The following is a 113,994-nucleotide window of genomic DNA, read 5'->3' on the forward strand; positions in this document are numbered from 1 at the left end:
GCGTCCCCTGGACCCGGCTGGACGACGGCGACTGGTATCTCCACCTCTTCGCCACCGGACAGCCCGACCTCAACTGGGCACACCCGGCGGTGCGCCGGGAGCACGAGGACGTGCTGCGCTTCTGGTTCGACCGGGGTGTGACCGGTGTACGGATCGACTCGGCCGTCCTGCCCGCCAAGGACCCAGGACTGCCCGACTTCACGCCGGGCGTCGACGCCCACCCGTTCGTGGACCGCGACGAACTCCACGACATCTACCGCTCCTGGCGCGCCATCGCCGACGAGTACGGCGGCATCTTCGTCGGCGAGGTCTGGCTCCCCGACGCCGAGCGCTTCGCCCGCTATCTGCGCCCCGACGAGCTGCACACCGCCTTCAACCTCAGCTTCATGTCCTGCCCCTGGGACGCGGATCTGCTGCGGACCGCCATCGACGACACCCTCGCCGAGCACGCCCCGGTCGGCGCCCCCGCCACCTGGGTGCTCTGCAACCACGACGTCACCCGCACCGTGACCCGTTACGGGCGCGAGCACACCGGGTTCGACTTCGCGGCGAAGGCTTTCGGCACCCCGACCGACCTGGAGCTGGGCACCAGACGGGCCCGAGCGGCGGCGCTGCTCTCGCTGGCGCTCCCCGGCGCCGTCTACGTCTACCAGGGCGAGGAACTGGGCCTGCCCGAGGCCGACATCCCGCGTGACCGCATCGAGGACCCGATGCACTTCCGCTCCGGCGGTACGGATCCGGGCCGCGACGGCTGCCGCGTACCGCTGCCCTGGACGGCCGACGCGCCGTACGCCGGCTTCGGGGGAGACACCGAGCCGTGGCTGCCGCAGCCGGAGTCCTGGGCGAAGTACGCCGCGGACCTTCAGGCGGGTGACCCGCTGTCGATGCTCAGCCTCTACCGGCAGGCCCTGCGGCTGCGCCGTACGGAGCCCGGATTCGCGGTGGTCCCGGCGTCCGGGGACGGCGGCTCGGGGGACGCCGCCGGCGCGCAGTTGACGTGGCTGCCGTCCGGTCCCGGGGTGCTGTCCTTCACCCGGACCGACGGCCTGATCTGCGTCGTCAATCTCGCCGGGCCCCCCGCGGAGCTTCCCGGCCACACAAGCGTTCTGCTGACCAGCGGCCCCCTGGACGACGAGGGGAGGCTGCCGCAGGACACCGCGGCCTGGCTGCGGAGCTGACTCCGCGGCCGAACCGTTCGCCCCGTACGTCCGTCCGCGCGGTACCGCGGCCGGACGGGGGCGGGCGGGAGGCGTAGGCCCCCTGACATCCCTCCGCCCCACAGGAAGGTGCAGGACCCGCACATGAATGCATATATCAGGAACATGACTACAAGGAACGCGGTACTCTCCGTCGCCACCGCCGTGGCCGTCGCCGCCACCGGGCTCACCCTCGTCGCCCCCACGGCGACCGCCGGGCCCCCGGCCGGCCCCGCCCCGGCGGCCGTCGTCGCGGCGGGCGCGACGCTCCCGTTCACCTCCGTCGAGGCGGAGAGCGCCACCACGGACGGAACGGCCGTCGGCCCCGACTACACCCAGGGCACGCTTGCCTCGGAGTCGTCCGGCCGGCGCGCCGTCCAACTGGCCGCGGGCCAGAGCGTGGAGTTCACGCTCCCCGCCGCCGCGAACGCGGTCAACCTCGCGTACAGCGTCCCCGACGGCCAGTCCGGCACCCTCGCCGTCTACATCGACGGTGAGAAGACCGACACGACGCTCGCCGTCACGTCCAAGTACTCCTACATCGACACCCCCTGGATCGCCGGCTCCAAGACGCACCATCTGCTCGACAACACCCGCGCGCTGCTCGGCCGGGACGTGTCCGCGGGCGCGAAGGTGAAGTTCGAGGCAAGCGTGCCGACCACGATCGACGTCGCCGACTTCGAGCAGGTCGCCGGGCCCGCCGGGGCCCCGTCCGGCGCGGTCTCGGTCGTCGACAAGGGCGCGGACCCGAGCGGCCAGGGGGACTCCACCCAGGCGTTCCGCGAGGCCATCGCCGCCGCTAAGGGCGGCGTGGTGTGGATCCCGCCGGGCGAGTTCAAGCTGACCCAGTCGCTCAGCGGTGTGGACGACGTCGAGCTGCGGGGCGCGGGCAACTGGCACTCGGTGGTGCGCAGTTCGCGCTTCATCGACCAGTCGAGCGCCCCGGCCGGCAACGTGGGGCTGCACGACTTCGCCGTCATCGGCGAGGTCACCGAGCGCGTCGACAACAACCCGGACAACTTCGTCAACGGCTCGCTCGGCCCGAACTCCCGGGTGTCCGGGATGTGGCTCCAGCACCTCAAGGTCGGCCTCTGGCTCACCGGGAACAACGACAACCTCGTCGTGGAGAGGAACCGCATCCTCGACATGACGGCCGACGGACTCAACCTGAACGGCACGGCCAACGGTGTGCAGGTACGTGAGAACTTCCTGCGCAACACCGGCGACGACTCGCTCGCCATGTGGTCGCTCAACACCACCAACAGCTCCAGCACCTTCGCCAACAACACCATCTCGCAGCCCAACCTGGCGAACGGCATCGCGATCTACGGTGGCCGCGACATCACCGTCAAGGACAATCTCGTCCTCGACACCAACGCCCTGGGCAGCGGTATCGCGATCTCCAACCAGAAGTTCATGGACCCGTTCTTCCCGCTGGCCGGCACCATCACGGTCGCCGGGAACACCCTCGTACGCACCGGAGCGATGAACCCCAACTGGCAGCACCCCATGGGCGCGCTCCGGGTCGACGCGTACGACAGCGCCATCGAGGCGAACGTCAGCATCACCGGCACCACCGTCACCGACAGCCCGTACAGCGCCTTCGAGTTCGTCTCCGGCAGTGGAACGGGCAAGGCCGTCCGCAACGTCACCATCGACGGCGCGACCGTCGACGGCGCCGGGACGGTCGTGGTCCAGGCCGAGACACCCGGCGCGGTCACCTTCCGCGGTGTCACGGCGACGGACGTGGGCGTCGCCGGTAGGTACAACTGCCCGTACCCGGCGGGCAGCGGCACCTTCGAGATCACCGACGGCGGTGGCAACTCCGGCTGGGACACGGCCTGGGACGACTGCGCCACCTGGCCCGAGCCGGCCGAGTAGGGGACACCCAGAGGGCCCGTGACGGGGGTGCGCCTGCCCGCTCCTATCCTGGAGCGGGCAGGCGCACGGCTCTGCCGCGACCTCCTACGGAAGACGGAGCACGGCCTTGAACCCGAGCACGGCCGGCGATCAGATTCCGGTGGTCGTCCTCGCGGGCTTCCTCGGCTCGGGCAAGACGACCCTGCTCAACCATCTCCTGCGGCGCCGGGCCGGCAACCGCGTCGCGGTCGTCGTCAACGACTTCGGAGCCGTCGAGATCGACGCCATGACCGTCGCCGGCCAGGTCGGATCCACGGTCTCCCTGGGCAACGGGTGTCTGTGCTGCGCCGTGGACGCCAGCGAGCTGGACGGTTATCTGGAACGGCTGAGCCGCCCCGCCGCCCGGATCGACATCATCGTCATCGAGGCGAGCGGCCTCGCCGAGCCGCGGGAACTCGTCCGGATGATCCTCGCCGGTGACAATCCGCGCACGGTGTACGGCGGGCTCGTCGAGGTCGTGGACGCGGCCGAGTTCGACGCCACCCGCGAGCGCCACCCTGAGACCGACCGGCATCTCGCCATCGCCGACCTGGTCGTCCTGAACAAGACCGACCGCGTCACACCGGCCGAACACGAGCGCGTCCTGGGTGTGATCGGGGAGCTGGGGCCGGGGGCCGCGGTCGTCTCCGCGTCGTACGGGAGGATCGACCCGGGACTGCTCTTCGACCCGGCCACGCGCTCCGCCGAGGAGGAGAAGGTCCGCCAGTTGTCCTTCGAGGACCTGTCGGCCGACGACGAGCCGGAGCACGCGGACCACGAGCACCACGCCGACCACGCGCACCATCCGCACGCCGCCTACGAGAGCGTGTCGTTCGACGAACCGGCCGCCCTGGATCCGCGCCGGCTCATGGCCTTCCTCGACTCACGGCCGGAGGGGCTCTACCGCGTCAAGGGCTTCGTGGACTTCGGCGCGGCCGACCCGGACAACCGGTACGCCGTCCACGCCGTCGGCCGCTTCCTGCGCTTCTACCCGGAGCGCTGGCCACGGGGCGCCGAGCGCCGCACCCAGCTCGTGCTCATCGGGACGGGCATCGACCGCGACGCCCTGGGCAAGGAGCTGACGCTCTGCGCCGTCACCGACACGGACGCCGAGACGGGACCGGGCGAGACCGCCATGTGGGGCGTCCTGCGCTACGTACGGTCCGGGCCGGCGGCCGATGAGGCCGCCGACCCGCTCTGACCGCCGCGCACTTGTGTCAGCTCGCCGGACCGGCCAGGGACGCGACGACCGACGGCGGCGGCGTACCCGAACCGTCCCGCCGCGGATCCAGCTCCGGCAGCTCCGCCGGTGAACCGTTCTTCTGCGCCGCCCGCGCCGGGGCCGCGCCCGCCCAGGCGAAGACCAGCACGTCCTCGCCCTTGAGGAACCGCTGGCAGCGCACCCCGCCGGTGGCCCGCCCCTTGCGCGGGTACTGGTCGAACGGCGTGAGCTTCGCCGTCGTCTCCGAGTCGTCCAGCGTGCCCTGTGAACCCGCGACCGTGTAGACGACCCCGTCGCCCGCCGGGTCGACCGCCGTGAAGGAGATCACCGAGGCGCCGTCGGCCAGCTTGACGCCCGCCATGCCTCCCGCGGCCCGGCCCTGCGGCCTGACCTGCGAGGCCTGGTAGCGCAGCAGTTGGGCGTCGGAGGTGATGAAGACCAGATCCTCCTCGCCCGTACGCAGCTCGGCCGCGCCCACCACCCGGTCACCCTCCTTGAGGCTGATGACCTCCAACTCGTCCTTGTTGGACGGGTAGTCGGGGACGACGCGCTTGACGACTCCCTGGAGCGTGCCCAGCGCGAGGCCGGGCGAGGACTCGTCCAGCGTCGTCAGGGTGACCAGATCCTCGTCCGGCTCCAGCGTCAGGAACTCCGCGAGCGGCGCCCCGCCCGCCAGGTTCGGCGCCGAGGCGGTGTCCGGCAGTTGCGGCAGATCGATGACGGAGATTCGCAGCAGCCGCCCGGTCGACGTGACCGCTCCGACCTCGCCGCGCGCCGTCGCCGGCACGGCCGAGATGATCACGTCGTGCTTGACCCGCTTGCCGTCGCCACTGCCCAGCGGCCCGCCGTTGGCCGTACGCGCCAGCAGCCCCGTGGACGACATCAGCACGCGGCACGGGTCGTCGGCCACCTCCAGCGGCACCGCGGCGACCGGCGAGCTGCCCGACTCCAGCAGCACCGTGCGCCGGTCGGTGCCGAACTTCTTCGCGACCGTGGCCAGTTCGGAGGAGACGAGCTTGCGCAGCTCGCTGTCCGAATCCAGGATCCCGGTCAGCTCGTCGATCTCGCCGTTCAGCCGGTCGCGCTCGCTCTCCAGGTCGATCCGGTCGAAGCGGGTGAGCCGGCGCAGCGGCGTGTCCAGGATGTACTGCGTCTGCACGTCGCTCAGCGAGAAGCGCTCGATCAGCCGCTCCTTGGCCTGCGCCGAGTTGTCGCTGGAGCGGATGAGTCGGATGACCTCGTCGATGTCGATGAGCGCGACGAGCAGACCCTCGACCAGATGCAGCCGGTCGCGCCGCTTGGTCCTGCGGAACTCGCTGCGCCTGCGTACGACGGTGAACCGGTGGTCGAGATAGACCTCCAGCAGCTCCTTGAGCCCCAGCGTCAGCGGCTGGCCGTCCACCAGCGCCACGTTGTTGATGCCGAAGGTCTCCTCCATCGGCGTCAGCTTGTAGAGCTGCTCCAGCACGGCCTCGGGGATGAACCCGTTCTTGATCTCGATGACCAGCCGCAGCCCGTGCGAGCGGTCCGTGAGGTCCTTGACGTCGGCGATGCCCATCAGCTTCTTGGCCGAGACCAGGTCCTTGATCTTGCCGATCACCTTCTCCGGGCCGACCGTGAAGGGCAGTTCGGTGACGACGAGGCCCTTGCGGCGCGGGGTGACGTCCTCCACGGTGACCGTCGCGCGGATCTTGAACGTCCCGCGCCCGTTCTCGTACGCGTCCTTGATGCCCTGGAGACCCACGATCCGGCCACCGGTGGGCAGGTCGGGCCCCGGCACATACCGCATCAGCGTTTCCAGGTCGGCGCCCGGGTGCTTGATCAGGTGCCGGGCGGCGGCGATGACCTCGCCCAGATTGTGCGGCGCCATGTTCGTCGCCATGCCGACGGCGATCCCGGAGGCGCCGTTGACCAGAAGATTCGGATAGGCGGCCGGCAGCGTGACCGGTTCCCGCTCCTGGCCGTCGTAATTCGACTGGAAATCGACGGTGTCCTCGTCGATCGACTCCGTCATCAGTGACGTGGCGTCGGCCATCCGGCACTCCGTGTACCGCATGGCGGCCGGCGGGTCGTCGTTGCCGAGGGAGCCGAAGTTCCCGTGGCCGTCGACCAGCGGCAGCCGCATCGAGAACGGCTGCGCCATCCGGACGAGGGCGTCGTAGATCGACGCGTCCCCGTGCGGGTGCAATTTACCCATCACCTCGCCGACGACCCGGGCGCACTTCACATAGCCGCGGTCGGGACGCAGGCCCATCTCGTTCATCTGGTACACGATGCGGCGGTGCACCGGCTTCATGCCGTCCCGGGCGTCCGGCAGGGCCCGGGAGTAGATCACCGAATACGCGTACTCAAGGAAGGAGCCCTGCATTTCATCGACCACGTCGATGTCGAGGATCTTCTCCTCGAAGTCCTCCGGCGGCGGGGTCTTCGTGCTGCGGCGGGCCATCGCTGCTGCGGCTCCTTCACAGGTCTGTGCGGGTCTGGGCGGGCAACTTCAGGAACTGACGCCGACCATTGTGGCCCGCCGGACCGACAACGCGGACCTCGACCCGTCGTTGAACCGTCCGGGGCGCCGTTTCCGGCGGCGGCGGGAGAGCCGGCGAGGAGGTGGCCATGAGCGGGGGACGGGCAGGCGGTGAGCCCTTTTGCAAGCGGTTGGCGAGTCAACGCCGCATCCCCGGGCACGGGAACTTCGCCATGCGTCGGCACGCTTGCATACAGTGGCAGGACTTCTCCATATCGCGATCGAAGGGACGTACATGCCCATGGGTCACACGGCCACAGCGCAGGCCGGTTCCGGCGGCCTGACAGCGACCGAGCACCGGCTCGCCAACGGACTGCGCGTGGTGCTCTCCGAGGACCACCTGACCCCGGTCGCCGCGGTCTGCCTCTGGTACGACGTCGGCTCACGCCACGAGGTCAAGGGCCGTACGGGCCTCGCCCACCTCTTCGAGCACCTGATGTTCCAGGGCTCGAAGCAGGTCAAGGGCAACGGTCACTTCGAGCTGGTGCAGGGCGCCGGCGGCTCGCTCAACGGCACCACCAGCTTCGAGCGCACCAACTACTTCGAGACCATGCCCACCCACCAGCTGGAGCTCGCCCTCTGGCTGGAGGCCGACCGCATGGGCTCGCTGCTCTCCGCCCTGGACGACGAGGGGATGGAGAACCAGCGCGACGTGGTGAAGAACGAACGCCGCCAGCGTTACGACAACGTGCCCTACGGCACCGCCTTCGAGCGCCTGACCGCGCTCTCCTACCCCGAGGGCCACCCGTACCACCACACCCCGATCGGCTCGATGGCCGATCTGGACGCGGCGACCCTCGACGACGCGCGGCAGTTCTTCCGTACGTACTACGCGCCGAACAACGCGGTGCTCTCCGTCGTCGGCGACATCGACCCCGAGCAGACGCTCGCCTGGGTGCAGAGGTACTTCGGCTCGATCCCCGGGCACGACGGCAAGCAGGCGCCGCGCGACGGCTCGCTGCCCGACATCATCGGCGAGCAGCTGCGCGAGGAGATCCACGAGGAGGTCCCGGCGCGCGCGCTGATGGCCGCCTACCGGCTGCCGCAGGACGGCACCCGCGAGGCCGACGCCGCCGACCTGGCGCTCACCGTCCTCGGCGGCGGCGAGTCCTCCCGTCTCCACAACCGCCTGGTGCGCCGTGACCGTACGGCCGTCGCCGCCGGATTCGGACTGCTGCGCCTGGCCGGCGCGCCCTCGCTCGGCTGGCTGGACGTGAAGACGTCCGGTGGCGTCGAGGTGCCCCAGATCGAGGCCGCGGTCGACGAGGAGCTCGCCCGGTTCGCGGCCGAAGGCCCCACGGACGAGGAAATGGAGCGCGCCCAGGCCCAGTTGGAGCGCGAATGGCTCGACCGGCTCGGTACGGTCGCGGGCCGCGCGGACGAACTGTGCCGGTACGCGGTGCTGTTCGGCGACCCGCAGCTGGCACTGACCGCCGTCCAGCGGGTGCTGGACGTCACGGCCGACGAGGTACGCGCGGTGGCCGAGGCCCGGCTGCGCCCGGACAACAGGGCGGTGCTGGTCTACGAGCCGGTCACCTCCGACGACGAGGACACCGCCTCCGACGAGACCACCGACGAGCACGAGGGGGCGGACCAGTGACCGACGCTGCCGTGACCATGGAGTTCCACCCGCGGCCGACGGCCGGAGAGGCCAGGCCCTGGGCGTTCCCCGCGCCCGAGCGCGGCGCGCTGCCCAACGGCCTGACGGTGCTGCGCTGTCACCGTCCCGGCCAGCAGGTGGTGGCGGTCGAGATCTCCCTCGCCGCCCCGCTGGAGGCCGAGCCCGAGGGCCTGGACGGCGTGGCCACGATCATGGCCCGCGCTCTGTCCGAGGGCACCGACAAGCACACCGCCGAGGAGTTCGCCGCCGAGCTGGAGCGCTGCGGCGCCACGCTCGACGCGCATGCCGACCACCCCGGTGTCCGGGTCTCCCTGGAGGTCCCGGTCTCCCGGCTGCCCAAGGCGCTCGGCCTGCTCGCGGACGCCCTGCGCGCGCCGCTGTTCTCGGAGAGCGAGGTCGGCCGGCTCGTCACGAACAGGCTGGACGAGATCCCGCACGAGCAGGCCAACCCGGCCCGCCGCGCGGCGAAGCAGCTCTCCAAGGAGCTGTTCCCGGAGGCCTCGCGCATGTCGCGTCCGCGCCAGGGCACCGAGGAGACCGTCGGACGCATCGACGCCAAGGGCGTCCGCGCCTTCTACGAAGCGCATGTCCGTCCCGCCACCGCCACCGCGGTGATCGTCGGCGACCTCACCGGTGTCGACGTCGACGCCCTGCTCGCCGAGACCCTCGGCGACTGGACGGGCGACACCTCCGAGCCGCGCCCCGTGCCGCCGGTGACCGCCGACGACACCGGCCGTGTGGTGATCGTGGACCGGCCCGGAGCCGTACAGACCCAGCTCCTGATCGGCCGCGTCGGCCCCGACCGGCACGACCGCGTCTGGCCGGCGCAGGTGCTCGGCACGTACTGCCTGGGCGGCACGCTCACCTCTCGGCTCGACCGGGTGCTGCGCGAGGAGAAGGGCTACACGTACGGCGTGCGGGCCTTCGCGCAGGTGCTGCGCTCCGACCCGGACGGCACGGGCGCCTCCATGCTCGCCATCAGCGGCTCCGTCGACACCGAGTCGACCGGGCCCGCGCTGGACGACCTGTGGAAGGTTCTGCGTACGCTCGCGGCCGAGGGCCTGACGGACGCCGAGCGTGAGACGGCCGTGCAGAATCTGGTCGGGGTCGCCCCGCTGAAGTACGAGACGGCCGCGTCCGTCGCGGACACGCTCGCCGACCAGGTCGAGCAGCACCTCCCCGACGACTTCCAGGCGCGGCTGTACGCGCGCCTGGCGGAGACCGGCACGGTCGAGGCGACGGCCGCCGTCGTCAGCGCCTTCCCGGGCGACCGGCTGGTCACCGTGCTCGTCGGGGACGCCTCGGTGATCCGGGAGCCTGTGGAGGCCCTGGGCATCGGCGAGGTGAAGGTCGTCGCCGGCTGAGGCCGACGACGTCCACTCCTCGGATCATCACGGACAAAGGGAACCCCGGTGACGAACCAGTCGCCGGGGTTTCCCCGTATGTCCGTATTCATGGGTGGGTTGCCTGAATGCCCTGTGGCGTGCGCTACAAAAGGGGCTGTCCGTTTGGTGATTGAAAGATGAACGCTTAGCGTCGGTCCGGATGTTCGTCAGAGCCCGCCGCGTCCGCGGCACCGGACAGCCATCGCCGAGTCCCCGTCAGGCGCGAGCCTGGGGAGCCGGGGACCCAATCGATGTCCCTGGGGTGAATCGGGGGCCTTCGCGCGATCCGCGGAGGAGCCCGTAGGAGACCTTCCTGCTCCGAACCCGTCAGCTAACCCGGTAGGCGAGAAGGAAGGAAAGGACCAGCCACTTCATGGCGTTCACCCGTGCCCCCGGGAAGCACCGTGCCCCGAACCGAATGACGCGCCGACGCGCGAACTTCGCCGGGGTCGCGTCCCTCACCGCGGCCGGTGTCATCGGCACCCTCGCATCCCCGGCGCTCGCCGCCGACGCGGAGGCGACCCTCGCCCAGGAGGCCGCCCCGGCGGCCCCGGCCCGCGCCCTCGTCATCGACGACTCGCTCGCCGCGACGATCGACGCCCAGGCCGACGCCCAGGAGGCGGCGGCCGAGAAGGCCGCGGAAGCGAAGGCGGAGGCGAAGGCCGCCGCCCGCGCCAAGGCCGAGGCGAAGCGCAGGGCGGAGGCTCGCGCCAAGGAACTCCGCGCGGCCAAGGAGCGCGCGGCACGGGCCGCGGAGCGCGAGCGCCTGGGCTCCTACCGGCTCCCGGTGGCCGGATCCTCGGTCACCACCGGCTACCGGACCGGCGGCGCGCTCTGGTCCTCCGGCAGCCACTCCGGCGTCGACTTCCGCGCCGCGTCCGGCACTTCGGTCGTGGCCGTCGGCGCGGGCACCGTGGTCGAGGCCGGCTGGGGCGGCGCGTACGGGAACAACATCGTCATCCGCATGAACGACGGCACGTACACCCAGTACGGACACCTCTCGTCGATCGGCGTCTCGATCGGCCGGAGCGTGGCCTCCGGAGAGCCGATCGGCCTCTCGGGCTCGACCGGCAACTCCACCGGCCCGCACCTGCACTTCGAGGCGCGGACGACGGCGGAGTACGGCTCCGACATCGACCCGGTGGCGTACCTGCGCCTCCACGGCGTGGACGTCTAGGGCCTGTCCCGTAACCCATGGCGAAGGCCCCGGCGTCCTGCCGGGGCCTTCGCCGTACGTGCCGGATGCGCGCGCTCGCGGCTCAGACGGTCTCGGGCAGCTCGTCCAGGCCCTCGGCCACCAGCTTCGCCAGCCGGTCCAGCGCGGCCTCCGCGCCGTCCACGTCGGAGAACAGGACGATCTCGTCGCCGCCCTGCGCGCCCAGCCCCAGCACGGCGAGCATCGACGCCGCGTTGACCGGGCTTCCGTCGGCCTTGGCGATCGTCACCGGAACGCCGGAAGCCGTGGCGGCCCGGACGAAGATGGAGGCGGGACGGGCGTGCAGGCCCTCGGCCCAGCCGACATTGACGCGGCGCTCAGCCATGGTGTTGCCCTTCAAGTTCACAGTTGTTGTCTAGACCAGTGTCTCATGTGCCCCGGAACGGGCCGGTGCGGCACCCCCAGCCTGCCCCGGCCGGGTAACCGCCGCTACCGATGTGCGCGCCGTAGGCTCTCCCCATGACGCCGCCGTCGCAGCACGCGTACCCCGCTCACTGGGAAGCAGACGTGGTGCTGCGCGACGGGGGCACCGCCCGCGTCCGGCCCATCACCACCGACGACGCCGAGCGGCTGGTCAACTTCTACGAGCAGGTCTCCGACGAGTCGAAGTACTACCGCTTCTTCGCGCCCTACCCCCGGCTCTCCGACAAGGACGTCTACCGGTTCACCCACCACGACTACGTGGACCGGGTGGGCCTCGCGGTGACCGTCGGCGGCGAGTTCGTCGCCACCGTCCGCTACGACCGCGTCGACAGCCGGGGCATGCCCGCGTCGGCCCCCGACGATGAGGCGGAGGTCGCCTTCCTCGTCCAGGACGCGCACCAGGGGCGCGGGATCGCCTCCGCGCTCCTCGAACACATCGCCGCGGTGGCGCGCGAGCGCGGGATCCGGCGCTTCGCGGCGGAGGTGCTGCCCGCCAACAGCAAGATGATCAAGGTGTTCCGGGACGCCGGGTTCACCCAGAAACGCAGCTTCGAGGACGGCGCGGTACGGCTCGTCCTCGACCTCGAACCCACCGCCGAGTCCCTCGCCGTCCAGCGCGGCCGCGAGCAGCGCGCCGAGGCGCGCTCCGTGCAGCGGCTCCTCGGCCCGTCGTCGGTGGCCGTCGTCGGCGCCGGACGCGCGCCGGGCGGCGTCGGGCGAGCCGTGCTGCGCAACCTCCTCGACGGCGGTTTCACGGGTCGTACGTACGCGGTGAACCTGGCTCTGCCCCCGGAACTCACCGAGCTCGACGGCGTCCCGGCCGTACGCTCCCTCGCGGAGATCGAGGAGCCCGTCGACCTCGTGGTCGTCGCCGTCCCCGCCGAGCGGGTGCCCGAGGTCGTCGCCGACTGCGGTGAACACGGCGTGCAGGGCCTGGTCGTCCTGTCCGCCGGTTACGCCGAGAGCGGGCCCGCGGGGCTGGAGCGGCAGCGCGAACTGGTGCGGCAGGCGCGTTCGTACGGGATGCGGGTCATCGGGCCCAACGCGTTCGGGGTCATCAACACCTCGCCGCCCGTCCGGCTGAACGCCTCGCTCGCGCCGGAGCCGCCCGGCCGGGGGCGGATCGGGCTCTTCACACAGTCCGGCGCGATCGGCATCGCGCTGCTCGCCGGGCTGGTCCGGCGCGGCGCGGGCCTGTCCACCTTCATCTCGGCGGGCAACCGCGCGGACGTCTCGGGCAACGACTTCCTCCAGTACTGGCACGACGACCCGGACACCGACGTCGTACTGCTGTATCTCGAAACGATCGGCAACCCACGGAAGTTCACACGGCTGGCCAGGCGTACGGGGGCGGTGAAGCCGGTCGTCGTCGCGAAGGGCGCGCGGCACAGCGGCAGCGCGCCGCCGGGGCACGCCGTGCCGGTCGGCACCATCCCGGACGCGACGGTCTCGGCGCTGCTCAGCCAGGCGGGGGTGATCCGCGTGGACACCGTCACGGAGCTGGTGGACGCGGGTGTCCTGCTCGCGTCCCAGCCCCTGCCGGCGGGACCGCACGTGGCGATCCTCGGCAACTCCGAGTCGCTCGGGCTCCTCACGTACGACGCCTGCCTGACGGAGGGTCTTCGCCCACTGCCCCCGCTCGACCTCACCACGTCCGCCCGCCCGGAGGACTTCCGTACGGCCCTGGCCTCGGCACTGGCGGACCCGGGCTGCGACGCGGTCGTCGTCACGGCGATCCCCTGGGTCGGGGAGAGCGGCGCGAGGGAGTCGGGCGACGGCGAGGTCCTGGCGACGGCGCTGCGCGAGGCGGCCTCGACGTCGCCGGCGAAGCCGGTGGCCGTGGTCCATGTGGAGATCGGCGGCCTGGCGGAGGCGCTCTCGGCGGCCAGCACGACGGCCCCGCGCCCCGGACCGATGCCGGGGCCGGGGCCGGGGCCGGGCGCAACGCCGCCGCCCGTGGCGGAACGGGCCCGACCCACCCGTGCGCCGGAGGATGCCCCGGCAGCCCGGCCGGTGTCGCTGCCCGGCACCGTTGCCGAGCCGCCCCGTCCGTCGGCCACCGGCGACGATTCCACGCCCGGACGCCGTGATGACGTGGCCGGAGACCGGGGGGAGGGGCGTGGCGAGGGCCCCGGGGGCGCGACCCCGGCGGCGGACGCCACTCCAGGCCCGGCGGGCCCGGCAGCCCGGCCGGTCTCCGTACCCGGCGCCGTGGCCGAGCCGCCCCCCACACCGGTCACCGCCCCCGGCCGGATCCCCGCCTATCCGGCCGCCGAGCGTGCCGTGCGCGCGCTCAGCCAGGCCTTCACCTACGGGCAGTGGCGACGGGGGACCGCCGAACCCGGCAAGGTGCCCGAGTACGACGACATCGACGAGAGCGGCGCCGCCGGCCTCATCGTCCGGGCCCTCGGCGACGCCCCCGCCGACCCGCACGGGACATGCCTCGGCGACGACGACACCCGGGAACTGCTCGGGCGGTACGGGATCGCCGTACGGCCCACCCTCCCCGCGCCCGGACCCGACGACGCCGTCGAGGCCGCCGCGCGCCTCGGCTATCCCGTCGCGCTCAAGACCACCGCGCCGCGTCTGCGCCACCGGGCCGACCTCGGCGGCGTACGGCTCGACCTCGCCGACGAAGCACGGCTGCGGGCCGCGTACCGCGAACTCACCGAACTGCTCGGCGAGCCCGCCGAACTGCGGCCCGTCGTCCAGTCGATGGCACCGCGCGGGGTGGACACCGTCGTGCGCGCGGTCATCGACCCGGCGGCGGGGGCGGTGCTCTCGTTCGGGCTGGCGGGCGTGGCCTCCGAGCTGCTGGGCGATCTGGCGCACCGGCTCGTGCCCGTCACCGACCGCGAGGCCGCCGAACTGCTCCGGTCCATCCGGACGGCGCCGCTCCTCTTCGGCTGGCGGGGCTCCGCGCCCGTCGACACCGCCGCCCTCGAAGAGCTGCTGCTCCGGGTGTCCCGGCTCGTCGACGACCACCCGGAGATCGTCTCCGTCGCGCTCGAACCGGTGGTGGTCGCGTCGCACGGTCTCTCCGTGCTCGGCGCGAGCGTCCGCCTCGCCCCGCCCCCGTCCCGCGACGACCTCGGCCCCCGCCGCCTGCCCAGCTACTGAGCAGGTCCGCACGGTCCTGGCCACGCATCCCGCCACCGTAGGATGGGGCCATGGCGAAGACCGGTACGACGACCCAGGGGCTGCGCACGGCGATCGAGCGCAGTGGCTACTACCCGGCTCTCGTGGCCGAAGCGGTGGAGGCCGCTGTCGGAGGCGAGCCCATCGCCTCGTATCTGGTGCACCAGGAGACGACGTTCGACTCCAACGAGGTCCGCCGGCATGTCACCGTCCTCGTCCTCACCGCGCACCGATTCATCGTCAGTCACACCGACGAGCAGGCCGCCGACACCAGTTCGCCGACGCCGTACGCCACCACCTCGACCGAGTCGGTCAAGCTGGACCGGATCTCGTCGGTCGTGGTCAGCCGCGTCGTCGCGAACCCCGAGTCGTACACCCCCGGCACCCTGCCCCGCGAGGTCGTCCTCACCATCGGCTGGGGCGCCGTCGCCCGGATCGACCTGGAGCCGGCCGCCTGCGGCGACCCCAACTGCGAGGCCGACCACGGCTACACCGGCAACTCCACGGCCGACGACCTGAGCCTGCGCGTCAGCGAGGCGGGCGACGGACCCGACACCGTACGGCAGACCCTCGTCTTCGCCCAGTCGCTCTCCGAAGCCACCGCGGCCACCCCGTCGACCGGCCGTTGATGGCTGCCCCGCCGCCCGCCTGGCAGGACCCGGAGCCGCTCGCCCTGCACACCGCGCCCGTCCCGGAGTACGGCGGCGGCTCGCTCGCCGACCTGCTGCCCACCCTCGTCGCGGGCCAGGGCGTCAGCGTACCGGCCGCCGTCATCCCCGAACTCACCCCGGCCGACCGCAACTGCGTCTTCCTGATCGACGGTCTCGGCTGGCAGCAGATCAAGGACCACCCGGACGAGGCGCCGTATCTGACGTCGCTGCTGGGCAGCTCACGCGGCGGCACCGGCCGGCCGATCACCGTCGGCTTCCCCGCCACCACCGCGACGTCCCTCGCCTCCTTCGGTACGGGCCTGCCGCCGGGTGCCCACGGTCTGCCCGGCTACACCGTGCGCGACCCCTCCACCGGCGCCCTGATGAACCAGCTGCGCTGGCGCCCGTGGACCGACCCTCATGTCTGGCAGCCGCATCCCACGCTCTTCCAGGTCGCCCACGCGGCCGGGGTGCACACCGCGCAGGTGTCGTCCCCGACCTTCGAACGCACCCCGCTCACCGAGGTCGCCCTGAGCGGCGGCACCTTCCACGGCCGTCTCTCCGGCGAGGAGCGGATGGACCTCGCCGCCGCCCAACTGGCCGCGGGGGACCGGTCGCTGGTCTACACGTACTACAGCGAGGTCGACGGCAAGGGCCACAAGTTCGGCATGGACTCCGACGCCTGGCGCGGCCAGGTGATGTACGTGGACCGGCTCGCCCAGCGCCTCGCCGAGCAACTGCCGCCGCGGGCAGCCCTGTACATCACCGCCGACCACGGCATGATCGACATCCCTTTCGACGAGCAGTCCCGTATCGACTTCGACGAGGACTGGGAGCTGCGCGCCGGCGTCGCCCTCCTCGGCGGCGAGGGCCGCGCCCGCCACGTCTACGCGGTCCCGGGCGCCCAGGCCGACGTCCTCACCGTCTGGCGCGAGGTGCTGGGGGAGCGGTTCTGGGTCGCGAGCCGCGACGAGGCCATAGCCGCGGGCTGGTTCGGCCCGCCCGAGAGGGCCGAGGAGCGGGTGCGGGGGAGGATCGGCGACGTCGTGGCCGCCGCCCACGACGACGTGGTGATCACCGCGTCCGTCCAGGAACCGCGCGAGTCCGCGATGGTCGGGATGCACGGCTCGATGACCCCCGTCGAGCAGTTGGTACCGCTGCTCGAAGTACGCTCGTAGCCGCCTGCCCCGGGTGTCGCCGGGACCGGCCCGCCACCGCCCGTATCTGAAAGGCCGTCACATCGTCGGCTCCGCACGGCCTGCTCGCCCCGAAAGGTCACCCTCCTCTGATGTCCGAATTGGTATTTTTCTCCGGCACCATGGATTGCGGGAAGAGTACTTTGGCGCTCCAGATCGGACACAACCGTTCGGCCCGCGGGCTTCAAGGCGTGATCTTCACCCGCGACGACCGGGCGGGAGAAGGTAAGCTCTCCTCCCGTCTGGGGCTGGTCACAGAGGCAGTTGAGGCGACCGCCGGTATGGATTTGTACGCATACCTTGTGGATCAGCTCTCCAAGGGTGGCAAGGCCGACTACGTGATCGTGGACGAGGCGCAGTTCCTCGCCGCGGAGCAGATCGACCAGCTCGCCCGGGTCGTGGACGACCTCGGGCTGGACGTTTTCGCCTTCGGGATCACTACCGACTTTCGCACCAAGTTGTTCCCGGGCTCGCAGCGGCTGGTCGAGTTGGCCGACCGGGTTGAGCAACTGCAGGTCGAGGCCCTGTGCTGGTGCGGGGCCCGCGCCACCCATAACGCCCGCACTGTTAATGGCGAGATGGTTGTCGAAGGGGCTCAGGTCGTCGTCGGCGACGTCGACCGTACAGCGGAAGAGATCGGCTACGAGGTTCTCTGCCGTCGCCATCACAGTCGCCGCATGACATCGGCCTCGGCCCATGCGAGTGCCCTTTCCCCGGACGTTCTCCCGGTCAACCACGCTTGACCGTCCTCTGGAAATGTGCGCCTCAGGCACGGCTCACGCATCTGCCGCGAGGCGCAGGGCTCATGCGGACGAGTGGGGGCGGGCGTCGTTGAGTTACTCGCGGACCTGAGCGTTCACTGTGGGATGCGCGTCATCGCTGTCCGGGCCCAGGCTCGCGAGCAGGCGCAGCCCGTCCTCGGTGGGGCTGCCTGGGGCCGCGGACAGCACCAGCAGCTCCATGCTCGTTTCGTCCGGTAGCGCGAAGTTCTCCTGGTGCAGTTCCAGCAGTCCGACCAGCGGATGCCGGTACGCCTTGCGTCCATGAGCGCGGGCACGCACGTCCGCGCGGGCCCAGAGGCGGCGGAAGCGCTCGCTGCCCATCGCCAGCTCGCCGATGAGCGAGGCCAGGCGGGGGTCCTCGGGGTATTTGCCGGCGGCCAGGCGCAGGTGCCCGACCACATCGAGGGTGCATGTCTCCCAGTCCGCGTAGAGGCCGCGCTCGGCCTCATCGAGGAAGATGTGCCGGGCGGTGTTCAGGCCCGGCAGCAGCCGGCCGAAGAGGAGCCCGGCGAGGCGGTTCCCGGCGAGTACGTCCAGGCGGTGGTCCATGATCAGCGCGGGTGCGTCGGGGACCAGGCCGAGGACGCGCAGCAGCTCCGGCCGGACCCGCCCGCCCGGCGCCTTCGCGCGGCGGCGGCGCTGCCGCGCGAGCCGGTCAAGGTGCCCGCGTTCGGTCTCGTCGAGGCCGAGGACGCGGGCGAGCGCGTCGAGGACCTGCTCGGAGGGCTGGGTCGCGCGGCCCTGCTCCAGGCGTACGTAGTAGTCGACGCTGACTCCGGAGAGGTGCGCGACCTCTTCGCGGCGCAGCCCTTCGACCCGGCGGCGGCTGCCGGTGGGGATGCCGACGGCCGCCGGGTCGACCCGGGAACGCCGGGTCCGCAGGAAGCCCGCGAGATCGTCCATGCCCCCAGTATCGCTCCGGTGAGGCACTTGAAGGTGGTCCTGCCATTACCAGGAAGTCCCGTCCGATGGAAGAGGCGCCCCTGTACGGCGCGGCCTCGGCGGCCGAGCATCTGTGGCGACACACCTTGTTGAAGGGAACAGCCATGAAGGCGCTCATTGTCTACGCCCACCCCGAGCCGCGTTCGCTGAACGGCTCACTGAAGGACCTCGCCGTGTCCACTCTCGAAGCCGCCGGGCACGAGGTGCGGGTGAGCGACCTGTACGCGATGGACTGGAAGGCCGTGGTGGACGCGGCGGACTTCGGTGAGCACGTCACGAGCCCGCTGCGGGTGGTGCCGAGTTCGGCCGGGGCGTACGACGCCGGCGCGCTCACGCCCGACGTGGCGGCCGAGCAGGAGAAGCTGCTGTGGGCCGACACGGTGGTCTTCCAGTTCCCGATGTGGTGGTACACGATGCCGGCGATCCTCAAGGGCTGGGTGGACCGGGTGTTCTCCTTCCACTTCGCGTACGGAGTCGGAGTGCACGACGAGACGCGGTACGGCGAGCGTTTCGGTGAGGGGACGCTACAGGGGCGGCGGGCGATCCTGTCGGTGACCGTCGGGGGTCCGGAGTCCCACTACACCGATCGCGGGATCAACGGCCCGATCGAGGACCTGCTGTTCCCGATCCACCACGGGATTCTGTACTACCCGGGCGTGGAGGTGCTGCCGCCGTTCGTGCTGTACGGCACCGACAAGATCACCGGCGGCGACTTCGAGGACGCCGCGAAGGCGTGGAAGGAGCGGCTGCTGTCGCTGGAGACGACCGAGCCGATCGCGTTCCGGCGCCAGAACTTCGGTGACTACGAGATCCCGTCACTGCGGTTGAAGGAGGGCCTGGAAGTGCCGGGCCGCAAGGGTTTCGGCCTGCACGTGCGCGGTTAGCCGCCGGTGAGGTACAGGCCGAGCCGGAGCGCGGGGGATACGCGCGAGGGCCTTCTCGCCCGAAGCGGCGCCGAGCCGAAGCCGAGCCGAAGCTGTGCACCACTGACAAAGTTCCCTGCACGTACGACACAGTCCGAGGGCCACGACGACCCTAAGGTCCATGAGCGAGGCCAGAGAAGGGAGAGTCGTGTGGCGCTGCTCGTGGCGGCCGTGGCCGAGCGTCATCACGGTGGATCACGAGGGCCTCGTTCCAGGGCGGCTTGTGCAGTCGGCGGGCCTGAGCGCGCCGGTTGTTCCTGAGTTTGTTCTCGCACCGATCTCGTAGGCGGCCAAGGTGATGCCGTGATCGTGGCGGACCGCGGAGAGCACGAAGACCCGACTGTCGTTGGGACGTCGAGTGCCGCGCAGGTACTGGCCGTCCACCGAGGTGCCGTCGCCCGGTAGGCCGCCGCTTCCTCCTGACCGTCCCCACCCCCACCAAAGGCGTAGACGCGGCAGCTGTAGTTCTTGATCGTTGAGTCTTGATCCACAGACGGCCCGTCATCCCTGGGTGTTCGCGTGGGTCCGACAGGGAGTCGCTCGGCGAAGCAGAAAGCGTCGATCACGCAAAAGTCCAACTCAAACCGCTTATGCGCGAACCGATTCGGTCGATCGCGCATCCTGATCTTGTCTCATCACCTACAAACAGGGGGAACATGATGTGGTACACGTGGCGTAATAAGAGGATCGCGGCCGCGGCGGCGCTGGGCGCACTGACGGTGCTTCTCGCGACCGGATGCTCCTTCAGCCTTGGCGACGCGGAGAAGAAGAGTGAGGCGACGGCCAGCGAGGACGCAGCCGCTGTCGAGGAGGACCCGGCCGAGAAGCAGCCGACGGCCGAGGAGAAGCCGGTCGGTGACGACCCCGCAGAGCCCGAGAACACGGGCGTCAACGAGGGCGGGGCCGTCCACAAGGCCCGAGTCGCGCAGACGGTCGCCGACAAGCTCGCCGCGGACACCGGCAAGCGTCCCGACAGGGTCACCTGTCCTGAGCACCTCCCGGCCCGGGTCGGCGCCACGATCCGCTGCGAACTCACCGCCGGCAGTGACATCCTCGGTGTCACCGTCACCGCCATCTCGGTCAACGGCAACCAGGTCAATTACAACTTCAAGGTCGACGACAGCGTCGAGTGAACACAGAGCCCGCGCGACCCGTTCGGGAAACGAAAGGCCCAGCTCGCCGTGGACGACGGAGTGCTCGGCGCGTGGCCGCACCGCCGCGGTCAACTGACGCAGCCGCTGCTCCAACTGGTCGCGGGCGTCGGCGAACCTGTGGTCGCGCGGTCGCCTCGGCGAGGCAGCGCATGCACGCGGCCACGCACCACCGCCGCCGCATGACGGCGGCCACGGCGAGGGCCGCCGCGCTGTCCCCGGACGTCCCGCCCGTGGCCTCCGGCTGAGGGCGGTCGGCCCCAACAGGCCGTGATTCACCCTGCCGTAGGCACGCGCTCGCCGGCGCCCGCGACGCGCTGTGCCCTCTCATCCCAGGATCCGCAGGGCTCACCGCGCCGTCGACCGCACCACACTGAAGACCGCGCCCTCCGGGTCCGCCACCGTCGCGACCCGGCCCGCCGGTGTGTCCCACGGCGGGTCGATCACATGGCCGCCCAACTCGGCGACGAGCAGCGCCGCCGCGTCCGTGTCGTCCACCTCGAAGTACGTCATCCAGTGCGCGCCGCGGACCGGGCGGGGGCCCTCGCCCACGCCGTGCAGCGTCGCCACCGCGTGGCCGTCCAGGCGCAGTGTCAGTGTGTCGCCGCCGTTCCCGCCGGTCGTCTCCACGTCGTAGCCGAAGACCGACCGGTAGAACGCGCGCACCCACGAGGTCTCGCGGATCAGCAACTCGTTGCGCACCGGCGTTCCGTGCGCCCCCGCCACCGCGGTGCCCGTGTGTGCCTGGGCCTGCCAGATGCCGAAGACCGCGCCGGCCGGATCCGACACCAGGGCGAGGCGACCGTCCCCGCCCGCGTCCAGCGGCCCCACCCCGACGGTGCCGCCGCAGCACCTGATCGCCTCGGCCGTCGCGTCGGCGTCGTCCGTCGCCAGATACGTCGTCCACGAGAGCGGCATCCGTCTCTCCGGCGCCAGTTGACCGATGCCGGCGACCTCCTTGCCGTCGAGGACGCCACGTACGTACGGGCCCAACTGCTCAGGCCCCGGCACCCGGACGAACTTCCAGCCGAACAACGCCCCGTAGAAGTCCTGCGTCGCGCCGAGGCCGTGCACCATCAGACTCACCCAGCAAGGCGTGCCGGGCGTGCGCCGGATCGTTTCCTCGGTCATCGTCGCTCTCTTCTCGAATCGTTCGCGGACTGCCGTGATCGGCGTGATCGGACGGTCAGGCGGGGAGGGGGGCGCACGCCTCGAACTGCGCGGTGGGGGGCCCGAACAGATGCTTCCATTTCTCGCCGGAAGCCGCTCCCCGGCCGCGCCGCTTTTGGCGCGATCCAGTAACAGGATGACCGTTTTGGTATTGACGCGACGTTGTCGGGCCATCACCCAACGGGTCGAGGCCGAACGCCCCTGCCGGTAGGCGAGGATGGCACGCATGACAGTCATCATCTCCGCGTCCGGACTCGCCGACGAGATCGCCGGACCCCGGCCGCCCGTCCTGCTCGACGTCCGCTACGCGCCCGGCGCCCCTCCCGGCCGCCCGGAGTACGAAGCGGGCCATCTGCCGGGCGCCGTTTTCGTCGACCTGGAAGCGGAGTTGTCCGGCCCGCCCGGCGCCGGAGGCCGCCATCCGCTGCCCGACGTGGCGGCGTTCGGCGCGGTGATGCGCCGGGCGGGCGTCTCGGCCGGCACGTCCGTCGTCGTCTACGACGGAGGCCAGGGGTGGGCAGCGGCCCGCGCCTGGTGGATGCTGCGCTGGACCGGTCACCAGGACGTACGCGTCCTGGACGGCGGACTCGCGGGCTGGGACGGCCCGTTGACCACCGAGATCCCGACGCCCGACGAGGGCGACTTCAGCCCCGTACCCGATTCGCTCCCGCTCCTCGACGCGGACAGCGCCGCCGCGCTGGCCCGCGACGGGCTGCTGCTGGACGCGCGGGCGGCGGAGCGCTACCGGGGCGACGTCGAACCGCTGGACCGCGTCGGCGGGCACATCCCGGGCGCCGTCTCGGCACCGACCGCCGAGAACACCGGCCCGGACGGCCGCTTCCTCGCGGCCGAGAGGCTCGCCGCCCGGTTCAGGGCGCTGGGTGTGAAGGGCGACGGCAGCGGTCCCGAGGTGGGGGTCTACTGCGGCTCCGGGGTATCGGCGGCGCACGAGTTGGTGGCGCTGGAGATCGCGGGCATTCCCGCGGCGCTGTACGCCGGATCCTGGTCGGAGTGGACGGCGGACACCGAGCGCCCGGTGGCGACGGGCCCCGACCCTCAGTGACGGCGCCCGGCGCCTGACGTCACAGGCCGGGGCCGTACGCCCGCTTCGCGCACGGCCCCGGCCCACTGCCGCCCGGTCCTGCTCAGTCCTGCTTCTTGCGACGGGTGCCGAACACGATCTCGTCCCAGCTCGGCACGGCGGCACGGCGGTTGGGCCGTACGCCGTCGGCCTCCGCCTGACGGTCGGTCGTACCGGTCAGCCGGTCGCGGTGGCCCGCCACCGAACGCGGCATCAGCACATCCGCGTACGCCGACCCCGCGCCCGCCGAGGCGGCGGGAGCCACCGGCTCCTCCTCCTCGGGCGCCTGGCCGGGCTCGATCGCCGGCGGCTCGGGCTGGGACGGGCGCTCCGGGACCACCATGTCGCCACGGAAGCTCGGCACCGCCTCCAGCAGGCTCGTCAGGGTGTCGCGCTCGCTGGTGTCCTCGTCCGGGTCCGCCGTCGCCGGCCGGTCCGTCTGCCGTTCCATGGCGCGGTCGAGGGGCCGTTCGCGATCCCTCGGCAGCCGCGCGATGCGCGGTACGAACGGAAAGCTCGGCTCCTTCGTGGCGACGGCGAGCGAGTCGTCCGTCTCCCCGATCAGCGAGCGCGCCTCGTCGTCGACGGCCTGGACGAGCCGCCGGGGCGGGTCATAGGTCCAGCTCGCCGAGTGCGGTTCGCCCGCGACCCGGTAGACGAGCAGGACTTCCCAGGTGCCGTCGTCGCGGCGCCACGAGTCCCACTGCGCGGTCTCCTTCTCGGCGCCGCGCATGAGCAGCCGCTCGTGCACCGCCTCGCCCAGCTGGGGACCGGTGTTCTCGCCGGGGCGGCGCACCGCCGTCTTCCGGGCGCGCTCGGCCATGAAGGCACGCTCGGCCAGCACGGGGCCCTCGAAGCGCCGGACCCGGTCGACCGGGATCCCGGCCATCTGGGCGACCTCTTCGGCGGACGCTCCGGAACGTATCCGCGCCTGGATGTCACGGGGCCTGAGGTGGCTCTCCACCTCGATCTCGATCTGGCCGAGACGGGCACGGTCGTTACGTACGGCCGCGCGCAGCCGCTCGTCGATGGGGAGCGTGTACTCCGTGCTGTCGGCAGCCTTGAGCACCAGTCGTGTGCCGTCGTTGGAGACGGCCACGACACGCAGTTCGGGCATGGGGACCTCCCGGGTGGTGCCTGCCGACGTCACGTGCGTCGCTGCTTCCGCTAGTCGAGTGTGACTTGCCCGGGTGCAGCCTGCCACAACCTTGCCGAGTTGCCCGGCGTGTCGGGCATGGGCCCTGGAACGCCGTCATGACACGGTTACCTGTTTGCGACGCAGAGTGACAGACTTGGTCACGCTGTGTAGCAGGCGCCCGTGCGGTGCCATCGCGCCGCCGGATCGAGTGCCACTTCGGCCCCCTCCCGTAGACCCGGACACCTGTGAGGGAGTCCGGCCCCAGGGCTCGCCACAGTACTCCATTCGGACCATCGGGGTGGACTGCCACGCCACCGAAGTTCTCCGGAGGTAGGGGAGTTGAGGGGGTGTCCGTATCCCGTACGGGTGTCCCAATTCACACAATCTCCCGAAGCGGAACCATCCGATTCGCTCAAAAGCTCCTTCTTGGTGCACGGTGGCACAGATGGTCGAGCAGAGGTCGGAGATGGATCAGAGTCGGAAGCCGGGCACCCGGACCGGCGAGGGGGCCGCGCCCGGGCGGCTCGAACTGAGCGTGCCGCAGGTCGCGGGCAGCGCGCTCGCCGCCGTCGCGGCGGCCGTGTTCGCCTCCAAGCTCGGGGTGTACGGCACGATCATCGGCGCCGGCGTGGTCAGCGTGATCGCCACCAGCGGCGGCCCGCTCTTCCAGCATCTGTTCCGGCGCACCGGTGACCAGATTCGCGAGGTCTCGGTCCAGGTGAAGCCGAAGGCGCGCCAGGTGTACGAGACCGAGCCACCGGCCCCGGCCGCCGCGGTTCCTCAGGAGCCGCGGCGGCCGGGCGAGTTCGGGGGAGCCACCACGTACGGCACGCGGGTACGCGGCCGGCGGCGGCCCGTCGTCGCGGCCGTCGTCGTCTTCGCCGTCGCGATGGTCGCCGTCACCGGCTACGAGTTGGCCGCAGGCCAGGACCTGAGCGGAGGCAAGGGAACGACCTTCAGCTCCGTCGTACGAGGCGGGGACACCGGCGGGGACTCCTCGCCCGACGGGCCGGCCGACCCGACGGACGGCGGAACGGCCCCCTCCGACAACGGCACGGACCCGGGCGTGGACACGGACCCGGACACCGGCCCCGGCGACACCCCGACCCCGACCCCGACCGCACCGGGCGACGGTCACAGCCCGGACGGCCCGGACACTCCGAACGCCCCCGGGACCGGCGGCCCTTCGACCGCGCCCTCGCCCGGCACCTCGCAGCCGGACGGCGGTACCGCCGGATCCGGCGACCCCGAGGACAGCACCGCCCCGCCCCCGCACGCCACCGCTCCGACCCCGGCTCCGTCCGGCTGAGACCGGGTCGCGCTACCCGCCGATGACCCGCCGCAGATACGGATTGCCGAACAGCCGCTCCGGGTCCAGCCGGTCGCGTACCGCCGTGAACTCGTCGAAGCGCGGATAGACCCCGGCCAGATACGCCACGTCCCGCGTGTGCACCTTGCCCCAGTGCGGCCGGCCGCCGTGCGCGGTCATGATCCGCTCCACCGCCGTGAAGTACGAGCGATAGGGCGTGCCCCGGTACAGATGCACCGCGATGTACGCGGTCTCCCGGCCGGACGCCGTCGACAGCGGGATGTCGTCGGCGGGCGCGGTCCGCACCTCGACCGGGAAACTCACCCGTAGTGGCGAGCGCTCGATCATGGCCTTGACCTCGCGCAGCGCGTCCACCGCCACGTCGCGCGGCAGGGCGTACTCCATCTCCACGAAGCGCACCCGGCGCGGGGTCGTGAAGACTTTGTAAGGAATGTCCGTGTACGTGCGGGCCGAGAGGGCGCGGCTGGAGATTCTGGCGATCGAGGGGATGACCCGGGGCACCGCGCGGCCGACCGAACAGGCCACCTGGAAGAGCCCGTTGGAGAGGAGTTCGTCCTCGATCCAGCCGCTGACCGTACCGGCCGGGGCCGCCGGGCCCGCGCTGCGGTTGTTGCGCTTGGTGTTGCAGTTGCCGGTGTGCGGGAACCAGTAGAACTCGAAGTGCTCGTTCTCCGCGACGAGCCCGTCGAAGTCGGCCGTCACCCGGTCGAAGGACATCGGTTCCTCGCGCGCCGTCAGCAGGAAGACCGGCTCCACGGCGAAGGTGAGCGCCGTGATGATCCCGAGCGCGCCCAGTCCGACCCGGGCACTGGCGAAGATCTCCGGATTCTCCGTGGGTGAGCACGTGAGGACCGAGCCGTCCGCGGTGAGGAGTTCCAGCGCCCGGATCTGTGCGGCGATCGAGGCCGAGTCGCGGCCGGTGCCGTGCGTGCCCGTGGACGTCGCGCCCGCGACGGTCTGATCCATGATGTCGCCCATGTTCGTGAGCGACAGGCCCTCCCTGGCCAGGGCCTCGTTCAGCCGCCTCAGCGGGGTGCCCGCCGCCACGGTGACGGTGCCGGCCTGCCGGTCGATCTCACGGATGCCGGTGAGCAGTTCGGGCCGTACCAGCAGGCCGTCGGTGGCCGCCGCGGAGGTGAACGAGTGCCCCGAGCCGACCGCCTTGACCCGGAGGCCGTCCGCGGCGGCCGTACGGACCGCCTCGGCGAGCTCTTCCACGGAGGCGGGGGAGAACGTGCGGGAGGGACGCGCGCTCACGTTCCCCGCCCAGTTACGCCAGGTGTGTGCCGGGTACCTCGTCGTCGCCCCGCCCGTACCGGTGTTGGTCATCAGCCCCGTACCCCTCCCGATCCGTTGGCCGCTCCCGCAGCCGGCGGTGGCCCACCAGCGCGACCAGGGCCGCGGCCACTCCCGCCACGACGGGCACAGCGAACCCCGTCCGCGCTCCTGAGCCGTCGACCACCCATCCGGCGGCGGAGGAGCCGAGCGCCACCCCGACGGCGAGTCCGGTACTGACCCAGGTCATGCCCTCGGTGAGCGTGGTGCGAGGTACGTGCGCTTCGACGAGGGCCATGGTCGTCACCATCGTGGGTGCGATCGCGAGGCCGGCGACGAAGAGCGCCACGGCCAGGATCGGCAGATTCCCGGCCAGTTGGAGGGGGATCATACTCACGGCCATCGCGCAGACTCCCACCAGCCACCTCCCGGACGCGCTGCCGCGCGGATCCAGCAGCCCGAAGACGAGTCCGGCGAGGCAGGAACCGAGCGCGTACACCGCCAGCACGAGGCTCGCCGCCGTCTTGTTGCCCCGCTCCTCCGCGAACGCCACGGTCACCACGTCGATGGAGCCGAAGATCGCGCCGGTCGCCACGAACGTCACCACCAGGACCTGGAGGCCGGGGGAGCGCAGCGCGGTGCCCCCGGTGTGGTCCCCACGCGGCTGCGGCACGGGCTCGGTGGCCCGCTGCGCCGTCAGCCAGAAGACGCCGGCCACCAGGAAGAGCGCGGCCAGCATCGGCCCCGCCGCCGGGAACCAGGCCGTGGACAGACCGATCGCGATGATCGGGCCGAAGATGAAGCACAGCTCGTCGACGATCGACTCCCAGGAGTACGCGGCGTGCAGCTCGCGCGGCGACCCCCGGTAGAGCTCCGCCCAGCGCGCCCGGACCATCGACCCCACGCTCGGCACACAGCCCGCGCCCGCCGCGAAGACGAAGAGCGTCCACTCCGGGGCCGACCCCTCGGCGCACACCAGCAGTCCGGTGACGGCCGTCACGGCGGTCAGCGCGGCGGGCCGCAGCACCCGCCGCTGGCCGTGCCGGTCCACGAGCCGGGAGATCATCGGACCCATCCCGGCGGCGGACATCGCCAGCGTCGCCGCCAGCGCGCCCGCCAGCCCGTAACGCCCGGTGAGCTGGGAGATCATCGTCACGATGCCGATGCCCATCATGGACAGCGGCATCCGGCCCACCAGACCGGCCGCGCTGAATCTCCTGGTTCCTGGCGCGGCGAATATCGCGCGGTAGGGACTGGCCACGTGTCGCTCCGGTGTGCGCTGTCGCGAGTGACGGCGGATACGGCCGCGGGGCACTGGCGGTAAGGAATGAACAGGCCAAGACAGCTTACGGTCCGGCGGCTCGCGAGCGCGCCGCGGTTCACGGTCCGTCAGTGGCGGATGGCAGGATCGAGGCATGCCCGAACAGCGTGCGACTTCTCCCTACGACGCCCTTCTCCTGCTCTCCTTCGGCGGTCCTGAGGGCCCCGACGACGTGGTTCCGTTCCTGGAGAACGTGACGCGGGGCCGGGGCATCCCGAAGGAACGGCTCAAAGAAGTCGGCCGGCACTACTTCCTGTTCGGCGGCGTCAGCCCGATCAACGAACAGAACCGCGCCCTGCTCCAGGCCCTGCGCGAGGACTTCGCCGAGCACGGTCTGGACCTGCCCGTCTACTGGGGCAACCGCAACTGGGCGCCCTATCTGACCGACACGCTGCGGGAGATGACCAGGGACGGCAGGCGCCGTATCGCCGTCCTCGCGACCAGCGCGTACGCCTCGTACTCCGGCTGCCGCCAGTACCGCGAGAACCTCGCGGACGCGCTCGCGACGCTGGTCGAGGAGGGCCTGGAGCCGCCCCGCGTCGACAAGCTGCGGCACTACTTCAACCACCCCGGCTTCGTACGGCCCATGGTCGACAGCGTGCTCACGTCGCTCGCGGACCTTCCCGAGGACGTCCGCGCGGGGGCGCGTCTCGCCTTCACGACCCACTCCGTCCCGGTGGCCGCCGCCGACACCTCGGGCCCCGTCGAGGACCACGGCGACGGCGGCGCGTACGTCGCCCAGCACCTCGACGTGGCGCGGCTGATCGCCGACGCGGTGCGCGAGGAGACGGGTGTCGAGCACCCCTGGCAGCTCGTCTACCAGTCGCGCAGCGGGGCCCCGCACATCCCGTGGCTGGAGCCCGACATCTGCGACCACCTGGAGGCGGTACACGGCGCGGGGGCCCCGGCGGTCGTCATGGTGCCCATCGGGTTCGTCTCGGACCACATGGAGGTGCTGTACGACCTCGACACCGAGGCCACGGCCAAGGCCGCCGAACTGGGCCTGCCGGTCCGGCGTTCGGCCACGGTGGGGGCCGACGAGAGGTTCGTCGGCGCCGTACGCGATCTGCTCCTGGAGCGCGCGGCGACCGAACGGGGGCGCGCGACGGAGCGGTGCGCGCTCGGGGCGCTCGGTCCGAGCCACGACGTCTGCCCGGTCGGCTGCTGCCCGGCGAGAACGCCCCGCCCGGCCGCCGCGGGCGCCGACAGCCCGTACGCCTGAGCGCCGCGCAGGCCCGCGTGTCGGCCGGTCCGTCCGTCTGACGCCTCGTACGCCTGCCTCCTACGCCGCTAGCCCGCCCGACGCCCGTCGCATCGCCCGGTGCCCTCCCGAGGAGTGACCTGCCAGTGACCGACCCCCTCATCCCCGAACTGCTCTCCCTCGCCCTGGAGGCCGCTCGCCGGGCCGGGGCGCTCCTGCGTGACGGCCGCCCCGCCGACCTGGGCGTGGCCGCGACGAAGTCCAGCCCGATCGACGTCGTCACGGAGATGGACATCGCGGCCGAGAAACTGATCACGGGCTTCCTGGCCGAGAACCGCCCCGACGACGGCTTCCTCGGTGAGGAGGGTGCGAGTTCGCCGGGCAGCAGCGGTGTGCGCTGGGTGATCGACCCGCTGGACGGCACCGTCAACTATCTCTACGGGCTGCCGACCTGGGCCGTCTCCATCGCCGCCGAACGCGACGGCGAGACCCTCGTCGGCGTCGTCGAGGCCCCGATGCGCCGCGAGACCTTCCGGGCCGTGCTCGGCGGCGGCGCGTACCTCAACGACCGCCCGGTGACCTGCCGGCCGGCACCGCCGCTCGACCAGGCGCTGGTCTCGACCGGCTTCAACTACGTCACCGCCGTCCGCACCCACCAGGCGGCCCTGGCGGCCCGGCTCATCCCCCAGCTGCGGGACATCCGGCGCGGCGGCTCCGCGGCCGTCGACCTCTGCGACGTCGCCGCGGGCCGGCTCGACGGCTACTACGAGCGGGGGCTGCACCCCTGGGACCTCGCGGCCGGCGATCTCGTCGCGCGCGAGGCGGGCGCGCTCACCGGCGGCCGTCCCGGCGCCCCGGCCGACGGCGACCTCGCCGTGGCGGCCACCCCGGGCGTCTTCGAACCGCTCCAGGCGCTGCTGGAGGAGTACGGCGCCTGGCACGACTAGGGCGTGTCCGGCGGATCTTCCCGGGCCCCCGAAGATCCGCGAAAAACGCCCTAGACCGTCCGCCGCGCCCCGGCAGGCCGTCCCGCCGGCCCCGGACAGGCAAGGACCCCGGCACCGTCCCATGGCGCCGGGGTCCTTCCCGTACGGGTCACACGTTCGCGGCGCCGAACTGAACGCCGTGCTCCGCGGCGAGGCGGTGCAGGTCCTCAAGCTCTTCCTGCTCGACCTCCGCGAGGAAGTCGTCGCCCGTCTCACGAGCCCGTGTGAGATCGGATTCCGTGGCCCTTATACGCTGCAGAAGACCTGCGGTGAATGCGTCCATTGCGCCCCCTCGGCGTGGGTCGATGGCACGGGGGTGTGCCGGCGTCGTGGTCAAGTGGCACCTGGAAGTGCCGACGGCGGTCGATCACGCACCACTCCCTCTGGGGGACAGAGCGGGTAGTGGCATGCCACGTAAAGGGCGTGATCTCGGGTGTGCACTCGTCATCCCCAGGGCGGCTCCGGGAGAAACCTCCCGACATTCAAGAATCTTGCGTATTCCTTCCGTATGCCGGGCGGTCGGCATTGTCTTACCGCCGGTTTATGCGCGTAGCGGGCAGGATGGGCCCGCACAGCCAGTGCTACGACCTGCCCGGTTCCCCGGTTCTCCGGCGATGGGCCCTTGAGGAAGGAACAGCGACGTGCGCGTACTCGTCGTCGAGGACGAGCAGCTGCTCGCCGATGCGGTGGCCACCGGGCTGCGCCGGGAGGCCATGGCCGTCGACGTCGTGTACGACGGCGCCGCGGCCCTGGAGCGGATCGGCGTCAACGACTACGACGTCGTCGTGCTCGACCGCGACCTCCCCCTGATCCACGGCGACGACGTCTGCCGCAGGATCGTCGAGCTGGGCATGCCCACCCGGGTGCTCATGCTGACGGCCTCCGGCGACGTCAGCGACCGGGTCGAGGGGCTGGAGCTGGGCGCCGACGACTACCTTCCCAAGCCCTTCGCCTTCACCGAGCTGACCGCACGCGTCCGGGCGCTCGGCCGCCGTACGACCGTCCCGCTGCCGCCGGTCCTGGAACGGTCGGGGATCAAGCTCGACCCGAACCGCCGCGAGGTCTTCCGCGACGGCAAGGAGATCCAGCTCGCGCCCAAGGAGTTCGCCGTCCTCGAAGTGCTGATGCGCAGCGAGGGCGCCGTGGTCTCCGCCGAGCAGCTGCTGGAGAAGGCCTGGGACGAGAACACCGACCCCTTCACCAATGTCGTGCGCGTCACGGTCATGACGCTGCGCCGCAAGCTCGGCGAGCCGCCCGTGATCGTCACCGTGCCCGGCTCCGGTTACCGGATCTGATGCCCGTGGCAACCACCCCGGCGCCGCCCACGGCGCCCCCGAAACCGACCTGGGACCCGAGGCGGCCCGACCAGGCGCTGCCCTGGGTCCGGCCGACGATCCGGATACGTCTGACGCTGCTGTACGGCGGGATGTTCCTGATCGCCGGGATCCTGCTGCTCTCGATCATCTATCTGCTGGCGGCGCAGGCCATCAACGAGGGCAGCGAGCTGGCCCTGAAGGTGACCGGCGTCAATGTCCAGTTGACGAGCCCCACCTGTCCCAGCCTCAATCAGGCGGTCGACAACGACCAGCTGAACAATTCGCTCAAGGCGTGCATGTCGGCCCAGCGCCAGCAGGCGCTCGACGACCTGCTCACGCGCTCGCTGTTCGCCCTGACGGGGCTCTCCATCATCGCTTTCGCGTTCGGTTACGCGATGGCCGGCCGGGTCCTGTCGCCGCTCGGCCGGATCACCCGCACCGCCCGCCGCGTGGTCGGCTCCGACCTCGCCCGCCGGATCGAACTGGACGGTCCGGACGACGAGCTGAAGGAGCTGGCCGACACCTTCGACGAGATGCTGGAACGCCTGGAGCGGGCCTTCACGGCGCAGCAGCGCTTCGTCGCGAACGCCTCCCACGAGCTGCGTACGCCCCTCGCGATCAACCGCACGCTGCTGGAGGTCCAGCTCTCCGACCCTGCGGCGCCCATGGAGCTCCAGCAGCTCGGCAGGACGCTGCTCGCCACCAACGAACGCAGCGAACAGCTGGTGGAGGGCCTGCTGCTGCTCGCCCGCAGTGACAACCAGCTCATCGAGCGCAAGCCCGTCGACCTCGCCGAAGTGGCCACCCGCGCGGTCGACCAGACGCGCGGCGAGGCCGAGGCGAAGGGCGTCGAGATCCGCGGCGAGCGGGCACCGGCGGTCGTCCAGGGCAACGGTGTCCTGCTGGAGCGGATCGCGCTCAACCTCGTACAGAACGCCGTCCGCTACAACGTGAAGGAGGAGGGCTGGGTCGAGGTCACGACCACGGTGGAGCACGGTGAGGCGGTGCTGCTGGTGTCGAACACGGGACCGGTCGTTCCCGCGTACGAGATCGACAACATCTTCGAGCCGTTCCGCCGCCTCCGTACGGAGCGGACCGGCAGCGACAAGGGGGTGGGCCTCGGCCTGTCGATCGCCCGCTCGGTCGCGCGGGCCCACGGGGGCCGTATCATCGCGGAGCCCCGCGAGGGAGGCGGGCTCGTGATGCGTGTCACTCTGCCCGTCTGAACTTTCGCTCCTGATCGGAGCGAAGTTCGCTTTGCGCGGAATTTTCGGGACCCGTTCCCGGTTGGGCCGTGTGTGATCGATCACAGGGGCGAATTCAAGCCTCGCACTCTCTGTGATCAAGCCCCTGACGGAAAGCCGGGAAAATCCGGGTTTCCAGGGGTCGGGATCACGGGAAGTACACGGGGTGGCGCCCGTGAAGTACGACATTCGGACCGTGTACGGTCCGGTTCGCCACTCAAAGCCGATCACTCAGGAAGAGTCCGGTTGGGTGTCGATTGAGTAACAGACCTTGATGTGAGGCAAAATCTCCGCCTCAGGTCGGGCACAAGTCCGGCCTCTCACGCGTTACGTGCGCTGAGACACCGATGAAACCCAGAGGGGGAGAAGCGACATGGCAACGGATTACGACACCCCACGCAAGACCGATGACGACGTCGATTCCGACAGCCTTGAGGAACTGAAGGCCCGTCGGAACGACAAGTCGACGTCCGCGGTCGACGTGGACGAGTTCGAGCAGGCCGAGGGACTGGAGCTGCCCGGCGCCGACCTCTCCAACGAGGAGCTGTCGGTTCGTGTACTGCCCAGGCAGGCCGACGAGTTCACCTGCATGAGCTGCTTCCTCGTGCACCACCGCAGCCAGCTGTCCCGGGAGAAGAACGGTCAGCCGATCTGCCGCGACTGCGACTGAGGAGCGGTCGGTCGTGGCAGGTGACACACCGTCCAGGAAACGGCGTTTCCGGCGCGGCAACGCACCGGAGACGTACCGGAGCGGCTCGGGCCCGGCAGAAGGCGCCACGCCCGCTGCCGAGCACTCCGCTCTCCTGCCCCAGCCCGGCGTATCCGGCGACGACGGGCGAGGCCTCCAGGCCTCGCTCGCAGCCGCCCAGGGCGACCATGACGGGCCCGTGACCGGGGTCCGCCGCCTGGGCAAGGTACGGCGGGGCATCCAGAAAGGCGGCGCGAGCGCCAGGGCCGGGCTCGCGCATCTCGCCGACCGGATCATCGACAACGCCCCACGCGTTCCCGTCCGTGATCTGGCCACTCTCCGCAAGCAGTTCCCGGACCTCGGGCCCGAAGAGCTCGCCGACAAACTCGTCGCGGGCGCGGCGAACAGCAGCTCCACGGTCGGCGCCGGGATCGGTGCCGTAGCGATGATGCCCGTACCGCCCGCGATGCCGGCCGAACTGGCCGCGGAGATCACGGCTGTCGCCGCGATCGAGCTCAAACTGATCGCCGAGCTGCACGAGGTCTACGGACTGCGTCCGCCCGGCAATCTCAAGCAGCGCAGCACCGCGTATCTGACCGCGTGGACCGAGGAGCGCGGCGTCGACATAACGAAACCCGCGACGCTCAACTCCGCACTCTCCGGCCGGATGAAGCGCGAACTGCGCCAGCAGATCATGAAGCGCACCATCCGCAGTCTGCCGAACCTGGTGCCGTTCATGATCGGAGCCGCCGTCGGCGCGATGATGAACCGGCGTGACACCCAGAAGGTCGCCGAGCGCATCCGTAAGGACCTGCGCGCCCGCCAGGTCTCCTGGGACGCACTGCCCGCGCTGCCGCCGCTTGAGCAGCCGAAGGTGCTGCCTCCCGAGTTCCCCAACGAACTGGGCCACTGACCGTCGCTTCCGGGGCCCGCCGCTCGGGCCGCCGGAACCACTGGACTGCTAGACCGCGTCCCGCGCCTCGGCTTCGCCCGCGGCCTGGGCTTTACGTACGGCGTCCAGCGCCGCCGCGAGCGCCCTCGGGTTCCGGGTCGACACATAGACGTACGGTGTCGGGTCCGCCGTGTCCGTGACCTCCACCCGCAGCGCCGTCGGGATGTAGCTGCGCAACAGCATGAAGGCGCGCGGATCGGCCTTGTGCATGCGCCAGGCGCGCGCCTCCTCGCCGGCCAGCACCTCCGCCTCGCCGAGAGCCGCCACCGGGATCCGGGCGTCGCCCACGACCAGCGAGCCGGCCACCACGCGGACGCGCGCGGAGCCGTACGAACTGACCGCCAGAGCCGCCAGCAGCCCCGCCACCACCACCGCCCCCAGCATCGGCACGGTGCCCAGCGGCAGCAGGACGAGACCGCCCGAGAGAGCGACGAGAGCGGTGATCACCCACCAGGAACCCGGTGCGGTGAGACGTTCGTCGTAAGGCGCCGCTGAATGCTCCATGGAGCCAAGCTTGGCACGGTGCGACCGGCGGGTAGCCGCGCGGGTAAGGTCTGCGGCTGTGAGTACTGTGCCCTCCGGGGGAAACCGCCCCCGTTCCGCCGCCCGGTCCCCGGCCCTGACGCCTCCGGCCGACGCCATAGCGCCGGTACGGCACCCGGACGCCGCGGCCCCCGGGGAGTCGCTCGGTTCCCACTACGCGCACTGCTTCGGCTGCGGCGACGAGCAGCCCCACGGTCTCCATCTCCAGGCCAGGGCCGGCGAGGGCGTCACGATCACGGCCGAGTTCACCGTGCGCCCCGCCCACCAGGGCGCCCCCGGTCTCGCGCACGGCGGGGTGCTCGCCACCGCGCTCGACGAGTCGCTCGGCGCACTGACCTGGCTGCTGCGCGTGGTCGCCGTGACCGGGAAACTGGAGACGGACTTCGTCCGCCCCGTACCCGTGGGCACGGTGCTCTTCCTGACGGCCGAGGCCACCGCCGTGAGCGGCCGGAAGATCTTCTGCTCCGCCACCGGCCGGCTCGGCGGCCCCGAGGGACCCGTCGCGCTGCGCGCCGACGCCCTCTTCGTCGAGGTCAAGGTCGACCACTTCATCGACAACGGCCGCCAGGAGGAGATCCGGGCGGCGATGGCCGATCCCGACCAGGTCAGGCGTGCCCGCGCCTTCGAGGTGAACCCATGAGCCGCAACCCCGGCACCCCCGTTGACGTGTTGATCCGCCGGACCGACCCGGAGGTGCCGCTCCCCTCGTACGCGCACCCGGGCGACGCCGGCGTCGATCTGGTGACCACGGAGTCCGCCGATCTCGCTCCGGGCGAACGCGCTGTGCTGCCCACCGGGGTTTCCCTCGCGCTGCCCGACGGGTACGCCGCCTTCGTGCACCCGCGATCCGGGCTGGCCGCCCGCTGCGGAGTGGCCTTGGTGAATGCCCCGGGGACGGTGGATGCCGGGTACCGTGGGGAGATCAAGGTGATCGTGGTCAATCTCGATCCGCGCGAGACGGTGCGCTTCGAGCGGTTCGACCGGATTGCCCAACTGGTCGTCCAGCAGGTCGAGAAGGTGCGCTTCCACGAGGTGGCGGAGCTTCCCGGCTCGGCACGGGCCGAGGGGGGCTTCGGGTCCACCGGAGGTCATGCCGCGGTGGGCGGTTCACAGGGCGGGAATCGATACGCATCGGTCGTATCCGACCGGGAAGGACAGTGACGTGTTCGGACGTCGCAAGAAGAGCGGTACCGCCGAGGACACGGCGGGCGAGGCCGAGCAGGTCGTCGACGACATCGACGCCGATGACACGGAGGAAGGGGCCGAGAAGCCCCGCCGGGTGAATCTTCCCCCGGCCCCCAGGCCCGACGGGCCGTGGGACATCTCCGAGGTCTCCAAGCCCGACGAGGGCCGGGTCGACCTGGGCGGCATCTTCGTGCCCGGGGTCGACGGAATGGAGCTTCGTGTAGAGGTGGCGGGCGACGCGATCGTCGCGGCGACCGTCGTCGTACGCGACAGCGCCGTCCAGCTCCAGGCCTTCGCCGCTCCCAAGAAGGAGGGCATCTGGAGCGAGGTGCGCGAGGAGATCGCCTCGGGCATCACGCAGCAGGGCGGCATCATCGACGAGGTCGAGGGCCCGCTCGGCTGGGAGTTGCGGGCCCAGGTGCCGGTGCAGCTCCCGGACGGCACCGGTGGCGTACAGCTCGTGCGCTTCATCGGGGTCGACGGGCCGCGCTGGTTCCTGCGCGGAGTGATCTCCGGACAGGGCGCGGTCCAGCCCGACGCCGCCGGGCTGCTGGAGCAGATCTTCCGGGACACCGTCGTCGTACGTGGCGAGGGCCCCATGGCGCCCCGCGACCCGATCGTCCTGAAGCTGCCGGACGACGCGCAGATGGTGGCCGAGGGCGTTCAGCAGGCCGAGGAGCAGGAAGGTTCCCGCTTCGCCGGTGGTATGGGGCAGCTCCAGCGGGGCCCCGAGATCACCGAGGTGCGCTGAGCCGGGGTCGCCCCTCGCGGCACTCTCCGGGGACGCCCGGAGATGGCCCGGTACGTGCCGTGGGCCGTTCTCCCCTGACGGGAGTGCGGCCCACCGCTGTTTATCGGGGTCGGTGCCCGTTGGCGTGCCCGTTGCCCGTTGCCCGGTCGCGTGCACCGTGCACATACATACTGACGACCGGCAGGACCGGAACCGTACGGGGGGAAGACTCATGACCGAGAGCGCCGGCACCGGCACGGCCGTCGTCGCCGGGACGGCGGAGCCCCTGGTCCGGGTGACCGGCCTGCACCGCTCGTACGGCAACGGGCCGCGGTCGTGCACGCGCTGCGCGGGGTGTCCTTCACCGTGCCGCGCGGGGAGCTGATCGCGCTCAAGGGCCGCTCGGGATCGGGCAAGCCCACCCTGCTCAACCTCGTGGGCGGCCTCGACTCCCCGGACGAGGGGCAGATCGTGGTCGACGGCACCGACCTCGCCACGCTCGGCGAGAGCGGTCCGCTCGCCATGCGCCGCGACCGTATCGGCTTCATCTTCCAGTCCTTCGGACTGCTTCCCGTCCTCACCGCCGCCGAGAACGTCGGCGTGCCCCTGCGGCTGCGCAGGGCCGACCCGCGCGAGCGCGAGGAGCGGGTGGCACTGCTGCTCGCCCTCGTCGCCCTCGGCGACCACGCCGCGCGACGGCCCGGCGAACTCTCCGGCGGCCAGCAGCAGCGCGTGACCATCGCCCGCGCCCTCGCGAACCGCCCGGCCCCGCTGATCGCCGACGAGCCGACCGGGCAGCACGACGCGGAGACCGGGCTCGCGGTGATGGAACTGCTGCGTGCCGTCGTACGCGGCGAGAGCGTCACCGCGCTCGTGGCCACCCACGACGCGCAGCTCCTCGGCCTCGCCGACCGCGTCCTCGAACTGGCCGACGGCCACCTCGTGGAACACGAGCCCACTGCCTGAGGCCTGTCCCATCAGAATCGTGTCAAGACGGACCCCGCCACCGGCCCCATGTCCGTTTTGGCGGCATCCTTGGATGTAGTTTCGGACAGGAGCCGCGAGGGGACGCAGCGGCCCGGTGAGAAGACAATGGGGCCATGGGACGCGGCAAGCTGAGGATTTACCTGGGCGCGGCACCAGGCGTCGGCAAGACGTACGCGATGCTCTCCGAGGCGCACCGGCGCGTCGAGCGCGGCACCGACTGCGTCGTGGCGTTCGTGGAGCACCACAACCGGCCACGTACCGAGGTCATGCTCCAGGGACTCGAACAGATCCACCGCCGGGAGCTGCCGCACCGCGGCACCGTCTTCACCGAGATGGATGTCGACGCGGTCATCGAGCGCCACCCGGCCGTCGCTCTGGTGGACGAACTGGCCCACACCAATGTGCCGGGCTCCCGCAACCCCAAACGCTGGCAGGACGTCGAGGAACTGCTCCAGGCGGGTATCGACGTCGTCTCGACCGTCAACATCCAGCACCTGGAGTCACTCGGCGATGTCGTCGAGTCGATAACCGGCGTACGGCAGCGCGAGACCGTCCCCGACGAGATGGTCAGACGGGCGGACCAGATCGAGCTTGTCGACATGTCGCCCCAGGCGCTGCGGCGCCGTATGGCACACGGCAACATCTACCAGCCGGACAAGGTCAACGCCGCGCTCTCGCACTACTTCCGCCCCGGCAACCTCACCGCACTGCGTGAACTCGCCCTGCTGTGGACGGCGGACCGCGTCGACGAGTACCTCCAGCAGTACCGCGGCGAGCACAACATCCGCACCACCTGGCAGGCCCGTGAGCGCATCGCCGTCGGCCTCACCGGCGGCCCCGAGGGCCAGACCCTCATCCGCCGCGCCGCCCGTATGGCCGCCAAGGGATCCGGCGGCGAGATCCTCGCCGTCTACATCGCCCGCAGCGACGGCCTCACCTCCGCCTCGCCCAAGGAACTGGCCGTCCAGCGCAAACTGGTCGAAGACCTCGGCGGCACTTTCCACCACGTCATAGGCGACGACGTCCCCTCGGCGCTGCTGGAGTTCGCGCGCGGCGTCAACGCCTCCCAGATCGTGCTCGGCTCCAGCCGCCGCAAGGCCTGGCAGTACATCTTCGGGCCCGGCGTCGGCGCCACCGTCGCCCGCGAGTCCGGCCCCGATCTCGACGTCCACATCGTCACCCACGAAGAGGTCGCCAAGGGCCGCGGACTGCCCGTCGCGCACGGCGCCCGCCTCGGCCGCTCCCGGATCATCTCCGGCTGGCTGGCCGGCGTCGTCGCTCCGGTCCTGCTGACGCTGCTGCTCACCGCCCTGGACGACACCCTGGGCCTGGCCAACGACGTCCTGCTCTTCCTCTTCCTGACCGTCCTCGCCGCGCTCCTGGGCGGGCTGCGCCCGGCCCTCGCGTCGGCAGCCGTGGGCTCGCTCCTGCTGAACTTCTACTTCACCCCGCCGACCCACAACCTCACCATCCAGGACCCCAGGAACATCGTCGCCATCGTGATCTTCTTCGCGGTCGCGGTCTCCGTGGCGTCCGTGGTCGACCTCGCGGCCCGCCGCACCCATCAGGCGGCCAGACTCCGGGCCGAGTCCGAGATCCTCTCCTTCCTGGCCGGCAGCGTGCTACGCGGCGAGACCACCCTGGACGCCCTGCTGGAACGCGTACGCGAGACGTTCTCCATGGAGTCCGTGGCGCTGCTGGAGCGCAACAGCGACGTCGACCCGTGGACCCGCGCGGGCAGCGTCGGGCCCCGGCCCGTCGACCGCCCGGACGAAGCCGACGTCGACATGCCCGTCGGCGACCACATGGCGCTGGCACTCTCCGGCCGGGTGCTGCCCGCCGAGGACCGCCGGGTGCTCTCCGCCTTCGCCGCCCAGGCCGCCGTCGTCCTGGACCGCCAGCGGCTCGTGGGCGAGGCCGAGGGCGCCCGCAGGCTCGCCGAGGGCAACCGGATACGCACGGCCCTGCTCGCCGCCGTCAGCCACGACCTGCGCACGCCGCTGGCCGCCATCAAGGCCGCCGTCACCTCGCTCCGCTCGGACGACGTCGAATGGTCCGAGGAGGATCACGCCGAACTCCTCGAAGGCATCGAGAACGGCGCCGACCGCCTCGACCACCTCGTCGGCAACCTCCTCGACATGTCACGGCTCCAGACCGGCACCGTCACCCCGCTCATCCGCGAGATCGACCTCGACGAGGTCGTCCCGATGGCCCTCGGCGGCGTCGCGGAGGGCAGTGTCGTCCTGGACATCCCGGAGTCCCTGCCGATGGTCGCCGTCGACCCCGGCCTGCTGGAGCGCGCGGTGGCCAACATCGTCGAGAACGCCGTCAAGTACAGCCCCGAGGGCGTCCGCGTCACCGTCGCGGCCAGCTCGCTCGGCGCCCGCGTACAGGTGCGCGTCGTGGACCGCGGCCCCGGCGTCCCCGACGAGGCCAAGGAACGCATCTTCGAGCCCTTCCAGCGCCACGGGGACGCCCCGCGCGGAGCGGGCGTGGGCCTCGGCCTCGCCGTCGCCCGCGGCTTCGTGGACGCCATGGACGGCACCCTCACCGCCGAGGACACCCCCGGCGGCGGACTCACCATGGTCCTCGATCTCACGGCCGTACCGGGCCTCGCGTCCGCCGGCCCCGAACTACCCGCCCACGTCGTCTCATGACCGGCGGCACAGCAGAAAGGCAGGCCACCATGGCGCCTCCCGCCACGGGAGACTCCCGAGGGCCCGTGAGGGTGCTCGTGGTCGACGACGAGCCGCAGATCGTGCGCGCGCTCGTGATCAACCTGAAGGCCCGCAAGTACGAGGTCGACGCCGCCGCCGACGGCGCGAGCGCCCTGGAACTCGCCGCCGCCCGCCACCCGGACGTCGTCGTGCTCGACCTCGGGCTGCCCGACATGGACGGCGTCGAGGTCATCAGGGGCCTGCGCGGCTGGACCCGCGTACCGATCCTGGTGCTCTCCGCGCGCCAGACCTCCGACGAGAAGGTCGAGGCGCTGGACGCCGGCGCCGACGACTACGTCACCAAGCCCTTCGGCATGGACGAACTCCTCGCCCGGCTGCGCGCCGCCGTCCGCCGCGCCGAGCCCGTCGGCTCCGGCGACGACGACAGCGTCGCGATGGTCGAGACGGAGGGCTTCACCGTCGACCTCGTGGCCAAGAAGGTGAACCGGGAGGGCCGCGACGTACGGCTCACCCCGACCGAGTGGCACCTGCTGGAGGTCCTCGTACGCAACACCGGCCGCCTCGTCAGCCAGAAACAGCTCCTCCAGGAGGTCTGGGGGCCCTCCTACGGCACGGAGACCAACTATCTGCGGGTCTACATGGCCCAGCTCCGCCGCAAGCTGGAGGCGGACCCCTCGCACCCCAGGCACTTCGTCACCGAGCCCGGCATGGGCTACCGGTTCGACCGATGATCCGGGGCACGCGGACCCCGGTACGCTTCTTCCATGAGTGCTGAGAAGCCGACCGGCCGCTTCCGCCGGATGCTCGACCGGCTCTCCAGCTCCCAGGAGGATCTGGAGTCCGAGGAGCTGCGGGAGGACGCGCAGGCCTCGGGCTGCACACGGATCAGTGACTGTGGCGACCGCCAGATAGTCAAAGTGACTGGTACGTTGCGGACGGTCACCCTGCGTCCGAGGGCCGGCGTGCCCGCGCTGGAGGCGGAGCTGTTCGACGGCACCGCGCCGCTGGACGTCGTGTGGCTGGGACGGCGCTCCATCGCGGGCATTGAACCGGGCCGCAAGCTCATCGCATCCGGCCGGATCTCCATGAGCCACGGCCGTAGGGTGCTGTTCAACCCCAAATACGAACTCCGACCGCTCGGACAGGAGTAGCCGGTGACGTCAATCGACAAGCCCGCCGCGACGACAGACACCAACGCGCCCCAGGGCACCGACCCGCAGACCGACGCCGAGACCAGAGCCGTGACCGAGGCCGCGCTCTTCGAGGCGTTCGGCGGGGTGCGGGGGATGGTGGAGACGGTCGTCCCCGGACTGCTCTTCGTCACGATCTTCACGATCAACAAGGACCTGCACGCCTCGGCGATCGCGGCGGTCGCGGTCTCGCTGCTCCTGGTCGCGGTCCGGCTGATCCGCCGCGACACCGTGAAGCACGCCTTCAGCGGCGTCTTCGGGGTCGCCTTCGGCGTGGTCTTCGCGATGATGACCGGCGAGGCGAAGGACTTCTACCTGCCGGGCATGCTCTACACGCTGGGGCTGGCCGTCGCGTACATCGGTACCAGCATCGCGGGAGTGCCGCTGATCGGGCTGATCCTGGGGCCGGTCTTCAAGGAGAACCTGTCCTGGCGTACGCGGAACCCGGGCCGCAAGTCGGCGTACACGAAGGCGAGTTACGCGTGGGGGTTCATCCTCCTCGCGAAGTGCGCGATCCTCTTTCCGCTGTACTGGTGGGCGGACACGACGCAGCTGGGCTGGGTGCTGGTGTCACTGAAGATCCCGCCGTTCCTGCTGGCGGTCTATCTGACGTGGGTGTTCCTGGCGAAGGCGCCGGCGCCGATTGACGTCTTCGCTGAGATGGAGGCGGAAGAAGAGGCGGAGCGCGCTGCCAAGGCGGCGGAGCGGGCCTCGCGGGAGCAGTAGCCGTAGTCGGCTGCTGTCTCGTTGCCGGGGCGGGGTTCGGGGTCTCCGGAGGGGTATGTCCGGACGGCGTGATTTACGGCGCGTGGACCGCTCGTTGGACCCGATGGGACATTCTTGTTCACGCGCAACAAATCAGCCTGAGTGTCCGAACACACCCCTCCTGCGACCCCGCCCCCTCACGCCGCCGCGTGGTGCTGTTCCCACCCGCTCCGGTCCGCGGGTTGGAGGGGACGCGCAGAGGGCGTGTCCGGACACCTGGGCTGATTTGTGCCGTGTGGACTTGCCGGTTCTCCCGGGTCCAACGAGCCTCGCACGCGGCGTAAATCACGCCGTCCGGGCATGACCCCCGGAGCGGCACCCGGCCACCGGCCGCGACCACCAACCGCGCCGGAGGCGCATCCGCGCTACACGCGCACCGCCCGCAGAGCGACCCGGCAACCGCACAGCGCAGCGCAGCGTTACGCGTCCTCGCGGCGGACCGACAGCAGGTCCTCCAGTTGTTCCTCGCGTGCCTGCGCCGCCACGAACAGCAGCTCGTCCCCCGCCTCCAGCGTCTCCTCCGCGTGCGGCGTCAGCACCCGTGAGCCCCGGATGATCGTCACCAGCGACGTGTCCTCCGGCCAGGTCACGTCCCCCACCTGCGTCCCCGTCACCGCAGACTCCGGCGGCAGCGTCAGCTCCACCAGGTTCGCGTCGCCGTGGCTGAAGCGCAGCAGCCGTACGAGATCGCCGACGCTCACCGCCTCCTCCACCAGCGCCGACATCAGGCGCGGTGTCGAGACCGCGACGTCGACGCCCCACGACTCGTTGAACAGCCACTCGTTCTTCGGGTTGTTGACGCGGGCGACCACCCTCGGTACGCCGTACTCCGTCTTGGCCAGCAGCGAGACGACCAGGTTGACCTTGTCGTCGCCGGTCGCCGCGATCACGACGTTGCAGCGCTGTAGCGCCGCCTCGTCCAGCGAGGTGATCTCGCACGCGTCGGCCAGCAGCCATTCCGCCATCGGCACCCGCTCGACCGAGATGGCGGTGGGCGCCTTGTCGATCAGCAGGACCTCGTGGCCGTTCTCCAGCAGTTCGCCCGCGATGGAACGACCCACCGCGCCTGCTCCGGCAATCGCGACGCGCATCAGTGACCGCCCTCCTCAGGGCCCTCGGCGAAAGCCGCCTCGACCTTCTGGATGTCGTCCGTACGCATCATCACGTGGACGAGGTCGCCCTCCTGGAGCACCGTCTGCGACGTGGGCAGTATGGCCTCGCCGAGCCGGGTGAGGAACGCGACGCGGACGCCCGTCTCCTCCTGGAGGGTGCTGATCTTGTGGCCGATCCAGGCGGCCGACGCGTGGACCTCGGCGAGCTGTATGCCACCGCTCGGGTCGCGCCAGAGCGGCTCCGCGCCGGACGGCAGCAGCCGCCGGAGCATCTGGTCGGCGGTCCAGCGGACGGTCGCCACGGTGGGGATGCCGAGCCGTTGGTAGACCTCGGCACGCCGGGGGTCGTAGATGCGCGCGGCCACGTTCTCGATGCCGAACATCTCGCGGGCCACCCGGGCGGCGATGATGTTCGAGTTGTCGCCGCTGCTGACCGCGGCGAACGCGCCGGCGTCCTCGATGCCCGCGTCGCGCAGGGTGTCCTGGTCGAAGCCGACGCCGTTGATTCGCCGCCCGCCGAAGCCGGAGCCGAGCCGGCGGAACGCCGTGGGGTCCTGGTCGATGACGGCGACCGTGTGCCCCTGCCTCTCCAGGCTGGTGGCGAGTGCGGCTCCCACTCGGCCGCAGCCCATGATGACGATGTGCACGTCCTCTTTACCCCGCAGTCCTGTTCGCCGAGCTGACCTGCGTAAACACCTGGTTCACTCTTCCTTCTCCGCGCGCCGGGCCACGGACGGGACAACCGTACGGGGCGCCGCCCGGAGATGAGCTTATGCGTCTCCGCCCGACCTGCCGTCACCCGTGTCGGGGAGGCGTCGGGGGACACCCTGAGAGGAAGGGGGCTGCGATGCGATATGTCCCGACCGGCGACGAGTTGCTGAAAGTGCTTCGGTTCCTCATCGTGGTCGTCCGGCAGGTCGCGGTGACCTGGCGCGCGTCGCGCGCGAGGAGCAGTACAAGCAACTTGCCGTGGAGTACGCGCAACTGCTGGGAAAAAACGTCGAGTTGCACCGCCGCACGCTCGGCGAACTGACGCGGGCCCGGGGCTCCGTCGCGTCGATGGAGAAGATGACGCGCGAGATCGGGTAGCCCGCCCGGCGGTCCGTACGGTGCCCGTGCCCGCGCTGGATCCGGGGCGCCGGTTCCGGTGGCCGGGGCGGCTCTCCGGAGGCGGCGACGGACCGGCGGGACGGACGCCGGAAAGGGCCCGCGGAAGGGGCTGCGGAAAGGCCCGCGGAAGGGGCTGCGGAAAGGCCCGCGGAAGGGGCTGCGGAAAGGCCGGCGGAGGGGCGTGCTCCGGAGCGCGTCCGACGCCTTAACGGAGTCTTGGCGTCGCCGACCGTGACACAGAGGGGGCGCCGGGACCCCCGCCCTGACCAGGGCGGGGTGGTGCTTGCTACGCCCCATGTCGGACGGCTTACGATCCTCAACGTGCCGAAACTGACCGACGTGCCCAAACGGATCCTGATCGGCAGGGCGCTGCGTAGCGACAGGCTGGGAGAAACGCTCCTTCCGAAACGCATCGCACTACCTGTCTTCGCCTCCGACCCGCTTTCCTCGGTGGCCTACGCGCCGGGGGAAGTCCTCCTGGTGCTCTCCATCGCGGGCGCGTCGGCGTACCACTTCAGCCCGTGGATCGCACTGGCCGTCGTGGTCCTGATGTTCACCGTCGTCGCCTCCTACCGGCAGAACGTGCGCGCCTACCCGAGCGGCGGCGGCGACTACGAGGTCGCCAACACCAACCTCGGCCCCAAGGCCGGTCTGACCGTCGCGAGCGCCCTGCTCGTCGACTACGTGCTGACCGTGGCCGTCTCCATCTCCTCCGGCGTGGAGAATCTCGGCTCGGCGATCCCCTTCGTCATCGAGAACAAGATCATGTGCGCGATCGGGATAATCGTCATCCTGACGCTGATGAATCTGCGCGGCGTCAGGGAGTCGGGCAAGCTCTTCGCCATTCCCACGTACATCTTCGTCACCGGCGTCTTCATCATGATCGTGTGGGGCGCCTACCGCGGGCTCGTGCTCAACGACAGCATGCGGGCGCCCACGGCCCACTTCGAGATCAAGGCGGAGGAGAGCGGCCTCGCCGGGTTCGCGCTGGTCTTCCTGCTGCTGCGCGCGTTCTCCTCCGGCTGCGCGGCCCTCACCGGCGTCGAGGCCATCAGCAACGGCGTCCCCGCCTTCCGTAAGCCCAAGAGCAAGAACGCCGCGACGACCCTCGCGCTGATGGGCACCCTGGCCGTCACCATGTTCTGCGGCATCATCGGCCTGGCCATGGCCACCGATGTGAAGATGGCCGAGTTCCCGGGCAAGGACCTGCTCCGCGACGGGGTGCCGGTCGGTGACGGCTACGTCCAGAACCCGGTCATCACCCAGGTCGCCGCCGCCGTCTTCGGCGCGGACACCTTCTTCTTCGTCCTGCTCGCCGCGGCCACCGCGCTCGTGCTGTTCCTGGCCGCCAACACCGCGTACAACGGCTTCCCGCTCCTCGGCTCGATCCTCGCGCAGGACCGCTACCTGCCGCGCCAGCTCCACACCCGCGGCGACCGCCTCGCCTTCTCCAACGGCATCGTGCTGCTGGCCGGCGCCGCCATCCTGCTGGTCTGGATATACGGGGCGGACTCGACCAAGCTGATCCAGCTCTACATCGTCGGCGTCTTCGTCTCCTTCACCCTCAGCCAGACGGGCATGGTCCGGCACTGGAACCGCCATCTGCGCACCGAGCGCGACAAGGCCAAGCGCCGCCACATGATCCGCTCCCGCGCGATCAACACCTTCGGCGCCTTCTTCACCGGGCTCGTCCTGATCGTCGTCCTCGCCACCAAGTTCACGCACGGGGCGTGGGTCGCGCTGCTCGGCATGGTGATCTTCTACGGGACGATGACCGCGATCCGCCGGCACTACGACCATGTGGCGCGGGAGATCGCGGCGGCGGAGAGCCCCGGCGAAGACGGCGTACGGCCGTCCCGCGTGCACACCATCGTGCTGGTCTCCAAGCTCCACAAGCCGACGCTGCGCGCCCTCGCGTTCGCCAAACTGACGCGGTCGGACCGGCTGGAGGCGCTCAGTATCAATGTCGACCCCGTCGAGACGAAGCAGCTCAGGGACGAGTGGGAGCGGCGCGGTATCAATGTGCCGCTGAAAATCCTCGACTCCCCTTACCGGGAGATCACCCGGCCGGTCATCGAGTACGTACGGGGCCTGCGCAGCGAGAACCCGCGCGACGTGATCAGCATCTTCATCCCCGAGTACGTGGTCGGCCGCTGGTTCGAGCAGGTGCTGCACAACCAGAGCGCGCTGCGGCTCAAGGGGCGTCTGCTCTTCACGCCGGGCGTGATGGTGACCTCGGTGCCGTACCAGCTGGAGTCCTCCGAGGTCGCGAAGAAGAGGGCGAGGCGGCGCGCGGAGTGGAACGCGCCGGGCGCGGTGCGGCGGGGGCCGGTGGACACGCGGGCGAAGAAGGAGCCGACGGAGAAGCCCTGAGGGAAGCCCTGAGGGTTCGCTGTGGCGATGGCCGGTGCCGCCCGCACGTAGACTGGCTGGCTGCCGTCCGTCCGCCTCTGGCCGGCCACCCCTTTGACCTTTTGGAGCCCAGCCCCTCATGCAGACAGAACCGCGGCCTTCGGAGCAGGCTCCCGCTCCCGAGCAGGCTTCTGCCCCGGAGCGGGCTTCGCTGGTCGGGGAGGAGTACGAGGTCGAGGTCGGTCCCGTCGCGCACGGCGGCCACTGCATCGCCCGCACCGACGAGGGCCGGGTGCTCTTCGTACGGCACACGCTGCCCGGCGAGAAGATCATCGCCCGCGTGACGGACGGCGACGAGGGCTCGCGGTATCTGCGCGCCGACGCGGTCGAGATCCTGGACGCCTCCAAGGACCGCGTCGAGGCCCCCTGCCCGTACGCGGGCCCCGGCATGTGCGGCGGCTGCGACTGGCAGCACGCCAAGCCCGGCGCGCAGCGGCGCCTCAAGGGCGAGGTCATCACCGAGCAGCTCCAGCGGCTGGCCGGGCTCACGCCCGAGGAGGCGGGCTGGGACGGCACGGTCATGCCCGCGCCCGGCGACAAGCTGCCCGCCGGCGAGGTGCCCCAGTGGCGTACCCGCGTGCAGTACGCCGTCGACGCCGACGGCCGGGCCGGACTGCGCAAGCACCGCTCGCACGAGGTACAGCCCGTCGACCACTGCATGATCGCCTCCGCGGGCGTCAGCGAACTGGGCGTCGAGAAGCGTGAATGGCCGCAGATGGCCTCGGTCGAGGCGATCGCGGCCTCCGGCTCCGGCGACCGCCAGGTGATCCTCGCCCCCGTCAAGGGTGGCCGGCTCCCGCTGGTCGAGCTGGACAAGCCGGTGTCCGTCCTGCGCGTGGAGGAGCACGACGGGGGAGTGCACCGGGTCCACGGCCGCGCCTTCGTCCGCGAACGCGCCGACGACCGCACCTGGCGCATCGGCATGGGCGGCTTCTGGCAGGTCCATCCGAAGGCCCCCGAGGTCCTGGTGGAGGCCGTGATGCAGGGCCTGATGCCCCGCAAGGGCGAGACGGCCCTGGACCTCTACTGCGGGGTGGGCCTCTTCGCGGGGGCGATCGCCCAGCGCGTCGGCGAGACGGGCGCGGTGCTGGGCATCGAATCCGGCAGGCGCGCGGCGGAGGACGCCCAGTACAACCTCCAGGACCTCCCCCGGGTCCGCATCGAACACGGCAAGGTCGACACGGTCCTACCGCGCACCCAGATCACCGAGACGGACCTGATCGTCCTGGACCCCCCACGCGCGGGCGCGGGCAAACAGGTCGTCACCCACCTCGCGGGCCTGGGCGCCCGCCGCATCGCCTACGTGGCCTGCGACCCGGCGGCGCTCTCCCGCGACCTGGCGTACTTCCGCGACGCGGGCTACAAACCGCGCACGCTGCGGGCGTTCGACCTGTTCCCGATGACGCATCACGTGGAGTGCGTGGCGATCCTGGAGCCGGTGAAGAAGGACGCCTGACCGGGGGTTCTCGGCCCCCGTTGCTCGCTCGACCTGTTTCCCTCCATGGATGCGGTCAAGAGGCCAGTTAGGCCAACAAGCCCGTTCTGACCTGCGACTCAAGGAGACCAACGGCTGGACCGGCGACGGTGGTAGGGCCCTCGCCCGGCAGCGAGCACACATCCATCCATACGCTCCATGGAGGCGGCGTTGCTGGCCGGTCCACGGAAGGGTGACAACGGGTTGCTGGAGAGGATCGCCGACGACGACGGCGCGCCGCGATTTTCGACGGACAGCCAGCCAAGGGCCTCGCTTCCCAGCTGACTGAACATCCTTCCCGCCGAGGCGAAGGTCGTAGACCACGGGGACTGCCAGGAACAGCATCTGCCAGGCGGCGAGCACCGTCCGCGCGGGCAGGTCGGCCGGTGCATGGCCCTTGATCACGTCCATCACGGCCCGCGGGCGAACATGTGAAATCGGGGTCTTCGAACAGTCTGGCGGCGCCTGCGGCCTGCTGTCAGGTAAGGGCAGTGGCGTCCCCCCCCCACCGCGTCAGGTTCTGCTCACCGTGCGACGCCATCAACTAGGCTGTCACGCGATGCGTGGCCCGTGTCAGCGTCCCGGGATCAAGGCCCCTGGACCATTTTCTGAAGGCGCGTGGAGGAAGCCCGTGACCGCCGAACTTCCCGACTGGATGATCCCGCCCAGGCCGAGCGGCTGGGAGGCGGACGACCTCGACAGTCTTCCCCAAGCGCCGCGGCACACCGAACTCATCGACGGAGCCCTTATCTTCATGATGTCGCCGCAGCGGTCGTGGCACTCCCGGCTCGTGGAGAACCTCACCTTCGCCCTGCGACAGGCAGCTCCCGCGGGCTTCGAGGCCGAGCGCGAGATGACCGTCCGCCTCGACCGGAAGAGCCGCCCCGAGCCCGACATCCTGGTCTCCACCGCCGCATACGATCCTGACCGCACCTGGTACGCACCGGAGGACGTCGCCCTCGTGGTCGAGGTCGTCTCGGAGGAGTCGGCGGACCGTGACCGATCCATGAAACCCTTCAAGTACGCCAAAGCCGAGATCACGCACTTCTGGCGCATCGAGGACGAGGCCGGAGCGCCCACCGTCCACACCTACGAACTCGATGCCATGACCAGTTCCTACGTGGCGACTGGGATCCACCGCAGCCGGCTCAAGGTCTCTGTCCCATTCCCCCTCGACATCGATCTCGACGCCCTCGTGCCGTGAGCACGGCCTTGGTCGAGGCGCGGCTCATGCCGGCGGTCTCTCCCACTTCCTGCCCCGAGGCGGCGCACGAGCCGGCGCAGGAGGCGGCGCACGAGGCGGCGCCGCCATCGACGCGATCTCGCGTAGCCGTGGCCGGTCGGCAGAGCCTGTGGAGCGTGGCTCGTAGCCCGCTGTGGGCCCAAAGTCCCGGAGAAGTCCCGGAGATGCCGCCGCACCCCTCCCTGACCCGCTAAATAGCAGGTCAGACGGGGTGCGGCAGCACTCGCGCATCAAAATGTCGCGGAAGGGACCTCCTCGGTCCGTGACCTGCTGCGATGCGCCGCTGCCCACAACGGGCAAGATCCGGTCCGTACACGGGCCGGTGTCGATGTGTTCCACGCGTCCACTCGCCGCTACTGGCTGCCGGAGTTCTACGTCTCCGACCTGAACCTCGCCGGTGGACAGTGAGTTCGTCGCCTCGTTCCAGGGCAAGGACTCCGCTGTCACCCCGATCGACCGGTTGCTGGGGTTGGAGCGACGAGTTCGACGTGGTGGCCGTGGGCCGGGCGCTGACCGCCGACCCCGAGTGGCCGGCGAAGGTCCCGGCCGGGCGGGGCGGGGACATCACGCCGTTCCGCGCGGGTGCTGAAGTCTCTGCACTGAGACCCCGCGCTGACGCACCTCTGCCGGACGGTGCCCAAAGAGCATGTGAGGCGATCGGCCCGCCGAGGGGTGCGGGGGACACCGCGCGCTTCCGCACCCCCGAGGTCGGCACGTTGCGGGCGGGGGACGAAGGAGTGGTGCCGCCGGCCGCCCAGTGACCGGCGCACCGGCCCCGCGGCTCCGCGTACAACCGGAGCTCGGAGAACCGTGGGCCGGAGGCTCGGGAAACCGCAGGTCGGGGCAGAGCCGGCCGGACGGTCGGAATGCGTCGGCGCGGGTCGGCGTTCTCGCCCTCGTGAGTCATCAGGTCCCCGCTGATCACGAGTCGGTTCGCGCACGGCTGTCCGCCCAGCGCGCCGACACACAGGCGCGGATCGCGGCGCTGCAGCGCGATTTCGACGCGATCGTCGAGGCGAACGCCCTGGTCGCAGTAGACGACGAGCATGATCCAGACGGTTCGAGCACCGCCTTCGAGCGCGCCCATGTCGCCTCCCTCCTCGCGCGGGCGCGCGAAGAGGTGCTCGCGCTGGACCAGGCGCTGGAACGCCTGGAGCAGGACGAGTACGGGCGCTGCGAGGTGTGCGGCGAGGCGATCCCGGCCGAGCGGCTGGAGGTGCGGGCGGCGGCGCGTACCTGCGTGCGCTGCGCGCAGGCCGCATCAGGCCGACGGAACGCACCGTCACGTCGACTGTGATCAAGGACACATGTATATGCCCAGTGATGACTCTGCGCTCAAGTGAGCCCGCACCATCTAATCGTATGGCCGCTCAGGACGGCTTCAGAAGCGTGGTGGTGAGCACGGAGGTCAGCCAGGTCTCGTAGGTGCCGGGGTGCCAGTCCCGGTCGGCGGTGAGCTGGGTGAAGAGCTGCGGCCCGGTCAGGGCCCAGCAGGCGTCGGCGAGGTGGGCGGTGTCGGAGCCCGGCCGCAGGACGGCCGTGTCGGCGAGATGGGCGACGAAGGCGGTGACGCCGGTCATTCGTTCCCGCTCGCTGACCGCCAGCACCTCCCCGACCTCGGGGCCCGCCCGGGTGAGCAGCGCGAACAGTGGCGCGAGCCGTTCGTGGACGCCCCGGACGAACGTCGCGTAGAGCCGGAGCTTGGCGTGCGGATCGCGGGTTTCCCAGACCTCCCCGAGCTGGGGGCGCTCGGCCATGGCCAGGGGTTCGTCGTCTCCGGCCAGGGTGATGTCCCACAGCGCCTTGACCAGTCCGGGCTTGCCGCCGAACGCCTTGTAGAGCGTCTCGGGAGAGACCCCGGCGCGCTCGGCGACCGCGCGGACGGTGGTGGCCTGATATCCGTCGACGAAGAGCAGGTCCCGGCACGCCGCCAGCATCGCGGCCCGGTTGCGGCGCGCGGCCTGCTGCCGGCGGCCGGCGTCGTACGGCCTGCGCGGAGTATCAGGCGCCACGGGGCACCTCCCTTCCAGATACATTACAGTCGACTGTAACGAAAGTGTGGTCCGCCCGCGACGCCGGAGGTCCGTATGCCCCGCACCGCTCCCCGCTCGCCCCGGAGTGTCGCTCCGGGCGTCGACCGGCTCGGCGACCGCGTCGTCAACTTCTACCTCGTCGAGGACCCCGACGGCCTGGTGCTCGTCGATGCGGGGCTGCCGGCCCACCTCGGGCAGCTGAACGCGCACCTGGCCGCCTCGGGCCGCTCCCTGGCCGACATTCGCGCCGTACTCCTCACCCACGGCCACCCCGACCACACCGGCCTGGCCCACCCTCTTCAACAGGCCGGGGCGGACATCTGGGTCCATCAGCAGGACGCCGCCATCCTTCGCGACGGTCCGCGCAGCGCTCTGCGTCATGCCAGGCCGGAGCGTTCCATGCTGCCCTACCTGCTGCGTCGCCCCGCCGCGATCACCACCCCGCTGCACCTCGCCCGCAAGGGAGCCTTCACGGCGCCCGCCGTGCCCGGTGTCCGTGTCTTCGGGGCCGATCGGCGGCTGGAGGATGTGCCCGGTGCGCCGCGGGCCGTCGCGCTGCCCGGCCATACCCCGGGCAGCACCGCGTACCTGTTCCCCGAGCGTGGCCTGCTCTTCACCGGCGACGCCCTGGTCACCCACGACGGCCTGACCGGCCGCACCGGCCCCTCCCTGGTCTGCCGGGGCTTCACCCACGACAGCGGCGCGGCCCTGGCCGCCCTCGACCGCGTGGACGAGCTGACCGACGTGACGCGACTCCTGCCCGGCCACGGCCGGCCCGTCGACGGCGACCCACGAGCCGCCACCCGCCAGGCACGGCGGTCCGGCCCGCGCTGAACAGCGGCACGACAACTGGCCTTCGACGCCGAATCGCGGGGACAAAGGGTCCATCGAGCGCCGTCACCGGACCATTCGCCAGCCGGTCCGACCTGTCCTAGGCTCGAAGATTGAGTATCGGTTGATCGGCGGCCGAGGCTTTCGAAGAAATGAGCGAGCCGAATCCGAGGCCGTCGCGACATGGCCCGAAGCGGGCCCTGGGGTGCTCGGTGTGCCCGCTCTTCTCGCCGCCGGTAACGGCACCGGCTCCGGAAGGCACGGGATGACGTCTGCACAGGATTCGACCAGCGGTGCGACCGCGGTGATGGCCGAGGCCGCTGTGGCGGTGCTCGACAAGGCGGGCGCCATTACGGGGTGGTCGGGCCACGCTCAGCGGCTGCTGGGCTACTCGGCGGGCGAGGTCGTCGGCCGCCAGGGAGCCCTTCTGCTGGACGCGTCCGAGGACGGCGTGGCCGTGGCGGCGGACGTGGTGGAGCGGAACCGCGCGACGGGCGGGGACTGGTCGGGACGGCTGAAGTTCCGGCACCGGGAGCGCGGCACTCTGTCCCTGGAGGTCCGGGTCTCACCGCTGACCGGGCCCGGCGACGGTCGTCCGAACGGGTGGCTGGTCGTCGCGGCGAACGCGCAGACGAACGCCCAGGCGGCGTGGAACGCGGCGGTGTCCGCCGCGGTCGTCACGTACTCACCGGTGGCCACGGCCATCTGGGACACGGGGCTGCGCTACCTCTGGGTCAATGAGGCGCTCGAATCCGAGAGCGGGATCCCCCGGGACCAGTGGGTGGGACGGAGCATCAAGGAAGTGCTGGGCGACGCGCTCGACGTGGTGTCCTTCGAGTCGTTGATGAAGGACGTCCTGCGAACCGGCCGTCCGGCCCTCGACTACGAGTACACCAGGCGCATACCGGACGATCTGGACCGGAGTCACACGTACTCCATCTCGCTGTTCCGCTTGGAGAGGGGCGACGGCACCCCGCTCGGCATCTGCGGCCTGCGCTCCGATGTCACCGGCGCACGGCGCAACCGGGAGCACCTGGACACCCTCAGCGAGGCCGGCAAGAAGATCGGCACCACCCTGGACGTGATGCGCACCGCGCAGGAACTCGCCGATTACGCGGTCTCCCGGCTTGCCGACTACGTCACCGTCGACCTCGTCGACACCGTGCCTCTGGGCGGCGAACCGCTCGAACGGCTCGGAATGGACGACGGCCGGATACCGGTCTTCCGCCGCGCCGGTGTGGCCTCGATCCACCAGGGAACTCCGGAATCGCTCTTCGACCCCGCCGAACCCGTGTTCGTTCCCCCGTCGTCCCCCTTCACGAAGGCCCTGTCGTCCGGCCGCCCCATCATGGAACGCGTCCTGGACATGACGCCCGGCAACTGGCTCGAACAGGACCCGCAGCGCGCCAGGGTCATCCGCGAGACCGGCATGCACTCCCTGATCGTCGTTCCGATCGAAGCGCGCGGCGCCGTGCTCGGTGTGGTCGTGTTCGTCCGCAACGACAACCCGACGCCGTTCGACGCGGACGACCTCTGGCTGGCGAACGAACTGATCGCACGCGCGTCGCTGAGCCTGGACAACGCCCGCAGATACGCCCGTGAGGCGGACGCGGCCCTTGCCCTGCAACGGCATCTGCTCCCGCAGCGCCTCGTGGGAAGCAGCACCATGGAGGTCGACGCGCGGTACCTGCCGGCGGACATGGCCAGCAAGGTCGGGGGCGACTGGTTCGACGTGATCCACCTGAGCGGCGCCCGGACCGCCCTGGTCATCGGCGACGTGGTGGGGCACGGGATCAACGCCGCGGCCACCATGGGCCGGCTCCGTACGGCGGTGCAGACCCTCGCGGAGATGGACCTGCCGCCGAGCGAACTGCTGGCGCGCCTGGACCGTACCGTCGTACGCCTCAACCAGGAAGGCGCGGAGGGGCTCGGCCCGACCGCCATCGGAGCCACCTGCCTGTACGCCGTTCACGACCCGATCCGCCGTCGGCTGGAAATCGCCAGTGCCGGGCACCCTCCTCCGGTGGTCGTCGACCCGGCGGACGGCGCCGCATTCCCCGACATCCCAACCGGCACGCCCCTGGGACTGGGCGTCAACTCCTTCGAGTCCGCCGAGATCGACTTCCCCGACGGGAGCACCATCGCCTTCTACACCGATGGCCTGGTCGAGACGCGCGACGACGACATCGACGTCGGAATGAACCGCCTCGCGGGCGCACTCACACCGCCCCTGGCCCCGCTGCGCGAACTCTGCGAAGCCGCGCTGGGAATCGCTGACACGAGCACGCTCACCGACGACGCCACCCTCCTGGTGGCCCGGTGCAGCGATGTGAGCGCCGACCACGTGGTCTCCTGGGACATACCGAACGACCCCGCGGCCGTCTCCCGGGCCCGCTCGACAGTCGCGTCCCAGCTGCGGACCTGGGGGCTGCACGACCTGGTGGCGACGACCGAGCAGATCGTGGACGAACTGCTCGCCAACGCGCTCACACACGCCGTGCCGCCCATCGAGCTGCGCCTGGTCCTCCACGACGTCCTGCTCTGCGAGGTCTCCGACGCGGGACCCGGTTCACCCCGTCCACGCCAGGCCGGGCCCCCGGACGAGAACGGGTTCGGGCTTCTGATCGTCGCTCGCTCGGCCGACAGCTGGGGATTCCGCCGTACAACGAACGGAAAAGTCGTCTGGGCGGCCCAGCGCACACGAAGAGGTGCCAAGAATGACGCCGCGTGAGGTGACGGAAAAGGGAACTCCGGCAGTCGTCGCGATCCGGCGCGACGGTCTGATCTTCTGGTGCTCGCGGGCGGCGTCGGAACTCATCGGCCGGGCCGCGGAGGATATTCGCGGCCACTCGATCGATGAATTCCTGACCGAGGAATCCGGGTATGACACGGATGCACGGCCCAAGCCGCGCACCCCTGGAGTACACACCGCATATCTGCGACAAGAGGACAGTCGCCCCGCGGAGATCGCATTCCGGGTCGTTCCGGTGGCAGGCGTCGCGGAGTGCGTGGTGGTGGCGGCGCGGACCGCGTCGGCGAGGAGCCGGGAAGAGATTGAGACCATGCTGGAAGGGCCGCACGCGCAGAGGGAGATCGACGTCGCCGTCGGCGACCTCGCCGAACACACGACGAGTGGACCCGAAGCCCGGAGATGGCAGGACAGGCGTCGACGTCTCAGCAGGGTTCACGATGCTTCTGTTCGCATCGGATCGTCCCTGGAAGTAAGCGAGACCGCACAGGAGTTGGCGGATCTGCTGGTGCCCGATCTGGGCGATCTCGTCACCGTCGACCTCGCGGAAGCCGTGGTCGTCGGCGACGAGCCGCCGCGCATGGTGGGCGGCGGCAGGCCACATCTGCTGCGGTCGGCCATTTCCTCGGCGTCGGGAGCGTGGCTGGGAAAGGTCCTCATGCCGGGGGCGCCGTATCCGGTCCTGCCCGACAGCACGCCACTACGGGAGATCCAGATGGGTGAGGTCATCACCCTGGATCGCGCCTCCGTCGTGTCGGCTCTCGGCGACGACGACCTCGTGGAGCAACTCGTCCCGCCTTTCGCGTATTCGGTGACGGTGGCACCGCTGATCGCGCGCGATCTCATCCTGGGCACCCTCTCCGTATGGCGTGACGAAGACCCGGCGGCCTTTCAGGAGGACGAGAGGAAACTCCTGGCGGAAATCGCCTCCAGGGCCGCTCTCGGCATCGACAACGCCCGCCGCCACAACCGTGAACAGCGAGCGGCGGTCACGCTTCAGGAGCGGCTGCTGCCCAGTGCGACGACGTCCTCCGACGCGGTGTCCACCGTGGGGATCTACCGGCCGGCGGGCAGGGGGGCCGGCATCCGGGGGGACTGGTTCGACGTGATCACGCTGCCCTCTCTCAGAGTCGCCCTGGTGATCGGCGACGTCGTCGGCCACGGCCTCTCCGCCACCGCCACGATGGGGCGCCTGCGCACGGCCATACAGACTCTCGCGGATCTGGAACTGGACCCCGCGGAACTTCTCGCGCACGTCGACGAACTCGTTCAGCGCCTCGGTGCGGAAGCGCCCACCGACCAGAATCCGGTCGGCGCCACCTGCCTCTACGCCATCTACGACCCGCTCACCCGCCAGTGCACGCTCGCGAGCGCCGGCCAGCTACCCGCGGTCGCGATGCACCCCGGCGGCTCGACGGAATTCATCGATGTCCTGCCCGGCCCGCCGCTCGGCGTGGGAGGTGTGCCCTTCGAGTCCAAAACCGTGGAACTCGAACCCGGCAGCGTACTGGTGCTCTACACGAACGGTTTGCTGGAACCGGACCACCAGGATTCCGAGGCCGGCATGGACCGTCTCCGCTCCCGGCTCGACTCCCTCAACGACCCGGGCCGCTCGCTGGAGGCGATGGGCAATTCACTGCTCAGCGATCTCGGCAGCAAGCCCACGGGCGACGACATCGCCTTCCTGCTCGCCCGGACCCGCGCCGTCCCCCCGGACTCCGTGGCGAGCTGGGAGTATCCGGCCGAACCTGACTCGGTGGCGCTCGCCCGACGGGACATCATGGATCAACTCATGGTGTGGGGGCTGGAGGACCAGGCTCTGGACACCGAACTCGTGGTCAGCGAGCTTGTCACCAACGCGGTCCGGTACACCGGCGGACCGGTCGGAGTGCGCCTCATCCGTGACAACGTCCTCATCTGCGAGGTCACCGATTCCAGCAATACGCAGCCGCGACTGATCCGGGCGAACGCCACCGACGAGGGAGGCCGGGGCCTTTTCATCGTCGCCCAGTGCACGACGCGCTGGGGCAGCCGTTACGGCCTCCGCGGAAAAACGATCTGGACCGAGCAGCCTCTCACCTGACCGGCGACACGGCCCAAGTACGAACGCGACTCAAGTACGAACGCGACTCAGTACGAACGCGACTCAAGTACGGAGGACAGCGATGTCCCAGTCCCCTCGCCCGTTCCGCTTCGGCGTCAGTCTCCTCACCGTCGGCTCACGGTCCTCCTGGCACGCCCGGGTCCGCGAGGCGGCGGACCTGGGATACGACGTGCTCCAGGTCGCCGATCACCTCGGCACGGCCGCGCCCTTCCCGGCGCTGGTGTCGGCGGCCGACGTCACGAGAATGCGGCTGGGCACGTTCGTGCTCAACGCCGGCATCGCAAGCCCCGCCTACCTCGCCCGGGACGTCGCCGACGTGCACCGCCTGACCGACGGCCGCCTCGAACTGGGTCTCGGCGCCGGCTACGTCCCGGCCGAGTTCGAGGCCGTCGGGCTGCCCTTCGGCACAGGCGGCGAGCGGCTGAGCAAACTGGCGGAGACCCTCGCGGCGACACGAGCCCTGCTCGCCGCCGAAGCCGACGCGCCACGGCCGCCGATCCTGCTGGGCGGCGCCGGTGACCGCATGCTGCGCTTCGCCGGCCGGGAGGCCGACATCTTCAGCTTCTCCATCATGGCCGGGGTGACGGCGAACATGGCCCCCGAGGACGCGCTGGCCCGCCGCGTCGAAATCCTGCGGGAGGGCGCCGGCGAGCGGTTCTCCGAGATCGAGCTGAACCTCTTCGTCGCCGCGGTGGCCGGCAGCCCGGCCACCGCCGACCTCGCCGTCGTCCGCCGGGCCAGCGGCTTCCCGGACGACAGGCTCACCCAGCTGCCCGGTGTGCTGATCGGGTCGCCGCGGGAGATCGCGGACCGGCTGGAGCGCTATCGCGAGCAGTTCGGCATCACGTACATCAGCGTGCTGGAGCCGCACATGGCGGCGTTCGCGGAGGTCATCAAGCTCCTGGGCCGCCCCTGAGTCTGTCAAAGAAGACTTAGGTCCCTCAGCGCGGGATCCGGAGGGTGAAGACCGTCGACCCCGGGTGGCTGGCCAGCTCGATCGTGCCGTTGTGCGCCTGTATCAGCGACCGTGCCACCGCGAGGCCCAGGCCGCTGCCGCCGCGGTCGCGGGTGCGGGACTTGTCGAGGCGGTAGAAGCGGTCGAAGACCCGCTCGTGGTCGTCGGCCGGAATTCCCGGGCCGGAGTCGGCGACGCGTACCACCCCGGCGCCGGGGGAGAGGGCCAGCTCCAGCGACACCCGTGTGCCCGCGGGGGTGTGCACGGCCGCGTTGGTCAGCAGGTTGTCCAGGACCTGCCGGATACGCAGGGGGTCGAGCCGCATCCGTACCGGGCCGCCGTCGACCCTCACGGTCAGCGGGTGCTCCGGTCGGCCCGCGCGGAACGCGTCCGCCGCCTGGTTCAGCAGCTCCGCCGGATCCGTCTCCTCCAGCCGCAGCGGTGCCTCCACATCGGCGGCGTCCAGGCGCGCGAGCAGCAGCAGGTCGTCCAGGAGGAGACCCATCCTGGCCGCCTCGGCGCGCAGACGTGCCAGGTGCCTGTCCCGTTCGGCGGGCTCGTTGGCGGCCGCGTACTGGAACAGGTCCGCGTAGCCGCGCACCGACATCAGCGGCGTACGCAGCTCGTGCGACGCGTCCGCCACGAACCGGCGCAGGCGCTGTTCCGCCTCGGTGCGCACGGCGAGCGAGTCGTCGATGTGCTCCAGCATGGTGTTGAACGCGGTGCGCAACTCCTCGACCTCCGGGCCGCCGTCGCCGGAGTCGACGCGTACCGGCAGCCGTGCCGAGTCGGTGAAGTCGTGCGAGGTGATCCCGCGGGCCGTGTGTGCCATGTCGCTGAGCGGTTTGAGTCCGCGCCGCAGCAGCGAACGGCCCAGCACCACAAGTCCGACCAGAGCGAGCGAGAAGCCGACGACCTGGACCGTGACCAGCTGGTCCATGGTCTCCTCGATGTTCTGCATGGGCGCCGCGGTGACCAGGACCACCCCGGGGCTGACCTCACAGGCACGCAGCCGGTACTCGCCCTGCCCCTCGATGTACGCGGTGCGGAAGACCTCCTTCGCCCCCGAGTCGCGCTGTACCTCGGCGACGGCGGAGAGCTTTCCGGCGTCCGCCGGTACGGCGCTGGGCCTGCGCAGCACCGCGTGGTCGTCCGTGACGTCGTACACCGCGGTGTACCAGCGGTAGTACGGCTGGCGCTCCACCGTCCAGTGCGCCGCGGCGTCCTTGGCCTGGGTGCCCTGGACCAGCGCCATCTGGTCGTTCAGCTGGTGCTCCAGATAGTCCCGCATATACGTCGACAGGGCGGTGCCGACGGCGGCGAACACGGCCAGCGTGAGCACGCCGAGCCCCAGTGCGAGGCGGGTGCCCAGGCGCAGCCTGCGGTACGTCCGCGTGAGACGGCCGGTCATTCGGCGACCTGCCGCACCACGTACCCGACGCCCCGCACGGTGTGGATCAGCGGCGCACCTCCGTCGTCCGGCTCGTCGAGTTTGCGGCGCAGCCGGCTGATGACCAGCTCCACGACGTTGGAGCGGCCCCCGAAGCCGTACTCCCAGACATGGTCGAGGATCTGAGCCTTCGTCAGTACGGTCGGCGACTTGCGCATCAGATAGCGCAGCACCTCGTACTCGGTGGGGGTGAGCGTGAGGAGCCGGTCGCCGAGACGTACCTCGCGGGTGTCCTCGTCCATCGTCAGATCCGCCACGCGCAGTACGGAGCGCTGGAAGCCCGGCCCGGCGCTACGGCGCAGCACGGTCCGCAGCCGGGCCATCAACTCCTCGACGGCGAACGGCTTGACCAGATAGTCGTCGCCGCCCCGGGTCAGGCCCGCGACCCGGTCGAAGACGCCGTCCCGCGCGGTGAGGAACACGACCGGCACCATCGTCCCGGACGACCGCAGCCGGTCCAGCACGGCGAAGCCGTCCAGGCCCGGGAGCATCAGATCGAGCACCACGATGTCCGGCCGGAACTCCGCGGCCCGGAGCAACGCGTCCTCGCCGGAGTGCGCGGTCATCGCCTCCCACCCCTCGTAGCGGGCGACCGTCGCCACGAGGTCGGCGATGGGCGGGTCGTCGTCGACGACGAGAAGGCGCACTTTTTCCACCCGCCCATAGTGCTGTACGCGGCTGCCGCCGCCCTACGACCCGACGGCCCGGCAGCCACATCGATAAGCACTTGAAAGTTCGGCGACAGGAAAACGACAGCTCCCGGCAGGCAGGCTCGGAGTCCCCAGGCGCCGATCAAGGAGTTGCCGTCCGTGACGACCCTTCACCGTGTTCAGCCGCCCCCACCGGCGGTCCGCCCCAAGGCTGTTGCCCGCGCCGGGCTGTACGCCCTGCTCGCGGCGAACGTCGCCGTGGTGACCGGGTTCTTCCTCCAGGCAGGGTTCGCCTCGAACGCCCTCATCCTGATGGGGCGCCTGGCCGGGCTCTACGCCGCCCTGCTGATGGCCTTCCAACTGCTGCTCGTCGCCCGGCTCCCGTTCTTCGACCGCCGCATCGGCATGGACCGGCTGACCTCCTGGCACCGCTGGGTCGGCTTCGGCCTCCTGTGGCTGCTGCTCGCGCACGGGGTGTTCATCGTCTTCGGCTACGCCCAGGGAACGTCCATGGGCCCTGTCGACCAGCTCGTCGACCTCGCGCAGACCGTCGAGGGAGTGCTGCGGGCCGTCGTCGCACTGGCCCTGATCATCATGGTCGGCGCCGTCTCGGCGCGCTTCGCCCGTCGCCGACTGGCGTACGAGACATGGCACTTCATTCACCTGTACACCTACCTCGCGGTGGTGCTGGCCTTCACCCACCAGGTCGCCGCGGGCTCGACGTTCACCGCGTCGCCGACCGCCACGGCGTACTGGTACACACTGTGGGGCGCCGCCCTCGGGTCGGTCCTCGCCGGCCGCGTGGTGCTTCCGCTCCGGCGCAACCTGCGCCACCGACTGCGGGTGACGGCCGTCGTGCCCGAGTCCGACCGCGTCGTATCGATCTACATATCGGGCCGGGACCTGGACCGGCTGCCCGCCCGCGCCGGCCAGTTCTTCCTCTGGAGGTTCCTGACCAGGGACCGCTGGTGGCAGGCGAACCCCTTCTCGCTCTCGGCGGCCCCCGACGGCACGCGGCTCAGGCTCACCGCGAAGACCGCGGGCGACGGCACGGCGGCGCTGCGTCAACTCAAGGTGGGAACCAGGGTGTTCGCCGAGGGCCCGTACGGCGCCTTCACCACGATGCACCGCACCCGCCCGGACACCCTGCTCGTCGCTGGGGGCGTCGGCATCACCCCTGTCCGCGCGCTCCTCGAAGAACTGCACGGCCATGTCGTACTCATCTACCGGGTGGCCACCGACCAGGACGCCGTCCTGTACGAGGAGTTGACCGGACTGGCCCACGCCAAGGGCGCCCAACTGCACCTGATCACCGGACCGTCCACCCCGGACAAGCTGGCCCCGCACGAGCTCGCACTGCTCGTACCGGACGTGACCGAGCGGGACGTCTACGTCTGCGGACCGCCCGGCATGACCACCGCGGTGCTGCGCACCCTGCGCCAACTGGGCGTGCCCAGGCAACAGATCCACGCCGAGCGCTTCAGCCTGGCCGGATAGAGAGTGGGGGAAGGAACACGATGAAGCGAGTCCTGCCCGTCCTGGCGCTCACCGCCGCCGCGCTGATCCCGTTGTGGCGCTACGAACCGTCCCTCGGTACGACGACATCCGTCGACGCCGCCCCGCCGCCGCCGGCGCCGTCTGCCACGTCGCCCGGTTCGGAGCCGTCGCCCGGCTCCACCCCGGCGAAGACCGTCCAGGGCCCCACCGTCAACACCGAGAAGGGCCCTGTGCAGGTCGAAGTGGTCTTCGAGGGCGACGAGATCAGCGCCGTACGCCTGCTGCGACAGCCCAACCATCCGCAGACCACGGCCGCCGTGCCGCGGCTGATCGAGTCCACGCTCTCCGCGCAGAGCGCCGACATCGACACGGTCACCGGCGCCACCATCACCAGCGACGGGTACCGGGAGTCCCTACAGGCCGCGATCGACGCGAACGGCGCCTGAGGTGCGGCGGGTTGAGCACGTCATGGGCTTTCCCGTCTCGGTGCGCGTCGACGACGGGGCCGCCGACCCGCAGGCCGCGGCGGCCGAGGTGTTCGCGTGGCTGCGCCAAGTCAACCTGAGATTCAGCCCGTTCAGGGCCGACAGCGAGGTGTCGCGGCTGGACCGGGGTGAGTTGCGGGCCGAGGATCTCAGCCCCGAGCTGTCGGAGATCCTCGGCCTGTGCGAGCACTACCGGGTCGCGACCCGTGGCGCCTTCGACGTGCGCCTGCCCGGCCGCGGCCTCGACCCCTGTGCGGTGGTGAAGGGCTGGTCGGTGCAGCGGGCGGCGGAACTGCTGTCGGCCGCGGGGGCCACGCGGTTCTGCGTGAACGCGGGCGGTGATGTCGTCGCGGCGGGCGGGCCCTGGCGGGTCGGCGTACGGCACCCCGAACGCGCCGACCGGCTGTGCGCGGTACTGGAGATCACCGAGGGCGCGGTGGCCACCTCCGCCCGGTACGAACGCGGCGACCACATCCTCGACGGCCGCACCGGCCGCCCGGTCACCGCCCTGCTCAGCCTGACCGTCGTGGCCCCGTCACTGACCGAGGCGGACGCCACCGCGACGGCGGCGTTCGCGATGGGCACGGAGGGCGTCGACTGGGCCGCGTCGAGGGACGGCTGCGAGGTGTTCGCGGTGGACGAGGGGCGGCGGGTCTTCCGTACGGCGGGGTTTCCCGTCGCCACGTGAGCGGTGACGACAGTGGCAGAGCCGTTGGACGCCGGCGCATGGGCCTGAGACGCACGCGTATGGTCCGCTCGCATGGCCGCCGCTGTACTCGAAAACATGACAAACGACACCCAGCGCCGGCCGCGCACCGAGAGCGACGTCCTGAAAACCGTGACGCTGATTCCGGCGATCATGACGACCGGGCTGATGGCGGGTGTTTTCGCGAGCTGGTCGAACGCGGTCATGCCCGGTCTGAGCGAGGTCGACGACCGTACTTTCGTGGCGGCGTTCCGGGCGCTCGACAAGTCGATCAACAACCCATTGTTTCTAGGGGGGTTCACCCTCGCGCTGCCGCTCATCGCGGTTCTGGCGGTGTCTTCGTGACTGAGGGCCGGCACCCTTCCCGCCTCGTTTCACCCGTCTGCCGCCGCACGCTGTCGCGCCTGGTGCGGGTGGCTCGGGCACCGTAGCCGTAGTGCCCCAAGGGCGGACACCGGCGAACGGGGAAGGCGTGGGTGAATGAACGGCTTTACGGCCGCACTGTCCCTGCTGGCCCTCGCCCTGCTGGCCGTGGCCGGTGTCTACGGCGCCGCTCAGGCACTGCGCGTCTCGCACGAGCCCTTGGCCGCACAGCCGTTCGGGTCCGGGCACGAGCCCACCGAGCACGCGGTCAGCCGCTTTCATATGCGCTGGTACACGGTCACGATGCTCTTCCTCGCCTTCGACATGGAGATGGTCTTCATGTATCCGTGGACGCTCGTCATCTCCGTGATGGGGCCCACGGCGGTGATCGAGATGTTCGTCTTCCTCGGTGTTCTGCTCAGCGGAGTCGTCTACGCCTGGCGGGAGGGGGCGTTGCGATGGGCCTGACGGACTTCCTCGTACGCGCGGCGGCCCTCCGGCCGAGCGTGCTGGTGGTGACGATGCCCGGCGGTACGCCGGTGCGACTGGCCGCCGAGAGGGAACTGCGGTGCCGGGGCTGGGCGGTGGCGTCGACGCCGGCCGGAGCCGGCCTGCTGCTCGTGGCGGGCCCCGACTGCCCGGTGCTGGAATCCGGACCGGACCGGTTGTGGGACGACATGCCCCGTCCCCGCGTACGCCTGCGGGTGGAGGCGGCCGCGGAGGTGGCATCGCTCCTCGACGCGGGGCGGGCCCGGCTGGGGGAGACGGAGCGAGGTCACTCCGGGGCGGGGGACCCGGGGGGCCACGGCGGCCTGCCCATGGCCGGGCCGGGCGAGGACCGTGACGGGCTGACTCTGGACCGGCTGCATGTGTCGCTCGGGCCGTTCCTGGCCGACTGGCCGGCCGGACTGGTCGTCCGCGTGGTGCTACAGGGCGACGTCATCCAGCGGGCACGGCTCGGCGAACCGTACGAGAGCGGCCCCGCCGGTCCGTACTGGAGCCGGCCCTGGATCCAGGCCTCGGCGGGCGAACCGGTGCCCGTGGCGGAGGCCGCCCGCCGGCGTGCGGCGGCCCATCTGGACAGTCTGGGCCGGTTGTTGGCGGTGGCGGGCTGGCCCGCCGAGGCCGTGACGGCCCGGCGGCTCCGCGACGACCTGCTGGAGCGGGCACCCGCGAAGGCGGTGCTGCCCCGGACGGTGCGCCTCGCGCGGCGCGTCGGGCGGTCACGGACCCTGTACCGGCTGACCCGGGGCATCGGCCCGCTGACCGCCGCCGACGCACGCGCCGCGGGCGTGAGCGGACCCGCCGCGCGGGCGGGCGGGGACGTACCGGCCCGCTACCGTCAGTGGCTCTCGGACACCGTGGACGACATGCGGCGGCTGGACGACACCACCACCCCTCTCGACCCCGTGGCGGAGGAGAGTCCCCGAGGCCGGTGGGACACGGAACGGCCGCCGTCGGCGGCGCTGGCCGGCCTGCTGCCCCGGCTGCTGGAGGGCAGCGAACTGGCCGCGGCCCGCCTTGTCGTCGCGAGCCTCGACCCGGACCCGGACGAACTGGCCGTCAGCCGCCCGGAGGTGGCGCGTGGTTGAGGCGGGAGCGTGGTGGACGCTGCCGGTGGCCCCGGCCCTCCTGCTCGGCTTCGCCGTACTGGCCGTGGCCGGCAACGCGGCGCTGGACGACCGGGGCGCCGGACGGGCCGTCACCCCCACCGGTCCGCTGAGGCCGTTGCTCGCCGTGCCGCGTGCCCTGGTCGCGGGGCCCCGGCGGCTCCCCGCGTCGGACCGGCTCCTGTGGCGCCTGGGTGTGGTCACCGTGCCGGTGGCGGCGGTGCTGTCCACGCTGGTGATCCCCTTCGGGAACCACGTGGTCGCCGACCTGTCGGTGGGGGTGGTGTGGTTCAACGCCATGGAGGTGCTGACCTGGGCCGGGCTGTGGCTGGCCGGCTGGGGCCCGAACGCGGCGTTCTCCCTGGTCGGCGGTTATCGCTTCCTCGCGCAGGGGCTGGCGTACGAACTGCCCCTGATGTTCGCGCTGATCTCGACCGCCACCGGCGCCCAGTCCCTGCGCGTCACCGAGATCGCCGGTGCGCAGTACGGCCTGTGGTACGGGGTGTGGATGCCGTTCGCCTTCGCCGTCTATCTGGCGGGGGTGCTGGCCTTCAGCTTCCTCGGCCCGTTCGCGTATCCGGCCGGGCGCGACATCGCCGACGGTGTGCTGGGCGAGACCTCCGGCGTGGACCGGCTGCTGCTCCAAGCCGGGCGGTGGCTGTGGCTGGCGGCCGGGGCCGCGATGGCGGTTCCGCTGTTCCTGGGCGGCGGCGCCGGTCCGGGGCTGCCCGCCTGGGCGTGGTCGCTGGTCAAGACGGTGCTGGTGCTGGGCCTGCTGGTGTGGGTGCTGCGGCGGCTGCCGGTGCTCCGTGCCGACAGGTACGTGGAGCTGGCCTGGGTGGTGCTCCTGCCCGCGGCGGTCGTGCAGGCGCTCGTACCGGCCCTCGTCAACCTCAGCCCGTAGCCGCTCGTACAAAAACCCCTCGTCCAACTCGACCTGTGGAGAAGGAGCGCGTGATGGGCGTGACGAACACCGTGCTGCTGTGGGTTCTCGGTGTACTCGCCCTGACCGGCGGCGTTCTGGTGTTCGCCCTCGACTCCATGGCCCGGGTCACCTTCTCCCTGCTGGGCTGCCTGGTGTGCGTCGGCGGAGTGGTGACCGTGCTGGGGCTGCCGTACCTCGGTGTGGTGATCGTCCTGATGATGGTCATGGAGATGGCGATCATGGCCGTGTTCATGATCGCGTACATGATGAATCCGGCCGGTCTGACGCCGATGTCGATGCGGCACAACACCCGCGGCGCGCCGGTCATCAGCGGCACGGTCTTCGCCGCCCTGGTCGCCGGGATCTTCCTGGTCCCCTGGCCGGGCCGCACGGGCGTGCGGCCGAGGGACAGCACCTTCCAGTTGGGCATGTCGCTCATGGAGGATCAGATGCTCACCATGGTCACCCTCGGATTCGTCCTGCTGGCCACCATGGTCGGTGCCATCGTGCTCGCCACCCGGCGGGGCCGTTACGACCGCTTCGGCGACGAACTCGACCGGCGGCCCGCCGAGGACCCGGCCGGCGGGGGAGTGGGCCGATGACGTTCGAGCTTCTGCTGGTCCTCGCCGCCGGACTCTTCTCGACCGGACTGTTCGGCGCGCTCTCCCAGCAGTCCATCGTCATGATCATGATGGGGATCGAGCTGATGATCGGCGGAGTCGTCGTCGCATCCGCGGTCTTCTGGTCCTTCCTCTCCCCGGCCGCCACCGGCGGACAAGTGGTCGTCGTCGCCGCCGTGGTGGCGATGGCGGTGGAGATGGCGATGGGCTTCGCCGTCACCACCGCCATCTACCGGGCCAGGCAGGTCGACATGACCGACATGGCCGAGGACCTGAGGGGATGAGCGCGGTGCTCTGGCCGCTGGTCGTACTGCCCCTCGGCGTGGGAGCGGTGCTCGCCGTGACGGGGCCACGGTACGACCGACGGATCCCCGCCGCCGCTGTGACAGCGGCCCTGGCGACGCTCGGTCTGGCGGTCGCCGCCGCGGTGACCCGCCCGGCCGTGAGCGCGCCGCTGTTCGCGGGGATGGACGCGGGGCTGGCGGTGGACGGTCTGTCCGCGGTCATGGTGGTCACCGTCGCCGCGGTCACCACCGCCGTCCTGGCCTTCGCGGCAGGGGAGTTCGGCGCCGACGGCGACCGCGGTCGCTTCTTCGGGCTGATGCTCGTCTTCTCCGGAGCCATGCTCGTCACCGTCACGGCCACCACGCTGCCGCTGCTCCTGATGGCCTGGGAGGTGATGGGCGCCACCAGCTGGGCGCTCATCGGGTACTGGTGGCGGCGGCCCGAGAAGGCGGCTGCCGCCGATGTCGCGTTCCTGACCACCCGTACGGCGGACCTCGGTATGTACGTGGCGGCGGGCGCCGCCCTCGCCGGGGGTGTCACCACTCTGCGTCTCGACAGCCTCCCCCAGGCCCTCTCGCCGTGGCCGCACGTGATCACCGCGGGCATCGTCCTGGCCGCGCTCGGCAAATCCGCCCAACTGCCGTTCTCCTTCTGGCTGTCACGGGCCATGGAGGGCCCCAGCCCGGTGTCGGCACTGCTGCACTCGGCGACCATGGTCGCCGCCGGTGCCTACCTCCTGCTGCGCCTCGAACCACTGTTGGCCGCGACCGGCTGGGCCGGGCCCCTGGTCTCCTGGTTCGGGGTGGTGACCGCATTGGCCCTCGGGGTGGTCGCCGCCGCCCAGACCGACCTCAAGCAACTGCTCGCGGCCTCCACTTCCGCCCAGATCGGATTCATCGTGCTGGCGGCCGGCAGTCACGGCGTGGCCGGGGGCACCACCCAGCTCGTCGCTCACGCCGCCACGAAATCGGGCCTGTTCCTGGCCGCCGGGGCCTGGCTGACGGCGCTGGGCACCGAGCGACTGCCGGCCCTGCGCGGAGCGGCCCGCGCCTACCCGCTGGTCGGCGCGGCCTTCACCGTCGGCGCACTCACCCTGGCCGGGCTGCCACCCCTGTCCCTGTGGGCGGCCAAGGACGAGGTGCTCGCCGCCGCCCGGTCCGAGGGAACGGGCCTGTACGTGGTGGGGCTCGCGGCGGCGGCCGTCGCCGCCGTCTACAGCGTCAAGGCCCTCTGGTACGTCACCCGCCCGCTCCCTCCGGATCCCCGCCCGCTCCCCCGGGGCCCCCGCCCCCTCCTCCCGGATTCCCGACCCGCTCCCCCCGGACCCGGGGCCCTTCCCCCTGACCCGGGCGCCGGGTACGACAGCGAGCGCCGCCGTACCCGCCGCCGCACCGCCCGTACGACTCCGGTCCCCCTCCTCGGGCTCACCTCCGCCGCCGCCGTCCTCGGCGTACTGGCCCTGCCGGGGCCCGCCTCGTGGCTCAGGAGCCTGCTCGGCGCCGAGGGTGAGCCGTCTCCCGAGGCGTGGGAGCTCGCCCTGTCCGCCGGTGTCGCGCTCGCGGTCGCGGGGCTGGTCCGTCGGTGGGCGTCCCGCCCGGCGCCCGTACCGCGCGCCGCCGTGCGATGCGCCCGTAACTGGCTGTTCCTGGAACGGACCGCACAACTCACCGTGGTCCGTCCCGTGCTCGCCCTGGCCAGGGCGCTCGCCGTCGTCGACGACCGCGTCATCGACGGCGCCGTACGACAGACCGCCCGGGGCGGCCTCGCGGCGGCGCGCCTCGCCCGCCGCCTGGACGACGGCGGCGTCGACGCGGCCGTCCGCGCCGTCGCCTCCGGCGCCCGGACCCTGGGCCGCGCGGCGCGCCGCCCGCAGACCGGACTGCTGCACCAGTACTACGCGCAGGCCGCCGCCGGCTTCGCCGTGCTCGTCCTGATCATCCTGTCGGTGAGGTAACCCCTGTGCTGAGCGTCGTCACATTCCTGCCGCTGCTGGCGTGCGCGGTGCTGCTGCTCCTGCCGCGCACCCTCCCGGACAGGGCGTACCTCTGGATCTGGACCGGCACCGCCGCCGCCGATCTGGCCCTGGTCGTCGCGCTGTGGGCGGGGTTCGACACCGGCGCGGGGATGCGGTACGAGGAACGGGTGCGCTGGATCCCCGGCGCCGGCGTCGGCTACCACGTGGGTGTGGACGGCCTGTCCCTGCCCCTGGTGGCGCTGACCTGTCTGCTGTTCCTGGCCGTCGCCGTCTTCTCGCTGCGCGAGCGGCGACGGGTGCGCGGTTACGTCTGCCTCTTCCTCTTCCTCCAGACCGTCTGCGTCGGCCTGTTCGTCGCCCTCGACCTGATCCTGTTCTTCGTCTACTTCGACCTGTCGATCGTCGGCATGTTCTTCGTGATCGCCGGCTGGGGCCACGGTGAACGCGCCCGCGCCGCCGCGCTGAAGTTCTTCCTCTACACCTTCACCGGCTCCCTCGCCCTGCTGCTCGGCTTCATCGGTCTGTATCTGGCGGCGGACCCGCACACCTTCGACATCGTCGACCTCAGCCGGGCCAACCCGCTGGCCGGCCGCGGGACTTACGCGGGCCTGGTGCTGCTGGCCATCGGTGTCGGGCTCGCGGTCAAGACCCCGACCGTGCCGTTCCACACCTGGCTGCCTCCGGCCCACACCGACGCACCCGCCACGGGCTCGGCGATCCTGGCCGGGGTGCTGCTGAAGATGGGCACCTACGGGTTCGTACGCATCGCGATGCCGTTGCTGCCCGGGAGCTGGCGCCATTACGCGCTGGTCATCGTCATCGTCGGAGCGGTGTCGGTCGTGTACGGGGCGCTGGTGGCGCTGGCACAGACCGACTTCAAGCGCATGATCGCGTACACCTCCGTCAACCACATGGGTTACGTCGTCCTCGCCGTCGGCGCCGCCGGGACGCTCGCCGGCACGGACGCCCAGGCCCGCTCGCTCGCGGTGACCGGGGCGGTCACCCAGATGGTCAGCCACGGCCTGATCACCGGCGCCCTGTTCCTGCTCACCGGTGTGCTGTACGACCGCGGCCGTACATACGCGATGGACGCCTACTCGGGCCTGGCCGCTCACACACCGCGTTTCGCGGCGGTCACGGCCGTGGCCGCGTTCGCCGCGCTCGGTATCCCCGGCTTCTCCGGCTTCATCGCGGAGTTCCAGATCTTCACCGGCAGCCTGGCCTCCCAGACGATCGCCACCGCCATCGCGCTGACCGGCATCGTGATCACCGCGGCCCTGTTCCTGACCGCGCTGCGGCGCATGTTCCTCGGTACCCCGCGCCTGCCGGAGGCCATGCCCGCCGGCGGCGTCGCGGACCTCAGAGGCACCGAGGCGTGGTCGACGGTGACCCTGCTCGCCGTCGCCCTGGTGATCGGCATCGCGCCACGCTGGCTGCTCGACGTCATCGAGCCGGCCGGCCGCACCCTGACCGGACTGGTCGCGCGGTGAACCAGAACCTCACGGCCCTCATCCCCGAAATCGCGCTCCTCGGCGCCGCCGTCATCGGCCTCCTCACCGGCTCCTGGCTGCCCCGCCGACGCCAGTGGATCGTCGCCGCGCTCGCGGCCACCGCGTGTACGGCCGGTCTGACCGCCACCGCCGTCACCATGGCCACCGACCGCGAACAGACCGTCTTCTCCGCCTCGTTCGCCGTGGACACGGCCACCGACATCGGCCGGCTGATCGTCCTCGCCGCGCTGCTGCTGATCATCGGCATGTCCGTGGAGACCGTACGGAACCACCGGCGCGAGACCGAGTACTGGGTCCTGCTGCTGATGTCGGGCGGCGGCACGCTCGCCATGATCGGCGCCAACGATCTGCTGATGCTGTTCGCCGGCTATCTGCTGGCCGGCCTGCCCGCGTACGCGCTCACCGCCTTCGCCAAGGACGCTCGCGGTACCGAAGCCGCCCTGAAGTACTACCTGTTGGGCGCACTGCTCGGCACCACCATGCTCGCCGGTACGGCGCTTCTGTACGGCGCCGGGCACGCGACCGACTACGCCGGGCTGAGCAAGGCCCTGCCCGACGCCTCCTACGGACTCGTCGCCGTCGGGCTCGTCGGCGTCCTGGCCGGTCTGTTCTTCAAGATCGGTGCGGTACCCGCCCACTTCTGGGTGCCCGACGTCGGCGACGGAGCCCTCGCGCCGGTCGCCGCCTACGTCACCACCCTCCCCAAGATCGGCGGCCTGATCGCCGCGTACCGCCTCCTCCACCAGGCACTCGCCGGCAGCGACGTCAACTGGCCGCTGCTGCTGGCGATCGTCGCCGCGGCCACCATGACCCTGGGAAACCTGGCGGCGTTCTTCCAGACCTCCGTCAAACGCCTGCTCGCCTACTCCACCGTCAGCCAGGTCGGCTACCTCCTGATGGCTCCCGCCGTCGCCACCCGCAGTGAACTCGCCCAGAAGAGCCTGCTGTTCTATCTGGCCGCCTACACCGTCACCAACCTCGGGGCCTTCGCCGTCGTCACCGAACTTCCCCGGGCCCGTCTCCTCGCCGACTACCGCGGCCTGGCACGCTCGCGCCCCGGCCTGGCGGCCGTACTCGTCGTCTGTCTCCTCGGTCTGGTCGGCACCCCGCCCACCGGCGTCTTCCTCGGCAAACTGGAGGTCTTCAGCGCCAGTGTCGACGGCGGCCACACCTGGCTCGCCGCCCTCGCCGTCGCCAACACCGTCGCCTCCCTCTTCTACTACCTGCGCTGGCTCGGCCCGCTGTTCGTGACCACCGACGCCGCGCCCGCCGCCGCACACGCGGTGCTGGGACGCTCGGCGGCCGTCACCGCCTATGCGGCAGCCGCTCTCTCGCTGGCGCTGGGCATCGCGGGGCAGGCCGTCCTCACGCTCGCCGACGGGCCACTGCTGCCGTGAAGTACCCCGGGCGACGGACCACTTGACCTGCCTCGTTCATGGTTCTAGCCTGCATTCTCATACGTGGACAGCATTCGCAGGGGAAAGCAGGGCCGGGACGATGGCAGGGCTGAGCGTGGAGACCGACGATGTGACGCAGCGGCTGCGTGAGGCGATGGCGGGCGGCGTGCTGTCCTTCCCCCTGACGAGTTTCCAGGAGGACGGCGGTCTCGACGTGGCGGCCTACCGGGCGTACCTGGCCGCCCAGTTGGCCACCGAGCCCGGTGCGGTCTTCCCCGCCTGCGGGACCGGCGAATTCAGCGGGCTGAACGAGGACGAGTACCGCGCGGTCGTCACCGCCACGGTCGAGGTGGCCGACGGACGGCTGCCCGTGGTCGCCGGTATCGGCTACGGCTGGGCGCAGGCGCTGCGGTTCGCCCGGATCGCCGAGGAGGCGGGCGCCGACGCCCTGCTGGTGCTGCCGCACTATCTGGTCGAGGCCACGCAGGACGGGCTGGTCGAGCAGTTGCGCCGCACAGCCGACGGCACCCGGCTGCCGCTCATCGCCTACCAGCGCGGCCCGGTCACCTTCACCCCCGAGGGCCTTCGCCGGATCGCGGACATCCCCACCGTCATCGGCCTCAAGGACGGCCACAGCGATCTCGACCGGCTCCAGCGCCTGACCCTCGCGGCACCCGACGGCTTCCTCTTCTTCAACGGCGCGGCCACCGCCGAGATCCAGGCGCGCGCGTACGCCACCGTCGGCGTTCCCGCCTACTCCTCCGCCGTCCACGCCTTCGCGCCCGAGATCGCCGACGCCTTCTTCTCCGCACTGCGGGACGGCGACGAGGCGACGCCGAACAAGCTCCTGCGGGACTTCTACGTACCGTTCGTCGAACTGCGCGACCGCGTGCCCGGCTACGCCGTCGCCCTGGTCAAGGCCGCCGCCCGGCTGCGCGGCCTGCCCGTCGGTCCCGTACGCCCTCCGCTCACCGACCCCGGCCCGTCGGACCTCGCCGACCTGGCGAAGATCCTCGACGACGGCCTGAGCCTGGTCGGCGCCGTAAGACGACGCGCCTGAACGGCCGCCCGAAGCCGACGCGCCCGCGATCCTCGCCCGCGCGACGTCCTGGCGCGGTGGAACGGGACCTCGACATCCTCACCCTCCGAGGCCACCGACAGACCTCAAGACCCTGGTGCACGGCACCCTCGTCCGTAAGGATTCCCTGACCATGAACACGAGCCCGAGCATGAGCCCGAGAAGCCGGCCGACCGTCACCGCGTTCTCCGTCTACCCGGTCGCAGGCCGGGACAGCATGGAGCTGAACCTCTCCGGCGCACACGGGCCCTACTTCACCCGCAACGTCGTGATCATCGAGGACTCCGAGGGACGGACCGGGCTCGGCGAGGTGCCGGGCGGGGAGAAGATCATCCGGACGCTGCGGGACGCCGAATCCCTCGTGGTCGGCGCGAAGGTCGGCGACTTCAAGCGGGTCCTGCGGGAGATCGGGGACCGGTTCGCGGGCCGGGACTCAGGAGGCAGGGGCGGCCAGACCTTCGACCTGCGTACGACGGTCCACGCCGTCACCGCGGTCGAGTCGGCGCTCCTCGATCTCCTGGGACAGCACCTGGACGTGCCCGTCGCGGCGCTGCTCGGCGACGGGCAGCAGCGCGACTCCGTGCGGGTGCTCGGCTACCTCTTCTACGTCGGTGATCCCGACCGGACCGACCTCGGTTACGTCCGTGAACCGGACGCGGCCGAGGACTGGTACCGCGTCCGGCACGAGGAGGCCCTGACGCCCGAGGCGATCGTCCGCCAGGCCGAGGCCACCCACGACCTGTACGGCTTCCGGGACTTCAAGCTCAAGGGCGGTGTCCTTGAGGGTGCGGAGGAGGTCAAGGCCGTACGCGCCCTCAAGGAACGCTTCCCCGAGGCCCGGATCACCCTCGACCCGAACGGCGCGTGGTCGCTGCGCGAGGCGGTCGGGCTGTGCTCGCCGCTGGTCGGCACGCTCGCCTACGCGGAGGATCCGTGCGGAGCCGAGGACGGGTACTCCGGGCGGGAGATCCTGGCCGAGTTCCGCCGCGCCACCGGTCTGCCGACGGCCACCAACATGGTCGCCACCGACTGGCGGCAGCTGACCCAGGCGCTGGCCCTTCAGTCGGTGTCCATCCCGCTGGCCGACCCGCACTTCTGGACCATGCAGGGCTCGGTCCGTGTGGCCCAGCTCTGTGAGGCGAGCGGTCTGACCTGGGGCTGTCACTCCAACAACCACTTCGACATCTCCCTGGCGATGGTGACCCACTGCGGCGCCGCCGCTCCGGGCGACTACAACGCCCTGGACACGCACTGGATCTGGCAGGAAGGCCTGGAGCGGCTCACCACGGCCCCACCGCGCATCGTCGGGGGCGAGATCGCCGTCCCCGCCGCTCCCGGCCTCGGGGTGCGGATCGACATGGACCGGCTTCTCGCGGCCCACGAGCTCTACCGGGAGAAGGCGCTGGGCGCGCGCGACGACGCCGCCGGGATGCGGTATCTCGTCCCCGACTGGGAGTTCGACGCGAAGCGGCCCTGCCTGGTGCGCTGAGGTCGCGGACCTGTCAGGCACCGTCCCCCGCCGGCATCCGGCCGCGGTCCGCCGCCGGATGGTCGGGCAGGGTGACGGTGCTGCTGACTCTCTCGCCCAGCTTGAGCATGCCGTTCAGGAACAGCGGACGGGACAGCAGGCTGTTGCGCAGACGCATGCCGGTCGAGGTGGCGGGGGCGAAGAACTTGCTCCGGTGCGATTGCCGCCCGCCTGGCAGCCCTTGGCGTACTTCCGGAGCCTGTTCTCGTACCGGGTGAAGGCCGTCCGGTGGTCGTCGCCGGCTCGCGCGAGTTCGACGGCCAGTACGTAGGCGGCGACCATCGCGGTGCCCGAGCCCATGCCGCCGATGGTGGCGCCGCAGGCGGCGTCGCCGACGAGGCAGACCCGGCCCGTCGACCAGGTGTCCACGTCCGCCCGGCTGATCGAGTCGCCGAAGAGGTACTCGGTGTGGGGAAGGCCGCGCTCGTACAGCAGTTGGGCCAGGTCTCCGCGGAGCACCTCTATCTCGCCCCCGGCGAACTCGGCGGGCAGGCGCAGCAGTGTCCGGCCGCGTTCGTCGACGAAGCGGATCGGGCTGCCGCCGGTCTGGAGGTCGCGCAGTGCGGGGATCAGGCCCATCCGCTCCAGCACGGTCAGATGCGTCTCGCCGCGGAAGTCGACGGCCTGACCGCCCTGGCGCAGGGCCGGGGCCGGCTCGACCACGGTGGGTTCGAAGCCCAGGCGGCCCCTCCGCGCTGGACGGTACGGGGCTGAACGGCGCCGAACGGATGGACGCGGCGGTCCTGTTGGTCGGTCACGTACGCGCGATCACCCAACAGGCCCAGGCGGCAGGCCCCGTGGGCAACCCCGAGGCACAACCGGGCGCCATCCTGGGGGACTTGATGCGGACGCACGGCGAGTCGTTCCCGGCGCTCACGGCGGCCCTCGCGTCGGCGGCCCGGTCCGAGGGGCAGGATCAGGCCTGGGAGTTCGGGCTCCAGCGCATCCTGGACGGCCTGGCGGCGCTGATCGACGAACGCGCACGCTGACCCGCTCCGTGGGCGCCGCTGACGTGGTCTCAGTGCTGGATCGGACCACCGACCGGTACGGGGGCGACATGGCCGGTCGCCGGCACGGTCCGTGCCAGGTCGAGGCCGACGTCGACCAGCGAGGACCGGCGTAGCCGGGCGACATCGGCGACGGGGGTCCAGACGGACTCGGCGATCTCACCGTTCGGTTCGGGCCGCAACCGGCCGCCGGTGATACGGACCCGGTAGAAGATCCCGACATTCTGGTGCACGACTCCCGCTCGCGCGACGGCAGCCGGGATCACCCTGGAGTCCACACCGAGCAGGCGCTCGACCACCGCCTCGCAGCCGGTCTCCTCGGCGACCTCCCGGATCACCGCGTCGAACGGGTCCTCCCCGTGCTCGACCCGGCCGCCCGGCAGGGTCCAGGTGCTCTCGCCCTTCGGCGGTACGTGGTGGCCGAGCAGCACGCGCCCGTCCTCGACGCACACGGCGTACGCCGCCAGCCGGAAACTCATCCCCGCACCTCCCGATGGGGCCGTGTCCGGCGTCCAAGGTTTCCGTTTCCCCGGCGCCGGCCGCACGGCGGCGTGGTCGGCGGCCTCGGCCAGAACCTGGCGGCGCTGACCGTCGCCCGCGTCCTGGTCGGTATCGGCACCTCAGCCGGCTTCCCCTGCGCGATCACGCTGATCCTCACCGGGATCAGCACCAGCGGCGTCGTCCTGTCCACGCTCACCGGGCCCAGGTCATCGACACCGCCACGCTGCGCGAGCTGCCGCCGTCCGCCTGACGCCCCGACAGGGCGACGACACCTCGCACGTCTTCGACGGCAACGAGCCGGGACGCGACGGCGCCGCCTGTCCCGGGGGCCAGTTGGCTGATCCGGGGCCGGCGGCGCCGTCGTCGATCGGTGTACGGGTCAGACGCCCACGCCGAAGTCGGTGGCGATGCCCGACAGGCCGGAGGCGTAACCCTGGCCCACCGCGCGGAACTTCCACTCCGCGCCGTTGCGGTACAGCTCGCCGAAGACCATCGCGGTCTCGGTGGAGGCGTCCTCCGTGAGGTCGTAGCGCGCGAGTTCGGCGCCGCCGTCCTGGTTCACGACTCGGATGAACGCGTTGCGGACCTGGCCGAAGCTCTGGCTGCGCGACTCCGCCTCGTGGATCGAGACCGGGAAGACGATCTTGTCGACCTCGGCCGGGACGCCCGCGAGGTTGACCTTCACCGACTCGTCGTCGCCCTCGCCCTCACCGGTGAGGTTGTCGCCGGTGTGCTCGACCGAACCGTCGGGGCTCTTCAGGTTGTTGTAGAAGATGAAGTGCTGGTCGGAGGGGACCTTGCCGTCCGCCTTGACCAGCAGCGCGCTCGCGTCGAGGTCGAAGTCGGCACCGGTCGTGCTGCGTGCGTCCCAGCCCAGGCCGATGAGCACCGCCGTCAGGCCCGGGGCCTCCTTGCTGAGCGAAACGTTGCCGCCTTTGGAGAGGGAAACTCCCACGATCTTCTCCTGGTGCTCGATGGTGTGCTCAAAAGTGTGGACCGCTCAAAATCTACAACACTGTAGAAGTTAATGGGACAGGTGCGTCAGGCATCGACGCTGCCGACGACGGACCGGCCCGGAGCCCCAACTCGCTTGCCCCGCACGGGAGAAAGGGCTTGCTCCCGGTGTACTGCGGGCGGCCTAAGGGCAACTTCGTCATGAAACTAGACAGCGTTGTCGGGTTTGTGGCGTCCTCTGTCACATCCGTCTCAATAAGTTGCGCCTGCCGCCCCGCTTTCCGATCGGGCGGCGGGGGTGGGGATCGACATGACGGACACCGGTGGCGTGGACGGTGGCGACAGAGCGGACGCGGGTGGGGCCCGTTGCCGAATAGACGTCGACGCGGACGGGGCGTACAGCTGGCGGGTGGTCGCGCAGAACGGCCGGGTGGTCGCGGTGTCGGCGGAGCCGTTCGACGGGTACGGCCAGTGCCGCAGCGCCTTCGAGGCGCTCTGCCGAAGTCGTGCGGAGCTCGCGGGCGCCGTGCAGCACACGGCGGGGGGTAACGGCTGGATGTGGTTATTACGTGACGCCGAGGGCGGCGTGGTAGCCGTCTCGGCGCGTCCCTACGAGCGGCACTCGACCTGCCGTGCAGCTTGGCAGAGATTCCACGCGTTGCTCACGGAGATGGTGGAAGTTACCGGAAGTTGCCCTTAGGGCACACCTCGTTCACATCTCGGTGCGCGCGCGTCAATCGCGTATCGAGAGCGTCGGCGCGTGACGAGAAAAGCGAGTGGGGCGGAAGCGGATGTGCCCCGGAGGCTGTACGCGGACCCGGGCCTGCCCGACCGTGTCTTCCGGGGCGTCGCCCGTGGCGGGGGCGGGCTGGTCCTCGCCGTCATGCTCATGGTGGGCGGGTTCCTGCTGTACCGCGCCTGGCAGGCGCTTTCCAAGGCGGGTTGGTCGTTCCTGACGACCGAGGCATGGGAACCGGACGCCGGCCGCTTCGGGATCGCCGCGGTGCTGGTCGGGACCGTGCTGATCGCGCTGGTCGCGATCATCGTCGCGGTACCGCTGGCGATCGGCGGGGCGCTCTACATCTCGGAGTACGCGCCGCCCCGGCTGCGGCAGACGCTGATCGGTGTCGTCGACCTGATGGCGGCCGTGCCGTCCGTCGTCTACGGCCTGTGGGGTCTCTTCTTCTTCGAGGGCCAGATCCTGCCCACCGCCCGCTGGATCGCCACCTATCTTGGCTGGATCCCCTTCTTCAAGGTGTCCGGGGCCGATCCGGCCGACCCGCTCGCGCCGGAGACCGTCTACACCTCGTCGACCCTCATCGCGGGTGTCGTCGTCGCCCTGATGGTGGCTCCGATCGCGTGCTCCGTGATGCGCGAGGTGTTCTCGCAGGCGCCGGTCGGCGAGCGCGAGGGCGCGTTCGCGCTGGGGGCCACCCGCTGGGGAATGATCTCCAGCGTCGTCCTGCCGTTCGGCAAGGGCGGCATGATCGGCGGCACGATGCTCGGGCTCGGCCGCGCGCTCGGCGAGACCATCGGGGTGTACCTGATCATCTCGCCGGTCTTCGAGATCCAGTGGCATGTGCTGCGGAGCGGCTCCAGTTCGGTCGCCGCGCTGATCGCCCTGCGATACGGCGAGGCGAGCGAGTTCGGCATGTCGGCCCTGATGGCCGCGGGCTTCGCGCTCTTCCTGATGACTCTCGTCGTCAACTTCGCCGCCTCCTCGATCGTCGCCCGCAGCCGCTCCGGAGCGGCGAGCGAATGAGGCCGGGGCGAGTGGGAGAAGTCAACAAGTCGATGAGGGGACACCGCAGATGACCATCGCGCCGGAGAGACCGGCCGCGCCGGGCAGCCCGGGTCCGGGGGGCCCCGGTCCGGCCGGGCGCGCGCCGTCGGTGGGGGAGCGGCGGCGCGCGCCGAGCCGACTGCGCGCCAGCGACGTGTACGCGCTGCTGGGCGCCGCTGCCGCCGCCCTGTCCCTCGCCGGGCTGATGTTCACCCGGCTGCTGCCGTTCAGCGGTGCCGTCGGCTTCCTGGTCGTCGCGTACATCCTGTTCCTGCTGCTCTACGGTCTGTTGGTCTCCTTCGACGAGGCGGGGCCGGCGGTACGCGACCGGCTCGCAGCCGTCGTCGTACAGAGCCTCGGCCTGGTGATGGTCACGGCGCTCGCGTGCGTCGTCGTCTACACGCTGTGGGAGGGCCGCAAGGCGCTGCCGCATCTGAACTTCTTCACCCAGGACATGGCCGAGGCGGGGCCGCTGGACCCGCTGACGACCGGCGGCATCCTGCACGCGATCCTCGGCACCCTGGAGCAGATCACCGTCGCGCTCGCCATCACAGTGCCGACGGGGCTGCTCTGCGCGGTCTTCCTGAACGAAGTGCCGGGCCGCTTCGCCCGGTTCGTACGGACCGTCGTCGAGGCGATGACCGCGCTGCCGTCGATCGTCGCGGGTCTGTTCATCTACGCGACGATCATCCTCGCGCTCGGCTTCGACCGGTCCGGCTTCGCGGCCTCCCTCGCGCTCGCCGTGATGATGCTGCCGATCATCATCAGGGCGGCCGACGTGGTGATCCGGCTGGTGCCGGGCAATCTGCGCGAGGCGGCGTACGCGCTCGGTACGTCGCGCTGGCGCACCGTCTGGCATGTGGTGCTGCCGACCGCGCGCTCCGGTCTGACGACCTCCGTGATCCTCGGCACCGCGCGCGGGGTCGGCGAGACCTCGCCGGTGCTGCTCACCGCCGGATTCACCGCCGAGATCAACGGCAACCCGGTCGAGGGGCCGCAGCTCTCCCTGCCACTCGCCACCTTCGAGTTCGTCAAGTCGCCCGAACCCACCATGATCGCGCGCGGTTTCGGTACGGCGGCGGTGCTGATGGCGCTGGTGCTGCTGCTGTTCGTGATCGCCCGGGTCATCGGCGGGCGCGGTCCCGGCCAGCTGACGCGCCGTCAGGAACACCGGCGGGTACGGGCGTCCCGGCAGGACGCCGCACGGTTCGCCGCCCGCGCCGCGACCCGCGCCACCGCCGCGGGCCCCGCCGACGCCGTTACGCGGCCGGGCTCCGGCCCGGATTCCCATACCAAGCAGCCGAGTCCACCCCGTACACCCAGAAGGAGTGCCCCGTGAGACCGGCCACCGTCTCCCGACTCACCATGGCGGTAGCCGCGTTGCTCTGCGCGCTGCTCGCCTTCCACCCGCAGGCCGCCGAGGCGGCCTCGTACACCAAGATCAGCGGCGCGGGCTCCACCTGGAGCTCCAACGCGCTCGACCAGTGGCGCCGCAACGTCGCCTCCAACAGCGGCATGACCGTCAACTACGCGGCGCTGGGCTCCTCGGTCGGCCGTGAGCAGTTCAAGAACGGCACCGCCGACTTCGCCGTCTCCGAGATCCCGTACGGGCTGACCGAGGCCGGGGCCACGGACGCCCCGCCCAAGCGCGGCTACGCCTACATGCCGATCGTCGCGGGCGGCACCGCCTTCATGTACAACCTCAAGATCGGTGGCAAGAAGGTCACCAATCTGCGGCTCTCCGGCGACGTCGTCACCAAGATCTTCACCGGGAAGATCACGATGTGGAACGCCCAGGAGATCCGGGCCGACAACCCCGGGCTCAACCTGCCCGCGCGCCGCGTCATACCGGTCGTGCGCTCCGACGGCTCCGGTACGACGGCCCAGCTGACCACCTGGATGTCCAAGCAGCACGGCGGCCTGTGGAACGACTACTGCCGCCGGGCCGGCCGCTCCACGCCGTGCGGAATGACCTCGTACTTCCCCGTCGTGCCCGGGTCCTCGCACATCGCCAAGTCCGGTTCGCTCGGCGTCTCCGGCTTCACCAAGCAGGGGCACGCCGAGGGCGCGATCACCTACGTCGAGTACTCGTACGCGATCACGACCGGCTTCCCGGTGGCGAAGATGCTCAACGCGTCCGGGTACTACGTCGAGCCGACCGCGTCGAGTGTCGCCGTGGCCCTGATGAAGGCCCGCATCAACGACGACAAGACCTCGCCGAACTATCTGACGCAGATCCTGGACAACGTCTACCGGTCGCCCGACCGCCGCACATACACCCTCTCCAGCTACAGCTACATGATCATCCCGACCAGAACGGAACAGCCCTTCACCACCGCCAAGGGCAAGACACTCGGCACCTTCGCCAACTACTTCCTCTGCGACGGCCAGCAGCAGGCCGAGGAGCTGGGCTACTCGCCGCTGCCCAGGAACCTGGTCGAGGCCGGATTCGCGCAGGTCAAGAAGATCCCCGGAGCGCCTTCCAGCAGCACCGACATCTCGAAGTGCCGAAACCCCACCTTCTCCGCGGACGGCTCCAACACCCTTGCCGAGAACGCCCCGTACCCGAAGGCGTGCGACAAGCGCGGGCCGACGCAGTGCGCGGACGGTACGGCCGGCGCCAAGGAGAAGACCCCCGTGAAGCCCGGCGCGTCGGGCGGCGGCTCCGGCGGTGGGACCGGTGGCGCGGCCACCGGCGGCACCGGGGGTGCCGGCACCCCCGGCCCGTCGGGCGGCGCGGCTACGGCCGGCACGTCAGGCGCGTCCACGGCGGGCGCCACGGGCGCCGGCGGAGCCTCCGGCGAGACGGCGGGCAGTGCGGTCGGCGGCGTCATCGACCCGGACACCGGCGAACTGATCAGCGGCGAAACCGTCGGAGACTCCACGGTCGTGGGCAACCCCGTCACCCTCGCCTCGGGTGATTCCGGCGGCCTGCGCGGCGTCCTCATGGCCCTGTCCGCGGTCCTGCTGCTCGGCGTGGTCGTCGGGCCGCCGCTCACCGCACGCGCCCTGGCCGCGCGCACTCGACGCAAGGAAGGCTTCCGATGAGCAGGCCCACGGCCGTACGCATACGGATGACGACAGGAATCGCCGCGCTGTTCGCCGCCCTCGTGGTGGCGCTGCTCCCGCTGCCCGCCACCACCTCCGCCGAGGCGGCGCCGGCCGGCTCCGCGGTGACGGTGAGCGGCAAGAAGGGGAAGTACGACGACTTCTCCGGCCTCGAAGTGACCGTTCACCAGACCAAGCAGCTCCGGGCCCAGGGCGTACGCGTCAGCTGGACCGGCGGCAAGCGGACGGCGGTCGGCTTCAAGCACAACTACCTCCAGATCATGCAGTGCTGGGGCGGCTCCGAGGGACCCCGGCGCGAGCAGTGCCAGTTCGGCGGCAGCGGCGTACGGCAGGGCGGCTCCTGGACATCGCTCAGGCAGATCGGCGCGGTGCCCGACCCGGCGGAGACGGAGTACGTGAACAACGGGCAGGGCGAGTCGTACGTACCCTTCGAGCCCGCCAACGGCGAGCGGCGGACCACCGGATCCCGGGACTGGACCTACTTCGGCACCCTGGACACCAACGAGGAGCCGTACGCGGTCACGCACGCGGACGGCACCGGCGAGTTCACCTTCCCGATGCTCACCGACCAGGAGGCCGACCAGCTAGGCTGCGGCGCCCCGGTGACGCGGGGCGGCGTCGTCAAGGGCCGCTCCTGCTTCCTGGTGATCGTCCCGCGCGGCGAACACGACATCGACGGCACGACGGGCGCGGGCAACCCGCTCCAGTCGTCGCCCCTCTCCGCCTCCAACTGGGCGCAGCGCATGGTCGTTCCGCTCGAATTCCTGCCCGTCGGCAACACCTGCCCGCCCGACCGGGCGGAGCGCCGGGTGACCGGCTCGGAGCTGGTCACCGACGCGATCTCGTCGTGGCAGCCCGCGGTCTGCTCGACCCCCGGCGGCGCGAAGTTCGCGTTCAGCCAGAGCGGTGAGGGCGGGGCCAGGGACACGATCTCGCGGCCGGCCGACGGCTCGCCCGGACTGGCCTTCACCGTCGACCCGGTCGAGGCACCGGCGGACGGTCCCGACGTCGTGCACGCGCCCGTGGCGGTCAGCGGTCTCGCGGTGGGCTACTTCGTCGAACTGCCGGGGTCGGGGCAGCTCACCTCGATGAGACTCACCCCCAGGCTGCTCGCGAAACTGCTCACCTCCTCGTACCAGAAGGATGTGACCCGCGGCCGGCGTGACATACCCGAGCACCTCAAGGACAATCCGCTCAGCCTCTTCCACGACCCGGAATTCAAAGAACTCAACTCCGAATTCAAGGACTGGAAACCGACGTCCCAGCCGCCCATGAGTCTCATGGTTCAGCTCGCGAATACCGACACCGCGAGAATGACCTGGCAGTGGCTCAGGTCGGACCCCGAGGCGAAGGAATTCCTTTCGGGCACTCCCGACCCCTGGGGAGCGAGGATCAATCCGTTCTTCGCCGACATCGGTCTCGCCACGGACGAATCCCTGTCCGACTTCCCCAAGGCCGACCCCACCAAGACCGAGGTGGCGATCGGCGAGGAGACCCTTGAGTACGGGACCACCGAGGTCGCCCCGTACGTCCAGGACATGCACGACGGCGCGCTGCGCACCCGGCGCGGCAACAACGGCGCCACCACCACGGCCGACGCGGGCAGCAACGGGTCGCCCGCCAAGCTGATCAACACACCGCCGCTGCCCGGTCAGCGGATGGTCCTCGCCCTTGTCGACGCCGCGTCCGCCGCGCGTTACGGCCTCCAGACGGCCGCCCTGCGCAACGCCGACGGGAAATTCGTCGAACCCACCGACGACTCGCTGCTCGCCGGCGTGGCCGCGATGAAGAAGTCCCCGGTGCCGGGTGTGCTCGGGACCGACCCGGGCGCCGCGAAGGGCGGCGCCTACCCGCTGGCCTCGGTCGTGTACGCGGCCGGGTTCACCAACACCGCCGCCACCGACCGCAAGGACTACGCGTCCCTGATCCGCTACGCGGTCGGTGCCGGTCAGGCGCCCGGAGTCGCGCGAGGACAGCTTCCGCCCGGTTACGCGCCGCTGCCCAAGGCGATGCGCACCCAGGCGCTGGCGGCGGCCGACCGGCTGCAGAACGCCAAGGAGGCGGAAGGGGAAGGCAGTTCCGGCGGCAGCGCCGGCGCCGGGGGTGACGGCGGAGTCTCCGGGGGCTCGTTGGCGGGTGAGGGATCCACCACCGGTGGCGCGGTCGGCGGGACCGGCGGTTCCGGTGGAGCCTCGGGCTCCGGCGATCCGTCCGCCGACCCGGACGCGGCGGCGCCGGAGGTCTCCGCCACCCCACCGGACCCGGACAAGCAGAACGTGGCCGAGTCCGGCGGGCTGACCCCCTCCACGGTCCTCGGGATCATCCGCTGGGTGCTGCTCGGTGTGCTGATCGCGGGAGGTCTGGCCGCTCTCTCGGGTCCGCTCCTGCTACGGCTCTCGGCCCGGAAATCCGTGGGTGGCTGATGTCTTTCGCCGGGTTCTCCAGGAGTCGTCCAGGAAATCCGTTCGTAACCTGATCAACGGTACGAGTTGGTGGTGGCCCGTAAGCGGATACGGAAAGGTGATACGCGTCCGGTCGACGGGCCGGTGGTCGAAGAATCCGGAATTCGGAATTTCGCGTTTCCGCTTGAACGTCCATTCCTCATATCCGTAAATGACGGAGGAGAACAGAAGTGAACGTCAAGTCCCGCGTACGTATCGGTGCCCTGGTCGGCGCCACCGCTCTCGCCCTCGGCGCCCTGGCCGTTCCGGCCCAGGCCGACCCGCCGCCCGGCGAGTACCGCGTGCTGGCCGGTGTCGGCTCGGACACCACCCAGGACGTGTTCAACGGTCTGGGCAACGCCGTCGCCTCCGGTGACCTGATCGCCTCGTACAACGCCACCGGCCCGGCCATCAAGACGCGCCAGGTGAACTGTGACCTCACGCGCCCGAACGGCTCCTCGGCCGGTATCAACGCGCTGCGCAACGCGGTCGACAACACCACGGGTTGCCTGGACTTCGCTCGTTCCTCGCGTGGTGTCGCCAACGACTCGACGACCGACCTGACCTGGATCCCGTTCGCCAAGGACGCGGTGACCTTCGCCGTCCGTGGCGACAGCGACCTGCCCACCGCGCTCACCACCGAGGACCTCACCGAGATCTACACCTGCGAACTCGACGAGCTCAACGGTGTCGCGCTCACCCCGCTGCTGCCCCAGGCCGGCTCCGGCACCCGCTCCTTCTTCCTGGGCGCGCTGGGGCTGACCGAGGACACCTTCGGTCCCTGTGTCGACGACACGGTCCAGGAGCACAACGGTGAGGAGCTGGACAGCGAGGGCGACATCGCTCCGTACTCCATCGCCCAGTACATCGCGCAGGGCAACCAGCCCGGCGATGTCATCGACCGTCGTGGCTTCTCCGTTCTCGGCTCGGTGGACGGCGTCCAGCCGCAGCTGGCCGACGGCAGGCTCAACACCGCTTTCCCGTTCAACCGTGACGTCTACAACGTCGTCCCGACCGCCAACCTGGGTCTCCCGAACATCGAGTCCACCTTCGTGACCGGCGACTCCCTGGTCTGCGGCCAGGACGCGGTCATCGAGGAGTACGGCTTCGGCACCGTCGCCAACTGCGGCGACGTCTCCCTGAAGGGCGAAAGCTGATCACCACCAGCTGACCGCGCGACGGCCGGACACCCCCAGGGGTGTCCGGCCCCCCGGCGTACCCGGCATCGGGCACACGCCACCGACCACGCTCAACTCCACTGACCCGACAGTCCCATTGGGGGGCAACCCACCATGAGAAACACCGCACCGCCCGGCTCGTCGTCCAGAACGCCCACCGTCCTGCTGATCGGCTCGCTGCTGCTCGCAGTGGCGGCCGCCGTACTCGGTCTCGCCCCCCAGGCCCGAGCGGCCGGGGACATCGGCGAGCTGACGTTCCCGACGACGTCGGGCAAGATCGCCGACAACCCGACCTTCCCCAAGGTCGGCACCGAGGCCGCGTGTCCCACCGCCACCTCGGCCCAGCTCGACCTCACCCTGGTCCGCGCGTCGGGCGGCACGCTCCTGCTCGGCAGGACGAAGGAGGGCGCGCCCTACGACCAGGGCCCGGTCACGGCCGACATCCCCGTGGGGACCTCGCTGGAGGCTCGGCTGCGCACCGTGACTCCCACCGGTTCGCTCGACGGCGCCTACGAGATCCGGCTCTTCTGCCGCAACGCCACCAACGTCGGATTCGACTACTTCAGCGCCCAGATCCAGGTCACCGGTGACTCCTGGGCGGTCAAGGCGGCCGCCGCCGACCCGACCACGACGACGCTCACCGCGACCCCGGCGAACACCTCACCGGCGGGTGCGGAGGTCACGCTGGCGGCCAGCGTCACCCCCGGCGGTGCGGCCGGCAAGGTGACGTTCCTCGACGGCACCACCGAACTGGGGGCCGTCGATGTCGCCGCGGGCGCGGCCGAGTTGAAGACGAGAGCGCTCGCGGCGGGACCGCACACCCTGACGGCGAAGTACGTGCCGACGGACCCGGCCGCGTTCACCCCGTCGGACTCCGAGGCCGTCTCGTACACCGTCACCCCGACCACCTCCTCGCCGCCGCCGGGCCCCGACCCCGACCCGAGCGAGACCGAGCCCGCCGACCTCGACGTCACCGACCAGGACGGCAACCCGCTGGACGTCAACCCGACCCTCACCGCCGGACAGACCGTCCTGATCACCGCCCGCGGCTACACCGAGGACGCCAAGGTCACCGTCGCACTCGCCGACAGCGAGGCCGACTTCCCGGACGCCACGGCCGACGCCGAGGGCACCGTCACCGGCTACGAGTTCAAGGTCCCCGATCCACTGGCGGACGGCTCGTACACCCTCACGCTCACCGAGGACAAGGCGGACGGCCACAGCGTCGAGTTCGTCTTCGGCCTCGGCGAGGCACCGGGCCCCGACCCAAGCCCGAGCGACTCGCAGGGCGCCGACGGCGGCACCACCGGCGGCGGCACGACGGACGGGGCGACGGGCGGGTCCGACCCGGGCGGCTCCGGCGGTTCCGGCGGTTCCGGCGACGACGGCGGCACGGGGCCGCTCGCGTCGACCGGCGGCAGCGCCCTGTCGCTGGCCCTGGCCGCTCTCTCCCTGTGCGGTCTCGGCGCGGCGTTCGTGCTGCGCGCCCGCCGCGGGGGGCTGCTCAGGTTCTGAACGACGGGGGTGGGGGGGGGGGGGGGCGCGCCCCGCCGGCCCCCCCCCCCCCCCCCCCCCCCCCGCCCCCCGTACCCATGACCCGGCCGCCCGTCCGGACGACCGCCCCGATCCCCAGTCCCGTCCCGCGAGGAGCGCATCCGACGTGACGACCGTGCTGACACCACCACCGTCTCCACCACCGTCTCCACCCCCGCCTTCATCGACCGTCCCGCCACCGCCCGCCGTCTCCGCGCCCCGTCCGGGCCCCGGGGAGGACCGGCCCCCGGCCCGCCCCGGACTCGCGCTCGCCGGGGCGGCACTGTGCGTACTCGCCGCCGTCCTGCTCGGCTTCGCCGCCAACCTCACCGTCGTCGGACACCTCCAGCACGCCCGCGACCAGCAGACCGCGTACGACGAGCTGCGCAGGCAACTCGCCCTCGGCACAGCCCCGGTGGGCCAGCGGACCTTCGACGGCAAGACCGTCGCCATGGGCGCGCCCGTCGCGCTCCTGCGCATCCCCTCCCTCGGGGTGCGTGAGGTGGTCGGCGAAGGCACCACGTCCGGCGTCCTCATGTCGGGCCCCGGCCACCGCCGCGACACGGCGCTGCCCGGCCAGGAGGGCACCAGCGTGATCATGGGCCGCCAGTGGGGTTACGGGAGTCCGTTCAACGCGCTCGGCAAGCTGTCCCCCGGCACCCCGATCGAGGTGACGACCGGTCAGGGCAAGGCCGTGTACGAGGTGTTGGGCGTCCGTCGCCCCGGCGACAAACTGCCCGCCCCGCTCGCCCAGGGCCGCGGCCGGCTCACCCTCATGACCGCGTCCGGCGGCCCGTACACCCCCGCCGGTGTGCTCCGCGTCGACGCCGCGCTCACCACCCCGATCCAGCCCAGCCCGCCCCGGCCGCTCCGCAGCGGCTGGATCAGCCCCGCCGAGGAGGCACTCGGCGGTGACAACGGCGCCTGGCTCGCGGTCTTCCTCTGGTCGCAGGGCCTGCTGCTCGCCGCTCTCCTCACCGTCTGGCTGCACCGGGTGTGGGGGACCTGGCAGACCTGGGTCGCCGCCGGACCCGTGCTGACCGCACTCGGTATCGCCGTCTCCGGCGCCGCCACCCGAATCCTGCCCAACCTGCTCTGAACAAACGGGAGTTGGCTCACCATGACCGCCGTCACGACGTCCCCTTCCACGGCCGCCGCGAGCAGCCGCGCGGCGTCACCCGCGACGCTCGAAGCCGAGGAGATCTCCGCCTGGTTCGCCGACCACAAGGTCCTCGACCGGGTCTCGCTCACCATGCCCGCGCTGGAGGTCACCGCCCTCATCGGCCCGTCCGGCTGCGGCAAATCGACCTTCCTGCGCATCCTCAACCGGATGCACGAACTGATCGGCTCCGCCTCGCTCGCCGGCCGGGTGCTGCTCGACGGGGAGGACATCTACGACCGGGGCCGCCGGATCACCCGGGCCCGCCGTGAGATCGGCATGGTCTTCCAGAAGCCCAACCCGTTCCCCGCGATGTCGCTGTACGACAACGTCCTCGCGGGCCTGAAGCTCAACGGCATCCGGGCCAACAGCTCCGGCAAGGACGACCTGGTCGAGGAGTGTCTGACCAAGGCCGGCCTGTGGCGCGAGGTCAAGGACCGGCTCCGCCAGCCCGGCGGAGCGCTCTCCGGCGGCCAGCAGCAACGCCTGTGCATCGCAAGGTCGTTGGCGGTGCGCCCCCGGGTGCTGCTGATGGACGAACCGTGCTCCGCGCTCGACCCGACGTCCACCCGCCGGATCGAGGAGACCATCGCCGACCTCAAGGCGGAGGTCACCATCGTCATCGTCACCCACAACATGCAGCAGGCTGCCCGCGTCTCCGACAACTGCGCGTTCTTCCTCGCCGAACAGGGCACACCCGGTGTCATCGTCGAGCACGGGACGACCGACGCCATGTTCAACTTCCCACAGGACAGCCGGACTTCGGACTATGTGAACGGCCGCTTCGGATGACGGCAGGCGGGCGCCGGCGCCTGCGCGCGGCGGCCCTGTGCGCGCTGCTCCTCGCGCTCACCGCGTGCGGTACGGCCCCGGGCCCCGGCCCGGCAGCCTACGAGGCCGCGCGCCACGCCACGTCGTCCGACGCGCCGCCGGCCGTGGAGCCGCCCAGGCCCGAGCCGTCCGCGCCCCGGCCGACACCCCCGCCCACGCCTCTCTCCCCGCGTACGACGCCCGGACTCCCGAGCGCACCGCGGATCCCTTCCCGCCCGCCCGGGACGACGGCACCCGGCGCCCCGGCCCGTCCGACCGTCGGCCCGAGCACCCCGAAGTCCCCCTCCGCGAAGCCCTCCGGCAAGCCGAGCACGACCGCCCGGCCCACCGGGACCACGCTGCGGATCGGATCGTGGTCCGCCCGGATCGTCCGCGGCGGTCAGGAAGCCGTCGACGCCTGCCGCGACGCCGTCCAGTGGGCGGGCCCCGACCTCGGCACCGAGGACGGCTACGCGATGCGTACGGCGGTCGTCGTCGGCCACGACTTCTGCGGCTTCGGACAGCTCGCGACGCTGGCGATCGGCACGGTGGTCACCGTGGAGACCCCACGCGAGGTGCTGCGCTACCGGGTGTACGCCCGCCACCTCACCCCCGGCCGGGGCGCCCCGGCCCACGGCCTCTACTGGGGCGACCTCACCCTCCAGTCCTGCGTGGGCCCGGACACGGGCTTCACCTATCTGGAGCGGCTGTAACGACGACGGGCCTGGGGCCTCTCCCGGGCCGTCCGATTCGTTCAAGACCCGGACCGGGCGGCCCGCCTACGGTGGCCGCATGAGCACAGACACGGACCCGCGGCTGGGGCTGAACAGGGCTGCCGAGTCCCGGCCGGCCCAGGTGGTCGAAGCCGCCGGAGACCAGGAGGTGGTCGCCGCGGTCGGGCTGGCCGCGCGGCGGAAGCGGGCCGTCGGGGTCATGGCCACGGGGCACGGCCCGAGCCTGAGCGCCGACGGCGCCGTACTGGTCAACACGCGGCGGATGGACGGCGTACGCGTCGACCCGGCCCGTGGGACCGCGTGGATCGAGGCCGGTGCGCGCTGGCGGGAGGTGCTGGCGCGGACCTCCCCGCACGGGCTCGCCCCGCTGAACGGCTCCAGCCCCAATGTGGGCGCGGTCGGCTATCTGGTCGGCGGCGGGGCCGGGCTGCTGGGACGGCGCTACGGATTCGCCGCCGATCACGTGCGGCGGCTGCGGCTGGTCACCGCCGACGGCCGGCTCAGGGAGGTGACCGCCGACGCGGACCCCGACCTCTTCTGGGCGGTGCGCGGCGGCAAGGACAACTTCGGTCTGGTCGTCGGCATGGAGGTCGGCCTGTTCCCGGTCGCGCGGCTGTACGGCGGCGGGCTCTACTTCCCGGGTGAGGCGACCGCCGAGGTACCGCACGCCTACGCCGACTGGGTCCGCGACGTGCCGGAGGCCATGGCCTCCTCGGTGCTGCTGGCCCTGAACCCCGACCTGCCCGGCGTACCGGAGCCCCTGCGCGGGCGGTTCGTCACCCACCTCCGTATCGCTTACAGCGGCGGCCCGGCGGACGGCGAGCGCCTGGTGCGACCGCTGCGCGGCCTCGGCCCGGTCCTGCTCGACACCGTGCGGGAGATGCCGTACGCCGACGTCGGCACGATCCACCACGAGCCCACGTCCGCGCCCTACGTCGCCCATGACCGCAATCTGCTGCTGGGCGAGCTGACCGGTGACACGGTCGACACCGTGGTGGCCCTGGCCGGACCGGACGCGGGCGGGGCGTTCGTCACCGAGCTGCGGCACTTCGACGGCGCCTACGCCCGCCCGCCGAAGGTCCCCAACTGCGTCGGCGGACGCGACGCGGCCTTCTCGGTCTTCACCGGCGCCGTCCCGGACCCCGAGACCGTGCGCCGGCGCGACGACCTGCTGACCGGGCTGCGCCCCTGGAGCACCGGGGGAATCAACCTCAACTTCGCGGGCGTCGAGGACACCGCCCCGGACCGCGTCCGCGCCGCCTACACCCCGGCCGACTTCGACCGGCTGAGGGCCGTCAAGGCCCGCCACGACCCCGACAACATGTTCCGGATCAACTTCAACATCCCGCCGAAGGAGGGGTCCCGATGACCTCGCACGACCGATCCGACCTCACCCGGCTGGCCAACGTCGGCCGCGCCGTGGCCGGCCACTTCGAAACCATCGGCATCACTAGGATCGCGCAACTGGTGGACCGGGACCCGGTCGAGCTGTACGAGCGTATGTGCGCCGCCGCAGGCCGCAGGCACGACCCGTGCCTGCTCGATACGGTGATGTCCGCGGTGGACCAGGCGGAAGGCCGCCCCGCCCGCCCGTGGTGGAACTACACCCCCGAACGCAAACGCCTCCAGGCGCGACAGGAAGGCTGACATGGCGACGTGGCAGCAGTTCGAGAACGAGGAACCCGAGTTCGCCTCGAAGATCAGGGCCCGGTTCGAGGCGGCCGAGACCCACGTACTCGCGACACTGCGGAAGGACGGCTCACCCCGGGTGAGCGGCAGCGAGGTCGCTTTCCTGGGGCCGGATCTCTCGTTCGGGTCGATGCCGAACGCGGTCAAGGCGCGTGATCTGCGACGCGACGGCCGGTGCGCGATTCACGCGCACCCGAGCGCCGAGGGCGACGCCAAGGTCTCCGGGATCGCCACCGAGGTGACCGACCCGGTGGAGAAGCGCCGCTACACCACCGGGTCGGAGCCGCCGGGGGACTTTCACGCGTTCCGTCTCGATCTCGGCGAGGCGGTGCTCACCAGGGTCGAGGGCGACGAACTCGTCATCCGGCTCTGGCGCCCCGGCCGGCCCCTGGAGACCGTCCGGCGCACGTGAAGGCCCCCTGGGTCGTGGGGTGTTGGGCCGGAGGCCGGGCGTTCGCCGGCCGTACCCGGGGCGGGCGCGGCGACGGTGTTGAAGAGAAGTTCCTTGAAGCCCGTCTCGTCCACGCGCCGTACCAGGGTCAGGTTGGGCGCGGGCGCCGAGAGCCGACGGTCGATGATCATCTGTCCGCGTGTCTCGTCGCCGACGGCGATCTCGACGTACGCCTCCTCCCGCTCGGTGACCAGGTCCCGGATTGAGCGCGACGGCCATGGCGATGGGGTCCGAGAGGTTCCGGAGGCTCGCCGGAGCTTTGGGGGGCATGGGAGCTTCGTGTCCGAGCGTGCCGGTCGAGCGGTCAGCCCGCTGCTCCGGCCGCTGTTCCGGCCGCTGTTCCGGGCTCCGCCAACGGTGCGAAGGCGCGCCGCACGGTGAGCGCGAGCGCCGTGCGGCGGCGGTCGTGGTCGGACTCCGGGTCGTCCCTGCTCGCGGTGAACATCACGCCGGCCGCCGACCAGGTCATCGACATGGCCGTGACAATGGCGAGCACCTCCGGCGCCGGGATCGTCGGATCGACGAGGCCCGCCTCCTGCGCGTCGGTGATCGAGCGCAGCTTCTCGGTGTCGTGCCCCGGCATGAAGTGGTACAGGTCCCCGGTGGGGGTGCGCTCCAGACGGGCCCAGGTGGCCAGCCGGACGAGTTCGGGATGGACGAGGTGCGCGTCGTAGAGCCGGACCGCGAAGCCGGGGAGATCGTCGCCGGTGACCGGGATCGTACTGACGATCATCTCCAGATGCTCCGCGAAGACGGCGTCGAACAGCTTGTCCTTGTTGCCGAAGTACGCGTACAGCTGGGCCTTGTTGACCTGGGCGGCGGCGGAGATCCGGTCCACGCGGGCGCCCGCGATGCCGTACGTGGCGAACTCCGCCGTCGCGGCGTCGAGCAGCCGCCGCCGGGATGCCTGCCCCGCGCTGGTGATCTGTCCCGTCTTCATGTCCTCAGGCTAAACCAACTGGTTTGTCGCCTCACGAGCCCGACGTGCCTCATGAGCCTGGCCTGCCTCTCTCCGCTCACCGCGCCGCTTCACCACGCCCACCCCCGCCATCGCCCGCCGTCATGTCCAGGACGAAGCGGTACCGGACGTCGTTGCGCGCGAGCCGGTCCAGCGCCACGTTGACCTCGTCGGGACGCATGATCTCCACATCGGCCACGATCCCGTGCTCGGCGCAGAAGTCGAGCATCTCCCGCGTCTCGACGGTCCCGCCGCTCCCCGCGCCCGCCAGGGTCTTCGCACCCTGGATCAGGCTGAACGGGCTGACCGTGAAGTCTTCCGGCGGCACGCCCACCACACACAGCGTGCCGTCCATCGCCAGCGCGGACATGTAGGGCTCCAGCGAGTGCACGGCGCCGACCGTGTCGAGGATGAGATCGAAACGGCCTCTCTGCTCGGCCATCCGCTTCTCGTCCGTGGACAGGACCACCTCGTCCGCGCCGAGCGCACGGGCCTCGTCCGCCTTGTCGGCCGTCCGCGTGAACTGGACGACCTCCGCGCCGAGATGATGGGCGATCTTCAGCGCGATATGCCCGAGCCCGCCCATCCCGACGACGCCGACGGTGCGGCCGGGCCCCGCGCCCCACCGCTTCAGTGGTACGTACGTGGTGATGCCCGCGCACATCAGCGGCGCGACACCGGCCGGGTCGAGCCCCTCGGGCAGGTGGTAGGTGAACTTCTCGGGCAGTACGTACTCCGAGGAGTAGCCGCCCCGCGTCGTCATGCCGTCCTTCGGGTCGGTGTTGCCGTAGGTCAGCGTGGGGAACCGCAGGCACCAGTTCTCCCGGCCCGCCCGGCACGGCGGGCACTCGCCGCAGGAGTCGATGATGTTGCCCACCGCCACCTTGTCGCCCACGGCGAACCGGGTCACGGCCTCGCCGACAGCGGTGATCTCGCCGACCATCTCGTGGCCGGGCACGACGGGGAACGCGCCGCCGTGGTCGATCGCCGAGTTGTCACTGGCGCAGACGCCGCAGTACTCCACCCGTACGGCCACGTCGTCGCCGCGCAGGTCACGGCGGGTGAAGTCCCAGCGCTCCAGCGGTCCGCCCTGTCGGTGCGCGGCCCATCCGGTGACGTTCCTCATGGGAGTGGTTCCTTTCGTGCCGCCGCGAGCTGCACAGATCGCGGGCGGGCTCACGGTAAACTAACTAGTTTGTTGACGTGTGGGGGAGCGTAACCACGTACGCCCTCGATAGTCAAACAAACTAGTTTGTTTATCCGTGCCCGGGGCGCCCGCTCAGCGCAGGATCCCCGCCTGCCTCGCGTCCCTCAGCCATGACGGGAACTCCGACAGGAGCCGGTCGTACAGCTCCGGATCGGAGACGCTCTCGATGTCGTCGACGGCGAAGAAGCCGACGTTGTCGACGCGGCGGCCCCCCATGGTGTCGAAGCGTTGCAGCACCCCGTAGTTGGCCCGGCCGAGCCCCACGAACTGCCAGAAGATCGGCTCCTCGACGGCCGCGCGCAACTGCTGCTCGATCTCGCTGTCGCGGTACACGCCGCCGTCGGAGAAGAACAGGACCAGCGTCGGCGCGGGCACGGGATTCCCGCGTACGTACGCGCGCACTTCCGCGATGACCTTCTGCTCCTCGTTCTGGAAACCGACCGCCCGCATGTCGACCTGTCCCCCCACCAGCCCCTTCGGCGGCTTCTTGCGGCCGAAGAGGCTCATCTGCCCCACCCGCACATGCAGATCCAGCCACTCGGGCAGCTCGCCGATCACCAGGTCGGGCAGCCGCGCCGGATTGGTGGCGAACGTCCATGCCTGCATCTCGCCGTCGTCGTCGAGCTGCGCCGCGACGGCCGCCATCCGCTCGGCGACGTTCTTCACCACGCCGCGCTGGTAGAGGGTGGTCATCGAACCCGACGCGTCGAGGACGAGGATGACGCGCGCGACGACCCCGGTGACGCCGTGCTTGTCCAGGCTGACGGCGACCTGCTCCTTGCGCAGCGAGAGGCGCTTGCGCATGTCGACGGGAAGCCGCTCCTCACCCTTGGTGAGCCTGGCCGCGGGCCGGCCACCCGTGGGGGCGGCGGGCCGGGCGGGCGGCGGAACGGCGGGAGCGGCCTGGGCCCGGCGCGGCGGCGGCGCCTGGGCGGGAGGCCGTACCGGCGTGGGCTCCGGCTCCGCGTCGACCGTGATGCCGAAGTCCGTCGCCAGCCCCGCCAGCCCGCTCGCGTACCCCTGCCCGACCGCCCGGAACTTCCACCCGCCGGCCCGCCGGTACAACTCCCCGCTGACGTACGCCGTCTCCGAACCGGCCGCCATGTCGAAGCGGGCCAGCTCCCGGCCCGACGCCGCGTCCAGCACCAGCAGCCGCAGACCGGGCACCTGCCCGAACGTGCCCCCGTCGGCGGACGCGCACAGCGCCACGCGGTCGATGCCCGGCTCAAGACCGGCCAGGTTCACCTCCACCGAGTCGGCGCCGGGCTGCTTGCCGAGATGGCGTACGGCGTTGGAGGCGTGCCGCGGCTGGTTGTAGAAGACGAAGTCGCCGTCGGAGCGGACCTGTCCTGCGGGGTTGAGCAGCAGCGCGGAGGCGTCCACATCCGGGACGGCGGGCCCTGCCGACCAGCTCAGGACGGCCCGGACAGCGGGGACCGTTATCGGAAGATTGGCACCTTTGCTCAGTGTCGTCACGGCAGCCAGTGTGCCTGCCGGCGCACCGTAAGTCTGCGGTCTTCACCGAGTTCGCCGACTCTTGGCGTGCCTGCCCCGCCGGGCGTGTAAGGCGCCCGTCCATCCGTTCTCCACCGTGCTCGGGGCGGTCCGTCGCAGTACCCTCGCGGTATGGGTACATGTACAGATCTCGCCAAAGCGAATGCTGACGTGGCGCCCCTCTCGCCCACCGACGAGTGCGTCGACTGCGTCGCACTCGACCGCCGGGACTGGGTGCATCTGCGCCTCTGTCTCACCTGCGGTCATGTCGGCTGCTGCGACAGCTCGCCTCTTCGGCACACTTCCGAGCACTTCACGCTGACCGGTCACCCCGTCATGCGCTCCCTGGAGCCCGGCGAGGACTGGCGCTGGTGCTTCACTCATCAACTGCTGGGCTGACCGTCTCCGTACGTCCGGCCGGGCGCCTCGGGCGCCTGGTCCGTCGACTCCTGCTCGATCGGCAGGCAGACCTGGAAGCGGGTGTCTCCCGGGCGTGAGCTGACCCTGAGGTCACCGTGGTGCTTGTTGACCACGATCCGGTACGAGATGTCCAGGCCCAGCCCCGTCCCCTCACCCACCTGCTTGGTGGTGAAGAACGGCTCGAAGATCCGTGGCCGCACCTCGTCCGAGATCCCGACCCCCGTGTCCGCGATCTCGACCAGCAGCCGCTTGTCCTCGCGCCAGGTGGTCAGCGTGAGCGTGCCGCCGTCAGGCATCGCGTCCAGCGCGTTGACGATCAGATTCGTCCACACCTGGTTCAGCTCCGCGCCGTACGCCGGGATCGACGGCAGGTCCCGGTCGAACTCCCGGACCACCCGCACCGACTTGGGGATCTTCGCCTGGAGCATCGTCAGCGTGGCGTCGAGCAGGGCGTGCACATCGACGATCTGCAACGGTGCGCGGTCGAGTTGCGAGTACTGCCGGGCCGCCCCGATCAGCTCCGAGATCCGCTCCACCGAATCGTCGATCTCGCCCATCATCAGCTCGGTGTCGATGGTGTACGTGATCCAGCGCACCGCCGCGTCGAGATGCTCCGAACCGACCGTCCTGGCCGCCCCCTCCAGCCACTCCACCTCGATGCCCGCGGCCACCAGCGACGGCGCCAGGTCCCACGCCCGCGCGACGCCGTGCTCCTCCAGCCAGTCGCTGACGGTGTCCTCGGCGTCGGCGGCCTCCATCGCGGTCATGCTGACGCCCGCCGCGGCGTGCCGCACGGCGTCGTCCTGGAGCCCCACCAGACGGTGCAGACCGGCACCGTCGACCCGGCCGTCGGCGATCATGGCCAGCTTGTGCCGCATGCCGGTGACCCGCTCGCGCAGCCCGGCCGTCGCCCGCAGCGCCGCCGCGGCGGGATTGTTCAGCTCATGGGTGAGACCGGCGGAGAGCGACGCCAGGGCCAGCAGCCGCTCCCGCTCGTTGACGATCGCGTTGGCCGCCCGCGTACCGAAGAACAGGCCCTCCAGCAGATGCAGCGCCATCGGGAACCAGGTGCGGATCGCCCACGCGAACTCGTCGGCCGGCAGGACGAAGAACTCGGCGTCGCTGACGGCCCGCATCGTGTGCGGATAGGTCTGCTCGACCCGGTCGCCCAGATACGCGCGTGTGGCGCCGCTGTACACACCACGCTGGTCGGTCCTGTTGACCTCGACGTCGTCGCCGTGCAGGACGCGGTGGAGCGAGAGGGCCCCGCCGAGCAGGACGTAGAAGCAGGTGGCCGGCTCGCCCTCCCGGTAGACCACCTCACCGGCATCCCACCGCTCGACCCGGCCGCGGTCGGCCAGCCAGTCGAGCTGTTCGAGGCTGAGCGCCTCGAACAGGAAGAGCGTCCGCAGCTGGTCCGGTGTCAGCCGGTCCTCCGAGGATGTGGTCACTGTGCCTCCAGATATCGGTGCACCAGGGAGACGGCCATGGCGCCCTCGCCGACGGCCGAGGCGACGCGCTTGACCGAGGCCGCGCGTACGTCGCCGGCGGCGAAGACTCCCGGGACACTCGTCTCCAGGTGGTAGGGGTCGCGTGGCAGCTGCCAGCCCGCCGGGCGCTGCCCGCTCGTCATGAGCTCCGTCCCGGTCACGACGAATCCGCGGTCGTCGCGGGCGACGCATCCGTCCAGCCAGTCCGTACGGGGCTCGGCGCCGATGAAGACGAACAGCCATGACGTGGGGACGTCCCAGCTCTCCCCGGAACGGTTGTCGCGCAGGGTCAGGCTCTGCAGATGCCCGTCGCCCTCCGCGCAGGTCACCTCGGTCCACGGATGGACCTCGATGGTGGGGATGCCGTTGAGCTGGTCGATCAGATAGCTCGACATGGAACGCGTCAGATCGCCCTGCCGGATCAGCATGTGGACGCGGCGCGCGTAGCGGGAGAAGTAGACGGCCGCCTGCCCCGCGGAGTTGGCGCCGCCGACGATGTAGACGTCCTGGTCGGAGCAGTTGATCGCCTCGGTGACGGTGGACCCGTAGAAGACACCCGTGCCGGTCAGTTCCGCCACGCCGTCCGCGCCCAGCCGCCGGTAGGAGACGCCGGTGGCGAGGACCACGGTGTGCGCGGTGACGGAGCTCGACTCGCCCAGGCGCAGCACCCGGCCGGAACCCGCCGCTTCCAGCGCGACGGCCCGCTGGGTGCTGAGGATCTCCGCCCCGAACTTGAGCGCCTGACGCCGGGCCCGTTCCGTCAGCTGCTGCCCCGAGACCCCGTCGGGGAAGCCCAGATAGTTCTCGATCCTGCTGCTCTGACCGGCCTGCCCGCCGGTGGCCCGCTGCTCCACCAGCAGCGTACGGAGCCCTTCGGACGCCCCGTAGACGGCGGCGCCGAGCCCGGCGGGGCCGCCGCCGACGACGACCAGGTCGTAGAAGTCGGAGGCCGGTACGGTGCTCAGCCCGACGTGCGCGGCGAGTTCCCGCTCGGAGGGGTTCACCAGGGTCTTGCCGTCGGAGGTGACCACCATCGGCACGTCCGCCTGGGTGAGTCCGGCGGCGGTCAGCAGCCGGCTGCCTTCCGGCTCGTCGCAGAGCAGCCACCGGAACGGCACCAGATTGCGGGCGAGGAAGTCGCGTACGGCGAAGGACGGCGCCGACCACCGGTGGCCGACCACACGGGTCTCGGTGGCGACCGGGTCCGGGGTGGCGAGCCACAGCTCAAGAAGCGAGTCGATCACCGGGTAGAGGTTCTGCTCCGGCGGGCTCCACGGCTTGAGCAGATAGTGGTCGAGGTCCACGACGTTGATGGCGTCGATCGCGGCCTCGGTGTCCGCGTACGCGGTGAGCAGCACCCGGCGGGCGAGCGGGAAGAGGTCCATCGCGGCCTCCAGGAACTCCAGGCCGTTCATATGGGGCATCCGGTAGTCGGCCAGCATGATCGCGAGCTGGTCCCCACGCAGTTTGATCTCCCGCAGCGCCCCGAGGGCCTCCTCGCCCGACACGGCCCGTACCACACGGTAGCTCTCGCCGTAGTGCCGCCGGATGTCGCGGGCGACGGCACGTGAGACGGCCGGATCGTCGTCGACGGTCAGGATTGTCGGATTCGCCATACCTCCATCATCGCCCCTGACGGTGCGGGGTGCGGGGTGCGGTGGACGGCGGTTGGGGGGCCGCCGCCCACCGCGGTCTGGGGGCCGGTGCCCGGCGCCGGTCAGTGCGCGGTGTTGGTCTGCCAGACCACCGTGCCGTCGGCGGCGCGGATCATCACGTTCCCGTCCGTGAGGACGATGAGCTTCGCGTGGGGATTGCCGGTCGTGCGGGACTTCCACACCGGTCTGTCGCCCGCCGTGAAGATGACGATGTCGCCGTCCTCCTGGAAGGTCGCCCTGACTCCGCCGCCGCCGGGGACGCCCGAGTCCCAGCGGACCTGATCCCGCTCGTCCAGGACGGCGAGATCGCCGTCCTGCCGCATGACGAGCTTCGCCTTGGCCGTGCTGACCGGCTCGTCGGTGGGGCGCAGGGTGAAGGGAGCCGTCAGGATGCGGTCGCCGTCCTGGCCGCCGCCGTCCAGCTTGCCGTCGGCGAGCAGCTCGATGGTCGAGAGCGACGGGGAGAACGCGTACACCGCGCCCTCCGTCCTGACGAACTGCTCGAAGCGCACCTGACGGCCCTGGAAGCTGACATCGGTGGCGGTGCCCACCAGCGGGTCCCGGCCGGGATCCGGGCTTCGCATCGGGAAGTCCGGGTCCTCGACCCAGTCCTTCTGGATGAACTCGAACTGCCGCACCAGGTCCGCCTGGTAGCAGACGAACACCAGACCGCGCGGTGCGTCCGGGCCGTTGCCCGCACTGCCGGCGGGGTCGAACGGCTGCCCGTAGGGGATACCGCGCCGCATGATGCGCCGCCCGTCGAGACCGCCCTTCTCCGGAACGGTCTCCTTGTCCGTCGGGTTGAGCAGCAGGCCGTCGCGCGGGCTGGTCTTGCGCAGATGCGAGAAGAGCGGGGTGATCTCGCCCTCCGGATCCGCGCGGTAGCTGATGTCGTTGTCCGACCACGCCTCCGCGTCGCTCGGGGTGTCCGCGTGCGGGCACTTCGACACCGGGGTGCCCGAGCGCCAGCGGCCGACCAGCCGGGCGGCCAGCCATTCGGTCGTGGCCTCGGGCGGCACCGCCTCCGCGCGCTTGAGGTCGTTCAGCCGCGCCGCGACCTGCGCCCACCAGCCGGGAACGTCCTGCGCGAGCCGCCGTACGACCTGGAAGGAGCCGTTCCGCGCCCAGTCCGGGAGATCGGTCCGCCTCCCGTCGTCGCGTTCGTAGCCGATGACGATCTCGCCGGCCGGGATGATCCGGGTGCCGGGGCTGCCCTTCTTGTGCTCGGGCCTGTCCGGGTCGGGCGGATCGAAGCCCAGAATCGCCGGCTCGCTGATGCCGTCCTTGAAGCCGAAGTGCTCCTTGCCCCGCCGGGTTCCTTCGAGGGTCGCGCCGTCCTGCTCGAAGACGATCACGACCTTGTGCCGTACGGCCTCCTCGCGCTCCTCCGTCAGCGCCACGCGCAGGTCCTGCGGACGGTCGGCGGAGACGGTGAGCACCGCGTGGACGGGCTGCCCCGTACCGTTTCCGAACAGCCAGTGCTCGGGGGCGCACTGCCCGGTGTCACCGAGCATCGCGGCACGGGCGGCGGGGCCCTGCTTGAACGCCTCCTGGGTGCTGCCGGGCGGGACGGACGGGAAGGGGTCGCGCCCCGCCAGCAGCTTCAGCCCGGGGTAGGTGAAGCTGACGACCCGCCATACGGCGTTGAGCGCCTTGGGGTCGTCGCCGCCGGACTGCTTGCGGGCCCTGCTGAATTCCGCGTTGAAGGCCGCGACCTGGCGGGTCGTGGCGATCCGGGGCCGCAGCCGGCGCAGCCAGATCCTGGCGAGGCGGTCGTTCTCGAACTTGAGGAAGACAAGCTGGACATGGTCCTTCTTGGCCCCGGCGATGATGTCGCCCTGGATCTCCCGGCTCCCCCGCAGCGGCAGACCGGTTTCGGCGCGGGGCGGGTCGTACGTCCTCGGTGGCTCCATCACATAGGTCATGAACGGCCCGCCCCCGGCACGAGGGAGATCCACTTGGCGACGCTGGGCACGCCTTCCTCGTTGAGGAGGAAGAGCATGTACCAGCCGGGCGGGGCGGCCTCGGCCGTGGGCGGTGCCTGGAGGTCCAGTGCGCCGTCGCCCTGCCGCTTGATCCTCAACTCCAGATGGCGCTGGCTGGTGTTGACCGAGTGCGTGGCGGTCGTGGGCGCCAGCAGCACGGCCTTCTTCACCTCGTCGGCGGTGGAGCTGGCGACGGTGAACCGCTCGTCGAAGGTGAGCGGACCGGACGGTACGGAATCGAGCCCGGGACGCGCCCCGTTGTGCAGATACGGCGGCTCGTACATCTCGATGGTGCCGTCCATATCGTCCTTGATGTCACGGTCGTTGGCGATCTGCTGCGCCTCGTCGCCGGTGACCATGACGCGCCCGTCGGGCAGCACCACGGCGTTCGAGTGGTAGCCGCGCGGCAGCCGCTGGACGGGGCCCAGCCGCCAGTCGCCGTTCTCGTCCCGCAGCTCCGTGTGCCGGTACTTCAGGTCCGCGTTCGGGTTGTACTGCCCGTTGCCGTAGTCGCGGATGTCGTAGGAGCCGTTGACCGTGAGCAGATTCCCGGTGGGCAGCAGCAGCGTGTTGTCCTGTGTACGGCCGAAGGCCCGCGCCTCCTTGGTCTTCCACTTGCCGGCGGCGAGCTGATAGGTGTTCGGGTCCGTGCGGTCACCGCCGAGGAGCAGGACGGAGTCCGGGCCGCGGAAGCCGCCGGGGAGCGGGACCGCCGAGCCGTAACCGCGGTCGACGGCGCCCGGCCGCCGCGCCAGGTCGCTACGCGTCTCCCGGACCGGGTCGAAGAGCCACTGCTGGTCGTGGCTGCGGCCGAGACCGTAGATCTTTCCGTCGCGCAGGCTGAACAGGTGCGGGTAGTCCAGTCTGTACGGCGCGTCCGCGCCGAAGCGGTCCACGGGTCGGAACCGGGGGATGTCGGTCTTGAGATACGGAACGGGGTCGCCCAGCGCGGGGAACCGCTCCACGATCGGGGTGGGCGTGCCCCAACCCAGCTCGGACTGGCCGGACATGATGAGCATCCGGCCGTCGGGGCCCGTGACGACGCTGGGATACCAGCGGCCCACGGACATGTCCTCGTTCATCGCCCAGGTCTCGCTCCACGGGTCGAAGACGAAGGAGAGCTTGGCGCCCGAGCCGCCGTTGCCGCCGAGATTGCCGCCGAAGACGCCGAGCATCCCGTTCGGCAGGAAGGCGTGCCCCGCGCAGAAGACGGGCGCGGGGCGGGAGATGCCCGTGCTGTCGGGCATCGTGACGGCGGGCGGGGTGACCTTCTTGAAGGCGCTGTCGCCGGTGCCTTTCGCGGGGTCCCAGAGATAGGCGCGGCCCCGGTTGGCGGCGCCGACGATCTGGGTGGGCGCCGTCTCCTTCGTGGGGTCGGTCTCGATCCGCTCGAAGGAGAAGAGGAGCACCTTGCCTGTCGGTAACTGGGCGATGTGGACGCCGAAGTCCGGCGAGTCGAAGTACTCCCTGAAGACGCCGGAGTCCGAGGCCTTGTACCCCCTGTTGGTCTTCCTCTGGCTCTCGGTGAGCGCCTTCAGCCGGGCGGTGCGGGTGGCCTGCGGGTAGGTGCCGAGATCCTCGGCGCCCCGGCGCGTGGTGGCGTGCTCCTCGGCGTGCTCACGGCCGAGCACCGCCACTTCGGCGGGATCGACCTCGGGCTTCTCCGCGGGGCCGGTGCCCGCCCTGGTGGTGTGGTCGTGGTGCCCCTCGCCGCTGTGCGCGGCGACGGGGGCCGCGCCGGCGAGTGTTGAGGCCGCGAGGGCGCTGACGACGGCGCAGGCCGCGAGAGCGCGGGACAGCCTGGTGCGGGAACGGGGATCTCTCATGGGGCTCGGCCAGGTCCTTTCGGGATGGTCGGAGCACGCGGTGCGGCGACGCCGCACCCGGAGCGAATGACTACTCGCAGTAATCAATGCTGGCTGTGTTCGAGAGGAAAGGTCCAGAAAAACAAGTGATGTTGGCCCGATGGAGGTAACAGGCAGTTCATAGGGTTCGCGCTCCGCGCGTGCGCCCGGCGCAGCCCCGTGCCAAGTCGGCCTCTGACGCGGGCTGTTGACAAACCCGTGACATGCTTGAAAACTCTCACTGCCCGACCGCAGGACCTGAACTGCCAAGCTCAATTATTCGCGGTTCTCTTGCAAGATCGGGGCAGGCGTTCTGTCCTGTTTGATCGCTGTCCTGCCGTCCACCCCCACCACGGACCGGCATTTCTCACTCTGTCGACCCCACGGAAACAGAGGACACCATGAAGTCGAAGCATCTGAGACGACGACTGATCACCGGCATGTCCATGACCGGCCTGCTCGTCGTCGGACTCCTGCCCGCCGCGTCCGCGTCGGCCGCCGGAGGACCCACGAAAGCCGACGACACGTCTGCGCGACCGGCCGCGGCCGAGCGCGGGGCCACCCTCCCGTACGTCGAGTACGAGGCCGAAGCCGCCGACTACGACGGCACGTTGCTGGAGGCGGACCCGAAGCGCACCTTCGGGCACACCAACTTCGGCAGCGAGTCGTCCGGCCGTGAATCGGTGCGCCTGGACAACTCCGGGCAGTTCGTGGAGTTCACCTCCACCAACGCCGCCAACTCGATCGTCGTACGCAACTCCATACCGGACGCGCCGGGCGGCGGCGGCATCGACGCCACCCTCAGCCTCTACGCCGACGGCGCCTTCGTACAGAAGCTGGACCTGTCGTCCAAGCACAGCTGGCTGTACGGCAACACCGACGATCCCGAGTCGCTGACCAACACGCCCCAGGCGGACGCCCGCAGGCTGTTCGACGAGTCGCACGCGCTGCTGGAGAAGAGCTATCCGGCGGGCACGAAATTCAAGCTCCAGCGCGACGCGGACGACTCCGCGTCGTTCTACATCGTCGACCTGATCGACCTGGAGCAGGTGGCGCCCCCGGCGAGCAAGCCGGCCGAGTGCACCTCGATCACCGAGTACGGGGCGGTCCCGGACGACGGCAACGACGACACCAAGGCCATCCAGGACGCGGTGACCGCCGACCAGAACGGCGACATCGGCTGCGTCTGGATCCCGGAGGGCCAGTGGCGCCAGGAACAGAAGATCCTGACCGACGACCCCCAGAACCAGGGCCAGTACAACCAGATCGGGATCAGCGATGTCACGATCCGCGGCGCCGGTATGTGGCACTCACAGCTCTACACGCTCACCGAGCCGCAGAACGCGGGCGGGATCAACCACCCGCACGAGGGCAACTTCGGCTTCGACATCGACGACAACACCCAGATCTCCGACATCGCGATCTTCGGCTCCGGCCGGATCCGCGGCGGCGGGGGAGCCGAGGGCGGCGTGGGCCTGAACGGCCGCTTCGGGCAGAACACCAAGATCTCGAACGTGTGGATCGAGCACGCCAACGTGGGTGTCTGGGTCGGCCGCGACTACGACAACATCCCCGCGCTCTGGGGCCCCGCCGACGGCCTTGAGTTCAGTGGAATGCGCATCCGCGACACGTACGCGGACGGCATCAACTTCACGAACGGCACCCGCAATTCGTCGGTGGACAATTCGTCCTTCCGTACCACGGGCGACGATTCGCTCGCCGTCTGGGCCAACCGGTACGTCAAGGACCCGGCGGTGGACATCGCGCACGACAACTCGTTCACCAACAACACGATCCAGCTGCCGTGGCGGGCCAACGGCGTCGCGATATACGGCGGTTACGGCAACAAGGTGCAGAACAACCTGATCGCCGACACGGCCAACTATCCCGGCATCATGCTGGCGACCGACCACGATCCGCTGCCGTTCTCGGGCGAGACCCTGCTCACCGGAAACGCCCTCCACCGTACGGGCGGCGCCTTCTGGAACGAGGACCAGGAGTTCGGCGCGATCACCATTTTCCCGGCGAGCCGGGACATCACCGGAGTGAAGATCAGGGACACCGAGATCTCCGACTCGACGTATGACGGCATTCAGTTCAAGAACGGTGGCGGCAACGTACCGGACGTCGAGATCAGCGGTGTGACGATCGACAAGTCCAACAACGGTTCCGGCATCCTGGCGATGGGCGGTGCCCGCGGCAGTGCGACGCTGACGGACGTGACCATCACGAACTCGGCCGAGGGCGATGTCCTCATAGAGCCGGGGTCGGGCTTTGTCATCAACGGCGGCCCCGGCACACAGCGGACCGCGAACTGAGACAAGCGACTGAAACGGGCAATTGAGGTGCACTGACAGCTTTACCGCCCGAAAAGCCCGATCAGCGCGTCCGCTCAACCTGCCCGTTCGACGCCTTCCGTACCGCTCCTGAGTGAGGGGCTCCCGGAAGGCGTCGAGTCTTTTTGGGACTAAACGGGCGACTCATAAAACAGATCGGTCGGTTTTTATTTCTCCTGGAGGGCCTCGATCTCCGCGTAGATACGCTCGCCCCGGTCCGGTGCCATGTCCAGCCTCGCCAGCACGGCCGGCACGGCGATGCTCGGCAGGACATGGCTGAGAAGCACCGAGATCCGGTGATCGAGGTCCGCGCGGTCGCACAGCACGTGCGACATGGTCTGCACCCCCGCGAAGGCGCCGGTGAACAGCTCGGCGGTCTCCCTGAGGTTCACATGGGGCAGGAGCTCGCCCTGCTCCTTCGCCTGGCGCAGCATGTCCTCGTTCTGCGCGACCCACGACTCGAACGGTGTGCCGCGGTTGATGCCGAGAGCGCCCTGGTCCAGCGCCAGGCCGGTACTGGCCCGCACCAGCGGGTCGTGGCGCAGCCGGTGCGCGAGGACCATGCCCTGGTCCACGAGCACCTGGAGTTTGCTGCTCTGGTCGGGGAACGGTCCGACCGCCAGTTGGGCGTCGAGGACCCCGAGCGCGAGGTCTTCCTTCGAGGTGAAGTGGAAGTACAGGGCGCCCTTGGTCACCCCCGCCCGCGTGAGGATCTCGCCGACGGTGGCCGAGTTGTAGCCGCGCTCGTCGAAGACGGCCGCCGCCGCTTCGAGGATCGACCGGCGGGTCCGGATTGCACGGTCTTGCTGCGCCATCAGGCTCCCTCCTGTCTTACGTAGATTTGTAGTCGGTCTGTGACGACAGGTATTGAAAAAAAAACCGCTTCGTACGTATCTTATGCGGAGGTGGGCAGCACCACCTACCCCTTTGCCGGACGACTTTCAGGCGGAATCAATGATTCAGGCACAGTTGGCCAGCACCGAAGCAGTCCAGGCCGATCAGGCGACGGTCCTCACCGAGACCGGCACTCACCTCTCCATGGCCGCGGAAGAACAGACCGTCAAGGTCGCCAAGGAGTGGGTGCACCGCTCCGAGGCGGCCGATGTCCTCCCGACCGGGTGGACACGGCTCGCCGACAACCGATTCTCCATCACCGCGCGGTGGCCTCTCGCCCACCGGTCGTTCACCCCGGTGGGCGGCGCGCACCACGACCCCGTGCTGATCGCCGAGACCATGCGGCAGGCGACCATGCTGCTGGCCCACGCCGAGTTCGGCGTACCGGTCGGTGACCACTTCGTGATGGGCGAGATGCGGTACACCGCCGAACTGCCGGGCCTCGCCCTGGGGTCCTGCCCGGCCGACATAGACATGGACGTCATCTGCTCGGAGATACGCCGCCGGGGACAGGGCCTGCGCTCCATGCGGGTCGCCTACACCCTCAGTAGAGGGGGACGCGTCTTCGCGACCGGCGGGGGACACATCCACTGCACCTCCGCCAGCGCCTACCGCCGGCTGCGCGGGGAACACATGGCGGCCGTGGGCAGGCCCGTACCGCTCCTGCCCGGCATACCCCCGCAGGAGGTGTCGCGCGCCAGTCCGGACGACGTCGTCCTCTCCGCCGGCGACCGGCCCGGAAACTGGCTGCTGCGGGTCGACACCACACACCCGGCCCTCTTCGGACGCCCCAACGACCACATCCCGGGCATGCTGCTGGTCGAGGCGGTACGACAGGCCGCCGCCGCGGTCACCCGGACCGGACCCATGCTGCTCACCGGCCTCGACATGCGCTACACCCGCTACGCGGAGCTCGACAGGCCCTGCGTCATCGAGGCGGAAGTGATCCCCTCCGACGACCGCGCGACGGCCGGCGTCCGTGTCACCGGCAGCCAGGACGGTCACCCCGTCTTCGAGGGCACCGTCAGCGCGCCCCGCGCCCGTGCCAAGGTCTTCATTCCCCGGCCCCGGTCGAGTTCCGGCCCGCGCTGACCTCTCACATTCCTCACGCGCCGCGCATTCCCCGCGCTCTTCGCGGTCTTCGCGGTCTTCGCGTCATCCGCGTCATCCGCGTTCCTCGCATTCTTCGGGCCCTTCGGGCTCCTCGCGCTCTGCGCGCTTCTTGATTTCTTCGCGGCGGATCTCGTGGTCCGCACGCGGTTCGTGCGTCCTATGGGGGGACAGCGACCATGACATCGACGTTTCTCATCACCGGAGCGAGCGGCTTCGTAGGAAGCCATGTCACCAAAGCGGCACGAGCCGACCCGGGGGTCCGGTTACGACTGCTGACACACCGCCGCCCGGCCGCCGCCGCCCCGGACCCGGGCGCCGCGACAGCAGAGGAAACGATCCGGCGGGACCTCACCACCGCCGACTCACTGCACGGCATCTGCGACGGCGTCGACGCCGTCATCCACTGCGCCACCCACATCGGCGGCGACGACCGAACCGCCGAAGCGGTGAACGACCGCGGCACCCGGGCCCTGGTGGCGGAGGCCGCACGGTGCTCCGTCCCCGTCGTCCAGGTGAGCACGGCCGCGGTCTACGGCCGCGGCCCGTTCCGCGCGGCGTCGCCCGGCACACTGCCTCTCGCACCCATCTCCGTCACCAGCCGTACGCGCGCCGCGGGGGAGCGCCACGTACTGGACGCCGGGGGAGTGGTCCTGCGCCCGCACCTCGTCTACGGCACGGGCGACAGATGGCTGGTCGGCGGGCTCGTGGCCCTGCTGCGGCACCTGTCCGCCACCCTCACCGGCTGCGACTCGCTGCACTCGATGATCGACGCGGACACCCTGGGCCGCGCCGCGCTGGCCGCCGCGCACGGGGCGCGGGGCCTGGCCGGTGTGCACCACCTCAACCACCCGGAGCCGGTGGCCGGTTCGGACATCCTGGCGGCGCTGGGCCGCTACGCGGGCGAGGCGGTGGCGTCGCGAACGGTGGACCTGGCCACCGCCCGCGAACTGGTCGCCGGCGACACGCGCGCCCTGCACCACCTTCAACTGCTCGCGGTGGACCACTGGTTCGCCGAGGACGGGCTCTGGGAGCGGCTCGGGTGCGACCCCGGGGCGGGGTTCGGCGCCTCCTTCCCGCTCCACGACGGCTGGTACGGGGGGCGGTCGCGTACGGTCTCCTGGCCGTCCGCGCCGCCCCCGTCACCTACCGCCCGCGCCCCGTGGGCACCGCCTCCGGTCAGCGCGCGGACGCCGGTCCGGACGCCTCCCTGACCGGACCGTGCAGCAGGACGGGCAGTTCCCGCTGGCCGTTGGAGATGAACGACTCCAGCGGCGCGGGGACTCGCCCGGGGTGAGCGAGCACCAGGTCCGGGAACCGCCCGAACAGCGCCTCCAGCGCCAACGAGCCCTCCAGCATGGCCAGTTGCCTGCCGAGGCAGTGGTGGGTCCCGAAGCCGAACGCCATGTGGTCGCCCCGGTTCTCCCTGGTGAGGTCGTAACGGTCGGCGTCCGGGCCGTGCCGGTCCGGATCACGGCCGGCCGCCGCGAACGAGATGACGATGGGGTCACCCTTCGGGATGGTCACCGGACCGATCGCGATGTCCTCGACCGCGTAGCGCAGTACGGCGTTCGCGCCCGGCGCCTCGTGTCGCAGTGACTCCTCGACGGCGTCGTCCCACGTCGCGCCGCCGGACTTGACCAGGGAGAGCTGCCGGGGATGGGTGAGGAGCGCGTACACCGCGTTGCCGATGAGGTTGACCGTCGTCTCGTACCCGGCGGTGAACAGCAGGATCAGGGTGTCGATCAGCTCCTTCTCGCTGAGGACCGTGCCCTCGTCCTCGTCCCGCGCGGCGACGAGCGCGCTGGTCAGGTCCTCGCCCGGCGACTGCCGCTTGGCCGCGAGCAGCTCGGCCATCGTCACGTACAGCCGGCGCCCGTTGGCCTCGGCCTCCTCCGGTGTGCACGAGGTGTGGAAGAAGCCCTTGATGATGGCGTGCAGATCGGCACGGGTCCCCTCCGGGATCCCGAACAGCTCGCACACCACCTCGCTGGGCAGCAGATCGGCGAACTCGGCCCGCAGATCGACCGGTTGACCGGGCGGAAGGCTCGCGAGCCGGTCGAGCAGCCCGCCGATCAGGGCCTCGATCCGCGGGCGCAGAGCCGCTACGCGGCGCCTGGTGAAAGCCGCCGCCACGGGCTTGCGCAGCCGGGCGTGGTCACTGCCGTACGCCGTGACCATGTTCTGTACGGAGACCCAGATCGCGAGCGGCCAGCCCGGCGAGATCTTCCCGTCGATCCAGGCCGGCCAGTGCCGGTAGGCGTCCTTGGAGACCCGGGGATCGACGAGCAGTTCCTTCATCACGTCGTAACTCGTGACCGACCAGGCCATGATTCCGCCGGGAAGTTCGATACGAGCTGCCGGACCCTGTTCACGCAGTGCGGATATCTCTCCTTGTATATCGCTTCCTGTGGGATCCAGTGCGAGAAAAGGGCATGCCTGAGCGTCCATCACGAGTCCCATCGATTGACCGGCACTCCGGCCGGTGGAACGGTCTCTGAAAAAGCTGCCGGGCACGAATATCGCGCTCACCGGAAACATGATGCCGTATTTCATCCGGATCAGGCGAGAGTTGAACGCGACAATAATGCGAGATTGCCGTGGTGTGTTGTCACGACCCGTGCCCCAACCCATGTCCCGACGTGTGTCACAGGGGTTGTCGGACGCTTGTCGGGACTCGCGTACCGGTCTTTGTCGGGATTTCTTGTCGGTGCGTCGTGTTACGGCGCGATTAAATGAACCGGACGCCATTGTCAATGGAGCAACGAAAGTGCGAAGCCGTATTCCGCTTAAACTCGCTCGATCGCCCGCCGGACGGTCGGATAAACTCCTGGCGAAACCTTACGGGAGGTGTTCCTCTGAGCGTTCCGCTCTGATCCAATTTCATTGCCTGACGGCGTAGCAGGGGGGATTTCCGCATGCGAATACTAACGGGGAAGACCGCGCTCGTGACCGGCGGGAGCCGGGGAATCGGGAGGGGTATCGCGGAACGGCTGGCCAGGGACGGGGCGCTGGTCGGTGTGCACTACGGCTCCGGCGAGGCCGCCGCGCTGGAGACGGTCGCCGCGATCAGGGCGAGCGGCGGCCGGGCCTTCCCGGTCGGCTGCGAGCTGGGGGTGCCGGGCGACGCCGGGACGCTGTACGGGGCGTTCGACGCCGGCATGCGCGAGGAGGACGCCGAGCCGGGCCTCGACATACTCGTCAACAACGCCGCGATCAGCGGCTCCGGCCGCGTCGACGACATAGCCCCGGACAACTTCGACCGCCTCATGGCCGTCAACGTCAAGGCCCCGTTCTTCCTCGTGCAGCAGGGGCTCAAGCGGCTGCGCGACGGAGGCCGCATCATCAACGTCTCGTCGGTCGTGGTGAAGCACGCGTTTCCCGAGTCCGTGACGTACGCGATGACCAAGGGCGCGCTGGAGACGATGACCCTGACCCTCGCCAAGGGCCTCGGCGAACGCGGCATCACGGTCAACGCCGTCGCACCCGGCTTCGTGGCGACGGACATGAACATGCGCCGCAGACAGACACCCGAGGCACGCTCGGCGCTGGCCGCCCACTCGGTCTTCAACCGGGTCGGCAGACCCGCCGACATCGCCGACGTCGTGGCGTTCCTGGCCTCGGACGACTCGCGTTGGATCACCGGACAGTGCATCGACGTCAGCGGGGGGACGGGTCTCTGACCCCCGGTCCGGGCGGCCCCGGCGACGGGGGGACGACGCCCGAGGGCACGAGTGGGGCGGCCGGGGCGAGCGTGTCGAGGGACGGAGTACCGGCTGCCGCGAGATCTCCCAGCGCCTCCGGTGTCACCAGCCGCGGCAGCATCAACTGCCAGAAGCTGGTGAGTGTGTAGCGCGACAGCCACTCCTCGTTGAGCCGGCTGAGCCGTTCGAGCCCGGTGGTCGCGGCCACGATGGTCGTGACCACCGCGCGCTGCGCGATACCCGGCGCGAGCAGGCCCTCGCGTCCCGCCCTGTCGAGCAGCCGCTGGACGCAGCGGTACCACTCGTCGCTGAGGTTCACCTCGGTGTGCCGGCCGATCTCGCAGTTCAACTGGTAGCCGGCGCGCACCACGTCGTCCTGGAGCAGCAGCCGTGCCAGGGCGTGCGAGACGTCGGCGATCGCCTGAAGCGCGTTCTTGGTGTCGCGCTGCGCCGCGAGCGTCGTACGCCGCAGCGCGTGCACCGCCGACAATTCGATGGCCTGTGCCACGGCCGACTTGTTGTCGAAGTGGAAGTGCAGCGCCCCGCTGCTCACTCCGGCATGGCGGCAGATGTCGCTCAGCGTCGTGCTCGCGAAGCCGTGCTGTTTGAAAATGATGGCGGCGGAGCGGATCAGGTCGCCCCGTGTGCGCGCCGCCCGTTCTTGCTTCGTCACGGCTCGTCCTCCTTGGCTGTAGGACCGTCGGCACCGTGGGCGTGGCCCACCCCGGGAGGGGGCGTCCCGCCCGTCGTTCAGTATTAAACCGACTTCCTGGTATCTTATCAAGGAGTGCAGCGCCCTTCGACGGAGCGTGACCGGGGGCGCACGCTCAACTGGCTTGATGTGTCAGCTGGTTGACCCGCCGGGAGGTCGGCCGCGACTCCGTGCGCAGAGGTGTGTGGATGTCGATACGTGTCCCCAGACCAGGGGTGCTGGTGAGTGTGAAGCGGCCCCCGAGCGCACGGATCCGTTCCGCCATGACGGGCAGCCCGTGCCGGCCGCCGTGATGTCCGGCGACGGACTCAGGGTCGAATCCGACCCCGTCGTCCTCGACCCGCGCGTGCGCCCACCAGCGGGTCACCCGCGCCGTGACCGTGATCCGGCGCGCGCCGGAGTGGGCGAAGGCGTTCTTCAGACACTCGCGTACGACGAGGAACAGCTCGCGGCGCCGCGCGTCGGACAACAGTTGCTCGTTGCCGGTCGTGGCGATGTCCACCGTGAGTGAGGCCGGAGCCATCTCCTGGACGAAGGCCCGCAGCGCGTCCTTCATCGGCGGTACGGCGGACTCCTCGCGCAGCCCGCCGACGAGCGCGCGGGTGTGGCCGACCGCGTCGCGTACGGATTGTTCGGCGGCGGCCAGATGCGGGTCGCCGGCCCCGCCTCCCGCGCCCCGCCGGCCCGCGTGCAGCTCCAGATGACGCAGCGTCAGAGCGAGGGCGCTGCCGAGCCCGTCGTGCATCTCCCGGGCCAGCCGGCGCCGCTCGCACCACACCGCCTCGGCGGTGTCCCCTCCCGCTTCCGGGGTGTCGTCGGCGGCGCGCTCGCGTATCGCGCGACCGACCGCCTCGGCGACCGCTGCCGCGCGCCGGGCTGACGGGGCGTGCCGGCCGTCTCCCTGTGCCACGTGGCCCATCGCGCACTCCAGGAGCAGGACGCCCCCGGACGCGGCGAGCCGGGGGCCGGGTCCGGTCGGGAGGTCGTGGACCGCGGCACCGGCGGCGGGCTCCTTCGCGACGCCCCCCGAGCCGCCTTCGGAAATGCCCTCCGCGTCCGACAGGATCGTCCGGGCGTAGGTACGCAGGGCGGACCTCGACGCCGGGCTGTCGGGGGACCGTTCGTCGAGTATGGCCGGAAGTCGGTCCTCGAACCGCTCCAGGATCGCGGCCTTCTCTCCCGTACGGAACAGCCCTCCGCGCGATCGCTTCGGCACGGTCCTGCCGGCCTCCGGCGGCGGGGTGGCGGCGGTCGGCCGTTCGGACCGGACGGTCGCCGAACGGCTCAGGCCGTCCCGTAGGGCGGCCGTGAACCCCTCGCCCATGAATGCCTCCAGCAGGCCGAAGTCCGGCTTGCTCACCTGTTCGACGGACGTGTCCACAATGCCTCCTGATCGGGAGCGTGCTGACGTCATGTGGACGTTAACAAACCGGGAAGACTGTTTGTCAAGCCCGTTACCTCCTCCCCGGATGGCTCCTTGTCGGCTGCCGAGTGGCGTGGCGCAGGACCTCGGTGTGTCGACGCTTCGAGCGGTGCGCACCACTTCGTCCCCTTAAGGGGTCCATGAAATATGGGCAATTGAGGGAGATTCCCCTGATCGACCGAGTTGATTCCGTGCTGTGATGTAGGTGACCGGATGGCCTTTGACAAACCAGGCGAGCGGTTTGTATGTTCATCGTGGTCCAGCTGGCCTGAATCGGATCTTGTGTTCGACTCGCTAGGGGGAGATCAAATGAGTCAGCGTGCGACAAATCTGTTGAGTCATCGCAAACCGGCCCCACGTGCCCCGGAGCGGCCCCTGCCCACCGAGGCGGGCTACGGGCGCGCGGCACGGGTGGACATGCAACTGTCCGCCGCCTGGCGGATTCTCGTCGTGGAGAGCGACGCCGGCGATGCCCTGTCGCTGGCCAAGGGCCTCCAGCGACAGGGCCACCAGGTCGAGTGCGTCGCGACGGGCGGCGCGGCCCTCCAGGCATACGAAGACGTGGATCTGGTACTTCTCGACCTCGAACTCCCCGACCTGGACGGCCTGGACGTCTGCCGGGGGATCCGCGCGGTCTGCGACATCCCGGTGATCGCGGTGACGGCCAGGGGCAGCGAACTCGACCGCGTACTCGGCCTCCAGGCCGGCGCGGACGACTATCTGGTCAAGCCGTACGGCTTCCGGGAGTTGATGGCCCGGATGGACGCGGTGATGCGCCGTTCGCAGCCCCGGCCCGCGGTCGCCAAGGTCATCTCGCAGGGGATACTCCGCATAGACGCGAGCCTGCGCGAGGTGAGTCTGGCCGGGCGGTCCGTCGAGGTGACGCGCAAGGAGTTCGACCTCCTGTACCTGCTCGCCTCGCACCCCGACACGGTCATCTCGCGCAAACGTCTGATGCGGGAGGTCTGGGGCGACTCCTGGTCGCGCCGCACCATCGACACGCATGTGAGCAGCCTGCGGAACAAGCTCGGTGCGAGCGACTGGATCATCACCGTGCGCGGAGTCGGTTTCCGGCTCGGCGCGGGCTGAGCACGACCCACCGCGCATGGGCGCGGACGGGAGCCAGAAGCCGAAACCGACAACCGATCCGACCGATCCGACCGAACAGTCCCGGAGCCGTGTCACCCACGGCGCCGGGACTGTCGCGTTCTCGGCGGCCCGGCGGCCCGGCCGCACAACGACCGCGGCACAACGACCGCGGCACCACGACCGCGGCGGCGCGACGGCGGCGGCGTACACGCC

The 113,994-nt window shown here is 70.9% G+C and carries 98 protein-coding genes, 5 pseudogenes and 1 riboswitch (1 of these 104 running past the window's edge); of the genes and pseudogenes, 73 read left to right on the forward strand and 30 right to left on the reverse strand.

Features of this window, described 5'->3' with window-relative positions:
* From ACIBBB_RS27935 to ACIBBB_RS27945, 3 genes are all read left to right on the forward strand, one after another.
* Positions 1-1,178: the 3' portion of a glycoside hydrolase family 13 protein gene (locus tag ACIBBB_RS27935; protein WP_398986688.1), read on the forward strand. 472 nt of this gene lie to the left of the window's left edge; the window shows 1,178 of its 1,650 coding nt (coding positions 473-1,650); its start codon lies beyond the left edge, outside the window; its stop codon occupies positions 1,176-1,178.
* 144 nt (positions 1,179-1,322) lie between these two features.
* A complete protein-coding gene (locus tag ACIBBB_RS27940; protein WP_398986690.1) occupies positions 1,323-3,077 on the forward strand; it encodes a glycosyl hydrolase family 28-related protein in 1,755 nt (584 codons plus the stop codon).
* 106 nt (positions 3,078-3,183) lie between these two features.
* Complete coding sequence (locus ACIBBB_RS27945) at positions 3,184-4,296, forward strand: CobW family GTP-binding protein (protein ID WP_398986693.1); 1,113 nt, start codon at positions 3,184-3,186, stop codon at positions 4,294-4,296.
* Positions 4,297-4,312: 16 nt separating this feature from the next.
* On the opposite strand, the gene ACIBBB_RS27950 is transcribed toward ACIBBB_RS27945, so the two are convergent.
* Positions 4,313-6,763, reverse strand: a complete 2,451-nt coding sequence (locus tag ACIBBB_RS27950; protein WP_398986695.1) for a DNA topoisomerase (ATP-hydrolyzing) subunit A — start codon at positions 6,761-6,763, stop codon at positions 4,313-4,315.
* A 313-nt stretch (positions 6,764-7,076) separates the two neighbouring features.
* Here ACIBBB_RS27950 and ACIBBB_RS27955 point away from each other — a divergent pair, with 313 nt between their 5' ends.
* From ACIBBB_RS27955 to ACIBBB_RS27965, 3 genes are all read left to right on the forward strand, one after another.
* Positions 7,077-8,441: a M16 family metallopeptidase gene (locus tag ACIBBB_RS27955; RefSeq protein WP_398986880.1), complete on the forward strand. Its 1,365-nt coding sequence runs from the start codon at positions 7,077-7,079 to the stop codon at positions 8,439-8,441.
* Between the two features lie 17 nt (positions 8,442-8,458).
* On the forward strand, positions 8,459-9,826 hold the full coding sequence (locus ACIBBB_RS27960) for a M16 family metallopeptidase (RefSeq protein WP_398986882.1): 1,368 nt from the start codon (positions 8,459-8,461) through the stop codon (positions 9,824-9,826).
* 214 nt (positions 9,827-10,040) lie between these two features.
* A riboswitch (cyclic di-AMP (ydaO/yuaA leader) is annotated at positions 10,041-10,208 on the forward strand.
* Positions 10,209-10,220: 12 nt separating this feature from the next.
* Complete coding sequence (locus tag ACIBBB_RS27965; RefSeq protein ID WP_398986697.1) at positions 10,221-11,024, forward strand: M23 family metallopeptidase; 804 nt, start codon at positions 10,221-10,223, stop codon at positions 11,022-11,024.
* Between the two features lie 82 nt (positions 11,025-11,106).
* Here ACIBBB_RS27965 and ACIBBB_RS27970 read toward each other — a convergent pair whose 3' ends face one another.
* Positions 11,107-11,388 (reverse strand): HPr family phosphocarrier protein, encoded by a 282-nt coding sequence (locus ACIBBB_RS27970; RefSeq protein ID WP_398986699.1) that lies wholly within the window; start codon positions 11,386-11,388, stop codon positions 11,107-11,109.
* A gap of 134 nt (positions 11,389-11,522) precedes the next feature.
* Here ACIBBB_RS27970 and ACIBBB_RS27975 point away from each other — a divergent pair, with 134 nt between their 5' ends.
* From ACIBBB_RS27975 to ACIBBB_RS27990, 4 genes are all read left to right on the forward strand, one after another.
* Positions 11,523-14,606, forward strand: a complete 3,084-nt coding sequence (locus tag ACIBBB_RS27975) for a GNAT family N-acetyltransferase (RefSeq protein ID WP_398986701.1) — start codon at positions 11,523-11,525, stop codon at positions 14,604-14,606.
* Between the two features lie 50 nt (positions 14,607-14,656).
* Complete coding sequence (locus tag ACIBBB_RS27980) at positions 14,657-15,253, forward strand: DUF5998 family protein (RefSeq protein WP_384322209.1); 597 nt, start codon at positions 14,657-14,659, stop codon at positions 15,251-15,253.
* On the forward strand, positions 15,253-16,452 hold the full coding sequence (locus ACIBBB_RS27985; RefSeq protein ID WP_398986703.1) for an alkaline phosphatase family protein: 1,200 nt from the start codon (positions 15,253-15,255) through the stop codon (positions 16,450-16,452). Before ACIBBB_RS27980 ends, ACIBBB_RS27985 begins: the two co-directional genes overlap by 1 nt.
* Before the next feature lie 110 nt (positions 16,453-16,562).
* Positions 16,563-17,213 carry a thymidine kinase gene (locus tag ACIBBB_RS27990; protein WP_398986705.1) on the forward strand — a complete coding sequence of 217 codons (651 nt, stop codon included), beginning with the start codon at positions 16,563-16,565 and terminating at the stop codon, positions 17,211-17,213.
* A 93-nt stretch (positions 17,214-17,306) separates the two neighbouring features.
* On the opposite strand, the gene ACIBBB_RS27995 is transcribed toward ACIBBB_RS27990, so the two are convergent.
* Positions 17,307-18,155, reverse strand: coding sequence for a helix-turn-helix transcriptional regulator (locus ACIBBB_RS27995; protein ID WP_398986708.1), 849 nt, complete (start codon positions 18,153-18,155; stop codon positions 17,307-17,309).
* 143 nt (positions 18,156-18,298) lie between these two features.
* Here ACIBBB_RS27995 and ACIBBB_RS28000 point away from each other — a divergent pair, with 143 nt between their 5' ends.
* Entirely contained in the window at positions 18,299-19,078 is a 780-nt protein-coding gene (locus ACIBBB_RS28000; protein ID WP_398986710.1) for an NAD(P)H-dependent oxidoreductase, read from the forward strand.
* 159 nt (positions 19,079-19,237) lie between these two features.
* Here ACIBBB_RS28000 and ACIBBB_RS28005 read toward each other — a convergent pair.
* Positions 19,238-19,504: pseudogene (locus tag ACIBBB_RS28005) on the reverse strand (ISAs1 family transposase); the annotation flags it as partial.
* Positions 19,505-19,773: 269 nt separating this feature from the next.
* Here ACIBBB_RS28005 and ACIBBB_RS28010 point away from each other — a divergent pair.
* Together ACIBBB_RS28010 and ACIBBB_RS28015 are read left to right on the forward strand one after the other, a co-directional pair.
* The gene (locus ACIBBB_RS28010; protein ID WP_398986712.1) at positions 19,774-20,250 is read left to right on the forward strand and encodes a DUF4333 domain-containing protein; all 477 of its coding nucleotides are present in this window, start codon (positions 19,774-19,776) and stop codon (positions 20,248-20,250) included.
* Positions 20,251-20,435: 185 nt separating this feature from the next.
* A pseudogene (locus ACIBBB_RS28015) lies at positions 20,436-20,516 on the forward strand (thymidine kinase); the annotation flags it as partial.
* A gap of 100 nt (positions 20,517-20,616) precedes the next feature.
* Here the strand turns inward: ACIBBB_RS28015 and ACIBBB_RS28020 are convergent.
* Positions 20,617-21,399: a VOC family protein gene (locus ACIBBB_RS28020; protein WP_398986714.1), complete on the reverse strand. Its 783-nt coding sequence runs from the start codon at positions 21,397-21,399 to the stop codon at positions 20,617-20,619.
* Positions 21,400-21,664: 265 nt separating this feature from the next.
* Between ACIBBB_RS28020 and ACIBBB_RS28025 the strand changes: the two genes are divergently transcribed.
* A complete protein-coding gene (locus tag ACIBBB_RS28025) occupies positions 21,665-22,501 on the forward strand; it encodes a sulfurtransferase (RefSeq protein WP_398986716.1) in 837 nt (278 codons plus the stop codon).
* Positions 22,502-22,583: 82 nt separating this feature from the next.
* Here ACIBBB_RS28025 and sepH read toward each other — a convergent pair whose 3' ends face one another.
* Positions 22,584-23,636 carry a septation protein SepH gene (gene sepH / locus ACIBBB_RS28030; RefSeq protein ID WP_398986718.1) on the reverse strand — a complete coding sequence of 351 codons (1,053 nt, stop codon included), beginning with the start codon at positions 23,634-23,636 and terminating at the stop codon, positions 22,584-22,586.
* Positions 23,637-24,123: 487 nt separating this feature from the next.
* Here sepH and ACIBBB_RS28035 point away from each other — a divergent pair, with 487 nt between their 5' ends.
* Positions 24,124-24,966, forward strand: a complete 843-nt coding sequence (locus tag ACIBBB_RS28035) for a hypothetical protein (RefSeq protein ID WP_398986720.1) — start codon at positions 24,124-24,126, stop codon at positions 24,964-24,966.
* A 12-nt stretch (positions 24,967-24,978) separates the two neighbouring features.
* Here the strand turns inward: ACIBBB_RS28035 and ACIBBB_RS28040 are convergent, their stop codons facing one another.
* Positions 24,979-26,316, reverse strand: a complete 1,338-nt coding sequence (locus tag ACIBBB_RS28040) for a D-arabinono-1,4-lactone oxidase (protein WP_398986722.1) — start codon at positions 26,314-26,316, stop codon at positions 24,979-24,981.
* The gene (locus ACIBBB_RS28045; RefSeq protein ID WP_398986724.1) at positions 26,258-27,523 is read right to left on the reverse strand and encodes an MFS transporter; all 1,266 of its coding nucleotides are present in this window, start codon (positions 27,521-27,523) and stop codon (positions 26,258-26,260) included. Before ACIBBB_RS28045 ends, ACIBBB_RS28040 begins: the two co-directional genes overlap by 59 nt.
* Positions 27,524-27,677: 154 nt before the next feature.
* Here ACIBBB_RS28045 and ACIBBB_RS28050 point away from each other — a divergent pair, with 154 nt between their 5' ends.
* A complete protein-coding gene (locus ACIBBB_RS28050) occupies positions 27,678-28,805 on the forward strand; it encodes a ferrochelatase (RefSeq protein WP_398986726.1) in 1,128 nt (375 codons plus the stop codon).
* A 125-nt stretch (positions 28,806-28,930) separates the two neighbouring features.
* A complete protein-coding gene (locus ACIBBB_RS28055) occupies positions 28,931-29,731 on the forward strand; it encodes an inositol monophosphatase family protein (RefSeq protein ID WP_398986728.1) in 801 nt (266 codons plus the stop codon).
* A gap of 148 nt (positions 29,732-29,879) precedes the next feature.
* Here the strand turns inward: ACIBBB_RS28055 and ACIBBB_RS28060 are convergent, their stop codons facing one another.
* A complete protein-coding gene (locus ACIBBB_RS28060; RefSeq protein WP_187280419.1) occupies positions 29,880-30,053 on the reverse strand; it encodes a hypothetical protein in 174 nt (57 codons plus the stop codon).
* Between the two features lie 358 nt (positions 30,054-30,411).
* Here ACIBBB_RS28060 and ACIBBB_RS28065 point away from each other — a divergent pair, with 358 nt between their 5' ends.
* The 4 genes from ACIBBB_RS28065 to ACIBBB_RS28080 all read left to right on the forward strand — a co-directional run bounded on the left by ACIBBB_RS28065 (position 30,412) and on the right by ACIBBB_RS28080 (position 33,931).
* The gene (locus tag ACIBBB_RS28065; protein ID WP_189109060.1) at positions 30,412-31,065 is read left to right on the forward strand and encodes a response regulator transcription factor; all 654 of its coding nucleotides are present in this window, start codon (positions 30,412-30,414) and stop codon (positions 31,063-31,065) included.
* Between the two features lie 5 nt (positions 31,066-31,070).
* Entirely contained in the window at positions 31,071-32,312 is a 1,242-nt protein-coding gene (locus ACIBBB_RS28070) for a sensor histidine kinase (protein WP_398986731.1), read from the forward strand.
* A 391-nt stretch (positions 32,313-32,703) separates the two neighbouring features.
* Positions 32,704-33,000, forward strand: a complete 297-nt coding sequence (locus ACIBBB_RS28075) for a DUF4193 domain-containing protein (protein ID WP_023538148.1) — start codon at positions 32,704-32,706, stop codon at positions 32,998-33,000.
* Positions 33,001-33,013: 13 nt separating this feature from the next.
* Positions 33,014-33,931 (forward strand): hypothetical protein, encoded by a 918-nt coding sequence (locus ACIBBB_RS28080; protein ID WP_398986733.1) that lies wholly within the window; start codon positions 33,014-33,016, stop codon positions 33,929-33,931.
* A 48-nt stretch (positions 33,932-33,979) separates the two neighbouring features.
* Here the strand turns inward: ACIBBB_RS28080 and ACIBBB_RS28085 are convergent, their stop codons facing one another.
* On the reverse strand, positions 33,980-34,474 hold the full coding sequence (locus ACIBBB_RS28085; RefSeq protein ID WP_398986735.1) for a DUF3093 domain-containing protein: 495 nt from the start codon (positions 34,472-34,474) through the stop codon (positions 33,980-33,982).
* Between the two features lie 58 nt (positions 34,475-34,532).
* Here ACIBBB_RS28085 and ACIBBB_RS28090 point away from each other — a divergent pair, with 58 nt between their 5' ends.
* From ACIBBB_RS28090 to ACIBBB_RS28125, 8 genes and pseudogenes are all read left to right on the forward strand, one after another.
* Positions 34,533-35,153, forward strand: a complete 621-nt coding sequence (locus ACIBBB_RS28090; protein WP_398986737.1) for a PaaI family thioesterase — start codon at positions 34,533-34,535, stop codon at positions 35,151-35,153.
* A complete protein-coding gene (gene dut, locus ACIBBB_RS28095; RefSeq protein ID WP_398986739.1) occupies positions 35,150-35,674 on the forward strand; it encodes a dUTP diphosphatase in 525 nt (174 codons plus the stop codon). Before ACIBBB_RS28090 ends, dut begins: the two co-directional genes overlap by 4 nt.
* A 1-nt stretch (position 35,675) precedes the next feature.
* Positions 35,676-36,449, forward strand: coding sequence for a DUF3710 domain-containing protein (locus ACIBBB_RS28100; RefSeq protein WP_398986741.1), 774 nt, complete (start codon positions 35,676-35,678; stop codon positions 36,447-36,449).
* A 211-nt stretch (positions 36,450-36,660) separates the two neighbouring features.
* A pseudogene (locus ACIBBB_RS28105) lies at positions 36,661-37,394 on the forward strand (ABC transporter ATP-binding protein).
* Between the two features lie 134 nt (positions 37,395-37,528).
* Positions 37,529-40,072 carry a DUF4118 domain-containing protein gene (locus ACIBBB_RS28110; RefSeq protein WP_398986743.1) on the forward strand — a complete coding sequence of 848 codons (2,544 nt, stop codon included), beginning with the start codon at positions 37,529-37,531 and terminating at the stop codon, positions 40,070-40,072.
* Between the two features lie 29 nt (positions 40,073-40,101).
* Positions 40,102-40,824 (forward strand): response regulator, encoded by a 723-nt coding sequence (locus ACIBBB_RS28115; protein ID WP_189109069.1) that lies wholly within the window; start codon positions 40,102-40,104, stop codon positions 40,822-40,824.
* A gap of 33 nt (positions 40,825-40,857) precedes the next feature.
* Complete coding sequence (locus tag ACIBBB_RS28120) at positions 40,858-41,244, forward strand: OB-fold nucleic acid binding domain-containing protein (protein ID WP_189109070.1); 387 nt, start codon at positions 40,858-40,860, stop codon at positions 41,242-41,244.
* A gap of 3 nt (positions 41,245-41,247) precedes the next feature.
* A complete protein-coding gene (locus ACIBBB_RS28125; RefSeq protein ID WP_398986745.1) occupies positions 41,248-42,009 on the forward strand; it encodes a DUF3159 domain-containing protein in 762 nt (253 codons plus the stop codon).
* 458 nt (positions 42,010-42,467) lie between these two features.
* Here the strand turns inward: ACIBBB_RS28125 and ACIBBB_RS28130 are convergent, their stop codons facing one another.
* Positions 42,468-43,139 (reverse strand): TrkA family potassium uptake protein, encoded by a 672-nt coding sequence (locus ACIBBB_RS28130; RefSeq protein WP_023538137.1) that lies wholly within the window; start codon positions 43,137-43,139, stop codon positions 42,468-42,470.
* Entirely contained in the window at positions 43,139-43,807 is a 669-nt protein-coding gene (locus ACIBBB_RS28135) for a potassium channel family protein (protein WP_398986748.1), read from the reverse strand. Before ACIBBB_RS28135 ends, ACIBBB_RS28130 begins: the two co-directional genes overlap by 1 nt.
* 200 nt (positions 43,808-44,007) lie before the next feature.
* Between ACIBBB_RS28135 and ACIBBB_RS28140 the strand changes: the two are divergent.
* From ACIBBB_RS28140 to ACIBBB_RS28165, 6 genes and pseudogenes are all read left to right on the forward strand, one after another.
* A pseudogene (locus ACIBBB_RS28140) lies at positions 44,008-44,249 on the forward strand (hypothetical protein).
* Between the two features lie 342 nt (positions 44,250-44,591).
* Positions 44,592-46,643, forward strand: a complete 2,052-nt coding sequence (locus ACIBBB_RS28145; RefSeq protein WP_398986750.1) for an APC family permease — start codon at positions 44,592-44,594, stop codon at positions 46,641-46,643.
* A gap of 118 nt (positions 46,644-46,761) precedes the next feature.
* On the forward strand, positions 46,762-48,138 hold the full coding sequence (locus ACIBBB_RS28150) for a class I SAM-dependent RNA methyltransferase (RefSeq protein WP_398986752.1): 1,377 nt from the start codon (positions 46,762-46,764) through the stop codon (positions 48,136-48,138).
* Between the two features lie 649 nt (positions 48,139-48,787).
* The gene (locus ACIBBB_RS28155; protein ID WP_398986754.1) at positions 48,788-49,360 is read left to right on the forward strand and encodes a Uma2 family endonuclease; all 573 of its coding nucleotides are present in this window, start codon (positions 48,788-48,790) and stop codon (positions 49,358-49,360) included.
* Between the two features lie 357 nt (positions 49,361-49,717).
* Positions 49,718-49,986, forward strand: a pseudogene (locus ACIBBB_RS28160) (12-oxophytodienoate reductase); the annotation flags it as partial.
* A 311-nt stretch (positions 49,987-50,297) separates the two neighbouring features.
* On the forward strand, positions 50,298-50,696 hold the full coding sequence (locus ACIBBB_RS28165) for a TraR/DksA family transcriptional regulator (RefSeq protein ID WP_398986756.1): 399 nt from the start codon (positions 50,298-50,300) through the stop codon (positions 50,694-50,696).
* Positions 50,697-50,769: 73 nt separating this feature from the next.
* Here the strand turns inward: ACIBBB_RS28165 and ACIBBB_RS28170 are convergent, their stop codons facing one another.
* Positions 50,770-51,411 (reverse strand): TetR/AcrR family transcriptional regulator, encoded by a 642-nt coding sequence (locus ACIBBB_RS28170; protein ID WP_398986758.1) that lies wholly within the window; start codon positions 51,409-51,411, stop codon positions 50,770-50,772.
* A 75-nt stretch (positions 51,412-51,486) separates the two neighbouring features.
* Here ACIBBB_RS28170 and ACIBBB_RS28175 point away from each other — a divergent pair, with 75 nt between their 5' ends.
* The 4 genes from ACIBBB_RS28175 (at position 51,487) to ACIBBB_RS28190 (ending at position 58,032) form a co-directional block, all read left to right on the forward strand.
* Positions 51,487-52,266: an MBL fold metallo-hydrolase gene (locus ACIBBB_RS28175; protein WP_398986760.1), complete on the forward strand. Its 780-nt coding sequence runs from the start codon at positions 51,487-51,489 to the stop codon at positions 52,264-52,266.
* A 262-nt stretch (positions 52,267-52,528) separates the two neighbouring features.
* A complete protein-coding gene (locus ACIBBB_RS28180; protein WP_398986762.1) occupies positions 52,529-54,994 on the forward strand; it encodes a SpoIIE family protein phosphatase in 2,466 nt (821 codons plus the stop codon).
* Entirely contained in the window at positions 54,981-57,095 is a 2,115-nt protein-coding gene (locus tag ACIBBB_RS28185; protein ID WP_398986764.1) for a SpoIIE family protein phosphatase, read from the forward strand. The genes ACIBBB_RS28180 and ACIBBB_RS28185 overlap by 14 nt, the downstream gene beginning before the upstream one ends.
* Before the next feature lie 82 nt (positions 57,096-57,177).
* The gene (locus tag ACIBBB_RS28190; protein ID WP_398986766.1) at positions 57,178-58,032 is read left to right on the forward strand and encodes a TIGR03621 family F420-dependent LLM class oxidoreductase; all 855 of its coding nucleotides are present in this window, start codon (positions 57,178-57,180) and stop codon (positions 58,030-58,032) included.
* 25 nt (positions 58,033-58,057) lie between these two features.
* Here the strand turns inward: ACIBBB_RS28190 and ACIBBB_RS28195 are convergent, their stop codons facing one another.
* Together ACIBBB_RS28195 and ACIBBB_RS28200 are read right to left on the reverse strand one after the other, a co-directional pair.
* Positions 58,058-59,482, reverse strand: a complete 1,425-nt coding sequence (locus ACIBBB_RS28195; RefSeq protein WP_398986768.1) for a sensor histidine kinase — start codon at positions 59,480-59,482, stop codon at positions 58,058-58,060.
* Positions 59,479-60,177, reverse strand: coding sequence for a response regulator transcription factor (locus ACIBBB_RS28200; protein WP_398986770.1), 699 nt, complete (start codon positions 60,175-60,177; stop codon positions 59,479-59,481). The genes ACIBBB_RS28195 and ACIBBB_RS28200 overlap by 4 nt, the downstream gene beginning before the upstream one ends.
* A 153-nt stretch (positions 60,178-60,330) precedes the next feature.
* Here ACIBBB_RS28200 and ACIBBB_RS28205 point away from each other — a divergent pair, with 153 nt between their 5' ends.
* From ACIBBB_RS28205 to ACIBBB_RS28270, 14 genes are all read left to right on the forward strand, one after another.
* A complete protein-coding gene (locus tag ACIBBB_RS28205; RefSeq protein ID WP_398986772.1) occupies positions 60,331-61,668 on the forward strand; it encodes a ferric reductase-like transmembrane domain-containing protein in 1,338 nt (445 codons plus the stop codon).
* Positions 61,669-61,688: 20 nt separating this feature from the next.
* Positions 61,689-62,114 (forward strand): FMN-binding protein, encoded by a 426-nt coding sequence (locus tag ACIBBB_RS28210; protein WP_398986774.1) that lies wholly within the window; start codon positions 61,689-61,691, stop codon positions 62,112-62,114.
* A gap of 1 nt (position 62,115) precedes the next feature.
* Positions 62,116-62,841, forward strand: coding sequence for an FAD:protein FMN transferase (locus ACIBBB_RS28215; protein WP_398986776.1), 726 nt, complete (start codon positions 62,116-62,118; stop codon positions 62,839-62,841).
* A 72-nt stretch (positions 62,842-62,913) separates the two neighbouring features.
* Complete coding sequence (locus tag ACIBBB_RS28220; RefSeq protein WP_398986778.1) at positions 62,914-63,204, forward strand: hypothetical protein; 291 nt, start codon at positions 62,914-62,916, stop codon at positions 63,202-63,204.
* A 135-nt stretch (positions 63,205-63,339) separates the two neighbouring features.
* Positions 63,340-63,690, forward strand: coding sequence for an NADH-quinone oxidoreductase subunit A (locus tag ACIBBB_RS28225; RefSeq protein ID WP_398986780.1), 351 nt, complete (start codon positions 63,340-63,342; stop codon positions 63,688-63,690).
* Complete coding sequence (locus ACIBBB_RS28230; RefSeq protein ID WP_398986782.1) at positions 63,681-64,814, forward strand: hypothetical protein; 1,134 nt, start codon at positions 63,681-63,683, stop codon at positions 64,812-64,814. Before ACIBBB_RS28225 ends, ACIBBB_RS28230 begins: the two co-directional genes overlap by 10 nt.
* Positions 64,807-65,736, forward strand: a complete 930-nt coding sequence (locus tag ACIBBB_RS28235) for an NADH-quinone oxidoreductase subunit H (RefSeq protein ID WP_398986784.1) — start codon at positions 64,807-64,809, stop codon at positions 65,734-65,736. The genes ACIBBB_RS28230 and ACIBBB_RS28235 overlap by 8 nt, the downstream gene beginning before the upstream one ends.
* A 53-nt stretch (positions 65,737-65,789) precedes the next feature.
* Positions 65,790-66,359 carry an NADH-quinone oxidoreductase subunit J gene (locus ACIBBB_RS28240; RefSeq protein WP_398986786.1) on the forward strand — a complete coding sequence of 190 codons (570 nt, stop codon included), beginning with the start codon at positions 65,790-65,792 and terminating at the stop codon, positions 66,357-66,359.
* Entirely contained in the window at positions 66,356-66,661 is a 306-nt protein-coding gene (locus ACIBBB_RS28245; RefSeq protein WP_398986788.1) for an NADH-quinone oxidoreductase subunit NuoK, read from the forward strand. Before ACIBBB_RS28240 ends, ACIBBB_RS28245 begins: the two co-directional genes overlap by 4 nt.
* Complete coding sequence (locus tag ACIBBB_RS28250) at positions 66,658-68,616, forward strand: proton-conducting transporter membrane subunit (protein WP_398986790.1); 1,959 nt, start codon at positions 66,658-66,660, stop codon at positions 68,614-68,616. The genes ACIBBB_RS28245 and ACIBBB_RS28250 overlap by 4 nt, the downstream gene beginning before the upstream one ends.
* 5 nt (positions 68,617-68,621) lie before the next feature.
* Positions 68,622-70,127 carry a NuoM family protein gene (locus tag ACIBBB_RS28255; protein ID WP_398986791.1) on the forward strand — a complete coding sequence of 502 codons (1,506 nt, stop codon included), beginning with the start codon at positions 68,622-68,624 and terminating at the stop codon, positions 70,125-70,127.
* Positions 70,124-71,545 carry an NADH-quinone oxidoreductase subunit N gene (locus tag ACIBBB_RS28260; RefSeq protein ID WP_398986793.1) on the forward strand — a complete coding sequence of 474 codons (1,422 nt, stop codon included), beginning with the start codon at positions 70,124-70,126 and terminating at the stop codon, positions 71,543-71,545. Before ACIBBB_RS28255 ends, ACIBBB_RS28260 begins: the two co-directional genes overlap by 4 nt.
* A 100-nt stretch (positions 71,546-71,645) precedes the next feature.
* Positions 71,646-72,605, forward strand: coding sequence for a 5-dehydro-4-deoxyglucarate dehydratase (locus tag ACIBBB_RS28265; RefSeq protein ID WP_398986795.1), 960 nt, complete (start codon positions 71,646-71,648; stop codon positions 72,603-72,605).
* A gap of 169 nt (positions 72,606-72,774) precedes the next feature.
* Complete coding sequence (locus tag ACIBBB_RS28270) at positions 72,775-74,112, forward strand: enolase C-terminal domain-like protein (protein ID WP_398986884.1); 1,338 nt, start codon at positions 72,775-72,777, stop codon at positions 74,110-74,112.
* Between the two features lie 13 nt (positions 74,113-74,125).
* Here ACIBBB_RS28270 and ACIBBB_RS28275 read toward each other — a convergent pair whose 3' ends face one another.
* A complete protein-coding gene (locus ACIBBB_RS28275; RefSeq protein WP_398986797.1) occupies positions 74,126-74,269 on the reverse strand; it encodes a hypothetical protein in 144 nt (47 codons plus the stop codon).
* Positions 74,227-74,814, reverse strand: a complete 588-nt coding sequence (locus tag ACIBBB_RS28280) for a hypothetical protein (RefSeq protein ID WP_398986799.1) — start codon at positions 74,812-74,814, stop codon at positions 74,227-74,229. The genes ACIBBB_RS28275 and ACIBBB_RS28280 overlap by 43 nt, the downstream gene beginning before the upstream one ends.
* 65 nt (positions 74,815-74,879) lie before the next feature.
* On the opposite strand from ACIBBB_RS28280, the gene ACIBBB_RS28285 reads away from it, so the two are divergent.
* A complete protein-coding gene (locus ACIBBB_RS28285) occupies positions 74,880-75,140 on the forward strand; it encodes a TetR/AcrR family transcriptional regulator C-terminal domain-containing protein (protein ID WP_398986801.1) in 261 nt (86 codons plus the stop codon).
* A gap of 29 nt (positions 75,141-75,169) precedes the next feature.
* On the opposite strand, the gene ACIBBB_RS28290 is transcribed toward ACIBBB_RS28285, so the two are convergent.
* Positions 75,170-75,637, reverse strand: coding sequence for an NUDIX hydrolase (locus ACIBBB_RS28290; protein ID WP_398986803.1), 468 nt, complete (start codon positions 75,635-75,637; stop codon positions 75,170-75,172).
* A gap of 401 nt (positions 75,638-76,038) precedes the next feature.
* Positions 76,039-76,614, reverse strand: a complete 576-nt coding sequence (locus ACIBBB_RS28295) for a TerD family protein (RefSeq protein WP_398986805.1) — start codon at positions 76,612-76,614, stop codon at positions 76,039-76,041.
* A gap of 309 nt (positions 76,615-76,923) precedes the next feature.
* Between ACIBBB_RS28295 and ACIBBB_RS28300 the strand changes: the two genes are divergently transcribed.
* The 13 genes from ACIBBB_RS28300 (at position 76,924) to ACIBBB_RS28360 (ending at position 91,421) form a co-directional block, all read left to right on the forward strand.
* Complete coding sequence (locus ACIBBB_RS28300; RefSeq protein WP_398986807.1) at positions 76,924-77,313, forward strand: hypothetical protein; 390 nt, start codon at positions 76,924-76,926, stop codon at positions 77,311-77,313.
* A gap of 93 nt (positions 77,314-77,406) precedes the next feature.
* Positions 77,407-78,375 carry a phosphate ABC transporter permease subunit PstC gene (gene pstC / locus ACIBBB_RS28305; RefSeq protein ID WP_398986809.1) on the forward strand — a complete coding sequence of 323 codons (969 nt, stop codon included), beginning with the start codon at positions 77,407-77,409 and terminating at the stop codon, positions 78,373-78,375.
* A gap of 49 nt (positions 78,376-78,424) precedes the next feature.
* Complete coding sequence (pstA, locus tag ACIBBB_RS28310; protein ID WP_398986811.1) at positions 78,425-79,735, forward strand: phosphate ABC transporter permease PstA; 1,311 nt, start codon at positions 78,425-78,427, stop codon at positions 79,733-79,735.
* Positions 79,732-81,444 carry a phosphate ABC transporter substrate-binding protein PstS gene (gene pstS, locus ACIBBB_RS28315; RefSeq protein WP_398986813.1) on the forward strand — a complete coding sequence of 571 codons (1,713 nt, stop codon included), beginning with the start codon at positions 79,732-79,734 and terminating at the stop codon, positions 81,442-81,444. Before pstA ends, pstS begins: the two co-directional genes overlap by 4 nt.
* Positions 81,441-83,888 carry a hypothetical protein gene (locus ACIBBB_RS28320; RefSeq protein WP_398986815.1) on the forward strand — a complete coding sequence of 816 codons (2,448 nt, stop codon included), beginning with the start codon at positions 81,441-81,443 and terminating at the stop codon, positions 83,886-83,888. The genes pstS and ACIBBB_RS28320 overlap by 4 nt, the downstream gene beginning before the upstream one ends.
* Before the next feature lie 209 nt (positions 83,889-84,097).
* Positions 84,098-85,063, forward strand: coding sequence for a substrate-binding domain-containing protein (locus tag ACIBBB_RS28325; RefSeq protein ID WP_398986817.1), 966 nt, complete (start codon positions 84,098-84,100; stop codon positions 85,061-85,063).
* A 135-nt stretch (positions 85,064-85,198) separates the two neighbouring features.
* Positions 85,199-86,599, forward strand: coding sequence for an Ig-like domain-containing protein (locus tag ACIBBB_RS28330; RefSeq protein ID WP_398986819.1), 1,401 nt, complete (start codon positions 85,199-85,201; stop codon positions 86,597-86,599).
* Between the two features lie 145 nt (positions 86,600-86,744).
* Positions 86,745-87,716, forward strand: a complete 972-nt coding sequence (locus ACIBBB_RS28335; protein ID WP_398986821.1) for a sortase — start codon at positions 86,745-86,747, stop codon at positions 87,714-87,716.
* Between the two features lie 21 nt (positions 87,717-87,737).
* The gene (locus tag ACIBBB_RS28340; protein WP_398986823.1) at positions 87,738-88,568 is read left to right on the forward strand and encodes a phosphate ABC transporter ATP-binding protein; all 831 of its coding nucleotides are present in this window, start codon (positions 87,738-87,740) and stop codon (positions 88,566-88,568) included.
* Entirely contained in the window at positions 88,565-89,299 is a 735-nt protein-coding gene (locus ACIBBB_RS28345) for a hypothetical protein (RefSeq protein WP_398986825.1), read from the forward strand. The genes ACIBBB_RS28340 and ACIBBB_RS28345 overlap by 4 nt, the downstream gene beginning before the upstream one ends.
* A 79-nt stretch (positions 89,300-89,378) precedes the next feature.
* The gene (locus ACIBBB_RS28350) at positions 89,379-90,689 is read left to right on the forward strand and encodes an FAD-binding oxidoreductase (RefSeq protein ID WP_398986827.1); all 1,311 of its coding nucleotides are present in this window, start codon (positions 89,379-89,381) and stop codon (positions 90,687-90,689) included.
* On the forward strand, positions 90,686-90,967 hold the full coding sequence (locus ACIBBB_RS28355; RefSeq protein ID WP_398986829.1) for a helix-hairpin-helix domain-containing protein: 282 nt from the start codon (positions 90,686-90,688) through the stop codon (positions 90,965-90,967). Before ACIBBB_RS28350 ends, ACIBBB_RS28355 begins: the two co-directional genes overlap by 4 nt.
* Position 90,968: 1 nt before the next feature.
* On the forward strand, positions 90,969-91,421 hold the full coding sequence (locus ACIBBB_RS28360; protein WP_398986831.1) for a pyridoxamine 5'-phosphate oxidase family protein: 453 nt from the start codon (positions 90,969-90,971) through the stop codon (positions 91,419-91,421).
* A gap of 343 nt (positions 91,422-91,764) precedes the next feature.
* On the opposite strand, the gene ACIBBB_RS28365 is transcribed toward ACIBBB_RS28360, so the two are convergent.
* The 3 genes from ACIBBB_RS28365 to ACIBBB_RS28375 form a co-directional block, all read right to left on the reverse strand.
* Complete coding sequence (locus ACIBBB_RS28365) at positions 91,765-92,400, reverse strand: TetR family transcriptional regulator (protein WP_398986833.1); 636 nt, start codon at positions 92,398-92,400, stop codon at positions 91,765-91,767.
* Between the two features lie 76 nt (positions 92,401-92,476).
* Positions 92,477-93,544 carry an NAD(P)-dependent alcohol dehydrogenase gene (locus tag ACIBBB_RS28370; RefSeq protein WP_398986835.1) on the reverse strand — a complete coding sequence of 356 codons (1,068 nt, stop codon included), beginning with the start codon at positions 93,542-93,544 and terminating at the stop codon, positions 92,477-92,479.
* Between the two features lie 153 nt (positions 93,545-93,697).
* A complete protein-coding gene (locus ACIBBB_RS28375; RefSeq protein ID WP_398986837.1) occupies positions 93,698-95,101 on the reverse strand; it encodes a VWA domain-containing protein in 1,404 nt (467 codons plus the stop codon).
* Positions 95,102-95,251: 150 nt separating this feature from the next.
* On the opposite strand from ACIBBB_RS28375, the gene ACIBBB_RS28380 reads away from it, so the two are divergent.
* Positions 95,252-95,518 carry a UBP-type zinc finger domain-containing protein gene (locus ACIBBB_RS28380; protein ID WP_398986839.1) on the forward strand — a complete coding sequence of 89 codons (267 nt, stop codon included), beginning with the start codon at positions 95,252-95,254 and terminating at the stop codon, positions 95,516-95,518.
* Here the strand turns inward: ACIBBB_RS28380 and ACIBBB_RS28385 are convergent.
* The 4 genes from ACIBBB_RS28385 to ACIBBB_RS28400 all read right to left on the reverse strand — a co-directional run bounded on the left by ACIBBB_RS28385 (position 95,503) and on the right by ACIBBB_RS28400 (position 102,495).
* A complete protein-coding gene (locus ACIBBB_RS28385) occupies positions 95,503-96,990 on the reverse strand; it encodes an ATP-binding protein (protein ID WP_398986841.1) in 1,488 nt (495 codons plus the stop codon). The two genes, ACIBBB_RS28380 and ACIBBB_RS28385, sit on opposite strands and share 16 nt — an antisense overlap.
* Positions 96,987-98,645 (reverse strand): FAD-dependent oxidoreductase, encoded by a 1,659-nt coding sequence (locus ACIBBB_RS28390; RefSeq protein ID WP_398986843.1) that lies wholly within the window; start codon positions 98,643-98,645, stop codon positions 96,987-96,989. Before ACIBBB_RS28390 ends, ACIBBB_RS28385 begins: the two co-directional genes overlap by 4 nt.
* Before the next feature lie 101 nt (positions 98,646-98,746).
* A complete protein-coding gene (locus ACIBBB_RS28395; protein ID WP_398986845.1) occupies positions 98,747-100,642 on the reverse strand; it encodes a Dyp-type peroxidase in 1,896 nt (631 codons plus the stop codon).
* Positions 100,606-102,495: a galactose oxidase-like domain-containing protein gene (locus tag ACIBBB_RS28400; RefSeq protein WP_398986848.1), complete on the reverse strand. Its 1,890-nt coding sequence runs from the start codon at positions 102,493-102,495 to the stop codon at positions 100,606-100,608. Before ACIBBB_RS28400 ends, ACIBBB_RS28395 begins: the two co-directional genes overlap by 37 nt.
* A 419-nt stretch (positions 102,496-102,914) precedes the next feature.
* Here ACIBBB_RS28400 and ACIBBB_RS28405 point away from each other — a divergent pair, with 419 nt between their 5' ends.
* A complete protein-coding gene (locus ACIBBB_RS28405; protein ID WP_398986850.1) occupies positions 102,915-104,831 on the forward strand; it encodes a glycosyl hydrolase family 28-related protein in 1,917 nt (638 codons plus the stop codon).
* A 185-nt stretch (positions 104,832-105,016) separates the two neighbouring features.
* Here ACIBBB_RS28405 and ACIBBB_RS28410 read toward each other — a convergent pair whose 3' ends face one another.
* Positions 105,017-105,664, reverse strand: a complete 648-nt coding sequence (locus ACIBBB_RS28410) for a ScbR family autoregulator-binding transcription factor (protein ID WP_189109114.1) — start codon at positions 105,662-105,664, stop codon at positions 105,017-105,019.
* Between the two features lie 139 nt (positions 105,665-105,803).
* On the opposite strand from ACIBBB_RS28410, the gene ACIBBB_RS28415 reads away from it, so the two are divergent.
* Both ACIBBB_RS28415 and ACIBBB_RS28420 read left to right on the forward strand, forming a co-directional pair.
* Positions 105,804-106,835 (forward strand): ScbA/BarX family gamma-butyrolactone biosynthesis protein, encoded by a 1,032-nt coding sequence (locus ACIBBB_RS28415; RefSeq protein WP_398986853.1) that lies wholly within the window; start codon positions 105,804-105,806, stop codon positions 106,833-106,835.
* Positions 106,836-107,032: 197 nt separating this feature from the next.
* Entirely contained in the window at positions 107,033-108,067 is a 1,035-nt protein-coding gene (locus ACIBBB_RS28420) for an NAD-dependent epimerase/dehydratase family protein (protein ID WP_398986855.1), read from the forward strand.
* Here ACIBBB_RS28420 and ACIBBB_RS28425 read toward each other — a convergent pair.
* Complete coding sequence (locus ACIBBB_RS28425) at positions 108,033-109,184, reverse strand: cytochrome P450 (RefSeq protein ID WP_398986857.1); 1,152 nt, start codon at positions 109,182-109,184, stop codon at positions 108,033-108,035. The genes ACIBBB_RS28420 and ACIBBB_RS28425 overlap by 35 nt on opposite strands.
* Positions 109,185-109,771: 587 nt before the next feature.
* On the opposite strand from ACIBBB_RS28425, the gene ACIBBB_RS28430 reads away from it, so the two are divergent.
* On the forward strand, positions 109,772-110,536 hold the full coding sequence (locus ACIBBB_RS28430) for an SDR family oxidoreductase (protein ID WP_398986859.1): 765 nt from the start codon (positions 109,772-109,774) through the stop codon (positions 110,534-110,536).
* On the opposite strand, the gene ACIBBB_RS28435 is transcribed toward ACIBBB_RS28430, so the two are convergent.
* Complete coding sequence (locus ACIBBB_RS28435; protein WP_398986861.1) at positions 110,514-111,230, reverse strand: ScbR family autoregulator-binding transcription factor; 717 nt, start codon at positions 111,228-111,230, stop codon at positions 110,514-110,516. The genes ACIBBB_RS28430 and ACIBBB_RS28435 overlap by 23 nt on opposite strands.
* A 154-nt stretch (positions 111,231-111,384) precedes the next feature.
* Positions 111,385-112,650 (reverse strand): sensor histidine kinase, encoded by a 1,266-nt coding sequence (locus ACIBBB_RS28440; protein ID WP_398986863.1) that lies wholly within the window; start codon positions 112,648-112,650, stop codon positions 111,385-111,387.
* A 351-nt stretch (positions 112,651-113,001) separates the two neighbouring features.
* Here ACIBBB_RS28440 and ACIBBB_RS28445 point away from each other — a divergent pair, with 351 nt between their 5' ends.
* Positions 113,002-113,781, forward strand: a complete 780-nt coding sequence (locus ACIBBB_RS28445; protein ID WP_398986865.1) for a response regulator transcription factor — start codon at positions 113,002-113,004, stop codon at positions 113,779-113,781.
* The last annotated feature ends 213 nt before the right edge of the window (positions 113,782-113,994 follow it).

Source organism: Streptomyces sp. NPDC051217, from assembly GCF_044455465.1.
Taxonomy (GTDB): Bacteria; Actinomycetota; Actinomycetes; order Streptomycetales; family Streptomycetaceae; genus Streptomyces.

What these genes read in the sequence shown, in the direction of transcription:
- ACIBBB_RS27940 (WP_398986690.1), top strand. Translation starts at nt 1,323, where the DNA reads ATGACTACAAGGAACGCGGTACTCTCCGTCGCCACCGCCGTGGCCGTC.
- ACIBBB_RS27950 (WP_398986695.1), bottom strand. Translation starts at nt 6,763, where the DNA reads ATGGCCCGCCGCAGCACGAAGACCCCGCCGCCGGAGGACTTCGAGGAG.
- ACIBBB_RS27955 (WP_398986880.1), top strand. Translation starts at nt 7,077, where the DNA reads ATGCCCATGGGTCACACGGCCACAGCGCAGGCCGGTTCCGGCGGCCTG.
- ACIBBB_RS27960 (WP_398986882.1), top strand. Translation starts at nt 8,459, where the DNA reads ATGGAGTTCCACCCGCGGCCGACGGCCGGAGAGGCCAGGCCCTGGGCG.
- ACIBBB_RS27965 (WP_398986697.1), top strand. Translation starts at nt 10,221, where the DNA reads ATGGCGTTCACCCGTGCCCCCGGGAAGCACCGTGCCCCGAACCGAATG.
- ACIBBB_RS27970 (WP_398986699.1), bottom strand. Translation starts at nt 11,388, where the DNA reads ATGGCTGAGCGCCGCGTCAATGTCGGCTGGGCCGAGGGCCTGCACGCC.
- ACIBBB_RS27975 (WP_398986701.1), top strand. Translation starts at nt 11,523, where the DNA reads ATGACGCCGCCGTCGCAGCACGCGTACCCCGCTCACTGGGAAGCAGAC.
- ACIBBB_RS27980 (WP_384322209.1), top strand. Translation starts at nt 14,657, where the DNA reads ATGGCGAAGACCGGTACGACGACCCAGGGGCTGCGCACGGCGATCGAG.
- ACIBBB_RS27985 (WP_398986703.1), top strand. Translation starts at nt 15,253, where the DNA reads ATGGCTGCCCCGCCGCCCGCCTGGCAGGACCCGGAGCCGCTCGCCCTG.
- ACIBBB_RS27990 (WP_398986705.1), top strand. Translation starts at nt 16,563, where the DNA reads ATGTCCGAATTGGTATTTTTCTCCGGCACCATGGATTGCGGGAAGAGT.
- ACIBBB_RS27995 (WP_398986708.1), bottom strand. Translation starts at nt 18,155, where the DNA reads ATGGACGATCTCGCGGGCTTCCTGCGGACCCGGCGTTCCCGGGTCGAC.
- ACIBBB_RS28000 (WP_398986710.1), top strand. Translation starts at nt 18,299, where the DNA reads ATGAAGGCGCTCATTGTCTACGCCCACCCCGAGCCGCGTTCGCTGAAC.
- ACIBBB_RS28010 (WP_398986712.1), top strand. Translation starts at nt 19,774, where the DNA reads ATGATGTGGTACACGTGGCGTAATAAGAGGATCGCGGCCGCGGCGGCG.
- ACIBBB_RS28020 (WP_398986714.1), bottom strand. Translation starts at nt 21,399, where the DNA reads ATGACCGAGGAAACGATCCGGCGCACGCCCGGCACGCCTTGCTGGGTG.
- ACIBBB_RS28025 (WP_398986716.1), top strand. Translation starts at nt 21,665, where the DNA reads ATGACAGTCATCATCTCCGCGTCCGGACTCGCCGACGAGATCGCCGGA.
- sepH (WP_398986718.1), bottom strand. Translation starts at nt 23,636, where the DNA reads ATGCCCGAACTGCGTGTCGTGGCCGTCTCCAACGACGGCACACGACTG.
- ACIBBB_RS28035 (WP_398986720.1), top strand. Translation starts at nt 24,124, where the DNA reads ATGGATCAGAGTCGGAAGCCGGGCACCCGGACCGGCGAGGGGGCCGCG.
- ACIBBB_RS28040 (WP_398986722.1), bottom strand. Translation starts at nt 26,316, where the DNA reads ATGACCAACACCGGTACGGGCGGGGCGACGACGAGGTACCCGGCACAC.
- ACIBBB_RS28050 (WP_398986726.1), top strand. Translation starts at nt 27,678, where the DNA reads ATGCCCGAACAGCGTGCGACTTCTCCCTACGACGCCCTTCTCCTGCTC.
- ACIBBB_RS28060 (WP_187280419.1), bottom strand. Translation starts at nt 30,053, where the DNA reads ATGGACGCATTCACCGCAGGTCTTCTGCAGCGTATAAGGGCCACGGAA.
- ACIBBB_RS28075 (WP_023538148.1), top strand. Translation starts at nt 32,704, where the DNA reads ATGGCAACGGATTACGACACCCCACGCAAGACCGATGACGACGTCGAT.
- ACIBBB_RS28085 (WP_398986735.1), bottom strand. Translation starts at nt 34,474, where the DNA reads ATGGAGCATTCAGCGGCGCCTTACGACGAACGTCTCACCGCACCGGGT.
- dut (WP_398986739.1), top strand. Translation starts at nt 35,150, where the DNA reads ATGAGCCGCAACCCCGGCACCCCCGTTGACGTGTTGATCCGCCGGACC.
- ACIBBB_RS28110 (WP_398986743.1), top strand. Translation starts at nt 37,529, where the DNA reads ATGGGACGCGGCAAGCTGAGGATTTACCTGGGCGCGGCACCAGGCGTC.
- ACIBBB_RS28115 (WP_189109069.1), top strand. Translation starts at nt 40,102, where the DNA reads ATGGCGCCTCCCGCCACGGGAGACTCCCGAGGGCCCGTGAGGGTGCTC.
- ACIBBB_RS28120 (WP_189109070.1), top strand. Translation starts at nt 40,858, where the DNA reads ATGAGTGCTGAGAAGCCGACCGGCCGCTTCCGCCGGATGCTCGACCGG.
- ACIBBB_RS28130 (WP_023538137.1), bottom strand. Translation starts at nt 43,139, where the DNA reads ATGCGCGTCGCGATTGCCGGAGCAGGCGCGGTGGGTCGTTCCATCGCG.
- ACIBBB_RS28150 (WP_398986752.1), top strand. Translation starts at nt 46,762, where the DNA reads ATGCAGACAGAACCGCGGCCTTCGGAGCAGGCTCCCGCTCCCGAGCAG.
- ACIBBB_RS28175 (WP_398986760.1), top strand. Translation starts at nt 51,487, where the DNA reads ATGCCCCGCACCGCTCCCCGCTCGCCCCGGAGTGTCGCTCCGGGCGTC.
- ACIBBB_RS28180 (WP_398986762.1), top strand. Translation starts at nt 52,529, where the DNA reads ATGACGTCTGCACAGGATTCGACCAGCGGTGCGACCGCGGTGATGGCC.
- ACIBBB_RS28185 (WP_398986764.1), top strand. Translation starts at nt 54,981, where the DNA reads ATGACGCCGCGTGAGGTGACGGAAAAGGGAACTCCGGCAGTCGTCGCG.
- ACIBBB_RS28190 (WP_398986766.1), top strand. Translation starts at nt 57,178, where the DNA reads ATGTCCCAGTCCCCTCGCCCGTTCCGCTTCGGCGTCAGTCTCCTCACC.
- ACIBBB_RS28195 (WP_398986768.1), bottom strand. Translation starts at nt 59,482, where the DNA reads ATGACCGGCCGTCTCACGCGGACGTACCGCAGGCTGCGCCTGGGCACC.
- ACIBBB_RS28210 (WP_398986774.1), top strand. Translation starts at nt 61,689, where the DNA reads ATGAAGCGAGTCCTGCCCGTCCTGGCGCTCACCGCCGCCGCGCTGATC.
- ACIBBB_RS28220 (WP_398986778.1), top strand. Translation starts at nt 62,914, where the DNA reads ATGGCCGCCGCTGTACTCGAAAACATGACAAACGACACCCAGCGCCGG.
- ACIBBB_RS28225 (WP_398986780.1), top strand. Translation starts at nt 63,340, where the DNA reads ATGAACGGCTTTACGGCCGCACTGTCCCTGCTGGCCCTCGCCCTGCTG.
- ACIBBB_RS28230 (WP_398986782.1), top strand. Translation starts at nt 63,681, where the DNA reads ATGGGCCTGACGGACTTCCTCGTACGCGCGGCGGCCCTCCGGCCGAGC.
- ACIBBB_RS28240 (WP_398986786.1), top strand. Translation starts at nt 65,790, where the DNA reads ATGGGCGTGACGAACACCGTGCTGCTGTGGGTTCTCGGTGTACTCGCC.
- ACIBBB_RS28245 (WP_398986788.1), top strand. Translation starts at nt 66,356, where the DNA reads ATGACGTTCGAGCTTCTGCTGGTCCTCGCCGCCGGACTCTTCTCGACC.
- ACIBBB_RS28250 (WP_398986790.1), top strand. Translation starts at nt 66,658, where the DNA reads ATGAGCGCGGTGCTCTGGCCGCTGGTCGTACTGCCCCTCGGCGTGGGA.
- ACIBBB_RS28265 (WP_398986795.1), top strand. Translation starts at nt 71,646, where the DNA reads ATGGCAGGGCTGAGCGTGGAGACCGACGATGTGACGCAGCGGCTGCGT.
- ACIBBB_RS28270 (WP_398986884.1), top strand. Translation starts at nt 72,775, where the DNA reads ATGAGCCCGAGAAGCCGGCCGACCGTCACCGCGTTCTCCGTCTACCCG.
- ACIBBB_RS28275 (WP_398986797.1), bottom strand. Translation starts at nt 74,269, where the DNA reads ATGCGTCTGCGCAACAGCCTGCTGTCCCGTCCGCTGTTCCTGAACGGC.
- ACIBBB_RS28285 (WP_398986801.1), top strand. Translation starts at nt 74,880, where the DNA reads ATGGACGCGGCGGTCCTGTTGGTCGGTCACGTACGCGCGATCACCCAA.
- ACIBBB_RS28290 (WP_398986803.1), bottom strand. Translation starts at nt 75,637, where the DNA reads ATGAGTTTCCGGCTGGCGGCGTACGCCGTGTGCGTCGAGGACGGGCGC.
- ACIBBB_RS28300 (WP_398986807.1), top strand. Translation starts at nt 76,924, where the DNA reads ATGACGGACACCGGTGGCGTGGACGGTGGCGACAGAGCGGACGCGGGT.
- pstA (WP_398986811.1), top strand. Translation starts at nt 78,425, where the DNA reads ATGACCATCGCGCCGGAGAGACCGGCCGCGCCGGGCAGCCCGGGTCCG.
- ACIBBB_RS28320 (WP_398986815.1), top strand. Translation starts at nt 81,441, where the DNA reads ATGAGCAGGCCCACGGCCGTACGCATACGGATGACGACAGGAATCGCC.
- ACIBBB_RS28330 (WP_398986819.1), top strand. Translation starts at nt 85,199, where the DNA reads ATGAGAAACACCGCACCGCCCGGCTCGTCGTCCAGAACGCCCACCGTC.
- ACIBBB_RS28340 (WP_398986823.1), top strand. Translation starts at nt 87,738, where the DNA reads ATGACCGCCGTCACGACGTCCCCTTCCACGGCCGCCGCGAGCAGCCGC.
- ACIBBB_RS28345 (WP_398986825.1), top strand. Translation starts at nt 88,565, where the DNA reads ATGACGGCAGGCGGGCGCCGGCGCCTGCGCGCGGCGGCCCTGTGCGCG.
- ACIBBB_RS28350 (WP_398986827.1), top strand. Translation starts at nt 89,379, where the DNA reads ATGAGCACAGACACGGACCCGCGGCTGGGGCTGAACAGGGCTGCCGAG.
- ACIBBB_RS28355 (WP_398986829.1), top strand. Translation starts at nt 90,686, where the DNA reads ATGACCTCGCACGACCGATCCGACCTCACCCGGCTGGCCAACGTCGGC.
- ACIBBB_RS28360 (WP_398986831.1), top strand. Translation starts at nt 90,969, where the DNA reads ATGGCGACGTGGCAGCAGTTCGAGAACGAGGAACCCGAGTTCGCCTCG.
- ACIBBB_RS28365 (WP_398986833.1), bottom strand. Translation starts at nt 92,400, where the DNA reads ATGAAGACGGGACAGATCACCAGCGCGGGGCAGGCATCCCGGCGGCGG.
- ACIBBB_RS28370 (WP_398986835.1), bottom strand. Translation starts at nt 93,544, where the DNA reads ATGAGGAACGTCACCGGATGGGCCGCGCACCGACAGGGCGGACCGCTG.
- ACIBBB_RS28380 (WP_398986839.1), top strand. Translation starts at nt 95,252, where the DNA reads ATGGGTACATGTACAGATCTCGCCAAAGCGAATGCTGACGTGGCGCCC.
- ACIBBB_RS28390 (WP_398986843.1), bottom strand. Translation starts at nt 98,645, where the DNA reads ATGGCGAATCCGACAATCCTGACCGTCGACGACGATCCGGCCGTCTCA.
- ACIBBB_RS28400 (WP_398986848.1), bottom strand. Translation starts at nt 102,495, where the DNA reads ATGAGAGATCCCCGTTCCCGCACCAGGCTGTCCCGCGCTCTCGCGGCC.
- ACIBBB_RS28405 (WP_398986850.1), top strand. Translation starts at nt 102,915, where the DNA reads ATGAAGTCGAAGCATCTGAGACGACGACTGATCACCGGCATGTCCATG.
- ACIBBB_RS28410 (WP_189109114.1), bottom strand. Translation starts at nt 105,664, where the DNA reads ATGGCGCAGCAAGACCGTGCAATCCGGACCCGCCGGTCGATCCTCGAA.
- ACIBBB_RS28415 (WP_398986853.1), top strand. Translation starts at nt 105,804, where the DNA reads ATGATTCAGGCACAGTTGGCCAGCACCGAAGCAGTCCAGGCCGATCAG.
- ACIBBB_RS28420 (WP_398986855.1), top strand. Translation starts at nt 107,033, where the DNA reads ATGACATCGACGTTTCTCATCACCGGAGCGAGCGGCTTCGTAGGAAGC.
- ACIBBB_RS28425 (WP_398986857.1), bottom strand. Translation starts at nt 109,184, where the DNA reads ATGGCCTGGTCGGTCACGAGTTACGACGTGATGAAGGAACTGCTCGTC.
- ACIBBB_RS28430 (WP_398986859.1), top strand. Translation starts at nt 109,772, where the DNA reads ATGCGAATACTAACGGGGAAGACCGCGCTCGTGACCGGCGGGAGCCGG.
- ACIBBB_RS28445 (WP_398986865.1), top strand. Translation starts at nt 113,002, where the DNA reads ATGAGTCAGCGTGCGACAAATCTGTTGAGTCATCGCAAACCGGCCCCA.